Origin of the sequence: Pseudomonas sp. HS6-2 (assembly GCF_049325675.2) — a bacterium.
Classification (GTDB): Bacteria; Pseudomonadota; Gammaproteobacteria; order Pseudomonadales; family Pseudomonadaceae; genus Aquipseudomonas; species Aquipseudomonas putida_N.
The window spans coordinates 3,620,224-3,731,785 of record NZ_CM143906.1 but is presented as its reverse complement, the minus strand read 5'-3'; the positions used below and the strand labels follow the sequence as shown (position 1 = coordinate 3,731,785).

The following is a 111,562-nucleotide window of genomic DNA, read 5'->3' as shown; positions in this document are numbered from 1 at the left end:
AGGTCCTCGACACTGCGCAGGCCAGGGGCAGGGGCTTTGTCGCCCTTGACCACGTAGGCGGGGACCCACCAGCCCTCTTCAGCATTCTTCACCGTGTCACCCAGGGCGAACACCTCGCCGGCCTTTTCGGCGTTGACCCAGGCGGGGCTGCGCCCGGCCCATTCTTCGGCGATCACTTGCAGGTCATTGCGCGCCAGCGCCACTTCCATGCTCACGGTGCTACCGGGCAGCGTGTCGGTAGGGTAGCCGTAACCGTGCTCGACGATGTGGCGCAGGATTTCCGTGGTCAGGGCGCCGCTTTCCCAGCCAAGCGCGCCGAAGTGAATGGGTTTGGTTTGTTCCGCCGATGCGGCGCTGTCGGTGCTGGCCAGGCCGATGGTAAGCAGCAGGCCGGCCAGCAGCGCAGGGATTTTCTTCATGGGGGCCTCGTAGGTTGCCACTCATTGGGTTGGGGGCAAGTGTAGACGACGGTTTTTCGCTTCCTGCCGGAAGGCCTTCGCGATGGGCGCAGCCGGGGCATGCGAGAACAATCCTCAGGCGCTGGTCGATCATGGTTGCCCGGCTACGCGGGTGGCGAGCCTGCTGCGGGTACGTACAGAATTCGACCGAGGGTGGTGCTGATCGATGCCCATGCCACTGCGTTGGGGAGGCCTGCAGGCACTGCCGGGGTCTTTGATCTCGAACCGCTGCGGGTAGAGGTGAGCGAGCAGGTCTACCTCAACGCCGACCAGATGCAACACTGCCCGGCACCGAGGTGTTGCCGATGGGTGCCGGGCCCAACGTGCATGGCGCGTTGGTCATGCTTGACCAGATCGTGGCAGGCGGGCGTTTTCACGCCACCTGAGCGCGTGCAGCGCAGGCACGCAGTCGGTCAGACGCGGAACTGGTCCATCAGCGCCTGCTGCTGGTTGGCCAGGCTGTTCAGCGACTGGCTGACCCGCGCCGATTCGTTGGCCTGGCCGGACAGCGATTCGGTGACATCGCGGATGGTCGCGACGTTGCTGTTGATCTCTTCGGCCACCGCACTCTGTTCTTCGGCGGCCGAGGCGATCTGCAAGTTCATGTCGGTGATCACGCTGACCGCCTGGCCGATGCGTTGCAGCGCAGTCACGGCCTGGCCGACCTGCTCGACACCGCCTTGAGCCTGGCGATGGCTGTGGTCCATGCTGCCGACCACATCGCGGGTGCCGGTCTGCAGGGCTTCGATCACCTGGCGGGTTTCTTCCACCGACTCCTGGGTGCGCTGGGCCAGGTTGCGCACTTCATCGGCGACCACGGCAAAACCACGGCCGGCTTCACCGGCACGAGCCGCTTCGATGGCAGCGTTGAGCGCCAGCAGGTTGGTCTGCTCGGCGATCGAACGGATCACCTCCAGCACCGAACCGATTTTTTCGCTGTTCTGCGCCAGGCCTTCGACCTCGGCCATGGCCTGGCTCATGTTGGCGGCCAGGGCATCGATGCTGGTGGTGGTGCGGTCGATTACCGCCAGGCCTTCACGGGTGGCCTGGTCGGCCTCGCGGGCGGCTTGCGCGGCCTGGGCGGCGCTGCGGGCGACGTCCTGGGCGGTGGCGCTCATTTCGTGGGAGGCGGTGGCCACCTGGTCGACCTGGCGGTACTGCTGCTCCATGCCGGCACTGGTTTCAGTGGCGATGGCCGAGGACTGGTCGGCGGTGCCGCGGGCGGCCTGCACCGAGCGCTTCACCTCGGCGATGGTCGGTTGCAGTTTGTCGAGGAAGCGGTTGAACCAGCCGGCCAGCTCACCGAGTTCGTCGCGCTTGTCGTAGGTCAGGCGGCGGGTCAGGTCGCCTTCTCCGCTGGCGATGTCCTTGAGCATCGCCGCCACGCCGAGGATTGGTTTGGTCACGCCTCGGGCCATCAGCCACACCAGCAGCAGGCCGGCGATCGCCGCGGCCAGGCCCAGGCCCAGCTCCAGCAGGGTGCCGCTGGTGTTCAGGGTGTCCAGCTCTTGCTTGAGCGCTTCGGCGGGGCCGGTCAGGGCATTTTCCGGCACATCCAGCAGCACGCCCCAGGGCTGGGCGCCGGGGATCGGCTCGAACGCAGCCAGCACTTTCAGGCGTGCCTGGTCGTGGAGGATGCTCAACTTGCCAGTGGCCAGCTTGCGCACCAGTTCGGCGCCCTGGCGCGGGTCGACTTGGTCGAAACGCTGGGCCAGCTTGCTGGCGTCGGCGCTGTAGCCGGCCAGCAGGCCGACCGGGCTGAGGATGCCGACCGTGGTGCGGCCTTCGTAGAGGCTGCGGCTGGCGTCCTGGCTCAGGGCCTGCAGGCTGTTGAGGTTGATGTCGATGGACAGGGTGGCAATGATCTTGCCGTTGACCGCCAGCGGGAAGACGATGCTGGTCATCAGCACGCGCTGGCCGTCGATGTCGTAGAAGTACGGCTCCACCACGCAGACCTTGCCGGTGCTGCGCGGGCAGCTCCACCAGGTGTTGGCCGGCTGGCCGCTGGGGCCGATCTCGGTGTTGGCCATGTCGTGCTCGGGCAGGGCCATGGCGGTCAGCTGGCCGGCGCGCGGTTGCGACCAGTACAGGGCGAAGCGCCCGGTTTCGTTGCTGCCCAGCTCGGCTTTGCCGACGAACAGGCTGTCCTTGTTGTCCAGCGCATTGGGCTCGAACACCAGCGACAGGCCGAGCAGATCGGGGTTGGCCTGCAGCGCGGCGCGCACCTGGCGGGTCAGGTCCTCACGCAGGTCGAAGGCATCGAGGAAGCGTTTTTCTGCCTGTTCACGCAGGAACAGCACCTGGCGCGAGAAGCCCGCGCCGTACTGGTACGCATCCATGAACTGGCGGCGGATGTTCAGGGCCTGGACTTCACCTTGCGACTCGATCCGCGACTGCGCAGCTTCGGTGAGCATCTGCATGCTGCTGGCCTTGACCAAGTCCGAGCTGTGGTCCATGCGGTACAGTGAAAGGCCGACGAGCAGGGTGACGATGCCGGCGAGGCAGAGACCGGCGAGCAGGGTGATCTTCCACTGGATGGAAAGTTGTCGCAAAGGCATGGGGGTGAATCCCTTTTTTTGGCAGTAAGGGTTTGGTGGTGGGGCTGAGAGGTGTTTGCCTTGGGGTTTTTGGCGCCTGGGAGATCGAGCGCCGCCCGCGCGGCGCATCGCGAGCTGCGCTCGCTCCTACGTTTGTTTCTGGCCAGTAACGCCTGTGACAGGCGCGCGCGACCGCCTTGTTGGTACAACGCAATACCGCGCCATGCGCCAAGGCGTACGCGCAAATCCCACAGGAAAAATTGGCCCGAAACAAACGTAGGAGCGAGCGCAGCTCGCGATGCGCCGCGCGGGCGGCGCTCGATCTCACAGGCACTGAAGACCTAAAGGCAAGCCCCTCTGAGCCTCCTCCTATATCGGCTCAGGCCCTTTTTTCTTTATTCAAACATTCAATTTAAATTATCAGCGAAACTCGCCGTAATATGGCGCTTTTGACATCTCCCTCCCACTCCGTCACAGTGCGCGCTTTTTTGTCTGCCACCATGAGGAACCCCAAACCATGAACGCAGTGATCGCCGCAGTCGGCATCATGCTCATACTCAGCCTGTCCCGCGTGCATGTGGTCATCGCCCTGATCATCGGCGCACTGGCCGGTGGCCTGGTCGGCGGGCTGGGAATCGAAGGCACGCTCAAGGCCTTCAACGGCGGCCTTGGTGGCGGTGCCACGGTGGCAATGTCCTACGCCTTGCTCGGCGCCTTCGCCGTGGCCATCGCCAAGTCGGGCCTGGCCCATGCCCTGGCCGACCGCGCATTGAGCATGATTGACCGCCAGGGCCATGCCAACGGTGGCAAGGTCAAATGGCTGCTGATCGGCCTGATGCTGGTGGTGGCGGTGTCGTCGCAGAACATCCTGCCCATCCACATCGCCTTCATCCCGTTGCTGGTGCCGCCGCTGCTGTACGTGCTGACGCGCCTGCGCATCGACCGCCGGCTGATCGCCTGCGTGATCACTTTCGGCCTGATCACGCCGTACATGTTCCTGCCGGTTGGCTTTGGCAACATCTTCCTCAACGAGATCCTGCTGGCCAACGTCGCCCGTGCCGGGGTCGATGTCAGCGGGGTCAACGTCACCCACGCCATGGCCATCCCGGCTGCCGGCATGTTCGCCGGCCTGCTGCTGGCGGTGTTCATCAGCTACCGCAAGAAGCGCGACTACGACCTGGCGCGCATCGAGCAGGTCGAGCAGGTCAACGTGCAGTACAACCCGCTGACCCTGCTGGTGGCGGGGCTGGCAATCGCTGCGGCATTCATCGTGCAGCTATGGCTGGACTCGATGATCATCGGCGCCATGGTCGGTTTCCTGATCTTCTCGCTGTCGGGCATCGTGCGCTGGAAGGATACCGACGACCTGTTCACCGAAGGCATGAAGATGATGGCCATGATCGGCTTCATCATGATTGCCGCGTCCGGCTTTGCGGATGTGATGAAAGCCACCGGCGAAGTGCAGAGCCTGGTCGAGACTTCGGCACAGTGGATCGACCACAGCAAAGGCATTGGCGCCTTGCTGATGCTGCTGGTGGGGTTGCTGGTGACCATGGGCATCGGTTCTTCGTTCTCGACGGTGCCGATCCTGGCGGCGATCTTCGTGCCGCTGTGCGTGCAGCTAGGCTTCGACCCGCTGGCCACGGTGTGCATCGTCGGTACCGCAGGTGCCTTGGGCGATGCTGGCTCGCCGGCGTCGGATTCGACCCTCGGCCCGACCTCGGGGCTGAACGTGGATGGCCAGCACCACCACATCTGGGACACCGTGGTTCCTACCTTCCTCCACTACAACCTGCCGTTGCTGGCATTCGGCTGGCTGGCGGCAATGACCCTGTAAGGCGTCAGCCCTTGTTTGGCGGTGGCGAGATGCTGTTGAGGACGGTACTGCCGTCCTTGCTGCGGGTCAGGTAGATCGGCAGCACCTTGGGCAGGTTGTCCACCAGCCGGGCGACCTCGCGGGTGTTGTAGATGCCGCTGATACGGATGCGCCCGGTGCCGGGGTCGGCCAGCAGCAGCGGAGCGTCGAGGTAGCGGTTGATTACTGGCAGGGCCTGTTCCAGGCTCAGGTTGTCGAGCACCAGCTTGCCGTTGCGCCAGGCCAGGCTGTTGTCGTAATCGTCGTTCTCGGCGAGTTGCGGTTCGAAATCACCCGTGTGGTAGCTGGCCTGCATGCCAGGGCCCAGGCGGTAGCCACCAGCACCGCCGTCGCTGCTGACCAGCACCGAACCCTGCACCAGTGTGACCTTGACCTGATCCTGATACTTCCAGACATTGAACTGGGTGCCGGTGACCCGGGTCTGGCCGCGGCCGGCGCGGACGATGAACGGGTGGCTGCTGTCGTGCTGCACCTTGAAGAAGGCTTCGCCACGCTTGAGCGTAACCTGACGCTGGTCCTTGTAGTTGAGGTAGGTCAGTTCGGTGTGCAGGTTGAGCTCGACCGTGCTGCCGTCACTCAACTGCACGGTCTGCATCTGGTTGCCCGCTTCGAAGTGCTCGTAGTGGTTGGGCAACCAGCCTTGCTCCCAGCCCACCCAGCCGGCCAGCGGCAAGACCAGCAGGGCCAGTGCGGCTGCCGATGCCAGTGGCCGCCAGTTGCGTGCCCGTCGCACATGCCGCGCAGGCGGGTCGAAGTCGATGACCGTGGCGGTGCGTGGCAGCATATCGGCGGTCTGCCAGATTTCCAGCATCGCCTGGTATTCCTCTGCGTGACGCGGGTCGGCTGCCAGCCAGCGGGCGAAGGCTTCACGTTCGACCAGCGTGCAATCGTCGGCGTGCAGGCGCATGCACCAATGCGCGGCGGCATCGGTGATGGCATCGTCTGGGCTGGGATTGAGGCGGTCTTGGTTCATCATGGCTCCGGGTTTTGCGCATTCTACCCCTGGAAGGGGCTCCCGAGAACCGAGGTAATGGCGAATGACTATCAGTTATGTGTGTTTTTCGTCGGTTGCGCAAGGGATTTCCAGCGTTTGAGAACGCTTCGCGGCAAGCACGAAGCGCTCCCTTGCTGCCTCAGAATTGCTCGGCCGCCATCGCATACAGGCTGGCGCTACCGGCGCGGATGCTGGCATCCAGGGCCAGGCTGCGCGGCAGCAGGCGCTGGAAGAAGAACGCCGCACAGGCCAGCTTGGCGCCATGGAAGGCCGGGTCTTCGGCGTGCCTGGCCTGGGCCACCGCCGCCATGCGCGCCCACATGTAAGCATAGGCGGTCAGGCCGAACAGGTGCAGGTATTCCACGGCCACGGCATTGACCAGGTTGGCGTCCTCGCGTGCCCGTGCCTGCAGCCATTCGCTGGTGGCTTCCAGGCGCGCCAGGCTGGCTTGCAAGGCTTCGCGGTGCAGCGGTGCCCCGGCGCTGAAGGCCCGTACTTCAGCCGCGAAACAGGCCAAGGCCTGACCGCCATCGGCTAGCACCTTGCGCCCGAGCAGGTCGAGGGCCTGGATGCCGTTGGTGCCTTCGTAGATCTGCGCGATGCGCACATCGCGCACGCGCTGCTCCTGGCCCCACTCGCGGATGTAGCCATGGCCACCGTACACCTGCTGGCCGAGCACGCAGCTTTCCAGACCGTTGTCGGTGAAGAACGCCTTGGCCACCGGGGTCAGCAGCGCGACCAGGCGCTGGGCATGCTCGCGCTCGCCACCGTCCTCGGCGTAGCGCGCCAGGTCGAGCTGCTGGCCGACATAGGCGGCGAAGGCACGGCCGCCTTCGGTGAGGGCGCGCATGGTCAGCAGCATGCGCCGTACATCGCCATGTTCGATGATCGGGTCGGCGGCTTTCTCTGACGCCTTTGGGCCGCTGGCGGCTCGGCTTTGCAGGCGCTCGTTGGCATAGCGTGCGGCGCTCTGGTACGACGCTTCGGCGCATCCGATGCCCTGGATGCCGATGGACAGGCGCTCGTAGTTCATCATGGTGAACATCGCCGCCAGGCCCTTGTTCGGCTCACCGACCAGGTAACCACTGGCGCCATCGAAGTTCATCACGCAGGTGGCCGAGGCCTTGATGCCCATCTTGTGTTCGATCGAACCACAGTACGCGGCGTTGCGCGGGCCGAGTCTGCCGTCGGCCTCGACCCGATACTTGGGCACCAGGAACAGCGAGATGCCCTTGGCTCCGGCCGGGGCGTCCGGCAGCTTGGCCAGCACCAAGTGAACGATGTTCTCGGTGAGGTCCTGTTCGCCACCGGTGATGAAAATCTTGCTGCCGCTGATGCGATAGCTGCCGTCAGCTTGGGGTTCGGCGCGGCTGCGGATCAGCCCCAGGTCGGTGCCGGCGTGGGGCTCGGTCAGGCACATGGTGCCGGCCCAGCGGCCTTCGTATAGCGGCGGCAGGTAGGTGGCCTTGAGTGCTTCACTGGCATGGGCGTCGATGGCCAGGCAGCTGCCGGCGCTCAGCGCCGAATACAGGCTGAAGCTGCAGTCGGCGGCGTAGAGCATTTCTTCAAACAGCACGCCGAGCATTTTCGGCATGCCCATGCCGCCGTACTCGGGGTTGCCGCCCAAGCCGACCCAGCCGCCTTCGCGATAGGTACGCCAGGCGTCGCGGAAACCGTCTGGGGTGGTGACGTTGCCGGCGTCGAAGTGCACACCTTGCTCGTCGCCGTTGCGGCTGAGCGGGGCGATCAGCTGGCTGGTGACCTTGGCGGCCTCTTCGAGAATGGCGTCGGCGGTTTCGCCGTCGACGCGCTCGGCCAGGGCGGGCATGCGCGCCCACAGGGCAGGGCCCTGGAGCACGTCATGGAGGATGAAGCGCATGTCGCGCAATGGAGCGGTGTAGTCGGTCATGTCAGGCTCGATAACGGTTCACAGGGCCTTGGCGCGGTCGCGCAGGACGTATTTCTGGATCTTGCCGGTGGAGGTCTTGGGCAGCTCGCCGAATACCACGGTCTTGGGCACCTTGAACCCGGCCAGGTGTTCGCGGCACCAGTTGATGATGTCGCTCTCGCGGGTCTGCTCGTGGCCGGGCTTGAGGGCGACGAAGGCGCAGGGCGTTTCGCCCCACTTGTCGTCGGCGCGGGCGACCACGGCGGCTTCCAGCACGGCGTGGTGCTTGTACAGGGTGTCTTCGACTTCGATGGTCGAGATGTTCTCGCCGCCGGAAATGATGATGTCCTTGAGCCGGTCCTTGATCTCGACATAGCCATCGGCGTGCCACACGGCCAGGTCGCCTGTGTGGAACCAGCCACCGCGGAAGGCCTCGGCGGTGGCTTCGGGGTTTTTCAGGTAGCCCTTCATCACCGTGTTGCCGCGCATGAAGATCTCGCCCAGGGTGTTGCCGTCTTGCGGTACCGGCTGCAGGGTCTGCGGGTCGGCGACCATCAGGCCGTCGAGGGTGGGGTAGCGCACGCCCTGGCGCGACTTGATCCGCGCCCGCTCTTCAAGCGGCAGTTCGTCCCATTCATCATGCCAGGCGCAGACGGTGACCGGCCCGTAGACTTCGGTCAGGCCATAGGTGTGGGTGACCCGGATGCCCATCTGCTCGACTGCACCGATGACCTTGGCTGGCGGTGCGGCGCCGGCGACCATGGCCTGTACCGGGTGTTCGATGGCGGCTTTGGCAGCTTCCGGCATGTTGACCAGGGCGTTGAGCACGATGGGCGCACCGCACAGGTGGCTGACCCGGTGCTCGCGGATCAGGGTGAGGATCTTCTGCGGGTCGACCCGGCGCAGGAACACATGGGTGCCGGCCAGTGCGGTGATGGTCCAGGGGTAGCACCAGCCGTTGCAGTGGAACATCGGCAAGGTCCACAGGTACACCGGGCGGTGGCCCATGGCCCAGGTCATCTGGTTGCCGATGGCATTCAGGTAGGCGCCACGGTGGTGATAGACCACGCCTTTGGGGTTGCCGGTGGTGCCCGAGGTGTAGTTCAGCGAGATTGCCTGCCATTCGTCCTCGGGCCACTCCCAGGCGAAGTCCGGGTCGCCTTCGGCCAGCAGGGCTTCATAGTCGAGGTCGCTGACCGCACGGCCTTCGCCGTATTCGGGGTCATCCACGTCGATCACCAGCGGCGGGTGTTCGAGCAAGGCCAGTGCAGCAGCAATCACGCCGTGGAACTCGCGGTCGGTGATCAGCACCTTGGCCTCGCCGTGCTGCAGCATGAAGGCGATGGCTTCGGCGTCCAGGCGCACGTTGAGGGTGTTGAGCACGGCGCCGATCATCGGTACGCCGAAGTGTGCTTCGAGCATGGCCGGAATGTTCGGCAGCATCACCGCCACCGTGTCGCCGCGGCCGATACCACGCCCGGCCAGGGCGCTGGCCAGGCGCCGGCAGCGCTGGTAGGTCTCGCGCCAGTCGCGGCGAATGGCGCCGTGGATCACGGCCGGGTAATCGCCGTACACGGCGGCGGTGCGTTCGATGAAACTCAGCGGGGTGAGGGCGACGTGGTTGACGGCAGCGGGCATCAAGCCCTGGGCGAAGATCGACATACGGTAATCCTGTAGGGGAGGCAGACGCAGCCTGTGCGTGTGGCCCCCCGGTGGCTGATTGTTAGCTCTGATCAGGGTGCGGGCAGCGCGCCGATGGCCGCTTGCCCCTGTCGCAGTTTTACGCGAACCGCTATCCTAGATGGAATATCAACTATAGCAATATAGTAAAACTACTATAAGAACGAGCGGCGACAGTGGATCAGACCTTTTCACCCTTGCTCGCCAAGGACCCACAACCCAGCGTGCTGCTGGCCGCCGATGCCTGCGCCCTGGCAAGCAACCCGGCCCTGCAGGGGTTGATCGGCGCGGGTACCGCGTTGGCCGACTGGCTGCCGAGCAATGCTGCGGCGCTGGTGCGTGCCTGCCTGCGCCAGCACAGGGCAATCGCCGATGTGGAAAAACAGGTCGGCGAACGCATCCTGCTGTGGACCTTCATCCCCGATGACCAGGGCCAGTGGGTGCTGGCACGCTGCCGCGATGCCAGCGAAGAGCGCCAGGGCGCACGTGAGGCCAGCCGCGCCCGGCGCCTGTATCGGCTGATTATCGAGAACACCACCGACCTCATTTCCCGGCACAGCCCGGACGGCCGTTTTCTCGATGCCTCGCCGGCTGCCTATCGCCTGCTCGGCCTGTGGCCGGAGCAACTGCGTGGCATGCCGGTGCGCGCCCTGCTGCACCCGCGCGAGCGGCGCCAGGTGCTACGCCAGGCCGCCGCCGCCCTGGACCAGGACGGTTACCACACCACGACTTGCCGCGTTCGCCATGCCAGCGGCGCCTATCGCTGGTTCGAGATCGCCAGCCGCGCGATCCGCGAGACCTACACGGGCGCCGTGGTGGAAGTGGTCAGCGTGTCGCGGGACATCACCTTGCGCATCGAGGCCCAGGAAAACCTGGCCCACAGCGCCCGGCTCGCCACCCTGGGCGAACTGGCGTCGGGGATTGCCCACGAGATGAATCAGCCGCTGGCGGCGGTGGTCAACTATGCCAATGCCAGCCAACGCTACCTGCAAGGCCTGGAGCGCGACCCGCAGGCGCGTGAGCGGGTCGGCCAGGGCCTGCAACGTATAACCGAGCAGGCGACCCACGCAGCCGAGGTGATTCGCCGCCTGCGTGCGTTCCTGCGCAAGGGGCCGCGGCGCCTGCAGGCGGTGGAAGTGGCCGAGGTGGCGGCCGAAGCCATGCGCCTGTGCGCCTGGGAAGCCGCACGTGATCAGGTCGTGGTCGAGCTGCGCCTCAACGGGCAATTGCCGGCGGTGTTCGCCGACCAGGTATTGCTCGAACAAGTGTTGCTCAACCTGCTGCGCAATGCCATCGAGGCCAACCGCGAGCAGCATGGCGTGCAGCCGTCACGTATCCTGCTCGGCGCCGTGCGCGAGGGGGATGGGGTGCTGATCGAGGTCGCCGACCAGGGGCCTGGCGTGGCTGCCGAGCGCCTGGATGAGATCTTTACGCCGTTCAGTACCAGCAAGGCCGATGGGCTGGGCTTGGGCCTGAGCATGAGCCGCAGCCTGATCGAAGGGTTTGGCGGCAGCCTCTGGGCGCGTGCGGGCGAGGCGGGCGGGTTGGTGTTGTGCTGCCGCCTGGCAGTGAACCGGGGATAAGGAGAGAGCAGGGTGCAAGCGAAGGTATATGTAGTCGATGACGACCAGGGCATGCGTGATTCGACGGTGTGGTTGCTGGAATCGGTCGGCCTGCAGGGCGTGCCGTTCGCCAGCGGCCAGGCGTTCCTGGATGCTTGTGTGGAGGATGGGCCGGCCTGCGTGCTGCTTGATGTGCGCATGCCTGGGCTGGGCGGCATGGCGGTGCAGCAGGCACTGCGCGAGCGCGGCGTGCAGATGCCGGTGATCTTCGTCAGCGGCCATGCCGACGTGCCGATCGTGGTGCGGGCGTTCAAGGCCGGGGCGAGCGACTTCATCGAAAAACCCTACAGCGACCAGCTGCTGCTCGACAGTGTGCAGGCCGCGCTGGAACGGGCAGGGCAGGCGCGCCAGGACGACCTGGTGCTGGCCGCAGTGCAGGCACGCGTGGATGCCCTGACGCCCCGTGAGCGCGACGTGTTCGTGCCGCTGGCCCAGGGCTTGAACAACCGCGAGATTGCCGAGCGCCTGGGTATCAGCGTGAAGACCGTGGACCTCTATCGAGGGCGGGTGATGAAGCGCCTGGAGGCGGGTAGCCTGGCCGAGCTGGTGGGCATGGCGATTGCCTGCGGGGCCGTGCAGGCGCTGGGTTTGCGCGCCCTGTGAAACGTCTCCGGCAACGGCCGTTTCATGAATATTTGCATAGCACCCTAATCAAGGCTTTGACATTCACTGCCTAGGCAGTAATATTTTTATACAATTGCCTGAGCAGACCCGATGTCTCATTTCACCCCGGAAAACTTCCAGACCTGCGCCATCGGCATGCTGCTGGGCCGTGCGGCGATCCTCAAGGACCGCATTCTCGACTGGCACCTCGAATCAGAGGGCGTCACCGCCGCACAGTTCAAGGTGCTGATCATCGTCACCCAGTACCAGGTGGATACCCCGGCCGAACTGTGCCGCTACCTGGGCCTGGACAGCGGTTCGATGACCCGCATGCTCGACCGCCTCGAGCAGAAGGGCCTGATCTTGCGCAACCGCTGCGCCGATGACCGCCGCCAGGTGCGCCTGGGGCTGACCGCCGATGGCCAGCGCCTGGCCGACCGCCTGCCGGAGATCGGCGCGGCGGCGATGAACGAATTGGTCGGCGTATTGCAGCCAGACGAATTGAAGACCCTCGAAGGGTTGCTGGCCAAAGTCCTGCTGGGTGCCGGTGACCCTCTGACGATCCGCCGCTTCGGCGATCGTTGATCCCTGTTACGCATATTCCAAGGTATTGTCATGGCCACTCCCACAGACACCGCAACTCCCTCCGCCGACGCGCCAGCGTCGGGCAAGCGCAAGGCCTGGCTGCTCGGCCTGCTGTTGCTGGTGCTGCTAGCCGGCGCCGGCACCTGGGCCTGGTACAGCCTGGTCGGGCGCTGGCACGAAAGCACCGACGACGCCTACGTCAATGGCAACGTGGTGGAGATCACCCCGCTGGTGACCGGCACCGTCACCAGCATTGGCGCCGATGATGGCGACCTGGTGCATGCCGGCCAGGTGCTGTTGCAGTTCGACCCGTCCGACAGCGAGGTGGCCCTGCAGTCCGCCGAAGCCAAACTGGCCCGCACGGTGCGCCAGGTGCGCGGGCTGTACAGCAACGTCGACTCGCTCAAGGCCCAGCTGGAAACCCGCCAGGCCGAACTGCAGAAGGCCCAGCAGAACTACAACCGGCGCAAGGTGCTGGCCGACAGCGGCGCGATCGCCGCAGAAGAAATCTCCCACGCCCGTGACGACCTGACCGTGGCTCAGGCTGCCGTCAACGCCGCCCGCCAGCAACTCAACACCAGCACCGCGCTGGTCGACGATACCGTGGTGTCCTCGCACCCCGAGGTCATGGCGGCCGCTGCCGACCTGCGCCAGGCCTACCTCGACAACGCCCGCACCACCCTGGTGGCGCCAGTGACCGGCTATGTCGCCAAGCGTACCGTGCAGCTAGGCCAGCGCCTGCAGCCGGGCACCGCGACCATGGCGGTGATCCCGCTGAACGAAGTGTGGATCGACGCCAACTTCAAGGAAACCCAGCTGCGCGACATGCGCATCGGCCAGCCGGTGGAAGTCAGCGCCGACCTGTACGGCAGCGAGGTCAAGTACAGCGGTACGGTCGACAGCCTTGGCGCCGGCACCGGCAGCGCCTTCGCCCTGCTGCCGGCGCAGAACGCCACCGGCAACTGGATCAAGATCGTCCAGCGCGTACCCGTACGCATTCACCTCAGCCCCGACCAGCTCAAGGACCACCCGCTGCGCATCGGCCTGTCCACCGTGGTCGAGGTCGACCTGCACGACCAGAGTGGCCCGACCCTGGCCCAGCAGCCACCGCAGCAGGCCAGCTACACCACCCAGGTGTACGACCGCCAGCTGGTCGAGGCCGATAACCTGATCGCCCGGCTGATCCACGAGAACAGCGCCACCGGCAAGACGGCGCAGCGATGAGCAACAACGCCCCGGCCCAGTTCACGCCGCCGAGTCTGCTGCTGACCACCATCGGCCTGTCGCTGGCGACTTTCATGCAGGTGCTCGACACCACCATCGCCAACGTGGCGCTGCCGACCATTTCCGGCAACCTGGGGGTGAGCTACGAGCAGGGCACCTGGGTGATCACCTCGTTCGCGGTGAGCAATGCCATTGCCTTGCCGCTGACTGGTTGGCTGAGCCGGCGCTTTGGCGAGGTAAAGCTGTTCATCTGGGCCACGCTGCTGTTCGTGCTGGCATCGTTCCTCTGCGGTGTCGCCCAGTCGATGCCGGAACTGGTGGGCTTCCGCGTTTTGCAGGGTGTGGTGGCCGGGCCGTTGTACCCGATGACCCAGACCTTGCTGATTGCCGTGTACCCACCCGCGAAGAGGGGCATGGCCCTGGCCTTGCTGGCGATGGTCACGGTGGTGGCGCCGATTGCCGGGCCGATATTGGGTGGCTGGATCACCGACAGCTACAGCTGGCCGTGGATCTTCTTCATCAACGTGCCGATCGGCCTGTTCGCCGCTGCCGTGGTGCGCCAGCAGATGCGCACGCGGCCAGTGGTCACCAGCCGCCAGCCGATGGACTACATCGGCCTGTTGACTTTGATTGTCGGCGTCGGTGCGCTGCAGGTGGTGCTGGACAAGGGCAATGACCTGGACTGGTTCGAGTCGTCGTTCATCATCATCGGCACGCTGATTTCGGTGGTGTTCCTGGCGATCTTCATCATCTGGGAGCTCACCGACCGCCACCCGGTGGTCAACCTGCGGCTGTTCGTGCACCGCAACTTCCGGGTCGGCACCATCGTGCTGGTCGGCGGTTATGCGGGGTTCTTTGGCATCAACCTGATCCTGCCGCAGTGGCTGCAGACGCAGATGGGCTACACCGCCACCTGGGCGGGGCTGGCGGTGGCGCCGATCGGCTTGCTGCCGGTGATCATGTCGCCGTTCGTGGGCAAGTACGCGCACCGCTTCGACTTGCGGGTGCTGGCGGGGCTGGCGTTCCTGGCGATTGGCACCAGCTGCTTCATGCGTGCCGGGTTCACCAGCGAGGTGGACTTCCAGCACATCGCCCTGGTGCAGTTGTTCATGGGGATTGGCGTGGCGCTGTTCTTCATGCCGACCTTGAGCATACTGCTGTCGGACCTGCCGCCGCATCAGATTGCCGATGGTTCGGGGCTGGCGACTTTCCTGCGTACGTTGGGGGGGAGCTTTGCGGCTTCGTTGACGACCTGGATCTGGATTCGTCGGGCGGATCAGCATCATGCGTATCTGAGCGAGCACATCAGCCAGTTCGACCCGGCGACGAGGCATACACTGGAGCAACTGGGTGGGGCGAGTTCGCAGAACTATGCGCAGCTTGAGCAGATCGTGAATGCGCAGGCATACATGATGTCGACGGTGGATTACTTCACTTTGATGACCTGGGTGTTTGCAGGGTTGATTCTGCTGGTGTGGCTGGCCAAGCCGCCGTTTACCGCCAAGGCAGGGCCGGCTTCGGCGGGGCATTGAGGCAGTAACGCTGCTCTTGCTCTTGCTCTTGCTCTTGCTTTTGCTTTTGCTTTTGCTTTTGCTTTTGCTTTTGCTTTTGCTTTTGCTTTTGCTTTTGCTCTTAAGCGCGCGATAGTTCAGGCGACGCAAATTGCGACTTCAGGAGGGCGCCGGAGTGAGGGGACCCCGGAGCGCAGCGTAGGGGCCGGATGATGGGAGCGGGGGTTTTTGCCTACTTTTTGCCCAGTCAAAAAGTAGGTCGCCGTAAAGGCGAAAAGCTGATTCAGCGCCACCATGGCGAATGAATGTTGAGCTGATTTGAAAGCCCACTTCCAAAAGCCAAAAGCCAAAAGCCAAAAGCCAAAAGCCAAAAGCACGAGCGCGATGGTTTTGATTTAGTCGAATGCATTCATTTGTGATGGCGACGCATAGTCACCTTTCCGCCCTTACGGCGGGTCACTTTTTGACGGGGCAAAAAGTAACCATGAGTGGATTGAGGCGGGTCATTCCAATGACATGCCTTTTCCCCTATTGTCGAGCCTCCCATCCCAAACGATCGGCAGTCCCATGGAGAAAGTCATCGTCATCACCGGTGCCAGCCGTGGCATCGGTGCCGCCACCGCCTTGCAGGCCGCCCGCGAGGGCTACCGCATCTGCATCAACTACCACGCCGACGACCAGGCCGCTGAGCGCATCCTCGCCCAGGTCCGTGCGCTGGGCGCCGAAGCCATTACCGTGCGTGCCGACGCCAGTGTCGAAGACGAGGTGATCCAACTGTTCCACCGCGTCGACCAGGAACTCGGCCCGGTGACCGCACTGGTCAACAACGCTGGCACCATCGGCCAGCAAAGCCGCGTCGAGGCCATGTCCGAGTTTCGCCTGCTCAAGGTGATGAAGACCAACGTCGTCGGCCCCATGCTCTGCGCCAAGCACGCCCTGCTGCGCATGGCCCGCTGCCATGGCGGGCAGGGCGGGGCGATCGTCAATGTGTCCTCGGTCGCGGCGCGCCTGGGGTCACCCAACGAGTACGTCGACTACGCCGCCTCCAAAGGCGCGCTGGATACCTTCACCATTGGCCTGGCCAAGGAAGTGGCAGGCGAGGGCGTGCGGGTCAACGGCGTGCGACCGGGTTACATCCATACCGGTTTTCATGCCCTGTCCGGCGACCCCGACCGCGTAAGCAAGCTCGAACCCGGCCTGCCCATGGGGCGCGGCGGCCGCGCCGAGGAAGTGGCCGAGGCGATCCTCTGGCTGCTGTCGGACAAGGCTTCATACTCCACTGGCAGCTTCCTCGATCTGGGCGGCGGACGCTGAAGGCTGCCCGTCAGGGCAGCTCATCTGCCAGCAGCTGACGCACCCGTTCGGCCAGTGCCTCTAGCTCGAAAGGCTTGGTCAGCACGCTGGTACCCTGCAGCAACTGGCCGTCGCTGAGCGCCGCACTTTCGTCGTAGCCGGTAATGAACAGCACTTTCAGGTCCGGGTACAGTTGCCGGCAACGTTCAGCCACCTGGCGACCATTGGGGCCGTCGGGCAGGCCGATATCGCTCAGCAGCAGGTCCGGTTGCTCGCACTGCTGCAGGTGCGCCAGCGCGGCAGTGCCATTCTCGAAGACCTCGACCTGATAGCCCAGTTCTTCCAGCACCTCACCAACCACCAGGCGCAGCGCTGCCTGGTCCTCCACCAGCACGATGCGTTGCCCGCCCGAGCTGCCGGCCAGCGCCTTGCGCGCAGACGGCCGGGGGGCTGCAACAGGCTGTTGGTGGTGGCGCGGCAGATACAGCTCGACCCGCGTGCCCTCGCCTGGCGCGGAGTGCAAGCGCAACTGGCCGCCAGACTGGCGCACGAAACCGTAGGTCATCGATAACCCCAGGCCGGTGCCCTGGCCCATGGGCTTGGTGGAGAAGAACGGGTCGATGGCCCGGGCCGCCACTGCGGCGCTCATGCCACAACCGATGTCGGCCACGCTCAGGCGCACATAGTCCCCGGCGGCCAGTTCGAGCGGGCGCGCCTGCTCGTTGTCGAGCGTGATGTTGTCGCCCTGGATATCGATGCTGCCGCCGCCCGGCATGGCGTCGCGCGCGTTGATGCACAGGTTGAGCAGGGCGCTTTCCAGTTGCGGTGGGTCAATGAAGCTTGGCCACAGCCGGGCGGCGAAGCGGCTGCGCAAGGTAATTGACGGGCCGATACTGCGGCGTATCAGCTCTTCCATGTCGTTGACCAGCGCCGAGATCTCGGTTGAGCACGGTTGCAGGGTCTGCTGTCGGGAGAAGGCCAGCAGCCGGTGCACCAGCGATGAAGCCCGTTGCGCGGAGCCGCTGGACAGTTCGAGCAGCGGCTCCAGCTCTGCATAACGCTGCTGGCCGAGGCGCTGTTGCATCAGCTCTTGGGCATTGATGATGCCACCCAGCAGGTTGTTGAAGTCGTGGGCGATGCCGCCGCTGAGCTGGCCCACTGCCTCCATCTTCTGCGCCTGGCGCAACGCATGCTCGGCCTTGGCCAGGCGTTGCTGTTCCTGGACCCGCTCGGTGATGTCATAGGCGAACAGGTAGGCGCCTTGCACGTTTTCGTGCTGGTCGCGCAAGGCGTTGAAACGCAGTTCGTAGTGGCGAAGTCCGAAAGCGCCGATCTCGATAAACTGTTCGCCTGCCAGCGCCCGTTGCCACATCGGCATTATCAGCTCACGGTCCGCTGGGTGGCCGTCAACAAATGCTGGCAGGTACTCGCCGACTTCGGGCGTGCGGCCGTACAAAGCATGGAAGTCATGCTTGGCCTGGCGGTTGACTGCGAGCCAGCGCAGGTTCGTGTCGACTACATGCACGTTGACTACGCTATCGTCGACCAGCTCGGCAAACAGGCGGCGCTCGGCCAAGGCTGCGCTGACCCGCTGCTCAAGCTCTTCGTTGAGCTGCTGCAGAGCCAGCTCGGCCTTGCGCCGCTCGGTAACGTCTTTGAACAGCACTGCGACCTGGCGGCGCTCCGCCGGCTCCACGCGGAAGGTGGTCACCGACAGCACATGGCCCGTGGCGACCAGCTCCTGTTCGAACTGCAGCGGCTCACCAGTGCGCAGTACCGCACCGTAGCGGGCGACCCAGTCGTCCGCCTCGTCGGGTACCATCTCGCGCAGCTTCTGCCCGACCACGTTGGGGATGCCGGCATGCTTGGCGTAGGCGGCGTTGGCCAGGATATGCACGTAATCGCTGAGCGGGCCATGGGGGCCGTCGAAGAATTCGATGATGCAGAAGCCTTCGTCCATGGTGTCGAACAGAAATCGATAGATGTTCTGGTCCTGATCGGCGTGTTGCAGCAGCTGGTCTTCCAGCTGCGCATTACGCTGGCGCAGGGTTTCGATTTCCTGACGCAGGGCAAGCAGGTCGCGGTGGGGCATGGCGACGTCCGACAGAAATGAAGGGGCAGACTTTACCTGTCCACGCGGCGAGCGCATAGCGGGCTACAGTGGCAAGCGGCGGTTTTCCAGCAACTGGGCGACGTGCTGGTTAAGGGCTGCCAGTTCGAACGGTTTGTACAACACGGCGCAGTGCTTGCCAGGGTTGACGTCGACCCGGTTGCTGGCATAGCCGGTGATGTACAGCACCGCGACGCTGCCGGGGCGCTTCTGGCAGGCGGCTGCTACCTGGTAGCCATCGATGCCACCCGGCAGGCCGATATCGGTGATCAGCAGGTCCGGGTGCAAGCCTGCCTGCAGGGCTTCCAGTGCGCCTCGGCCATCGCTGAAGGCATGCACAAGGTGCCCTTGGTCCTCGAGTACCTCGCGGATCAGCAGCCGGAGGATGTCCTGGTCTTCCACCAGCATGACCACCTGAGGCGCTGCCTGGGACTGTTGGCTTGGCGTCTGCGGTTGCGCGCACGCGTGCCCGGCAGTGTCGCAGGAGGCCCGTGGCAAGTAGAGGTGGATGCAGGCCCCTTGCCCCGGTTCGCTGGCGATGCGCAACTGCCCACCGGACTGGCGCACAAAGCCATACACGATCGATAGCCCAAGGCCTGAGCCCTGCCCCAGTGGCTTGGTGGTGAAGAAGGGCTCACATGCCCTTTGCAACACATCGGCCGGCATGCCGATGCCGTTGTCGCAGACACTGAGATGCAGATAGGCGCCACCGGTCATGTCCAGCGCGCGTGCCTGCAGCTCATCGAGTTGGGCATTCTCGCTGGCGATACGCAATGTCCCCCCCAGCGGCATGGCGTCGCGGGCATTGATGCACAGGTTGAGCAGTGCGCTTTCCAGTTGGTGCGGATCGATCTGCACCAGCCACTGGTCGCTCTGGGTCTGGTCGATGAAGGTGATGCGCGCATCGAGCGAACTGGCGATCAGTTCGCCCATGCCGGCCACCAGCTGCTGCACGTCCACCGCCTGGGGCACCAGCGTCTGTTGACGCGAGAAGGCCAGCAGGCGCTGCACCAGTGCGGCAGCCCGTTGGGCGTTGTGCCGGGCGACACCAAGCAACCGGCTGGTGTCGTGGTAGCGCTGTTCGGCCTGGCGTTGTTCGGCCATTTCCAGGGCACCGAAAATACCGCCGAGCAGGTTGTTGAAGTCGTGGGCGATACCGCCGGTCAACTGGCCGACCGCTTCCATCTTCTGCGATTGGCGCAGGGCCTCTTCGATCTTGCGCACACGCTCCTGCTCGGCGACCCGTTCGCTGATGTCGTAGGCGAACAGGTAACCGCCCTGGATCCGCTGTTGGGCGTCGCGCAATGTGTTGTAGCTGATTTCGTAATGGCGCAGGGCGTCGGGCGGGCCAAGGGCGATGGTGTCGGTGAACGCTTCGCCGGCCAGCACGCGTGGCCATACCGGCTCCAGCCATTTGACGATGTCGGGCTGGTTGGCGATGAACTGGGGAATGTAGTCGCCCACCTGCGGCACGAAGCCGCGCAGGCGTTTGAAGGTTTCCTGTGCGGTGCGGTTGATCGCCAGCAGGCGGAAGTTGCAATCGGCCGCGAACACGTTGGCCTGGCTGTGGTCGACCAGTTCGCCCAGCAGCTTGCTGTTGGCCTGAGCTTGGTCGATGCGATCCTGCAGTTGTTGTTTGGAAGGCGTCGAGTCATCAGGCTGCATGGGGACGATCCAGCGTGTGGGTCGCCCAACTATAGCCGCACTTTTTCAGGCATTCCTTCAGAACGAGCGGATGATGCGCCCCAAGGTTTCCATGGCGCGTTCGGCGGCCTCGTTCCACGGTGTGCCGTAGTTCAGCCGAATGCAGTTGCCAAAGCGCCGGGTCGGCGAAAAGATCGGCCCCGGTGCGATGCTGATGCCTTGGGCCAGGGCCATGTGGAACAGTTTCAGGGCGTCCATCTGTTCGGGCAGTTCCAGCCACAGGAAGTAGCCGCCGGAAGGCTGGCTGACGCGGGTCTGTGCCGGGAAATGGCGGGCGATGGCGGCCAGCATGTTGGCCTGCTGACCCTCCAGGGCGTAGCGCAGCTTGCGCAGGTGGCGGTCGTAGCCGCCGTGCTGCAGGTAGTCGGCGATGGCCGCCTGGGCTGGCATCGAGGCACACAGCGAGGTCATCAGTTTCAGCCGCTCGATCTTCTGCGCAAAGCGCCCGGCGGCCACCCAGCCGATGCGGTAACCCGGTGCCAGGCTCTTGGCGAACGAGCCACAGTGCATCACCAGGCCTTGGGTATCGAATGCCTTGGCCGGTTTCGGGGCCTGTTGCGAGTAGTACAGCTCGGCGTAGACATCGTCCTCGATCAACGGCACCTGGTGGCGGCGCAGCAGCTCGACCAGGGCCTGTTTCTTCGCCTCGGGCATACTCGCGCCCACAGGGTTCTGGAAGTTGGTCATGCACCACACGGCCTTGACCGGGTGCTTGTCCAGGGTCTGCGCCAGCACTGCCAGGTCCATGCCTTCGCGCGGGTGCACCGGGATCTCCACGGCCTTGAGCTTGAGCCGCTCCAGCACCTGCAGGCAGGCATAGAAGGCCGGCGCTTCGATGGCCACCAGGTCGCCTGGTTCGGTAACCGCCTGCAGGCAAAGGTTCAGGGCTTCCAGCGCGCCATTGGTTATCAGCAGCTCTTCCATCGGCAGCATCAGCCCACCGACCATGTAGCGCAGGGCGATCTGCCGGCGCAGTTGCGGGTTGCCCGGCGACAGGTCGGTGACCACCATGCGTGGGTCCATGGCCCGGCTGGCACTGGCCAGCGAGCGCGACAGGCGTTGCAGCGGGAACAGTTCAGGGCTGGGGAAGGCCGAGCCGAACGGTACGGTGCTCGGGTCCTTGATCGAATCGAGGATGGAGAACACCAGGCCGCTGACGTCCACCTCGGTCGATTCGCTCAGTGGCTCCAGCGCCTGGGGTTCGCTGAACTGGCGCGGCGCGTGGGCGTTGACGAAGTAGCCCGAGCGCGGCCGTGCGCGGATCAGCCCACGGCGCTCAAGCAGGTAGTAGGCCTGGAACACCGTGGATGGGCTGACACCGTGGGTCTGGCTGGCATAGCGTACCGAAGGCACGCGCTGGCCTGGGCCGAGCACCCCGGAGCGGATCAGTTCGGCAATGTCGTCGGCGAAGCGTTCGTAGCGTTTCATGGAGGCTCGGCAGGCAAGGTGAACAAGCAGTGTAAGGGATCAGCGGTTCAGTGGCGCCACGAAGCGGCTGCGGGCCACGCTGCGCACGGCAGGCTGGTCGCTGTCGCGGATTTCGAAGGCCAGCTCCTGTGAGCTGCTGGCCGCGCGCTCGGCCAGCAGCGCCACCGACACCGGCAGCTGGCTCATTTCGCCGGCCGGGATGCTGAGCTCGGTGGTGCCGTGCAGTTCGAAGCCCTCGGCATCGAGCAGGCGCAGGTGGTAACGCTGGGGCTGCGCGGTCTTGTTGATGACCTTGAGCAGGTAGATGTTCTCGATCTGGCCCTGGGCGTTCTCGCGGAACAGGCTGCGGTCCTTGATCACGTCCAGCGACACCATCGGGCGCAACTGCAGGGCCATCACCAGGGCGCCGATCATCAGCATCAGGGCAACGACGTAGCCCAGCAGGCGCGGGCGCAGCCAGTGGGTGGTGCCGCCTTGCAGGCTGTGTTCGGACTTGTAGCCAATCAGGCCGCGGGGGTAACCCATCTTGTCCATGACGTTGTCGCAGGCATCAATACAGGCGGCGCAGCCGATGCAGGCCATCTGCAGGCCGTCACGGATATCGATGCCGGTGGGGCAGACCTGCACGCACAGGGTGCAGTCGATGCAATCGCCCAGGCCATGGGCGCGGGCGTCGCTGCCTTTCTTGCGCGGGCCACGGGATTCGCCACGGCGCGGGTCGTAGGCCACGGCCAGGGTGTCCTTGTCGAACATCACGCTCTGGAAGCGCGCATAAGGGCACATGTGCAGGCACACCGCCTCGCGCAGCAATCCGGCGTTGATATAGGTGGCCGCGGTGAAGAACAGCACCCAGAACAGTGCCACGCCGCCCAGCTGCAGGGTGAACAGTTCATGGGTCAGCGGGCGGATCGGTGTGAAGTAGCCGACAAAGGTCAGCCCGGTAAGCACGCCGATGGCCAGCCACAGGCTGTGCTTGAGCGTGCGCCGGGCCAGCTTGTTCAGGCTCCAGGGCGCGGCGGCAAGCTTGATGCGCTGGTTGCGGTCGCCTTCGGTGACCTTCTCGCACCACATGAACAGCCAGGTCCAGGTGCTCTGCGGGCAGCTGTAGCCGCACCACACCCGGCCGGCGTAGACGGTGATGGCGAACAGGCCGAAGGCACAGATGATCAGCAGTGCCGAGAGCAGGATGAAGTCCTGCGGCCAGAAGGTGGCGCCGAAGATGTGGAACTTACTTTCGGCCAGGTCCCACAGCACGGCCTGGCGCCCGTTCCAGTCGAGCCAGGCGGTGCCGAAGAACAGCGCGAACAGTGCGCCGGCGAAGGCAATCCGCAGCGTGCGGTACAGGCCGCTGAAGCTACGGGTGTGGATGCCTTGGGGGACAATCTGGATGGCATGGATTCTATCGGTCATGGCTTCGGTGCTCTCACGGCCTCTATCAGGCACGAGCACTATGGCCCCCGAACTGTTTTCAGCACAGGCTCAGGTCAGGCGATAAAAACCATATCAGATTGCCGCGAAATGTGTCCGCAACCCTAGATCACTGAGCCTGGCGTGCTGGCCTTGAGGTGCCTGCGGCTATCCACCGCACCTGCCACCGTCAGCGCGTCGGCTTCGGCTTCGGTGATCGGGAAGCGCTCGCCGGCGAGGATGGCCACGGACATGCGTAGCTGTTCGTCGGTGATGATTTCGATCTCCGGGCCTGTGCCTTCGATGCGCAGCTTGTCGCCAATCAGGGTGCAGCGTTGGTTGCTTTCTTCGATCTCGATGGGCATGGTCGGGTCCTCCGGGGGCGGTTACAGGTTGTGACCGCAGGCGCAGGGCGGTTGCTGCATCGGGGTGCCGGGTGGGCACTTTGCGGGCTGTGCAAGGGTCAACTTTCTTAGGCACAGGCAATAACCAACCAACCCGGTATCTGACCATGGACTTCTTCTGGCAAACCATCCAGGCCGAATTCGCCGATGTCACCGATGAGCGCGAGGTCGTGCGGATTCTCGTGCGCCTATTGATGGCGGCCGTGCTCGGCGCGGTACTGGGCTTCGAGCGCGAACACCGGGGCAAGTCCGCCGGAGTGCGTACGCACATGCTGGTATCGCTGGGCGCGGCGTTGTTCGTGCTGGCACCGAGCATGGCCGGTGCCGATGAGCAGGCCTTGAGCCGGGTGATCCAGGGGATCGTGGCCGGCATCGGCTTTCTCGGTGCGGGCACCATTCTAAAGGGTAACGGCCAGGACACCAGCCACGTCAAAGGCCTGACTACCGCTGCGGGGCTGTGGATGACGGCGGCAATCGGTACGGCTGCGGGCATGGGGCGAGAAGCCACGGCGCTGATCAGCACGGTGCTGGCGCTGTTGGTGTTGGGCACGATGCCGCTGGTGGTGGGGAAGATCGAGGGGCAGGACGAGGAGAAGCAGAAAGAGGAGGAGGGCAGGAAGCACTGAGGGGAGCCGAAGCTCCCCTCATAAGCGTTGTTGCCTGCTCTTTTTTTATTATTGAGGCCGGCCTTTTGTTGTTTTTGTAGGCTAGCCTGGGTGTCGCGTGCGACCCCCATCCGGGGTCAAGAGCAAACGTATTTTTTTGAGCGCTGACCTGCTTTCATCCTGTGGATCCGAGCCTGACTGCCGCTACCTTCAGGTAGTTTTATTGTTCTGTGTCAGTCCGCGGGGCGAACCCCTGAAAAGCCTGTCGACTCCAAAAAAATCTGCTTGCTGCGCCTCTGCCGTGTTGTTCTTGTTATGTCAGAGCCGTTACATGTTGTTTTTATTGGTTATCGCGTTTTTCTTGTTGTTGTACCAAAGATATAGCAGGTGCCGTGCCAACTTTTGAAGACCCTTTAAAATCAATGTCTTGGGCGGAATTGGCAGAGTCGGGCGACCTGAAAATCTGTCGATTTGTTTCCCTGTTACCCGATTTTTTGCTGAAAACTGTGGGGGCGGTAACACTCACCCACACTCATGTGACACCTGCATGAAACTCATTGTGCGCTGCGTGCACGTGCCACCCGCGAACCGTTGGCCCGGCCCAGCACGGCGCTGATGCGCTGCCCGGCGGCAATCAGCCGGTCTAGGTCGATACCGGTCTTGATACCCAGCCCCTGCAGCAGGTACAGCACATCTTCGGTGGCGATGTTGCCGGTAGCGCCCTTGGCATAGGGGCAGCCACCCAGCCCGGCGACCGAGCTGTCGAACACACTGATGCCTTCGAGCAGGCTGGCATACACGTTGGCCAGGGCTTGGCCATAGGTGTCGTGGAAGTGACCGGCCAGTTGCGCGCGGGGCACCACGGCCGACACCACCTCGAACAGTCGACGGGTGTCACCGGCCGTGCCGGTGCCGATGGTGTCACCCAGCGATACTTCATAGCAGCCCATCTCGTGCAGCGCTTTGGCCACCGGTGCTACCTGCTCGGCACTGACCTTGCCTTCATACGGGCAACCCAGCACACAAGACACGTAACCGCGCACCCGCACGCCATGGCTGTGCGCGGCCTCCATGATCGGCTCGAAGCGCTGCAGGCTTTCGCTGATCGAGCAGTTGATGTTGCGCTGGGAGAAGGCCTCGGAGGCGGCGGCAAACACTGCCACTTCCTTCACCCCGGCTGCCAGGGCGTCCTCGAAACCGCGCAGGTTGGGGGCCAGCGCGGCATAGGTAACACCGTCGCGCTGCTGGATGCCGGCGAATACCTCGGCGGAGCCGGCCATCTGTGGCACCCACTTGGGCGAAACGAAGCTGCCGACCTCGATGTAGCTCAGCCCGGCGTCGGTCAGGTCGTCGACCAGGCGCACCTTGTCGGCGACGCTGATGGGCTGGGCTTCATTCTGCAGGCCGTCGCGGGGGCCTACTTCGACCAGGCGGACTGTTGCGGGCATGGGCATGGTGGGGTTCCTGTCAGCGTTTGTCATTGTTGTTCAGGGTGGCCGCCAGGGCCTGTTCGCAGCGCTCCTGGGCAGTGTCCAGTTCCAGTTGCATCTGGTGGATGTCGAGCATCTGCTGTTCCAGCTGGGCGCGCCGCTCGGCGATCTTCGCCAGCATGCTGTGCAGCTGCTTGAGGTTGCCGCTGCTGGGGTCGTACAGCTCGATCAGCTCACGGCATTCGGCCAGCGAGAAGCCGATGCGCTTGCCGCGCAGGATGAGCTTCAAGCTGACTTTGTCACGGGCCGAATAGATGCGTTCCAGCCCACGCCGCTCGGGGCTCAGCAGGCCCTGTTCCTCATAGAAGCGGATGGCGCGGGTGGTGATGTCCAGTTCGCGGGAGAGGTCGGAGATGCTGTAGGTCTGGCTGCTCATGCTCGGGCTCGGCGTGGGGTATGCCAGTATCCTGAAGGCAGGTTGACGTATACGTCAAGCAGATCAGTCGGGCTGCACCGCACGCCGGTAACCATTGGGCGTCTGCCCGCTCAGGCGCTTGAAGAAGCGGGAGAAGTAGGTCGGGTCGCTGAAGCCCAGGTTGTCCGACAGCTGGCCGATGCTCATGCGCGTATAGATGAGGTTGCGCTGTGCCTCCAGCAGCAGGCGCTGGTGGATCACCTGCAACGCGGTCTGCCCGCTCAGCGCCCGGCACAGCTGGTTGAGTTGCAGGCTGGGAATGTTCAGGCGCGCGGCGAAGTCCTCCACCGACAGGTGTTCGCGGTAATGCGCTTCGACCAGCCGCAGGTACTGCCCGAGCAACTGCCGGTCACGCTCGTCACGGTTGCGTGGGGCCTGCCCCAGTTGCTGGCGGCGGCTGATCCACACCATCAGCGCGGTCACCAGCGCTTCGAGCATGGTCGCCCGCGCGGGGGCGTTGCCCTGGTATTCCTGTTGCAGCGTTTCGATCAGGCCGCGCAGCTGGACGCGGTCCTTGCCCAATGGGTAACACGCCGCTTTCGCCAGCACCCCTAGCGGTGCGCCCAGGCGCTGTTCGAGGTCGGCCACCAGCGCGGTGCCGAAGGTCAGCACATGGCCCTGGATATCGGCGCTGAAGCGAAAGCCATGCACGGTCAGGGGCGGCACCACCTGTATTGCAGCCTCGAGGATGGTGCTGCGCACACCTTCGATTTCCACCTGGGCTCTGCCGCGTTGGACATACAGCAGCTGAAACAGCTCGGCGTGCTGATGCGGCTTGATCTCCCAGTGGTGCAGGCGGCTGCGTGCCGGGATCGACTCGCAATGCAGCAGGTCGGTGCCGGGCCAGTGCTGGTTTTCGCCGTACAGCTGGAACAGCGGAACGCCGAGGAGGGTGGATCTCATGTCGTGATCGTCTGTCCGCTAATCGAACGTTTTTTGTAAAAGTGCATTTTTTGCATGCGATAACACACTTATTTGCCGGTTAGTACTAGTAAAAATGCAAGAGTACACCCTCTTGATGAGATAAAAACAATGAAAACTCAGGTTGCAATCATTGGCGCCGGTCCGTCCGGCCTGCTGCTCGGCCAGTTGCTGCACAAGGCCGGTATCGACACCGTCATACTCGAACGCCAGACCCCCGAATACGTACTTGGCCGCATCCGCGCCGGGGTGCTGGAACAAGGCACCGTCGACCTGCTGCGCGAAGCCGGCGTCGCCGAGCGCATGGACCGTGAAGGGCTGGTCCATGAAGGCGTCGAACTGCTGGTTGCAGGCCGTCGCCAGCGCCTGGACCTGAAGGGCCTGACCGGCGGCAAGACGGTGATGGTCTACGGCCAGACCGAAGTCACCCGCGACCTGATGCAGGCCCGCGAAGCCAGCGGCGCGCCGATCATCTACGCCGCCAGCAACGTGCAGCCGCACGAACTCAAGGGCGAACGGCCGTACGTGACCTTTGAAAAGGACGGCCAGACCCACCACCTGGACTGCGACTACGTCGCCGGCTGCGATGGCTTCCACGGCGTATCGCGCAAGAGCATCCCCGAAGGTGTGCTCAAGGAGTACGAGCGGGTCTACCCATTCGGTTGGCTGGGCATGCTGTCCGATACCCCGCCGGTGAACCACGAACTGATCTACGCCCACCACGAACGGGGTTTCTCCCTGTGCAGCCAGCGCTCGCAGACGCGCAGCCGCTATTACCTGCAGGTGCCGCTGGAAGAGCGGGTGGAAGACTGGTCCGACGAGCGCTTCTGGAACGAACTCAAGGCGCGCCTGCCCGCAGACGTGGCACAGCAGCTGGTCACCGGGCCCGCACTGGAAAAGAGCATCGCGCCACTGCGCAGCCTGGTGGTCGAGCCGATGCAGTACGGCCACCTGTTCCTGGTCGGCGATGCCGCGCACATCGTCCCGCCGACGGGCGCGAAGGGCCTGAACCTGGCGGCGTCCGACGTCAACTACCTGTACCGGATCCTGGTCAAGGTGTACCGCGAGGGGCGTACCGACCTGTTGGAACAGTATTCGCCGCTGGCCCTGCGGCGGGTCTGGAAGGGCGAGCGTTTCAGCTGGTTCATGACCCAGCTGCTGCATGACTTCGGCGAGCACAAGGATGCCTGGGACCAGAAGATGCAGGAGGCCGACCGCGAGTACTTCCTCACATCGCCAGCGGGGCTGGTGAACATCGCCGAGAACTATGTGGGGTTGCCGTACGAAGAGGTGGTTTAGGGGTTTTGAGGGGAGGGCGAAAGAGGTTTGTCGCCTGTGAAATCGAGCGCCGCCCGCGCGGCGCATCGCGAGCTGCGCTCGCTCCTACGTTTGTTTCGGGCCAATGATGCCTGCGGGACTCGATATCGAGCCGTACTTCAAAGCGGCCGCGCGCGTTTGTTGCAGGTAAACTGGCCCGAAAGGACGCCGAATACCTTTCGGCGCCCCCCCCGAAAGGACGCAACCCAATGCCCCGCCACCTCCCATTCCTCAAACTGCTGATCACCGTGCTGTGCCTGTCTGCCACCAGTGCCGTCACCTGGGCCGACCAGCCGCTGCCCACGCCCCCAGAGCTGCAGTCCGGCTACCGCAGTGGCCTGCATCCGGTGCAGGCCAGCCGGCACATGGTGGCGGCTGCCAACCCGCTTGCAAGCGAGGCCGGACGGGCGATGCTGCGTGCCGGTGGCAGCGCCATTGATGCGGCGATCGCCATGCAGATGGTGCTGACCTTGGTCGAGCCGCAATCCAGTGGTATCGGTGGTGGGGCATTCATCCTGTATTGGGATGGCCAGCGCGTGCAGGCCTTCGACGGCCGCGAAGCTGCACCGGCAGGGGTGACGGAAACGTTGTTCCTGCAAGCGGACGGGGCGCCCATGCCGTTTCGTGCAGCGCAGATCGGCGGCCGTTCCGTGGGTGTTCCGGGCGTGCTGCGGGCATTGAAACTGGCCCATGATCAGCACGGCAAACTGCCATGGAAGGACCTGTTCGGCCCTGCCATCGCCCTTGCACGCAATGGTTTTGCGGTTTCCGAGCGGCTGCACACGTTGGTCGCCGGCGATCCCTTCATTGCCCGCTCGCCGGCCATGGCGCGCTACTTCCTGGATGACCGGGGCAAGCCGCTGGCAGTCGGCACGATCCTGCGCAACTTGGCGCTCGCGCAGACCTTCGAGCGTATTGCAGAGCAGGGCGTCGATGCTTTCTACAGCGGTGAGATTGCCCAAGCCATGGTCGCTGAAGTGCGTCACCACGCCAATGCCGGGCAGTTGTCGCTCGAAGACTTGCAGCGTTACCAGGCCAAGGAGCGCGAACCGGTCTGTGGCCCCTACAAGGCCTGGAACATCTGCGGCATGCCACCGCCGTCGTCCGGTGGGGTGACCGTGTTGCAGACCCTGGGCATTCTCGACGCCTTGCAGCGCAGCTCGGCGCAGCGTGACCTGGCCGACCTGCCGCCGCGCCAGGTGGCCTCCGTGGCGGGGCTCGAACCCGCGCCGCAGGCCGTGCACCTGGTGGCCGAAGCCGAGCGCCTGGCCTACGCCGACCGCGCTCAGTACCTGGCCGACAGCGACTACGTGCCGGTGCCGGTCAAGTCGTTGCTCGACCCGGCCTACCTTGCCGAGCGCGCCAAGCAGGTGGGTGAGTACAGCCTGAAGCACGCCCGCCCGGGCACCCCGCAGGATGCCAACCTGGCCCTGGCGCCCGACCGCTCGCCGCTGCGGATTTCCACCTCGCACCTGTCTGCCGTCGATGACAATGGCCAGGCCCTGGCCATGACCACGTCGGTAGAATCGGCATTCGGTTCGCACCTGATGGTCGGCGGCTTTTTGCTGAATAACCACCTGACCGACTTTTCCTTCCTGCCCGCGGAAAACGGCAAGCCGGTGGCCAACCGGGTGCAGCCCGGCAAGCGGCCGTTGTCGGCGATGGCGCCAACCCTGGTGTTTTCGCGTGCCTCGGGCGAGCTGGTGGCGAGCCTCGGCTCCCCCGGCGGCTCGCAGATCATCGGCTACGTGAACAAGGCGTTGATTGGCCTGCTGGACTGGCATCTTGATCCGCAACAGGCAGCCAACCTGCCCAATTTCGGCAGCCGCAATGCCGGGACCGAAGTAGAAGCCGGGCTGGTCAGCCCGGCGCTGATCCGCCAGTTGGCCGCCTGGGGCCACGAGGTAACGCCGATGACCATGACCAGTGGCATGCAGATCATCCAGCGCACCGCCGAGGGTTGGGCCGGTGGCGCCGACCCGCGGCGCGAGGGTGTGGCGCTCGGCGACTAACGCGTTGCCGGGCCTGGAGTGGCGTGGTAGAAGTCAGTCTTGCCATTCAGTAGTTGAATACCAAGATGTCCATCAGCGTTAAATCGAATAGAGCCCTGTTCGACCTCGACCTGTTGCGCGCCATCGTCGTGGTGGCCGATTGCGGCAGCTTCACCACGGCCGCCGCGCGCCTGCACTCGACCCAGTCGACCATCAGCCAGAAGGTGCGCCGCCTCGAAGACATGGTCGGCCATCGCCTGCTGGTGCGCGGCAACCGCGACGTGTTGCCGACCGACGCCGGCCAGACCTTGCTCGGTTATGCCCGGCACATGCTGGCGCTGAACGACCAGATGCTCGAAGCCCTGGCCGGGGCCATGGTCGGGGTCACAGTGCGCCTGGGCGTGCCCGAGGATTTCGTCGGCGGGCGCACCACCAATGCGCTGTCGGCGTTCAGCCGCCTGCACCCGCAGGTCAAGCTGGAAGTCACCAGTGGCCTGTGCCGCGACCTCAGCCAGGCCTACGACAATGGCGAGCTCGACCTGGTGCTGCTCAAGCAGCGGCGCAACAGCCGCGAAGGCGTGGCCTGCTGGCCCGAGCGCCTGCAGTGGATCGACAGTGCACGCATGCCGGCGTTCGAGCTCGACCCGATTCCGCTGGTGACCTTCCCGCCACGGGGGCTGTACCGCGAAGACATGATCAGTGTCATCGAAGGCATGGGCCGGCGCTGGCGCATCAGCTTCACCAGTTCCAGCCTCAGCGGCATCCAGGCGGCAGTGGCCGACGGCATGGGCATCAGCCTGCTGCCACCGCGGGCGGCGACCGCTGAGCACCGGGTGCTGGGGCAGACGCAGGGGTTGCCGGAGGTGGACAGCTACGAGATCGTCATCGTGCACAAGCCGACGGCGGATGTGATGGTCAAGGATCTGGCCGGGGTGATGAGTCAGCTGTTGGCTGGCGGAGGGATCTGACTCTACTTTCAAGGCTTGCACAATTCCTTGCAGGAGCGGCCTTGCCCCGCGAACACCGGCGAGGCCGGTGCCAGACTATGCGGTTCATGGCAACGGCTTCGCCGGTGTTCGCGGGACAAGCCCGCTCCTACACGTATCTCATCAGCCCTGGCGTCAAGGCATACCCAACCACTCCGGCAGCGCCAGCGAGATGAATGGCACATAGGTCACCAGCACCAGGAACAGCAGCAGGATCGACAGCCACGGCAGCGCGGCGCGAATCGTCTGCCCCAGCGTCAGCCCGGTCACCGCCGAGGTGACGAACAGGTTCAGCCCCACTGGCGGGTGCACCAGGCCGATCTCCATGTTCACCACCATCACGATGCCCAGGTGAATCGGGTCGATGCCCAGCTTCATGGCAATCGGGAAGAAGATCGGCGCCAGGATCAGGATGATCGCCGACGGCTCCATGAAGCTGCCGGCCACCAGCAGCACGATGTTGACCATGATCAGGAAACCGATCGGGGTCAGGCCCTCGGACATCACCCACTGGGTGATCTGCTGGGGGATCTGCTCGGTGGTCAGCACATGGGCGAAGAGCATGGCGTTGGCGATGATGAACAGCAGCATGATGGTCAGCCGGCCCGACTCCAGCAGCACTTTCGGGCAGTCACGCAGGCGCATGTCCTTGTACACGAACAGCGCGATGAACGCCGAGTAAACCGCCGCCACTGCCGCCGCTTCGGTGGGGGTGAACATGCCGCTGTAGATGCCGCCGAGGATGATCACCAGCAGCAACAGACCCCAGAACGCGCGCCGGGCGGTGCTCAGCCATTCAGTGAAGCTGGCCCGTGGCTGTGCCGGCAGTTTCTTGATGCGGGCGACGATGTAGATCGTCACCATCAGCGCTACACCGAGCAGGATGCCCGGCACCACGCCGGCCATGAACAGCTTGCCGACCGAGGTCTCGGTGGCCGCCGAGTACACCACCATGACGATCGACGGCGGGATCAGGATGCCCAGGGTGCCGGCGTTGCAGATGATCCCTGCGCCGAATTCGCGTGGGTAGCCAGAGCGCACCATGCCGGCCACGGCAATCGAACCGACGGCGGCCACGGTGGCCGGCGACGAACCCGACAGTGCGGCGAACAGCATGCACGCCAGCACCGCGGCTATCGCCAGGCCACCACGGATATGGCCGACACAGGCGTTGGCGAAGTCGATCAGGCGCTGGGCCACGCCACCGGTGGTCATGAACGCGCCCGACAGCAGGAAGAAGGGGATGGCCAGGAAGGTGTAGCTGTCGGAGGTCTCGAACAACTTGATCGCCAGCGAGCTGAGCGAGTCCTGGCTGAACAGCAGGATCGACAGCGCCCCCGACAGGCCCAGGGAGATGGCGATGGGCACGCCGAGGAACATGAACACGAACAGCAGCAGGAACAGGCAGATAACCGTCATCAGTGGTGCTCCTCACCGGGGTTGGCCAGCTTGCTGGCTTCGGCGGCCTCGTCGGCCAGGCCCAGGCCGTACTGGCGGTGGGTGAACAGGCGGTAGAGGATTTCCAGGTAGCGGATGATCACCAGGGCGAAACCGAACGGTACGATCAGCGCGATATGGCCGACCTTGATGCCGTAGCGGTCGAGGTCCTCTGCACCGATGCCGGCCACCAGCACCGCGCTGACCCACTTGATGCTGGCTACCAGGAACAGCCCGGCATAGGCCAGGCAGCAGGCGCAGGCAATCATCGCCAGCACCCGTTGCACCGGCTTGGGCGTGCGTCGCACCAGCACATCGACGCCGAGGTGGCCGGCGGTGCGCACGCCATAAGAGATACCGAAAAAGATCAGCCAGCCGAACAGCGCCTTGGTCAGGGCGATGCTCCAGGTCATTTCCTGGGCGTAGGCCATCAAGTGATCGCCGATGCTCAGCAGGGCGTCACTGGCGAAAGCCCAGTGATCACTGAGCGTGTAGAACATCGTGTAGAGGTTGTTCAGCGCCACGTAGAGAAAGGTCACCAAGGTCATGGCCGCCAGGAGAAAGGCGATCATGCCTTCCTCGAAGTGCTCCCAGACACGCCTGAGCGATTGCATAGGAATTCTCCAGACAGAGAGAGGGCAGGCCACCCGTGGAGCGGGTGGCCGGGGCAGGGCGCAAGAAGGGTCAGGAGGCCTTGTTGGCGTCGTCGGCGGCCTTGATCAGGTCGGCGCCGATCTGGTCGGAGAACTTCTCCCACACCGGACGCATGGCTTCACGCCATTGCTCGCGCTGCTCGGCGGTCAGCGAGTCGATCTCGCTGGTCTTGGCGTCGATGATCTTCTGCCTGGAGGTCTGGTTGAGGGCTTCGGCCTGCTTGTTCACCTCGACGGTGACCTCGTCCATGATCTTCTGCAATTCGCCGCGCACGTCTTCGGGGAGGCCGTTCCAGAACTTGGCGTTGGTGATCACCATGTAGTCGATCAGGCCGTGGTTGGTCTCGGTGAAGAAGGGTTGCACCTCGTTGACCTTCTGGCTCTCATAGTTCGACCAGGTGTTCTCGGTGCCGTTGACGGTGCCGGTCTGCAGGCCCTGGTAGACCTCGGCGAAGCTCATCTTGCGTGGGTTGGCGCGGATCGCTTTGAACTGCTCTTCAAGCACGCTGGAGGCCTGCACGCGGTACTTCAGGCCGCGGGCGTCCTTGGGCAGGATCACCTTCTTGTTCGCTGACAGTTGCTTGAGGCCGTTGTGCCAGTAGGCCAGGCCACGGATGCCCTTGTCTTCCATCGAGGTCAGCAGCGCCTTGCCTTGCGGGCCTTGCTGGAAGCGGTCGACGGCGGCCAGGTCGTTGAACAGGAACGGCAGGTCGAAGATTTGCACCTGTTTGTTGTAGTGCTCGAACTTGGCCAGCGAGGGTGCCAGCATCTGCACGTCGCCGAGCAGCAGGGCTTCCATTTCCTTACCGTCGCCGAACAGCGAGGAGTTGGGGTAGACCTCGACCTTGACCTTGTCCTTGAGTTGCGGGTCGGCGGCGACCAGCTTCTGGAACATCAGCGCGCCCTGGCCCTTGGGCGTGCTGTCGGCCACCACGTGGGCGAACTTGATGACGATTGGATCGGCGGCCTGGGTCAGGCCGGCCATGGACACTGCGGCGGCGCATAGCAGCGCCTGGGTCAGCTTCAACATCGGTGTCACCTCTGATTTATTGTTGTAGGAGGAGTGGAGTAAAGATGGACCAACGGGCTGCGTGTGGAGAATTAGCATTTGTATAAGGCGGCGTTCGGCTGAGGTGAACGCGGTCCTCCTGTACGGCCTCTTCACGGGACAAGCCGGCTCCTACAAGGGGTCACCTCATTCCTGTAGGAGCGGGCTTGTCCCGCGAAGAGGCCGGTATGTTCAGCCGAGACTCCCAGCCACCAACCGCTGCGCCCGCAACAGCACCGGGGCATCGACCATCTGCCCCTCCAGCTGGAAGGCCCCGGCACCGTTGGCTGCTTCACTCGCCGCCAGCACTCGCCGCGCCCATGCCAGCGCTTCGGCACTCGGCGCCAGCGCTGCATGGATCACCGCCACCTGCTGCGGATGAATGCACAACGCCCCGCCATACCCCATGTCATAGGCATGCCGCACGGCCCGCTGCAGCCCCTCGGCATCGGCGATGGCCGGGAACACCCCATCCAGCGGCGGCAGCAGGTCGGCCCCCCGTGAATGTAGCTGCACCGCCATGCGCGCCTGGTCGAGAAACTGCCGGGCCGCCTCGCTCTCGGTGTTCAAGCCCAGGTCCAGCGCCAGGTCGAGGCTGCCGAACGACAAGCGCTCGACACCTTCTGCCGCAGCAATCTGTGCCAGTGCCAGCAAGCCCTTGGCACTCTCGATGATTGGCCACACGGGCTTGCCGCCGTGGAAGGCCACCGCGACCTGAGTGGCGTTCTCCACCTTGGGTAACAGCAGCCCGGCGACCCCCGGCTGCTGTGCGCAGAAGGCCAGGTCGGTGGCGTGTTGCGGATGCTGTGGCGCGTTGACCCGCACCCATACCGAGGCCTGCGGCGTGGCCTGCAGAAACGCGGCCAGGTTGTCGCGGGCCTGCTGCTTCAGCGCCTCCTCGACGGCATCCTCGAAGTCGACGATCACCACATCGGCACCTGCCGCCAGAGCCTTGGCGAAACGTTCAGGCCGGCTGCCAGGCACGAACAGGGCGGAGCGCACCACGCTCATACAACGCCTCCTGCGGCCAGGCTGGCGCGCTGTTCGGCGCTCAAGCCCAGTTCAGCGAGGATGCCCGCAGTGTGCTGCCCCAGCGCCGGTACGGCGTCCATGCGTGGGGTGAAGGCGGCATTGCGCCCCGGAGGCAGCAGCGACGGCAACTTGCCGGCCGGGCTATCGACTTCACGCCAGCTGTCGCGGGCCTGCAGCTGCGGGTGCTGCCACACGCCGTGCATGTCGTTGACCCGGGCGTTGGCGATCTGGGCGTCATCCAGGCGCGCCACCACCTCGTCGAGCGACAGGGCGGCGAAACGCTCGACGATGATCTGGCGCAGCACCTCGCGGTTTTCCGAGCGCTTGAAGTTGGCGCTGAAGCGGTCGTCGCTGGCCAACGCCGGGTCGAGCAGTACCTTTTCGCAGAACAGTGCCCATTCCCGTTCGTTCTGCAGGCCGAGCATGATCGTGCCGCCACCGCCGGTGGGGAACGGCCCGTACGGGTAGATGGTCGAGTGCGAGGCGCCCGCGCGCGGTGGGGGCGGCGCGCCGTCGTAGGCGTAGTACATCGGGTAGCCCATCCACTCCACCAGGCTTTCCAGCATCGACACGTCGATGCGGCTGCCCAGGCCGGTCTTGTCGCGCAGCAGCAGCGCCGACAGCACGCCGGTATAGGCATACATGCCAGCGGCGATGTCGGCGATCGAACAGCCGGCCTTGGCCATTTCCTCGTCGCCAGGGCCGCCGGTCACCGAGAGGAAGCCGCCCTCGCTCTGGATCAGCAGGTCGTAGGCCTTCTTCTTTTCATACGGGCCGCCTGCGCCGTAGCCGGAAATGTCGCAGACGATCAGGCGCGGAAAGCGCTGGTGCAAGGCGTCGAACGACAGGCCCATGCGTGCGGCGGCGCCGGGTGCAAGGTTTTGCACGAGCACGTCGGCCTTGGCCAGCAGGGCGTCGAGGATGCCGTCGGCGGCCTGCTGCTTGAGGTCGAGGGTGAGGCTTTCCTTGGAGCGGTTGGTCCACACGAAGTGCGAGGCCAGGCCGTCGACGCGCTGGTCGTAGCCACGGGCGAAGTCGCCGCTGCCGGGCCGTTCGACCTTGATCACGCGGGCGCCCAGGTCGGCCAGCTGGCGGGTGCAGAAGGGCGCGGCGATGGCATGTTCCAGGCTGACGACGGTGATGCCGTCCAGCGGGCGGGGTGCAGTTTGGGTCATGGGGTCACCTGTTCGTCATCAGTGCAGTGCGGCCAGCGATTGCGTATCGCGCAGTTGCCAGACCTGCTCGATCAGGGCCTGGCCCTGGGCCGGGCTGCGGGCACCGGAATAGGCCAGCAGGCGCTGGAACTTGGCTTCCAGCTCCGGGCGCGAAAGGGTGTTGCCGGGGTCGCCCTTGGGTTCGTCGATGGCGGCGCTGAAGTGACGGCCATCGTGGCAGGAGACTTCGACCCGGCCCAGCCAGCGGGCGGGGTAAGCGGCATCCACTTCGGGGTCCAGCTGCATTTCCACCTTTTCACGGAAGCTGGCAACCCGTGGGTCGGTCAGCGCCAGGTCGCGGAATTCAATGAGCTGCGCACTGCCATGCACGGCGATCAGGCCGAGCACGGTGCCCATGGAGAACTTGGCCTGGTGCACGGTGGTTGGCGTGGTGACCCGCCCGAGCACATCGATGGCGCCCTGGTGCACGCGGGTAACCACCTTGGCGATCTGCTCATGCTTCAGGCCTTCGCGTTGCATCAGCTGCAACAGCGCATCGGCGGCGGGATGGGTATGGCGGCACGAGGCGTGGAACTTGAACGAGGTTTCCGCCAGCGCCCAGCGGCTGCCCAGGCGGTCGCTCAGGCGTGCTGGGTCGGCGTCGCTGGACATGCCGGCGGCCAGGCCCTGGTCCCCTTCGAGGATGTTGCGCGCGCCGCTCAGGCCATCGGCGGTCAGGTAGGCGGCGAGCAGGCCATCGGCGGCGGCCTTGGCGGTGTGCAGCTGCTTGGAGTCGGCAGCATCGCGCAGGAACTCCCAAAGCCCGGCGGCCTGGGTGCCGGCGCTGCCGAGCAGGTTGATGAACTGGTCCTTGTCGAAGGCCAGCAGCTTGCCCACTCCCACGGCAGCGGCCAGGGTGCCGACGGTAGCGGTGGTGTGGAAGATGCGGTAATGCGAACGGCCGAGGAACTCACCGATACGGATGCCTGCCTCATAGCCGGCGACGCTGGCCAGCAGCAGGTCCTGGCCGGACTTGCCGAGGTCCTGGGCCGCTGCCAGCACGGCGGAGAACACCACCGTGGCCGGGTGCAGCACCGAGCTGTTGTGCAGGTCGTCCTGCTCGACCAGGTGCGAAGCGGCGCCGTTGACCAGCGCGGCGAAGTAGGGCGATGAGCTGCGCCCGCTGGTCAGCACGCGGGCGTTGCCTTGGGCGGGGCCCATGCGTTCGGCATAGCGTTCGAACAGCGGGATCGGGTGCGCGCCCTGGCTGGCCAGGGTCGAGCCGAGCCAGTCGAGGAACAGGTCTTCGGTGCGGTCGAGCACATGGCCAGGAATCTGTGCGTATTGCAGGTCGGCGAGGAAGCCTGCCAGGGCTTGGGTAGCTTGCATGCTCAGGCCCTCAGAAGCTGCGTGGCAGTTCGAGCAGGTGCTCGGCCACGTAGGACAGGATCAGGTTGGTGGAGATCGGCGCCACCTGGTACAGGCGGGTTTCGCGGAACTTGCGCTCGACGTCGTATTCGCAGGCGAAGCCGAAGCCGCCGTGGGTCTGCAGGCAGGCATTGGCCGCCTCCCACGAGGCCTTGGCCGCCAGGTACTTGGCCATGTTGGCGCTGGCCCCGGCGTTCTGCCCGCTGTCGTACTCGGCGCAGGCGCGCCAGCGCATCAGGTCGGCGGCCTCGATCTCGATATGGGCTTCGGCGATGGGGAACTGCACGCCCTGGTTCTGCCCGATCGGGCGGCCGAACACCACGCGGTCACGGGCGTAGGCGCTGGCCTTTTCGACGAACCAGCGGCCATCACCGATGCACTCGGCGGCGATCAGCGTGCGCTCGGCATTGAGGCCGTCGAGGATGTAGCGAAAGCCCTTGCCTTCCTCGCCGATCAGGCTGCTGGCCGGCAACTCGAGGTTGTCGAAGAACAGCTCGTTGGTCTCGTGGTTGACCATGTTGGCGATGGGCTGCACGCTCAGGCCGCTGCCGATGGCTTCACGCAGGTCGACCAGGAAGATCGACATGCCTTCGGATTTCTTCTTCACCTCCGGCAAGGGGGTAGTGCGTGCCAGCAGGATCATCAGGTCCGAGTGCTGGATGCGCGAGATCCACACCTTCTGGCCATTGATCACATACTTGTCGCCCTGGCGCACGGCGGTGGTCTTGATCTTGGTGGTGTCGGTGCCGGTGGTGGGCTCAGTCACGCCCATCGACTGCAGGCGCAGTTCGCCGCTGGCCAGCTTGGGCAGGTAATGGCGCTTCTGTTCCTCGCTGCCGTGGCGCAGCAGGGTGAACATGTTGTACATCTGCCCGTGCACGGTGCCGGAGTTGCCACCGCAGGCGTTCACCTCTTCGAGGATAACCGAGGCCTCGGCCAGGCCCAGGCCCGAGCCGCCGTATTCTTCGGGGATCATCGCCGACAGCCAGCCAGCATCGGTCATGGCCTTGACGAAGGCTTCCGGGAAGCCCTTTTCTTCATCGATCTTGCGCCAGTAGCTGGCGTCGAACTCGGCGCACAAGGCGCGCACGCCTTCGCGGATGGCGTTGAGGTCATCGCTGTCGTAAGAATGCATTGGGGTATTCCCTGTCTGGTATCAGTCGAAAAGCACGTCGGCGCTCTGCGCCACGCCAGCGGCATTGCCGGCCCACAGCTGGGCCTGGCCTGGTGCGCTGATGCGCCCGGCCACTTCGAACGGAGTCGGCACGGTCAGCGGGCGTACGCCGCGGTAGGCGAAATGGCGCACGTGCTTGTCGGGGTTGGCGCGGATGAATGCGCGCAGGTTCAAGGTGGCAATCATCGGTCCGTGCACGACCAGGCCGGCGTAGCCCTCGGTTTCGCTGACGTAGGGGAAGTCGTAGTGGATGCGATGGCCGTTGAAGGTCACGGCGGAGTAGCGGAACAGCAGCGTCGACGTCGGCGTGACCGCCTCGCTCCAGTCGGCCGGCGCGTCGGCCGGGGCGCTGTCGAGCTTGGGCGGGTTGGGCTCGCGGTAGACGATGTCCTGCTCTTCGCGCACGCACAGCTGGCCGTGTTGCGAGTAGTCGTGACGCACGGTGACGAACAGCAGGGCGCCGGTGCGGCCGTGCTTTTCCTCGATGTGCTGGATGGTCGACAGGCGATGGGCTTCGGCGCCGACCTTGAGCGGGGCGATGAACTCGACCCGGCCCCCGGCCCACATGCGGTTACGGTTGTCGGCCGGGGGCAGGAAGCCGCCACGTGCCGGGTGGCCGTCCGTGCCCAGTTGCGACTCGGCCACCGGCTCCTGGAAGAAGCACCACATCCACAGCGGTGGCAGGGGTTGGTCGGCGGCAGGAGCGGTTTCGCCGAAGGTGGCGGCGATGCGCTTGATCAGGTTGCGGCTGAGCTCATCGACGGCCTCTTCCGTGCGGCCGATCCAGGCGCTGTAGTCGATGGGCGGGTGGGAAGCAGTCATAACCATGGGCCTCTGCATTTGTTGTTATGGGCCGATCATGCGAGGTGCCCGGCATTCTGTGAATTTGCATTTGTGTAAGGCAGCGTTCATGTATGCTGAACGCCATCGCCACGACCGGACCTCCCCATGCATTTCGACCTGGCAGACCTGCGGCTTTTCATCCATATCGGCGAATCGCCGAGCCTGACCCAGGGTGCGCGCCGGGCGTTCCTTTCGCCGGCCGCCGCCAGTGCGCGGATCAAGGCGCTGGAAGCCCAGCTCGACACGCGCCTGCTGTACCGCGATAGCCGTGGCGTCGAGTTGACCCCAGCGGGGCATAAACTGCTCATGCATGCCCGGCTGATCATGCGCCAGGTCGACTACCTGAAAGCCGAGTTCACCCAGTTCGGCACCGACCTGGCCGGGCATATTCGCATCTTCGCCAACACCACTGCCGTCACCGAGTTCCTGCCTGAAGTGCTGGCCGGCTTCATGGCCAAGCGCCCCGGGGTGACCGTCGACCTGCAGGAGCGCCTGTCGCGGGACATCGTGCGCGGCGTGCTCGATGGCAGCAGCGACATGGGCATCATCGCAGGGCCGGTGGAGGCCAGCGGCTTGCAGGTGATGCACTTCAGCACCGACCGCCTGGTGCTGATCGTGCCGGCCGGCCATGAGCTGGCAGGGCGCAAGACGGTGACCTTGAAACAGACCTTGGACTTCCAGCATATCGGCCTGCACGACGGCAGCACCTTGCTGAGCTTCCTGCGGGACCATGTCGAGCGCATGGGCCTGAACCTGTCGCTGCGTATCCAGCTGTCGAGTTTCGAAGCCATCTGCCGGCTGGTGGAGGCGGGGGTGGGCATCGGCATCATCCCCGAGTCGGCAGCGCTGCGGCACAGCCAGACCATGGAACTGGTGACCATCAGCCTGGATGAGCCGTGGGCGGTGCGTGAGCGGAGCATCCTGGTGCGGGAACTGGATGCGTTACCGGGGACGGTGCGGGCGTTGATTGCGACGTTGATGCCAGAAGCTTGATGTCAGCGGTGCTAGCCGCTTCTTGCTCTTGCTCTTGCTCTGCTTTTGCTTTGGCTTATAAGCGCGCGATAGTTCAAGGCGACGCAGAGTGCGACTTCAGGAGGCCGAACGCAGGTCTTGCGGAGGGAGGTGACGGGCATGGATGCCCGTCAAGCGCTGGGCCCCAGGATGGGGCCTGCAGCGCGGTCCTCCCCGGAGCAAGGCCGGATGATGGGAGCGGGCGGCGTTTGCTGAAAAGCAGAGCAAAAGCAGAGTACTTACTGGTGGAATCAGTCGCCGCTGACGAGCTGATAGGCCAGCTGGTTATGGCGTTCCAGTACGCGGGGCAGGTCGATGGTGATGATGCGGCCATCCTGCACCACCACGCGGCCATTGATCACGCTGGTATCGACGTGGGTCGGGGTGCAGAACACCAGGGCCGCCAGTGGGTCATGCAAGGCTCCGGCATAGGCCACGTGGCCCAGGTCAAAGGCGACGAAGTCGGCGATCATGCCTGGCGCCAGGGCACCAATGTCGCTGCGGTTGAGCACCTTGGCGCCGCCCAGGGTGGCGATTTCCAGAGCTTCGCGGGCGGTCATCGCGTCCGGGCCAAAGCCCACGCGCTGCAGCAGCAAGGCTTGGCGCACCTCGCCGATCATGCTGGCGCCGTCGTTGGAGGCCGAGCCGTCGACACCCAGGCCCACCGGTACGCCGTGGTCGCGCATCTTGCGGATCGGCGCGATACCCGAGGCCAGGCGCATGTTCGAGCAGGGGCAGTGGGCGACGCCGGTGCCGGTGCGGGCGAACAGCTCGATGCCGTGCTGGTCGAGCTGCACGCAGTGGGCGTGCCACACGTCGTGGCCGACCCAGCCGAGGTCTTCGGCGTACTCGGCCGGGGTCATGCCGAACTTCTCGCGGCTGTAGGCGATGTCGTTGACGTTCTCGGCCAAGTGGGTATGCAGCGACACCCCGTAGTTGCGCGCCAGCACAGCGGCTTCGCGCATCAGGTCGCGGCTGACCGAGAACGGCGAGCAGGGCGCCACCACCACGCGCAGCATCGAACCATGGCTGGCGTCGTGGTAGTCCTCGATCAGGCGCTGCGACTCCTTGAGGATGTCGCTTTCCTTCTCCACGACCGAATCGGGCGGCAGGCCACCCTGGCTGCGGCCCACGCTCATGCTGCCGCGAGCGGCATGGAAGCGCATGCCAATCTCGCCGGCAGCATGGATGCTGTCGTCGAGCTTGCAGCCGTTGGGGTAGATGTACAGGTGGTCGCTGGAAGTGGTGCAGCCCGACAGGATCAGCTCGGCCATGGCCGTCTGGGTCGAGACCGAGATCATTTCCGGGGTCAGCCGTGCCCAGATCGGGTACAGGTTGGTCAGCCAGTTGAACAGCTCACCGTCCTGGGCCGCCGGGACTACGCGGGTGAGGCTCTGGTACATGTGGTGATGGGTGTTGACCAGGCCCGGGATGACCACCTTTCCGGCCATGTCCAGGACCACGTCGGCGTGCTGCGGCAGCGTATCGCTGGGGCCGACCTGCTTGATCACATTGTCTTCGATGTACAGGCCGCCGCCTCTGATCTCGCGGCGTTCGCCGTCCATGGTGACCAACAGTGCGGCGTTCTTGACCAGGAGGGTCTTGGGGGAGTGTTGCAGGGAAGCTTGCATGGCTCATGCCTGGCGCAATACGCAGCGACGTTGGTCGGTGTCGTAGGCGCACAGGCATGCATGTAAGCAAAGTTTGAAATTTTTGTATACAGAAAAATGCCGGGGCCCGCAGGCCCCGGTTGGCTTCAACCCGCCTGCACGGGCGCCTTGCTGGTGCCTTTGCGCAGGCCCATGACACCCCAGGCGAGGCCCAGCACGGCCGCGATCACCGAGCCGGACAGCACGCCGAGCTTGGCTGCGCCCAGCGAGGCCGGGTCGCTGTAGGCCAGGTTGGCAATGAAGATCGACATGGTGAAGCCGATGCCGGCCAGCAGGCCGATCAGGGTGATGCCGCGCCAGTTGACCTGGGCCGGCAGGCTGCACCAGCCCAGGCGCACCATCAGCCAGCTGACGCCGATGATGCCCAGCGGCTTGCCGGCCACCAGCGCCACGGCCACCGCCATCATCACCCAGTGCGGCGCCTCGGCGGACAGGTCGATGCCGGACAGGCCCACACCGGCGTTGGCCAGGGCGAACAGCGGCATGATCGCGTACGCCACCCAAGGGTGCAGGGCGCCGCCCACACGGGTCACCGGTGGTACCAGTTCACGCTGGGCCAGACGCAGGCGCTTGAGCGGGGTGCTCAGGTCGCCGGAGTCCTGCTCGGGGGCCTTGGCGCGGCCGAGCAGGTCGTTGGTGAAGCGCGAGACCGCATCCAGCGGGCGCTCGCCCATCGGCATGGCGGCAACCGGGGTCATCAGGCCGAGGATCACGCCGGCCAGGGTTGGGTGGGCACCGGTCATCAGCATGCCGAGCCAGGTGATGGCGCCGGGGATGACATAGGCCCAGGCCGAACCGACGCCTATCTTCTGCAGCCCGACCACCAGCAGCAGGCCGATGGCAGCCACGCCGAAGCCGCTGTAGTCGAGGCCACCGGAATAGAAGATGGCGATGATCAGCACGGCGATGATGTCATCGATGATCGCCAGTGCCAGCAGGAACACGCGGATGTTGGACGGGATCGACTTGCCCAGCAGAGCCAGCACGCCGACCGCGAAGGCAATGTCTGTAGCGGTCGGCACGGCCCAGCCTTGCTGCTCGGCCGGCGCATGGCCGAAGGCCAGGTAGATCAATGCGGGGACGGCGACGCCGCCCACCGCAGCGGCCATGGGCAGCGTGGCCTGGCGCAGGCTGGATAGGGCACCTTCGTGGATTTCGCGACGAATCTCCATGCCCACCACCAGGAAGAAGATGGTCATCAGGCCATCGTTGATCCAGAAGTGCAGGGACTGGGAGAAGCTCAGCGAACCGATGCCGAAGCTGATCGGCGTGTGCCAAAGGGCGTCGTAGCTGGCAGCGGCCGGGGAGTTGGCCCAGATCAGGGCAGCGACGGCGGTGATCAGCAGGACGATGCCGCTGACCGCTTCGATGTGCAGGAATCGCTCGAAATTGGCGAAGGCGCGTTGGGCCAGCAGCTGGGCACGCGTCAATTTGGTTTTTTGCATAGGCGCAAGAACTCCCGCTGGCGGCCCGACCGGCGTTGTTCGATTAACCTGCTTCACTGCACTTTGCAGCTAGCACCCGGGGGGAAGTCTACCGGGTGGTGGCGCTTAGGCCAAGTCGGCGGCGTTGAAATCGGCAATATCGCTGTGCCACTATCGGCCCACCTTGCTGGTCGTGCATGGCACTCGCCCGGCATCATCGTTCTGGCTGTTTACACTGTTGAAATCCCCACTCAGAGGGTGCATGGAATGGAGCAGCCAGCCGTGAGCAATGGCGGACGCGGGGCCCCTCTGCAACTGCTGGTGGCGATGGCCATCATGCTCGGCATGCTGCTGCTCGGCGCCGGCCTGGCCTGGCAGGGCTACCGCGGTATCAGCCAGGCGCTGGTGGCCGCCGCAGGCGATGCCGCGCAACAAGTCGGCAAGACCATCGACGAACGGGCGCGTCGCCTGGTCGATCCTGCACAGAGCAGCATCCGCCTGCTGGCCTTCAACCCGGCCGCAAGCAACCTCTCGCAGCGCCTGGAGCGCTTGGCACAGCTGGTCGAAAGCCTGAATGCCAACAAGATGCTCAGCGCCGCCTACATTGGTTACCCCAACGGCGAGTTCCTGCTAGTGCGCCGCTTGCGCGACCCGCAGTTGCTGGAGCGCTTTGCTGCGCCAGCGGGCACGCGCTTTCTGGTGCAGAGCGTCAGCCTGGGCGAGGGTGGGGCGATGTCGGGGGAATGGCGTTTCTATGACCAGGCCCTGAGCCTGCTCAAGACCCAGGCCATGGCGGACTATCACTACGATCCACGCACGCGGCCCTGGTTCGCTGATGCCTCCGTGCAAGCTGGTACCGTACTGACTCACCCCTACGTGTTTTTCACCACCCGCGAGATCGGCATGACCATGGCCCAGCGCAGCGTCGACGGCGCGGCGGTGCTCGGCATGGATGTCTCGGTCAACGACCTGGCCAGTGAAACCCGCGACCTGCGCATGACCCCGGGCACCGAAATCGCCGTGGTCGACGACCAGGGTAATGTGGTGGCGTACCCGGACCTGCAGCGGGCCATCGTGCACGAAGGTGAGTCGGTGCGTTTGTCACGTGTTGCTGAACTGGGTATCCCCAGCTTGCAGCAGCTCTACAGCCATCTGCCCCAAGGCACCCGACCAGAGGCCTATGAGGTGGATGGCGCAACCTGGTACGGCATGCGCGTGCAGCTGACCAATCTCGCCGGGCAGGACCTGCAAGTGCTGATCGCGGTGCCTGCGCAGGAGCTGCTGGCAAGCGCAGGCCAGGTGTTGTTCAGGCAGATGCTGTGGACGGCCATGCTGATGGCCGTGCTGCTTCTGCTTGGCGGGTTGCTCGGCCAGCGCATCGGCCGCCCGCTGCATCAATTGGCCGAGCAGGTACGTGGACTGGCCGACTTCGATTTCAGTCGCGAAGTTGGGGTGGCATCGCGGGTGTCCGAGGTGAAAGAGCTGAGCCGGGTGTTGAGCCGCATGTCCGGCACCATCCGCAGTTTCCAGGCGATGACCCTGATACTCAGCCGCGAGACTCAACTGGAGCGCATGCTCGATGGCGTGCTGACGCATCTGGTGGAGGCTGCCGGGGTCAGCGCAGGCGTGGTATACCTGTTCGAGGAAGACCGTGCCCGCCTGCGCCTGGCTGCTGCGTGCCGAGGCGATGGCTACCCCGAGGCGCTGGCGGTCGGCGAGGGCGATCATCGCGACCTGGCTGAGGCAGTTACCCAGGGCCTGGCACTGGGCGGGCGCAGTCTTGCGGTGGAGCTCAAAGACCGTGGTCACGACCTGCTCGGCATTCTCGTCCTGGCATTGAAGGGCGAGAATGCTGAAGTAGGCGAGCCGTTCCGCCGCTTCGTCGAAGAATTGTCCGGTGCCGCCGCCGTGGCCATCGAGACGCGCCAGCTGGTCGAAGCCCAGAAGCGCCTGCTGGAGTCGATGATCAAGCTGCTGGCTGATGCCATCGATGCCAAGAGCCCTTATACCGGGGGCCACTGCGAGCGCGTGCCGCAGTTGGCGCAGATGCTGCTGGACAAGGCCGTGCAGGCCGACAGTGGCCCGTATGCCGATTTCAGCATGACCGAGGCCGAGCGCTACGAATTCCACATTGCCGCCTGGCTGCACGATTGTGGCAAGGTCACCAGCCCTGAATACGTGGTGGACAAGGCGACCAAGCTGGAGACCCTGTACAACCGCATTCATGAAGTCCGCATGCGTTTCGAAGTGCTCTGGCGCGATGGCGAGCTGGCCTATTGGCAGGGCCTGGCAGCGGGGCAGGACAAATCGGTGCTGCAACGCTGGCTGGAGCAGTACCGTGGCGAGCTGCAGGATGAGTTCGCCTTCGTCGCCAAGGCCAATATCGGCGGCGAGTTCATGCAGGATGAGGACGTACAGCGCTTGCAGCGCATCGGTCAGCGCCGCTGGCTGCGCTATTTCGACAACCGCCTGGGCATTTCCCGCGATGAGGAGCAGCGCCATGCCGGTGCGGCACCAGCGCCCTTGCCGGTGGCTGAGCCGCTGCTGGCCGACCGCCCGGACCACCAGCTACCCTGGGGCCCGCGCAAGCCGCCGGTGGCCAAGGACGACCCGCGTAACATCTGGGGCTTCGACATGCGCCTGCCGGCCAATGCCAGCAACCACGGCGAGCTGTACAACCTGGCAATCCGCCGTGGCACGTTGAACGACGAAGAGCGCTTCAAGATCAACGAACACATCGTGCAGACCCTCATCATGCTCAGGTCGCTGCCATTCCCGCGTCAGATGCGGCGGGTGCCGGACATTGCCGGCAACCACCACGAGCGGATGGACGGCGGCGGCTATCCGCGGCGATTGGGCAGGGACGACCTGAGCATCGCCGAGCGGGTGATGGCCATTGCCGATATCTTCGAGGCGCTGACCGCCGCCGACCGTCCGTACAAGGCGGCGAAGAGCTTGTCCGAGTCGGTGAAGATCCTGGTGTTCATGGCCCGCGACCAGCACATCGACGGGCATCTGCTGCGGTTGTTCCTCAGCAGCGGGGTGTACCTGGAGTACGCCCGGCGCTTCCTGCGCAGCGAGCAGATCGATGAGGTGGATGTGGCGTATTGGCTGGCCCAGCTGGAGGAGCAGCCCGAGCGGACCTAGCGCACTTTCCGGACCTTGCCCGTACACACGATGCCTTGTACGAACGCCACCATCTGCTCCCGCCCCCAGTGCGCTTGCCCGCGTGAGCCGCCCCTGGCTGGGTTCAGGCCGCATACAGCACGATGGCCGCCAGTTCGATTGCACATAACATGGTGACGCCAAGGGCAAGCAGCAGGTGTTCGGTGACACCGGACACCACGCCCTCGTCGTGCAGGCCGCGCACCAGGTGGTGATAACGCCGCCTCAGGCGCAGCCAGGTGGCGCCGGCCAGCAGCAGGCAAAGTGCCGCGGGTAGCGCCGCAAACCAATGGTGATGGGGCACCCAGCGCAAGTACATGCAACAGCAGACGACCAGCGCCAGGATGGTCCGCCGCCATGCCAGCAAGGTGCGCTCCGGCTGCAAGCCGTCATCGGCGTGGGCCAGTTGCGGGTCAGGCATGGAAGAACACTGCATAGGCAAAGAACACCATCACCAGCGACACGCCAATCGACAGCGCCGGGGCTATCAGCGGGAACGGCAGCGGGCGCTTCTGGCGCATGGCCCGTTCCACATTGAGCCAGCGCACGAAGGCCGGCAGGCTCAGCAGCAGGGCCAGGCTGATCAACGCCACCGCCAGCAGGCGGCGGGTGCCGGGGCTGAAGATCTCGGCGGTAAACATGTCCACGGCGATGCCGCTGGCCAGCAGCGCCAGCGCGGTCCTGATCCAGGCCAGGAAGGTGCGTTCGTTGGCCAGGGTGAAGCGCGGGTCCGGTTCCTGGCCGTCGGCGAGGAGTTTGCTGGCCAGCCAGCCGCGTGAGGGCTCGGTGTTCTTGTTCAAGGGCAGTCGTCCTCCTCGGATAAGGTCGGTGGGCACGTGTCAGCCTCAGTTTGAGTGGCAAACCCTGGCAATGTCCATGGTTCGCCAGCCGCTGGCGCTATTCGTACTCGGTTACGCCGCTGATATGCCGCCCGGCGACATAGCCAAAGGTCAGCGCTGGCCCAAGGTTGATGCCGCCGGACGGGTACCAGCCGCCGAACACGCTGGCCATGTCGGTGCCGGCCGCGTACAGGCCGCTGATCGGCTGGCCTTCGTCGTTCAGCACGCGGGCGTGGCCGTCGGTGCGCAGGCCGGCGAAGGTGCCGAAGCAGCCGGGCTGTACCTTCACCGCATAGAACGGCCCTTGCTCGATGGGCGCCACGCAGGGGTTCGGCCCCTTGTGCAGCGGGTCGCCCTGCTTGCGGTTGAATGGTGTCGAGCCACGGCCGAAGGCCGGGTCCTGGCCTTGGCGTGCATGCTGGTTGAATTCAGCGACCGTGGCGCTCAGGCCGGCGGGGTCGATGCCGCAAGCCTGGGCCAGTTGTTCCAAGGTGGCGCCGCGTTTCAGGTAGCCGCTGCGCAGGTGTGGTCCTACCGGCAGGGGCGCCGGACGCGCATGGCCAAGGCCGAAGCGGCGCAGGAAGCGGTGGTCGCAGATCAGCCAGGAACAGACTTCCTCGCCCTGCGGCACGGCGGCGACCATGGCGGACACATAGTCGTAATAGCCGTGCGCCTCATTGACGAAGCGCTTGCCGTTGGCAAGCACGCCGATGATGCCCGGCTTGCCGCGCTCGATGATGTGCGGGAAGTGGCCGACGCTGCCGTCGCGGTGCGGCACCTTGGACACTGGCGCCCAGGCCACCGGCGACTGCAGGTCAGCGGCCACCACGCCTCCGGCTGATTCGCCCAGGCGCAGGCCGTCCCCGGAGCAGGATGGCGGGGGCAGGGCGAGGTTGTCGTGGCCGCTGGCATCGCGCGGGAACAGTTGCTGGCGCCGTGCTGGGTCATTGGGGAAGCCGCCTGCGGCCAGCACCACGGCCTTGGCGCGAATCGCCCGTTCGCCTTGCGCGGTTGCCACCATAGCCCCCAGCACCTTGCCGTCTTCCACCAGCAGGCCCTTGGCCGCGGTCGACTCGATCATCTGCACGCCCAGGTCATCCGCCGACTTCGCCAGCCGTGCCACCAGCGCCACCCCATTGACCAGGTGCATCGCCCGGCCATGGCGGGCCAGGTGGTAGAGGTGGCGTGTGAAGCGTTTGCACACGTGCAGCAAGGCGCGCGGCGAGCGGGTCATGTTGAGGAAGGCGGCCAGGTCGGCACCGGCCATGATCGGCATGCCGATGAACGAGGTCTCGCGCATCGTCTTGCGCAGGCGCGGCAGCAGTGCGCCGAGCTGGCGGGCATCGTAGGGCGCGGCAATCACCTGGTGGCCACCGAGGGCGGCGCCGGGCGTGTCGCCGTGCATGTCGGGGATGGCGTTGCCGTCGGCGAATTGCAGGGCCGTGTGCTGCTCGAAAAAGGCGACCATGTGCGGGCAGGCTTCAAGGAAGGCATCGACACGCTCGGCGTTGTAATGGCTGCCCAGTTCGTTGCGCAGGTAGGTGCGCGGCTGGTCGATGTCCTCGACGATACCGGCGCGCCGTGCCAGCGGATTGCGTGGCACCCAGGCCCAGCCGCCGGACCAGGCGGTGGCGCCGCCAAGTACCGGGTCTTTCTCGACCAGGATGACCTTCTGCCCGTGCCAGGCAGCCGTGACCGCCGCTGCCAGGCCGGCTGCGCCGGAGCCGATGACCAGTACGTCGCAGTCGCTTGGGAAGGGTTCGGCGGGCATTGCGGTTTCTCCTGCATTATTATTGGAACATGATTCCATAATATTCATTTCTAGCGGATGGCACTGCAAGGCCGACGGCTAATTTCCGGGCGATAACCGGACACTTCAATGCCAGCAGGCTGCGGTTGCTATCGACGGCATGGAATCATCTTCTAGAATTCGGCAAATTTTCAGGGATACGTGTCATGGCTGGTAGTCAGATCGAACGCGCCTTCAGTCTTGTAGAAAGCCTCACCGGCGAGCCGCACGGCTTGCCGCTGCAAACCCTGGCCGAGCGCCTGGACATTCCCAAGAGCGCCGCCCATCGCATGCTCACCGAACTGGTGCGTCTGGGTTACGTGCGACAGAACCGCGACAACAGCCGTTATCAGCTGTCGGCCAAGCTGGTGGCGATGGGCTTTCGTTACCTGTCCAGCAGCGGTGCCGACATCATCCAGCCGATCCTCGACCGCCTGGCTCAGGACAGCGGGGAGCTGGTGCGGCTCGGCGTGATCGAAGGCCACCGCCAGACCTGGATCGCCAAGTCCCAGGGCGCCCGTTCCGGGTTGCGCTATGACCCGGACATGGGGCGTGACGCACCGTTGTTCTACACCGCCTCTGGGCATGCCTGGCTGGCCAGCCTGAGCGACGACGAAGCACTGCAGATGGTGTTGCGCCAGGGCATTGCCGACCCGGCCCAGTTCGGCCCCAATGCGCCCCGTTCGACCGATGAGCTGCTGGCCTACCTGCACCGCGCCCGTGAGCGCGGCTATGCCTGGGTCGAGCAGACGTCGGCCATCGGCACGTCAGCCCTGGCCGCCGTGGTGCGGCGCCCGCAGAGCGACGAGGTGATCGGCGTGCTCAGCGTTGCCGGGCCCAGCGCCCGCCTGGCGCACTCCCGCCTGGCCGAGCTGGCGCCGCTGCTGCTGGCGGCGGCAGAAGAGCTGTCGGCCGCCAGCCGGGCCAGCGAATTGTTCGCATGATGGGCATTTCTGGTCGGTAATCGCACAGTCTGTGGGGTAGGGCGTTCTGAAAAGCTGAACTTGGTTCTACATTGTGCAGTGTCGATTGTGGGACACGGTTTCATAATCGGTACCACGATAACGACAAGAGGACAGTGCGTTGAACTCACCCCTACGAATCGCCCTGATCGGTGCCGGCATCATGGGCCGCCAGCATCACCAGCACCTGCGCCGGCTGCCCCAAGCCCAGCTGTGCGCTGTGGCAGACCCCGGCCCACAGGCCGAAGCGTTTGCCGCCGAATGCGGGGTTGCCTGCTACGCCGATCACCGGCAGATGCTCGAACAGACCCGGCCCGATGCAGTGATCGTCGCCAACCCCAACAACCTGCACGTGGCCACCGCCCTGGATTGCGTCGAGGCCGGTGTGCCGGTGCTGGTTGAAAAGCCGGTGGGCGTGCACCTGGATGAAGTGCGTGCACTGGTCGAGGCCTCACGCCGCCGTGGCGTACCGGTGCTGGTCGGCCATCATCGCCGGCACAACCCGCTGATCGCCAAGGCCCATCAGGTCATCAGCCAAGGCAAGCTGGGCCGGCTGATCAATGTCACTGCACTGTGGCAGCTGCAAAAGCCCGACAGCTACTTCGAGACGCCTTGGCGCCGCGAGCCGGGGGCGGGCTTTCTGCTCACCAACCTGATCCACGACCTCGACCTGCTGCGCCACCTGTGTGGCGAGGTGGTGCAGGTGCAGGCCTTCACCCGCAACGACGTGCGCGGCTTCGCCAACGAAGACAGTGCGGCGGTGCTGCTGCAGTTCGCCAACGGTGCGCTGGGCAGCCTGACCGGTTCCGACGCGGTCGCCGCACCGTGGAGCTGGGAGCTGGATTCCGGCGAAAGCCCAATCTACCCGCGCCAGGATGGGCAGCCCTGCTACCTGCTGGCCGGCACCGAGGGGGCGCTGAGCATTCCGCAGCTCAAGCGCTGGCATTACGCCGAGGCAGGCTCCGGCTGGCACACGCCGTTACTGCAGAGTGAGGAGGCCATCCCTGCAGGCGAGGCGCTGACCTTGCAGTTGCAGCACTTCATCCGCGTGGTCCAGGGCACGGAGGCGCCGTTGATCGATGCCGCCGACGGTGGCCGCACCCTGGCCCTGATCGAAGCGATCCGCCAGGCCGCCGAAACGGGCCGGGCCTGTGCGCCAGAACTGATCGCCTGACTTCTCGTCCTTAGGTAAATGACATGCCCGACCGCATTTTTTCACTCGCCGCTCTGACGGTGCTCGAACTGTCTCCGCCAGACATGGTGGAAGCCGCCGCCCGTGCTGGCTACAGCCATGTGGGCCTGCGCCTGGTGCCGGCCACCGAGCAGGAGCAGCACTATCCGCTGGTGGCGGACGCCGACCTGCGTCGGCAGACCCAGGCGCGCTTGCGCGACACCGGCATCCAGGTGCTCGACCTGGAGATCCTGCGCCTCAAGGCCGACACCTGCGTGGCCGATTTCGAACCGATCCTGGCGGTCGGTGCCGAACTGGGCGGCACCGAGCTGCTGGTGGCTGGCAACGACCCGGATGAAGCGCGCCTCACCGCGCACTTTGCCGAGCTGTGCGACCTGGCAGCCGGCTATGGCATCTACCCGCACCTGGAGTTCATGCCCTGGACCGACGTGCGTGACCTGCGCCAGGCCATGCGCGTGGTGGCCAACGCCGACCGGGGCAATGGCTGCGTGCTGGTCGATGCCTTCCACTTCAACCGCTCGCGCTCCTCGCTGGATGACCTGGCGCAGTTGCCGGCGCAGTGCATGCGCTACGCCCAGCTGTGCGACGTCGCAGGCCCGGTGCCCGCCGACATGGACGAAATCCTGCGCCAGGCGCGCAATGAACGGCGATTCCCGGGGGAGGGCGATGCTGATCTGGTGGGCCTGCTGCGTGGCTTGCCGGCGACCGTGCCATTGAGCCTGGAGATCCCCACTCGGCAGCTGATGGAACAGGGCATCAGCGCAGAACTGCGGGCTCGCATGGCGCTGGAGAAGGCCAAGGCCGTACTCGCCAGAGTCTGAGCCCATGGCACGGGTTACGCCTGTGAGAGCCGGCAAGCCGGCCTCTCACAGGGCTGTCTCGAGCACAAGGCAACGTCGCACCCCGTGCTGATGGTGTCGCCCAGAGCATGATGGCAACCATTCAACCCGGCTACCCTGCCACCCTGTCAAAGGCCTAATCCTCGAACACCCACCACCCGATCCCATGGAAGCACTGTACATGCCTATCGACTTCAGACCCGCTCAAGCGTCGGACGCGCATGATATTGCGCGATTCTTTCAACTGACATCGGAGGGCATGGCCGATTACATCTGGAGCAAGCTTGCCGCACCTGGCGAAACATTGCTGAGTGTCGGTGCGTCTCGCTATGCCAGGGAGCAGGGCGACTTTTCCTACAAGAACTGCCTGATGGCCACTTTCGAAGGGCGCGTCATCGGCATGATGCATAGCTATGCCTTGCGCGAGACCCTTGACAGGCCCATCGAGACAGACCCGGTCCTCGCGCCTTATTCCGACATGGAAATACCCGATACCTTATACATATCCAGCCTGGCTCTGGATGAGGCTTGGCGCAGCCAGGGGCTGGGGGGGCAGTTTCTTCGCCACGCCCAACAGCGCGCCGAGGACGCTGGCCTGGATGGGCTATGCCTGATCGATTATGCCGAAAACCACGGCGCACGCCGCTTCTACGAACGTCATGGTTTTCAGATTGTGAAAACCTGCCAGATCGTTGCGCACCCAATGCTGGGCGTAACCGGTGAAGCCTATTTGATGTATCGCCCTAGCCACAACGTACTCGAGAAAAAACCATGAACAAGAAGCTGACCGTGTTCCGCGAACTGGATATCCAACCGGTACGCGACCTGCCCTTTTTTGAAGAGGTCGTGGAAGGCACCCCTCATACGCTGACGTCCAAGTACTATCACGATGAACAGCAAGGTCGGATTTCCGGAGAATGGGAAGCCAGCATCGGAGCGTGGCGCATCGATTACAAAGTCTGGGAGTTCTGCCATGTTCTGAGTGGATGCTGCGTCATCGAGCTTGAGGGTTGTGCCCCCGTCACACTGGCCGCTGGCGACACGTTCATTATCGAACCGGGCGCCAAAGGCAAGTGGACCGTGCTGGAAGACATGAAAAAGAACTTCGTGATCCTCTTGCCCGCGAGCTAGAGACGAGGTCGCGTTTCGTCGAGCGCGACGCAAGGACAGTTCGCATGCTAACCCGCTGGCGGCGTTCGAATGTTTCGTGGCGCCTGCTTCGCAAAGAGTGGTGCTGACCAACTATCGATGCGCTGCCCTTAGTCCGAGCGGCAGCAGTGGATCTTTGAGAAGCGCAATATGGCGCAAGGCGGGAGAAGATTGGCAGATGGCATTCCACCAAGGAACGGCAAGGGCAAGAGAATAAAAAACAGCTGGCAGTACCACGCAGCAGTTGAATGGCCGCTATGGGTGCTTGAAATGATCCCTGATTAGGTCCGCAAGACCACAAATAGGACGACTGGCATGATCCACCGACTGGAGTCGCACCGCGAACTCGGGCAGTGTCGGTAGCCCACAATCTGCTAGTGACAGGATGATATCTTCAGGCGCGAGACTCCGCAGCCAAGGTGTTACTGCAAGCCCATTGCGAACCATGGTCAATGTAGTATCGGCTGATGTATTTTCGAACACCATCTTTCCGACGATACCTTCTTCGCCGAGACGCTGAAAAACGGTATCACGAAAGGCGCAATTCGCGGTCAGGAAGCACAGCGCCAACGGCCGCTGTGCTGCTGTCGCCTCGCTGCCCAACCATACCAATTGATCCACAGCCAGCCTTTCGCCCAATTCGACGTCGACCGGGCCCTGACTGAGTACCAGATCGAGTTTTCCATTGCTGAACGCCTGGTCGAGATCCGTCGAGGAAGCGCTGAAAATCTTTACCCCTACCCTCGGAAAGACAGTACTAAAAGCTTTAAGTAAGGGGGCAAGCGGGGCTCCGGCCATATCGAAAGGGAGCCCTAGGCGCACCGAGGCGGCTGTTTCCCTACCGCCAATAGATGTACAGAAAGCGTCATGTATCCGCAGAAGGCGACGGGCATCTGGCAGCAACGATATTCCTATTGAGGTCAAACGACTGCCCTGTGTGTCACGCAGTAATAACTGACAGCCGAGGAATGCCTCCAGGCGCTTGATTCGCTGGCTCACAGCTCCTTGAGTCAGATGTAGATTGACTGACGCAACGCTCATGCTTCCCGTATCTGCCACCTCGACAAAGGCTCTGAGCAGCGCCAGATCGAGGTTGTGAGCTTTATTCATATCATGCCATTAGCAACGTTAATGCCGGTATTGTATTTCGTCGCTACTCAGAATTCACGGTTTTCTTTAGATTGCAGGGCTCGGACTGACTAACAGGCAGAAGCAAGAGTATGATAAAAACTTTAGATAGCATTAACCTACGAAGTGAACTGGATGCGCTCAGAGAATACTGGAAGCCGCGAGTCCTTGGTCGCGTCAATAATCAATTCGTCAAAATTGCAAAACTGAAGGGAGAATTCGTCTGGCATGCTCACGAACATGAGGACGAGATGTTTTCAGTGATCTATGGCACGCTTCGTATTCAGCTCGAAGATCGCACCATTGTCTTGAATGCAGGAGAGTTTTGCGTAATTCCCAAGCAGATGCGACACAAGCCGATCGCCGAGGATGAATGTGCGGTGATGATTATTGAAACTGATACCACACTCCATACCGGCGGAGTAAATTCGCCACTTACAGTCTCGATAGATGATCAGTTGTATCCAACCTGATCCAATACAGCGGCCACGTTTTCGCGGTCGAGGTTAAGATGCATGGTCAGATCTTAGCTGGGCGCATTCAATCATGCTGGGGGTAACCATTTCGACTTCTGGCTGCCTACCCGCGTAAGAGATCTTCGGTGAACGCGCATGGCGACTATGACCGTTCCTAGGCCTCGGCAAATGGCCGCGTAAGAAGCCAGAGCACCCAAGCAGCGCTCTGTCGTCATGAATGTCGGGAGGGAGCCCGGCCTCGTCGGACGCCGGGCTTAGCTACATCAGAAGGGCTTGGTAGGCAGGTACTTGCCGTCCAGGGTGATCACAGCACGGTGGCCACCGTCCGGATCTTCGACCTTCTTGATGTCCAGCTTGAAGTTGATGGCACTGATGATGCCGTCGCCGAACTTCTCGTGAACCAGCGCTTTGAGCGTGGTGCCATACACCGACATCATTTCGTAGAAACGGTAGATTGTGGGGTCGGTCGGCACGCCGTCGAAGAAGCTGCCGCGAATTGGCATCGACTGCAGCAGCGCAACTTGGTCGGCATCGAGGTCGAGTTTCTCGCCTACCACCTTCGCGGCGCTTTCAGGCAGCGGATGCTGGCCGAGCAGGGCTGCCGTGACGAAGGCTTCGGACAAGCCGGTGCCGTCAACGATCTCGGCGAAGGACAGGTCCTTGCGGGCTTTGGCCTGGATGATGATTTCGGTCAGTTCCTGGCGAGCGCTGCGGGTAGCTTGAGTCTGGATCATGGTGAATCTCCTGGGTAAGAAAAAGGTGCAGGTACAGGTTTCAGGCAACGTGCCTGGCTTGTTGGGAAACGGCGTGGACTTCTGGGTTTTCAGCGAGGGACACGAAAACGCCGGTGCTGCCATCAAAGGCGTCGATACGGCCGGTCTCGATGTCGTAGATCCAGCCATGCAGGGTCACGCGGCCCTCTTCGAGCGCCAGGCGAACGGAGGGGTGGGTCTGGATGTTGGCCAGTTGCGCGATGACGTTTTCACGCACCATGGAGGTGACTTTGCTGGGTGTGTCCGCGTGCTGGCGGGCCTCGTTGACCACCTTGGCCGAGTCGGCGTAGCGCAACCAGCCGGCCACGGCAGGCATGTGATCCAGGCACTTGCAGGTGGCAATGGCGGTCATCGCGCCACAGTCGGAGTGGCCGCATATGACGATGTCTGCAACGTTGAGCCCGGCGACCGCGTATTCGACAGAGGCCGAAACACCACCCGGCTCTGGCCCATAAGACGGCACGATATTGCCGGCGTTGCGGATTACAAACAGATCGCCAGGCTCACGTTGGGTCACCAGTTCAGGCACCAGTCGGCTGTCGGAGCAGGAGATGAACAGCGCCTTTGGGGCCTGCTGGTTGGCCAAGTCCTTGAACAGTTTGACGCGTTCAGGAAGGGCGTTTTTTTGAAACTTCAGAAATCCGTCGATGATCGCTTTCATGGTGGCTGTCTCAATGTCGCTGGGTGTGAGACAAAGATTAAGCAGTGCATGACATAAGGTAAAAGTCTGATTTATTATGGTATGGATCAGATTATCTTATGGGTTTAGGCATGCTCGCTCGGCACATCCAATACTTCCTCGCAGTGGCTGAACATCTGAGTTTCACGAAGGCTGCAGCGGCGCTGCATGTATCCCAGCCGGCGCTTTCGCAGCAAGTAAGGCAGTTGGAAGAGAGCCTTGGAGCGCAGTTGTTCGACCGTTCTGGCCGCACAACGCGTTTAACTGACGCGGGGGAGGTGTATCTGCTTTATGCACGCCGGGCGCATCAGGAATTGCAGGAAGCCAAAAGCGCCATACATGACGTCAGCGACCTCAGCCGTGGCTCATTGCGTATTGCCGTGACGCCAACGTTCACTACCTATCTGGTAGGGCCACTGATCGAGGCGTTTCACTCAAGGCACCCTAAAATCACCGTCAACCTGAAAGAGCTCTCCCAGGAGCGCATCGAGGAACTGCTGTTGGCGGGGGAGTTGGACGTAGGGATTGCATTCGATGAAATAAATACACCGGATATCGAAGCCATCCCATTACTGAACGAAACGCTCGCTTTGGTTGTGAGCCGCAGGCACCCCCTGGCCGGGGAGCGCTCCATTACTTCACACGGCCTGAGTACTGAGTCTTTGGTTCTGCTCAGCACAGAGTTTGCCACGCGCGAACAAATCGACCGCTACTGCCGCAAATATGAGATTCGCCCTAAGGTTCAGATGGAGGCCAATGCCCTAGGCGCAGTGATTGAGATCGTTCGCCGGACGAAGCTCTCCACTTTATTGCCTGCGAAGATTGCGCTGGCCCATGACGACCTGGTGGCCATCACCCTTGAGCCGGAACGCCTGCAGCGAAAAGCCGTGCTTATGCGCCGAAAAGAAGCATTTCTGAGCGCGGCGGTGCGAGCTTTCATTGAGCTGGCTAAAGAAGTAGCCAGCGAGCTGAATGTCTCCTAAAACAAAAAACCTGATCCTTCAACGGAGAAGGATCAGGTCAGGGATGACTTACAGGCCCAGCTCACTCAGGCCTGGGTGATCATCCGGGCGGCGACCCAGTGGCCAGTGGAACTTACGCTCGCTTTCCTGGATGGGCATATCGTTGATGCAGGCGAAGCGGCGGTGCATCAAGCCGTCGGCTTCAAACTCCCAGTTTTCATTGCCGTAGGAGCGGAACCAGTTGCCCGAATCGTCGTGCCACTCGTAGGCGTAACGGACGGCGATGCGGTTGTCGGTGTAGGCCCAGAGCTCTTTGATCAGGCGGTAGTCCAGCTCTTTTTTCCACTTGCGAGTGAGGAAGCCCTGCGCTTCTTCGCGATTGTTGGCAAATTCGGCTCGGTTGCGCCACTTGGTGTCCAACGTATAGGCAAGTGCAATTTTCTCAGGGTTGCGAGTATTCCAACCGTCTTCTGCGAGCCGAACCTTTTCAATTGCCGATTCGCGAGTAAATGGAGGAAGTGGCGGACGAGCTTGTTCGTTGGACATGGGGGTGCCTCCAATGTTTTGGATATTTCAGTTGAGTGGGTATTACCTGGAGTTCAGGTGCTTACGCGCTGTACTTCTTTGAGAAGTAGCTTGGCGACTTGCCTTGCACTTTCCAGTGCTGTGAAGTCTCCCATCACGCGGGCGACAGTTATTGTGCCTTCTATCAGCACGAAGAGTTGCTTGGCCAACACGACCGGATCTTCGACATCTAGCGTGTTGGTCAGCTCTAGCGTGTAGTCCAGAAGCTTTTGTTTATGCAGCTTTGCGATCAGTCGAACCGGGTCGTCTGCGTCGCCAACCTCGCCGGCTGTGTTGATGAACGCACAGCCGCGAAAACCGTCAGATTCGAACCAACTTTTGAGCACATCAAAAATGCCAAGAATGCGTTCTTGCGGCGTTCGTGCTTTTTCGCATTCATCCCTGAACCACTGCATCCAACGTATATCGCGTGCATTTAATGCCGCTGCCGCGACATCGTCTTTGGTCGCAAAATAGCGATAAATACTTTTCCGTGCTACGCCCGAAGTCTTTACCAATAGGTCCATGCCGGTGGCGTGAATCCCGTTTTCGTAAATCAGCTTCTCGGCAGTGGCCAGAATTTTTTCGCGTGTATCGGTCATTGGCTTGTTCATGTAGCTAGGGTAGAACGATCGTTCTCCCTGGTCAAGCAGCCTTTGAACTTTTGTTGCTCCGTTGGAATTCATCGCGATTTTTGTAGGAGCGCCGCACCGCCGCTCCCACAGGAGTCGTGGTTAGCTTGCAGGCCGCTTTTGGTCGGTGGCAGAGAACGGTCGATAACTGCCGGTCGCGAATGACCGCTTTCGACCCAAAGCTGCCCTTCGCGACAGGTAGCTATCGGCCTGAAGCGGTAGCTCAAGTTCAACAGGGCTTGCGTATCACATACGGAAATCCATATATTTGGTTTTCCATATGTAAGGTGAAGCCATGTTCACTCCACCCGAAGTCTTCAAGAACCTGGCCGACGAGACCCGCGCTCGCGCCACTCTGCTAATCGCCAGCCTTGGCGAACTCTGCGTCTGCGAGCTGATGTGCGCGCTGAACGACAGTCAGCCGAAGATCAGCCGTCACCTGGCACAGCTGCGCAGCAGTGGCCTGTTGCTGGATCGCCGCCAGGGTCAGTGGGTGTATTACCGCCTCAACCCCGAACTGCCCGCCTGGGTGCACGAGATGCTGCAGACCACCCTGCAGGCCAACGCGCAATGGCTGGCCGACAACACCCTTCGCCTGCAGAACATGGACGGCCGCCCCGTTCGTGACGCTGCCTGCTGCTGATCATCACCGAGCGAGATATTCATGCTGGTCGCCATTGCCGTCTTTGTTTTCACCCTCATCCTGGTCATCTGGCAGCCCAAAGGGCTTGGAGTCGGCTGGAGCGCCGCTCTCGGAGCCCTCATCGCCCTGGCGGCGGGTGCCGTTTCCCTGCACGACATCCCGACTGTGTGGGCCATAGTCTGGAATGCCACCGCTACCTTCATCGCCGTCATCATCATCAGCCTGCTGCTGGACGAGGCCGGTTTCTTCGAGTGGGCGGCCTTGCACGTGGCGCGCTGGGCGAACGGCAGCGGCTATCGCCTGTTCGCCTTCTGCGTACTGCTCGGTGCCGCAGTCTCGGCACTGTTCGCCAACGATGGTGCGGCGCTGATCCTCACGCCTATCGTCATGTCGATGCTGCTCGCGCTGCGTTTCTCACCTGCTGCGACGCTGGCCTTCGTCATGGCCGCAGGCTTCATCGCCGATACGGCGAGCCTGCCGCTGGTGGTCTCGAACCTGGTGAACATCGTCTCGGCTGACTACTTCAAGCTGGGTTTCAGCGAATACGCCTCGGTGATGGTGCCGGTGAACCTCGTCAGCGTGGCCGCAACCTTGCTGGTGCTGTTCGTGTATTTTCGCAGTGACATACCGAAGCAGTACACGGTCGCGGCCTTGAAGACGCCGAGCGAGGCGATTCATGACCGCGCGACTTTCAACGTCGGAGGCTGGGTGTTGCTGGTGTTGCTGATCGGCCTGTTCGCCCTGGAACCCCTGGGTATCCCGATCAGCGCGGTAGCCGCGGCTTGTGCGGCGGTCCTCTTTGCCGTCGCCGCTCGTGGGCATCGCATTTCGACCCGCCGGATACTGCGCGAAGCGCCCTGGCAGGTGGTGATCTTCTCCCTTGGCATGTACCTGGTGGTCTACGGCCTGAAGAATGCCGGCCTCACCGATATGCTCACCCACCTGCTGGATCGGCTTGCGCAGCAAGGGCTGTGGAGTGCCGCCATCGGCACCGGGTTGATTGCTGCATTGCTGTCCTCGGTCATGAACAACATGCCCAGCGTGCTGGTCGGCGCCTTGTCGATCCAGGCCAGCGAGGCGCAAGGGCTGGTGCGTGAGGCGATGATCTACGCCAACGTCATCGGCTGCGACCTCGGCCCGAAAATCACCCCCATCGGCAGCCTCGCCACGCTGCTCTGGCTGCACGTGCTGGAGCGCAAAGGCATGCGCATCACCTGGGGTTACTACTTCAAGGTCGGCATCCTGCTGACGCTGCCGGTTCTGTTGATCACCCTTTCGGCCCTGGCATTGCGCCTGAGCCTCTGACATCCGCCACGAAGCGGAGGAGCCCCCATGCGAGTCCTGTTCATGTGCACGGCCAACAGCTGCCGCAGCATCCTTTCCGAGGCCATGTTCAATCACCTGGCACCTCACGGATTTGAAGCCGTCAGTTCCGGCAGTTTTCCGAAGGGCCAAGTGTTGCCTCGCAGCCTGACCACCTTGCAGCATGCCGGCATCTCGACCGATGGGCTGAGCAGCAAGGGCAATGACGCGTTCGAGGCTTGCCCTCCTGACATCGTCATTACCGTGTGCGACAAGGCTGCCGGCGAAGCTTGCCCGGTGTATTTCGGCCCTGCACTGAAGTCGCACTGGGGGCTTGAGGATCCGTCCGATGTCGTGGGTGACGAGGCGTCGGTCGACGCTGCGTTCGGCGCCACGCTGGCCCGCATCGAGTCACGCTGCCAGGCCTTCTTCGCACTGCCTTTCGATCACCTCGACCGTGAACAGCTCAAGCATGAGCTGGATCGCATCGGTACGCTTTGAGCAGGAGGAAACATGTCCGAGCAACTGCCTAATCTCGACCTCGCGCTGTTCGATGTGCCGCCAGCGGCAACCCGTTCCAGCGAGCACAAACCGCGCATCCTGCTGCTGTATGGATCGACCCGCGAACGCTCCTTCAGTCGCTTGCTGGTGGAAGAAGCCGCACGCCTGCTTGAGCACTTCGGGGCCGAGACGCGGGTGTTCAATCCGTCGGGCCTGCCGCTGCCTGACGATGTACCTGTCGAGCACCCCAAGGTGCAGGAACTGCGTGATCTGGTGCAGTGGTCGGAAGGCCAGGTGTGGTGTTCACCAGAGCGCCATGGTGCGATGTCCGCAGTGTTCAAGGCGCAAATCGACTGGGTCCCCCTGGCGCTGGGTGCGGTTCGCCCTACCCAAGGCAAGACCCTGGCGGTCATGCAGGTGTGTGGCGGCTCGCAGTCGTTCAACGTGGTCAACCAACTGCGGGTGCTTGGCCGTTGGATGCGGATGTTCACCATCCCGAACCAGTCCTCGGTACCCAAGGCCTACCTGGAGTTCGACGACGCTGGGCGGATGAAGCCATCGCCATACTACGACCGCCTGGTGGATGTGATGGAGGAACTGGTGAAATTCACCGTCCTGCTGCGCGACCGCCAGGAGTTCCTGGTGGATCGCTATTCGGAGCGCAAGGAAAGCGCCGAGCAGCTTTCCGCCCGCGTGAACCAACGCTCGATCTGAGGTCGCCATGACAATTGAAATCAGAGAAGCACAGCCCGAGGACGCTGCAGCGATCCAGACCATCTACGCACCGGTAGTGACCGGCACGGCGATCTCTTTCGAGGAAGTACCGCCGACTGTCGAGGAGGTGCGCCAGCGCATTGTCACGACCCTGCAGACCTACCCGTACCTTGTTGCAGAGCGCGATGGGCGTCTGGTTGGCTACGCTTACGCCAGCCAGCACCGGGCACGTGCAGCATACCGCTGGGCAGTGGATGTCACTGTCTATATCGCGAGCGCAGAGCGCCGCTCCGGTGTTGGCCGCAGCCTCTATTCCAAACTGCTCCCTATCCTCGCCCGGCAGGGATTCAATGCGGCCTACGCCGGCATCGCGCTACCCAACGCTGGAAGCGTCGGTTTGCACGAGCGGCTGGGCTTCCGGCACATCGGCACGTTCCCCCAGGTCGGTTTCAAGCTGGGCCAGTGGCACGACGTAGGTTACTGGCGCCTGGAGCTGGGTGCGTCGATTAGCTCGCCTGCAGCACCTCTGCGCTACCCGGAAATTGCCGGCTGAGCGTCCGCTAAGGGTCGAAATCTGCCGTTCGCGACAGACCGCTCAACCCCAAAGTGGACAATGTCGGGATAGTGCCTGCGGTCTGCTTGCCGGGAGATTGGGTGAAGGCTGCCAAGTGTTTGTCTCGTGTTCTGAGTTGATGCACAGATCGAGCGCCGCCCGCGCGGCGCTCGATCTAACAGGCGCCAAACAACGCAAGGCGTACAGCCAAAAAAAGGGCCCTTCAGGGCCCCACCGAGGTAACTGGGGTTCGCGCTTACTGGGTTTCGATCTTGCGCGGCGCCATGAAGTACATCCAGATCAGCGCCAGGAAGTACATGGCTGGGATCATGGTGAACAGCACGGCATAGTTGTTGTTGGTCGCCATCAGCACGCTGCCGACGATCTGTGTCATGAACATCCCGCCAATCGCCGCGCACATGCTGGCGAAGCCGAACACCGTGCTGATCAGGTGCTTGGGCGTGTAGTCCATCACCAGGCTCCAGATGTTCGCGGTCCAGGCCTGGTGTGCGCCGACTGCCAGGGCGATGGCCAGCACCGCGATCCACAGGCCGCTGGCATGGGCGGCGAAGGTCACGCTGACCATGGTGCAGGCAAAGATCAGCATCGAAACCAGGCGTGCGGTGGTGGCGCGCACGCCGCGGCCGATCAGCCACGAGGACAGGATGCCGCCGCCGATGCTGCCGAAGTCGGCGGTCAGCCAGATCAGCATCAGCGGGATGCCCATCTGGGTCACGCTGATCCCTAAGTTGTACTGCTGGTTGAGGAACGGCGGCAGCCAGTACAGGTAGAACCAGAACACCGGCGCAGTGATCGCGTAGGCCACGGCAAAGGCCCAGGTGCCACGCATGCCGAGGATGCGGCTGAAAGGCAGGCGCGCCACCTCCGGCTCGACCTCCTGCTGGATGTAGTCGAGTTCGCTCTGGCGCACGCTTGGGTGCTCTTCCGGGTTGAAGTACTTCAGGCCCCAGAACACCAACCAGACCAGGCCCAGGCAGCCCATGGCGATGAACGCGGCCTGCCAGCCCCAGACGGTCAGAATCAGGGGCAGCAGGGCCGGGGTGACCATGGCGCCGACGTTGGTGCCGGCGTTGAACAGGCCGGTGGCGATGGCGCGCTCGCCGGCAGGGAACCACAGGCGCACGGTCTTCACGCAGGCCGGGTAGTTGGCCGCTTCGGTCAGGCCGAGGATGAAGCGGCAGACCATGAAGCCGGCAGCCGAGGTGGCCAGCCCGTGGGCGCCGGTGGCCAGGCTCCACAGCAGCACGGCGGCGAAGAAGGCGCGCTTGACGCCGACCTTGTCGATCAGCCGGCCTTGCAGCACGAAGCCGACGGCATAGCCGACCTGGAACCAGAAGTTGATGTTGGCGTAGTCCATCGCCGTCCAGCTCATGGCCTTGGCCAGTTCCGGTTGCATGATGCCGAGCGCGGCGCGGTCGATGTAGTTCAGGGTGGTGGCGAAGAACACCAGGGCGAGCATGCCCCAACGGGTCTTGCCGACGGCGAAGGCGCCACGGATCTTGTCGCCGATGCCGGCGGATGGCATGCGTGCGCTGGCGGTGGTGAGCTTGGAGTGGTTCATATCCTGGTCGTTTCTTGAAATTGTAATGAACGGCTTTTTCTCGAACGTGACCTGGCCCCAGGCAGGGGGTACACGCAAGGCCGGTGCATGGTGAGCAGTGAATCGGCGACCGTCAATTCGCTGGAGGGGGCTATTGTTCGATAACCGAACAATTGCGAACCCCGCTCACGCGCTGGCCAGCGCCTTGCCGGCCAGATAGCCGAAGGTCATGCCCGGCCCCAGGGTGATACCACCGCTAGGATAATGTCCGGCCATCACGCTGTGCATGTCGTTGCCGACCGCGAACAGGCCGGGTATCGGTTGCTGCGCGTGATCGAGCACGCGAGCCGAGGCATCCGTGTACAGGCCGGCGAAGGTGCCGAGGCTACCAGGCAGCAGCTTCACCGCATGAAAAGGACCGTGCAGCAAGGGGCGCAACGAGGGGTTCGGCCTCTGCAGCGGTTCTCCCTGGGCCCTGTTGTAAGCCGAGGCGCCGCGCTGGAAGGCCGGGTCTGCGCCCAGTGCGGCATGGCGATTGAAGTCGGCCACGGTGTGTTGCAGTTGCGTGGCATCGATCCCGCAGCGCTGCGCCAGTTCTGCCAGGGATTGGCCGCTGAACAGGTAGCCGCGGCGCTGATAGAAGCCGGTCGGGAACGGGAACGGCTTGGCCCAGCCGATGCCGTAGCGCCGTTGCGCGGCATGGTCGCAGATCAGCCACGCCTCGTGCGGTTCGCCCTGCGGCGTGGCGGCGAACAGCGCATTCATGAAGTCGTGGTAGCAGTCGGATTCGTTGACGAAGCGGCGGCCATCACGGCGCACGGCGATGAAGCCGGGCTTGGCGCGGTCGATCAGGTGCGGAAAGTGGCCAACGCTGCCGTCACGGCGCGGCACCCGCGAGACCGGCGCCCAGGCGCCGGCATGGGCAAGCGCGGGGCCAAGCCGGGCGCCGACCTGTTCACCCAGGCGCAGGCCGTCACCGGTGTTCTGCGGTGGCGCGGCCGAGTGATGCTGAGTACCATCGGGCGCATGGCGCATCAGCCGGGCAATGCGCTGGGGATCGTGGGCAAAGCCACCACACGCCAGCACCACGCCACGGCGTGCACGGACCACCTGGCCATCGGCGAACTGGGCGCCGTCGATGCGCCCATTACCGAGCAAGCGAGTGGCCGGCTTGTCGGTGAGCACGGTCACGCCAAGGTCCAGGGCGCTGCGCAACAGGCGGGCGACCAGGGCGTTGCCGTTGACCAGATGCAGACCGCGCCGATGCAGCAGCAGGTCACGGCCATGGCGCAGCAGGCGCTTGCCAACGTGCAGGGCAGCGTTCGGCGAGTGGCGGGCGTTGAAGAAGGCGGCCATGTCCGCGCCACCGGCGATGCCCATGCCCGCCAGGCTGACGATGTCCAGTGGGGGGCGGAGCGTGTGCAGCCATGGGCCAAGCAACCGACCGTCGAACGGCAGCGCGCACAGCGAGCGCCCGCCACGTGCGCTGCCGTCGCCTTCACGCATGTCGGGCATCTTGCTGCCGGACTGGAACTGCACGGCGGTGTGCTGCTGGAAGAACGCCACCATCTCCGGGCCATGGCGCAGGAAGGCTTGCTGGCGAGGGTCCAGTTCGGCGACCTGGGTCTGGGCGCGCAGGTAGCGTTCCGCTGCGTCGTCGGTTTCGACATTGCCTTCGGCGACGGCCAGCGGGTTGCGCGGAATCCACAGCCAGCCCCCCGACCAGGCACTGGTGCCGCCAAGCTGGGCGGCCTTTTCCGCGACGATCACCTGCAGGCCGTGATGCGCGGCGGTAACGGCGGCCGCCAGGCCAGAGGCACCGGAGCCGATGACAAGTACGTCACACGCGAGGGGTTGCATGAATAGATCCTTATGCAGTCAGGCACGGTCATTGTGGGAGCGGCGCTAGTCAGAGGTGAGGGTTATCGCAGCGGCGAAAAAACCGTGGGCCGCAGCAGCCGCGAGTGCAGCTGCAGCACCGCGCCCAGCTCCCGATTGCGCCGCGAGAACTCTGCCCAGCGTGGGTCGGCGGCCATCGCGGCACGGCGTGCCATGCGTTCGTCGAGGCTGGCGTAGGCCCACATATGCACCACCTGGTTGACCTCGCCGAATTCGGTGGTGAAGAAGCCCACCAGGTTGCCCAGGTGCTCGCTCTGCACTTCCAGCGCATGGCTCTGGTACAGGGCCAGCCAGTCGGCCATCTTCAGCGGGTCGACTGTGTAGGTTCTCAGTTCGTAGTACATGCAGGTTTCTCCTGGTGGGTTGCGGGCGCCTGCAGGCGCTCGGCGATATGGCCGGCTGCGATCCAGCCGAAGGTGAGGGCGGGGCCGAGGGTGATCCCGGGGCCGGGGTAGGTGCCGTTCATCATTGAGTTCATGTCGTTGCCCACGGCATACAGCCCGGCAATCGGCGCGCCGCTATGGTTCAGCACATTGGCATTGGTGTCGGTTACCAGGCCGCGCGCCGAGCCGAGATCACCGGTATGGATTCGGATGGCGTAGTACGGCGCCTTGGTCAGTGGCGCCAGACAAGGGTTGGGCTGGTGCTGAGGGTCGCCCATGTAGCGGTTGTAGCTGTTGCCGCCTTTGCCGAATTCACGGTCGATGCCGTTGCGGGCATCGGCATTGAAGTGCTCCAGCGTCTGCTGCAGGGCTTGCGAATCGACATCGATGGCCGCAGCCAGGGTTGGCACACTGTCGGCTCGCATCAGGTAACCGGCTGCAATCAGTGCCGAATTGTCCACCGGCTTAGGCCGCGCCAGGCCCAGGCCATAACGGTTCATCGCCTCGGCGTCGCAGATCAGCCAGCAATGGCCGAGGCCGTTGGCGAACATGGTCTGTACGAAGTGGTGGTAGGAATTGGATTCGTTGACGAAGCGCCGCCCGGCCGGGTCGACCGCGATCACGCCAGGCTTGGCGCGGTCGGTGACCAGGTGCGCAAAGCGCTCGCGCTCGCCATTGGCATGGCGCAGCTCGGACACCGGCGCCCAGAAGAAATTGGCCGCCAGGCCCTCGCCCTGGGCAGCCGCCACCGCCTCGCCAAGGCGCAGGGCGGCGCCGTCGTTGGTGGGCGGCGACATGCTCAGGTGTGGCGCCTCGGCATCCGGGCGATAGCGGGCGGCCAGCTGCCCGGCAGCAAAACCGCCCATGGCGCAGACCACACCACCGCGAGCGTGCACCCGAAGCCGTCGGCCTTCGCGCATCACCACCACGCCGGTCACCCTGCCGCGTTCGACGATCAGTTCCTCGGCCTCGCTGCACAGCCACAGTTCTGTGCCGTGGGCGAAGGCACTGCTGGCGAGGCGCGCGATCAAGGCGTTGCCGGTGGTCAGCCGAGTCCCTCGTGGGTGGCGCAGGCGGTCCCGCGCATACCGCGCCATCAGCTTCAGGCAGTGCCACAGTGAGGCGGGTGAGCGGCGCAGGTTGAGGAAGTGCTGGATGTCCACGCGGTTGACCATCATGCCGCCGAACAGCAGCATGCCCGGCGGCGGCATCTTCAGGTCGCTGAAGCGCGAACCGAGGTGGCGACCGTCGTACTCGACCATCTCCAGGGCGCGGCCGAATTCGGTGGCACCCGGTTCGTCGGGGTAATAGTCCGGCGAGTGCGGGCGCAGGCCGTAGCGCAGTTCGGTGTTGTGCTCCAGCCAGCGCAGGGCCTGGTGACCCCGTTCGATGAAGGTATCCACCAGTGCCGGGTTGTAACCTGCGCCGATGATCGTCTTCAGGTAGGTGCGCATGGCCTCGGGGGAGTCCTTGGCACCGGCAGCCTGGGCCTGATCACTGCCGTAGATCCACGCCGCGCCGCCAGAAATCGCCGAAGTACCGCCAAAGCGCTCGGCCTTTTCCACCACCAGCACCTTCAGCCCGCGGCGGGCTGCTGTGGCGGCGGTGGCGAAGCCCCCAGCACCGCTGCCGAGGACCACCAGGTCGAACACCGCTTGTTCGCTAGTGCTCATGGCTTCAGATCTCCAGCGGGGTGACGCCCATGAAGGCACCGAGGAGGCCCAGCTGGGCGAAGGCCATCTGCGCGCCGGTCTGGACCGGACAGCCGCGTTCCCGCGCCTTGTGCAGCAGCGGGGTGATTTCCGGTGAGGTGACCACGTCAGCTACCAGCGTGGCCGCCTTCAGGGTTTCCAGCAGTGCCTCCGGCAGCGGCAGTTCGCCGCTGTTGCCCATGCCGACAGGGGAGGCATTGACGACCAGGTCGAAGCCCTCCAGCGAGCCGTAGCGCGTGGCGATTTCCAGTTCCGGGAAGGCAGTGCCGAGCACTTCACCCAGCGCCCCGACGCGTTCGGCGCTGGGGTCGCCGAGGGTAATGCTGGCAATGCCCGCTTCGCCCAGTGCATAGGCAATCGCACTGCCGACCCCGCCGCAGCCCACCACCAGCGCACGCTTGCCGCAAGCCTCGAAGCCATGTTGGCGAGCGGCGCCGAGGAAGCCCGCGCCATCGACGTTGTCGCCCAGCAGGCGGCCGTCGCGCTCGCGGCGGATCACGTTGACCGAGCCCAGTGCCTTGGCGCGTTCGCTGAGTCCGTCCAGTTGTGTGGCCAGGACCTGCTTGTAGGGCACCGTAACCACGCAGCCGCGCAGGTTGCGCCAACCACGCAAGTGGTCGACGAAGGCGCCCAGCGCCGTTTCCTGCAGGTCGATGGGAACCATCGCCAGGTCGCGGGCGTTGTTGGCGAACCAGGTGTTGAAGTTTTCCGGCGACTTCACCTGGGCGATAGGCGAACCGACGATGGCGACCAGTTCTGTCGAACCTCGGATCATGCTGACCTCCGTTATGGCTGTTGTTGTGGAAGCCAGCTTGGTGCGGCGCAGTGTCATCGACAATGCGCTTATTGGGCATTCAATGCGATAATCGCAGCTATCAAGCGGTAATCGCATTAGATGCCACTTTCCAAGAGTCGATTTCATGCCCCAGCCCGAGATCCACCCCCGCGACCTGATCGCCGGCCTGCAAAAAGGCCTGGCGCTGATGCAACTGTTCAGTGCCGAGCAACCACGCCTGAGCGTGCCCCAGGCGGCCAGGCTGTCCGGTCTGACCCCCAGTGCCGCACGGCGCTTTCTGCTGACGCTGGTGCACGAAGGCTTTGCCGAGACCGACAACCGCCATTACTGGCTGACGCCCAAGGCCCTGCGCATCGGCCAGGCCTATGTCGATTCGGCGCAGTTGCCGCGCATGCTGCGGCCGATCGTCGAGCAGGTGGCACGGCAGACCCAGGAGCATGTGTCGGTGGGCAGCCGTGATGGCGACGAGATCATTCACCTGGTGCGCAGCCGCTACAGCCACATTGCGTCGTTGTCGATCCGCCCTGGGTCGCGGATGCCGATGTATTGCACGGCAAGCGGCCGGGTCTGGCTGGCGTGGCTGGAGGAGGGGCAGCGGGAGGAGTACTTCGCGCACAACGCGCTGAGTGCGCTGACGCCCTATACCCAGACCGACAGGGCGCAGTTAATGGCAGAGTTGCAGCGGGTGAGGGCGCAGGGCTACAGCATCGTCGATCAGGAATACGAAATCGGCATGCGCGTGTTGGGTGTGCCGCTGCTAAACCGCAGCGGCCAGTTGAAGGCGACCTTGACCATCACCACCCATGCTTCGCGGTTGAGCATCGATGAGATGCGCCTGCGCTATCTGGCGACACTGTATGAGGCGCAGGCGCTACTCAAGCCAGTGCTGGATTGACGCTGAGCTGCGGCCGTTCCGGTCAGGCCGAGCGCTCGAAACGATAAGGGCTGCGGTCGATCAGCCAGGGCCAGGTCCTTGAAGAAATACTTGCCCAGGCTGATCTGCAGGAAGTCGCGCTGGGCGCGCTGCTGCGACAAGTAGCGGCTGCCTATTCTTTGCGGGTAGTTGCACCCGGCATCGTTCGCTGGGCATCATCAACGTCTCTCAACCATGCAAGGAATGCCGACATGCCTGCCTATGTTGTTGCGCAGAACGAATTGCTTGTAGGGGACGGCCTTGTTGTTGAAGCGCCGGCCGGGGAAGGGCCGTACGCCGTGGTGTTCGAGGACGACGAGGAAACCGGCTATTTCTACGCCCTGGATTCCTCCGGCGGCGGCAACCCGATCCAGAATGCGCTGCACATCTACGACGTGGAGAGCATCGCCGACCGCGACAAGCCCTCGACGGTCAAGATTGCCTGGTCCGAGGACCACCGCAAGGCGCTGCTGCTGATCAACGACTACCCCCATGCGGTCTTCGACTTTGAAGCCAAACAGGGGCATTGCCGTACCGGGTTCCCGTTGCCGATGGACAATGGCTGGTCGCACGCGGGCCATGAGTGGGATGACAGCACACTGCGGCATTTTGCCTGAGATGTTCGATCTTGGCGGAATATCAGGGCATATCGCGAGCGCTGGGAGACGATGTCCAGCAGCTGCGCCAGGCGCTGGCTGAGCTTGATCTCGCGCGGTAGTGGGTGGGCCGCCGATACGGGGTCACGAGCAGAGTGACACATGTGAAGCCAGGGGCCGTTGTGCGGCCCCTTTTTTGCCCATCACTTGGTGATGGGAGCAGTCACGCTTTGCCTGTTGCCGACTCCACGGTGATTGCTGCCGGCGTGATCGGACCACTGCCGGTGGTGGAGCCTGGCGAGGGTCAGATCAAGCCTTCGGCCTGCAGGGTTTTCTGCACGGCCGGGCGGCTGGCGACGCGTTTCTGGAACGCCACCACCGTTGGCCAGGGTGAAAGGTCAATGCCCAGCATTGGCGCCCAGTTCACGATGGTAAACAGGTAGGCATCGGCCACGCTGAAGTGCTTGCCGGTCAGGAAGTCGTTGCCTTGCAACGCCTTGTCCACGAAGCCCAGGCGTTTGCCCAAGGTCTCGATGGTCTTGCTCTTGGCTTCTGCGCTGATGCTTGGGTTGAACAAGGCGGCGAGGGTCTTGTGCACCTCGGTGCCAATGAAATTCAGCCATTCCTGTACCCGCGCGCGTTCCAGCGAGCCTGCAGGGGGCAGCAAATTGGCCTGGGGTTTCTGGTCGGCAAGGTATTGGATGATGGCCGGGCCCTCGGTGAGGACTTCGCCGTTATCCAGTTGCAGGGCGGGAACATAGCCCTTGCCATTGATCGTGTAGAAATCCGTACCGCTGGCCGTCTTGTGCTGTTTGAGGTCGACTTTTTCGACGGTGTAGGGCAGGTCCAGTTCGTTGAGGACGATGTGCGGCGAGAGCGAACAGGCACCTGGCGAGTAAAAGAGCTTCATTTTCTTCTCCCATTCGAGTGGGTCAGTCGTGCGAAGGCTGGCGAGGTGAGGCACTGTGCAGCGCACTGGTTATGACACCAAAGCAGGATTTCACGCAAGTCTCTGGCTGTGGGTCAAAGCCTGAATTTACCCACCAGCACTTGCAGGTCCGCGCCCGTGGCAAGTGATGCAGCGGGGTCGCAGCACAGGCTGCGACCCATCGCCAACGATCACCTCCCGTCAGCCAGTCTGTGCTGCCAGGCTGTTGCTGACATTACGCCCCAGCACCAGCACCGTGACAAAGCCGCAGCCCACCAGCGCCGTGGCCAGGCTCAACAGCACCGAGCTGCCCAGCTGGTCGACGATACGCCCACCGAAGAACGAACCCAGGGCGATGATCACCTGGAACATGGCCACGAACAGCGGCATGCCGCGCTCGACATCCTTGGGTGCCACGACGAACATCCAGATGCTGGAGCAGGCCGGGAACGCGCCGAAGGCGAAGCCCCACAGTGCGATCAGCATCGCCGCGCCGGTCAGGCCGGTGGCGAAGTAGGGGAACAGCGCAGTGCTGACGCCGATCATCACCGCTACCAGCATCAGCGTGTGGCGTACGCTCTGGTTGGCGGCGTAGCCGGCGAACAGGTTGCCGATCACCCCGGCCACGCCATAGAGCAGCAACAGCGAGCCGATGGTGGGCCCGTCGAAGCCGGAACTTTGCTTGAAGAACGGCGCGACGTAGGTATACGCGGCAAAGTGCGCCAGGCCAATCAGCAGCACGGCGATCAAGCCAACCCGAGCTTGCGGGTTGATGAACAGCGCCGGCAGGTCACTGACGCGAATGGCCTTGTCCGGGTTGAGTCGCGGCAACAAGAGCAGCTGCGCCAGCAGTACCGGCACGCCGACCAGCGCGGTGGCCAGGAAGGTCATGCGCCAGCCCATCAGGCCGCTCAGCCAGGTACCCACGGGCACGCCCAGCACGGTGGCCAGGGTGACGCCGGCCATGATGATCGAGGTGGCCCGGGCCACGCTCACGCCCTTGGGCGCCAAACGGCCGCTGAGCGCAATGGCAGTGGCCCAGAAGCCGCCGATGCTGATGCCCAGCAGGACACGACCGAACAGCAGCAGGCTGAAGTCGCTGGCATAGGCCACCACCGCGTTGGCGATGATCATGATCAGTGTCAGGCCGATCAGCAGGTAGCGCCGGTCCATGGCGCCAATGCCCACCGACAGCAGCGGCGCGGCGAGGGCCGCCATGATACCGGGCAGGGTCACCATCAGTCCGGCATGGCCGGCGCTGATGCCCAGGTCGCTGGCCACATCGTTGAGCACGCCCACCGGGAGAAACTCGCTGGTGACCAGGGCGAAGGCACCCACGGCGACCGAGAGAATCGCCAGCCACTGCTGCCTGACGCTCTGTTGATCATGTTCGGGACGGCCGTGAGAGGCCTGACTGACGCTTGGCATGTTCCTGATTCCAAGGTGAGGTCGCCTGTTGCAGGCGAAGGGGGAGGGAAAATTGAAGGCGATTATAAAGGCCGGTTTCGCCAACCTGGCAGGCGAGCCGCTCGATAGTCATCATCAGCGCTATCGATAGGAAGCGCCGGCCAGAGGGCTGCGCCGGCTTGTATCACAGCGTATCCAGGGGTGATACAGATACGCTTTGAGTTGATTGGCCAGGGATCGTGACACAAGCCAGGTACTTTCCAGTCTTTTAATGGGCTCCATCGAAGCGAGGCAGTAACGCCTCGGTTCAAACACCCCATTGAAGCCCGGAGAGCCCCACCATGAACCGCAAAGCCGTCTACGCCGCCTGCCTGTTCGCCGCACTCAACGTCTGCACCCTGGCCGCCCGCGCCGAAGCTGCCGACAATGTCCGCACCTACACCTATGGCACCCAGCTGGACATCAACAAAGTGTTGTCAACCAGCCAGGACGCTGCGCCGACTTGCGGGGTGGTCAATGCCAAGCTTACCTACCTCGACTCCCACGACCAGACCCAGGTGCTGAACTACCGCACCTTCGGCGACCACTGCATCGGTGAGAACTGAAGCGGGCACTGCCCTGGCCCCGACAGAGGAGTCCTGCCATGAACTGGTAAGCACGACAGCCCGATTGCATGCCCGGCAGGCGCGAAACGGTCTTTACTGTTGAAGCGGAAACCACCGCGCCTGGCGCTCCCAGCCACATTTTCCATGAGAGAAGCAAGATGCTCCTACATCGATCGACCTGGGTTGAAACGGAACGATTCCTCCAGCGCAGCCGGACCATCGTCATTCCCATCGGCTCCAACGAGCAGCACGGGCCGACAGGGCTGCTCGGCACCGACTGGATGTGCCCGGAAATCATCGCCTTCGAAGCGCAGAAGAAGGCGGATATCCTGGTCGCGCCAACCTTCAACATCGGCATGGCCCAGCACCATCTTGGCTTCCCTGGCACCCTCTCGCTCAGGCCATCGACTTTCATCGCCGCGATCACTGACTGGGTTCGCTCACTGGCGGTGCATGGCTTCGAGAAAATCCTCTTCCTGAATGGCCACGGCGGTAACGTGGCCTCGATCGAGGCAGCCTTTTCCGAGATCTATGCCGAAGCCAGCTTTGCCCGCCGCCCGGCAGGGTTTGCCTTGAAACTGATTAACTGGTGGGACCTGGAAGGGGTCGAGGCTCTGGCCAAGGAGCAGTTCCCGACCGGCCACGGCATCCATGCCACACCTTCGGAGATAGCCGTGACCCAGTGGGCCTATCCGGACTGCATCAAAACCGCCGACTATGCGCCGCAGATCGCCAACTGGGGCCCCATCCGCGAGGCCGTGGATTTCCGTGCGCGCCATCCGGGCGGGCGGATGGGCTCGGACCCGGCCCAGGCTTCGCCGGAGAAGGGCGGGCAGCTGGTCATGCTGGCGGCGCAGGGGTTGGTGAAAGCCGTGGAAGGGTTCGGCAGCGAAAGCAGGCCGGGATGATGCACCTCAACTCAAAGGCTTGCGTGGCGGTGGCTGCTCCACCGCTAGCAGGCCGATGGGAATCTACGTGTAACCTGTGGCAGCATTTGCCACGTGATGCTTGAGTATGGATGCGAAGAAAACCAACAAATCCGGCTACACCTACCAGGCGGTCTACCGCTATCTGCTCGACTTGATCGAAGCGGCACCCTCGGATATCGAGCAGCGCTTGCCATCTTTGCGCCAACTGGCCCAGCGATTGAACGTTTCAGTCTCCAGCACCCAGTATGCCTATTCACTGCTTGAGGACGAGGGGCGGGTGCATGCACGCCCCAAACTCGGCTATTTCACCCGGGCCAGCAGCACGCCCTTGCGCGCCGAGCGCTCGCCGAGCCTGCTGGACACTGTGTTCGCCAGTGCTCGTCAGCCCGGCATGCTGGCCCTTGCCAGCGATGCCCCGGCCATATTGCTGTCGCTGGAAAAACCGCTGTTGATGATCGAGCGCGAACTCACGCGTCAGTACCCGCGTTCCCATGCGCCGCTCTACCAACCCTTCGGCGAGATGGCTTTACGCAGCGCGCTGGCGGAACTCTATACCCGCTCGGCACACCGTTGCTGGCAGGCCGAGCATGTGTTCGTCGGCTCTGATCTGCGCAGTATCCTCGAACTGTCACTGCGTGCCCTGGATCTCGAAGGCAAGGTGGCATTGGTCGAATCGCCATGCAACTGGGCGGTGCTCAGGCAACTGCTCGCCGCACGCATGACCATCATCGAAGTGCCGTTGGCTGAGGATGGGCGCTTCGACCTGCAGCAGCTGCGCCAGGTACTGAACAGCGAACCGGTGCGCCTGGCGGTGTTGTCGTCGGCGACCAGCGTGCCGCAAGGCGGCCTGATGCCGGCCGCAGACAAGCAGCAGATCTGCCGCTGGCTGGCCGAGCATGATGTGTGGCTGTTCGAAAACGATGGCTACGGCGAGTTCTGCTTCCAGGCCGAGGCGCCACGCTACCGCGATTTCGCCGACCCGGACCGGTTGCTGGTGTTCTCCACCTTCGACAAGGTGATCGGTTCGGAGGCACCCTACGGCTACTTGCTCTGCCGACGTCATACCGAACAGTTGCAGCAGCTGTTTCTGGAGCGTGCTTTCCGCTTGTCGCCGATCCGCCAGAAGTCCATCGCCAAACTGTTCACTTCGCGTCGGTTCGAGCAGCATGTGCAGCGGCTGCGTGCCCTGTTGCGTGAGCGCATGATGCACATGAAGGCCTTGCTGGAAACCTATGGCCAAGGTTGCCTGCATATCCATGAGCCGCAGGGCGGGGCGAGTTTCTGGCTGGAAGCGACCCGCTCGGTGGACATGCGCCGGGTCTTCGAGCGGCTGTTGGCGCAGCGTATCGTAATCGCGCCTGGGGAGGTCTTCAGCCAACGTGGCCTTTGGCGCAGTCACTTGCGCCTGTGCTACACGCTGGACTGGAGCAAAGACATTCCCCAGGCGCTGCAATGCCTGGTCAGGGCGATCCAGGACGAGGCCATTCAGGACAAGGCTCAGACGCCATAGCAGTGGCGCATTTCAGGGAAGGTCCCGTCGCGCACTTCGTCACCGAAGCGGGTACACGCCTCGCGGATCACCTGGGCCACGTCGGCATAAGGCTTTACGAAGCGGGGTACATGATCGCCACCCAACCCTAGCAGGTCCTCGGTGACCAGTACCTGGCCATCGCAAGCCGGTGATGCACCGATGCCGATGGTAGGCTTGTCGGTGGCGTCGGTAATCGCCCTGGCAACCGGTTCCGCGACCCCCTCCAGCAGCAGGCTGAAGGCTCCGGCCTGCAGGTTGGCCTGGGCATCGGCGCGCAATGCCGCGCCGCTGTCAGGGCATAGCCCCTGGGCCTTGTAGCCACCCATGACATTGACGAACTGGGGCATCAGGCCGATGTGTGCCATGACCGGTATGCCGCGCGCGACGAGAAATTCCACGGTACTGGCCAAGGCCTGATTGGCCTCCAGCTTGACGGCGTCACAGCCGGTGCTGGCGAGTACCTGGGCGCAATTGCGAAAAGCCTGTTCATGGGATTCCTGGTAGCTGCCGAACGGCATGTCGGCAATTACGCAGGCCAGCCGCGTGCTGTCGACCACCGCCCGGGTGTGGGCGATGGTTTCGTCCAGGCGCATGCCAAGGGTGGAGGGGCGGCCGTAGCCGACCATTGCGGTGGAGTCACCGACCAGGATGAAATCGACCAAGGGGTCGATCACCTTGGCGATCGCGCTGGAGTATGCCGTCAGCGAAACGATCTTTTGCCGGCCTTTCATGGCGACCAGCTGTGGGACCGTCAGTCGTCTCTTGCGGATAGGCGTGCTCATCAGTGTCTCGTCTCGACAGGTGGCCAAAGGTGTCCTGATTATCGAGCCGTGTAATGCAAACTCAATGTACAGATTTCACCTGAAAACCGGCACAGACGTTTTTCCACGATGCGTGCTGCCGGCTTACTCCAGTGCCTCGGCCACCCCCTGATCCTCACCCAGGAACCCACCGCTCTGGTGCTGCCACAGCCGCGCATAGGTACCGTTCTTCGCCAGTAACTCACTGTGAGTACCTTGCTCGATGATGCGCCCTTCATCCATGACGATCAGCCGGTCCATGGCAGCGATGGTGGACAGCCGGTGGGCGATGGCGATCACGGTCTTGCCCTGCATCATCTCGTCGAGGCTTTCCTGGATGGCGACCTCGACTTCCGAGTCCAGGGCACTGGTGGCCTCGTCCAGCAGCAGGATCGGGGCGTTCTTGAGCATTACCCGGGCGATGGCGATGCGTTGCCGCTGGCCGCCGGAGAGCTTGATGCCGCGCTCGCCGACCAGGGTGTCGTAACCGCTGTGGCCGTCACGGTCGCTGAGCTGGCGAATGAAACCATCGGCCTGGGCGTTGGCAGCGGCGCGCTGGATTTGTGCATCGCTCGCTTCAGGGCGGCCGTAGGCGATGTTGTCGCGGATCGAGCGGTGCAGCAGCGAGGTGTCCTGGGTGACCATGCCGATGGCGCTGCGCAGGCTGTCCTGGGTGACACGGGCAATGTTCTGCCCGTCGATGCGGATCTCGCCGCTGTCCACGTCGTAGAAGCGCAGCAGCAGGTTGATCAAGGTCGACTTGCCTGCGCCGGAACGGCCCACCAGGCCGACCTTTTCGCCTGCACGGATGTTCAGGCTCAGGCCGTCGAGCACCTGGCGCTCGCCGTTGTAGTTGAAGCGCACGTTGTCGAAGGTCACCGCGCCGCCGCGGGTTTCCAGCACGCCGGCATTCGGCACGTCCTGCACCTTGGGCCCGCGGGTGAGGGTGGCCATGCCGTCCTGTACGGTGCCGATGTTCTCGAACAGCGAGGTCATCTGCCACATGATCCAGTGCGACATGCCGTTGATGCGCAGGGCCATGGCCGTGATCGCCGCCACCGCACCGGTACCGACCTGGCCCTGGTGCCACAGCCACAAGGCGTAGCCGCCAGCGCCGAAAATCAGCCCGACCACCAGCGCCTGGTTGACGACCTCGAACTGGCTGACCAGGCGCATCTGGCGGAACCCGGTCTGCTTGAAGTCCTCCATGGCCGCCCGGGCGAAGTGCGCCTCGCGCTTGGAGTGGGAAAACAGCTTCACGGTGGTGATGTTGGTGTAGGCATCGGACACCCGGCCGGTCATCGACGAGCGCGCATGGGCCTGTTCCTGGCCGACCTTGCCCAGGCGCGGCACGAAATACAGCATGGCCAGGCCGAACAGCAGCAGCCAGGCAATGAACGGCAGCATCAGCTTGGTGGCAAAGCCACCGGCCAGGGCGATGATAGCGATGAAGTACACACCGATGCCCGGGACGATCTCGATCACCGTGAATAGCACCTCGCGCACAGCCAGCGCGGTCTGCATCACCTTGGTGGTGACCCGGCCGGAGAACTCGTCGGAGAAGAACGACAGGCTCTGGCGTAACATCAGCCGGTGAAAGTCCCAGCGCAGGCGCAGCGGCAGGTTGATCGCCAGCACCTGGTGCTGCATCAGCGTGCGCAGAGCCACCAGCACGATGCTGGCGATCAGCAGCAGGCCGACGCCCCACAGCACACGGCTTTCTTCCGGGCTCACGCCACCGCCGGCCTGCCAGTTGGAGAGCAGGTCCACTACTTGGCCGAGGAAGGAGAACAACCAGGCCTCGTAGATCGATACGCCGGCACTGAACAGCGCCAGCGCCAGGATATACCCGCGTGCGCCGCGGGTGCAGGCCCACAGGAAACGCAGCAGGCCGACCGGGGGCGGCGGTACCTCGTCGGGCGGGAAGGGGTCGAGCCAGCGTTCAAAGGTACGGAACATGAGGGTCTCCGGGGGTTACTCGGTAGCAATAACCATACAGCACTGGGGCCACCAAGTGCCTGTCGAGCGTTTTGCAGCGCCTATGAGATCGAGCGCCGCGCGGGCGGCGCTCGATCTCATAGGCGCTGAACCTCCCGAGGCGAACACCCCCAAAAACCCCATGCCCCTGATTTTTTACGCTCTTTTTACGACTGAACCGTCGCCCTGCAAGGATACTCACCGCGCGATGCTCAGGGATGGCATGCATATCCAACCGCCAGTCCAGAGAAGCCCTTTCGTGAGCCAGTCCGCCGTCGCAGCAAACTCATCTCAACCCAGCAAGTCCAGCGCCATCGGCATGCTCGTCGCCGCAGTCGGCGTGGTCTATGGCGACATCGGCACCAGCCCGCTGTACACCCTCAAGGAAGTCTTCGCCGGGCACTACGGCGTGCAGGCCAACAGCGCCGGTGTGCTCGGTGTGCTGTCGCTGGTGTTCTGGTCGTTACTGTGGGTGGTGTCGCTCAAGTACGTGCTGTTCATCCTGCGCGCCGACAACCAGGGCGAGGGCGGCATCATGGCCCTGACGGCATTGGCACACCGAGCCGCAGCGCCCTACAAGCGCTTGAGCAAGGTGCTGGTGCTGCTGGGGCTGTTCGGCGCCGCGCTGTTCTACGGCGACAGCATGATCACCCCGGCGGTGTCGGTGCTGTCGGCCGTGGAGGGACTGCAACTGGCCTTCGACGGCATCGAGCACTGGGTCGTGCCGCTGGCGGTACTGCTGCTGGTGGCGCTGTTCCTGATCCAGAAGCACGGCACCGCACGCATCGGCATTCTGTTCGGGCCGATCATGGTGCTGTGGTTCGTCGTGCTCGGCGCGTTGGGCATCCACGGCATCGTGCAGCGCCCGGAGGTGCTGCAGGCGCTCAACCCGGCCTGGGCGGTGAAGTTCTTCGTGCTGCACCCGGGCATGGGCGTGGCCATTCTCGGCGCGGTGGTGCTGGCGCTGACCGGCGCCGAGGCGCTGTATGCCGACATGGGGCACTTCGGCCGCAAGCCCATCGCTCGGGCCTGGTTCCTGCTGGTGCTGCCGGGGTTGGTGCTGAACTACTTCGGCCAAGGCGCGCTGATCCTCGGCAACCCGCAGGCGGTGCGCAACCCGTTCTACCTGCTGGCGCCCGATTGGGCCCTGCTTCCGATGGTCGGGCTGGCCACCCTGGCCACGATCATTGCCTCCCAGGCGGTGATTTCCGGTGCCTTCTCCCTGACCCGCCAGGCTATCCAGCTGGGCTATGTGCCGCGTATGTTCATCCAGCACACCTCCAGCGAGGAGCAGGGGCAGGTCTATATCGGCATGGTGAACTGGGCGCTGATGGTCGGGGTGGTGCTGCTGGTGGTCGGCTTCGAGTCGTCCGGGGCATTGGCGGCGGCCTATGGCGTGGCTGTGACCGGCACCATGCTGATCACCACGCTGCTGGCGTCGGCGGTGGTGTTGTTGCTGTGGAAGGCACCACGCTGGCTGGCGGTGCCGATGTTGCTGGCCTTCCTGCTGGTGGACAGCCTGTATTTCGCCGCCAATGCGCCGAAGATCTTCCAGGGCGGTGCATTCCCGGTGATCGCCGGGGTGGCGCTGTTCGTGCTGATGACCACCTGGAAGCGCGGTCGCACGATCATCGTCGAGCGGCTGGACGAGAGTTCGTTGCCGCTGGAACTGTTCATCGCCAGCCTGCAGGCCCAGCCGCCGCACCGGGTGAGTGGCACCGCTGTGTTCCTCTCCGCGCGGCCAGAGGCGGTGCCCCATGCGCTGCTGCACAACCTGTTGCACAATCAGGTGCTGCATGAGCAAGTTGTGTTGCTGACCGTGGTGTTCGAAGACGAGCCGCGAGTCAGCGTCGCCAGGCGCTGCGAGGTCGAGGCCTTTGGTGATGGTTTCTTCCGTGTCTGCCTGCACTTTGGCTTCATTGAGGAACCCGACGTGCCCTTGGCGCTGAGCCGCTGCCAGCGGGCAGGCCTGGACTTCGGCCCCATGCGCACCACCTATTTCCTCAGCCGTGAAACGGTCATTGCCGGCAAGCAGCAGGGCATGGCGCGCTGGCGTGAGCACCTGTTCGCGTTCCTGCTGAAGAATGCCAACAGCACCCTCAGGTACTTCAAGCTGCCGTTGAACAGAGTGATCGAGCTCGGGACCCAAGTGGAGATGTGAGGCCCCTGCTGTGCCACCGGGAGCGAAAATTCAGTATGAGTTGCCTTGATGCTTTCACATAATGCAACTAATACTAAAGAGCTGCCAAGAAGAGGGATGGTCATGCAGACGCGCTTCGTTGTGGTTCCCGCTCTACCTCAGGAAAAGGAGTGCCTGCCCAGGCTCGCAGGCTTCCCCAAAGCACTGGGCAACGGCTATGACCTCTATGACACGATCGACAAGCTCAGGCTGGTGCTGAACTTTTCAACACGGGCTGAAGCGGATTACGCCTGTGCCTGCCGTAATGGCCTTTTAGGGGAGCGGGAGGACAGCGCTTCAGGGGGGCGTTCTGGATGGTGCGCCGCAGAAACCTGATGCACCGGGGCAACTGACGACGCCCCGGTGCCAACCGTTGACTCAACGATCCTTGTCTTTGTGCTGGGTGCCGCCCATGCGGCCGGTGTCAGTTTGGGTCTGCTTGCCGCCGGCCTGGCCACCTTGGTGCCCGGTATCCCTGGACTTTTCCCAATCCTTGTCCATCTTGTCGTCAGGTTTCTGCCCGGACTGCTGGCCCCCTTTCTGCGTACCTGCCATGCCACCCTGGCCGCCTTTCTGGCCAGCATCGCCGGAATGGGACTGGTGGCTGCCACCTTGGTTTCTATCTTTGTCTTGATTGTTAGCCATGATCGGTTACCTCAAGTCAGACACAGAACGTTCTGTGTTCACGTGTGACTGGCGAAGGTTGCACCGCTCTGCAAAAACTTTCGGTTATTCGGACGAGGCGCTTTAACCAACCCCGGCCCAACCATTAGCGGGCGAAAGCCTGTCGATCAGTGCTTCATGAGAGGCAGGCGTAAACCACAAGCTCCACCAGCATCTCCTCGCGGGCCAGGCCCGCGACCACCACCGCCGCGCGGTTGGGGTAGGGGGGCTGGAAGTAGTCGCCGTACAGCTGGTTGACCGTGGCCAGGTAGCTGCGGTCGGTGACGTAGATCAGCACCTGGGTCACGGCATCCAGCGAACTGCCGGCGGCCTCCAGGGTGTGGCGCAGGTTGTCCAGGGTCTGGCGGGTTTGCGCCTCGATGCCGCCCGCGACCACCTGGCCCTGGGCATCGATAGGGATCTGCGCGGTATAGAGCGTGCCGTTGCCGACGACGGCCCACTCCAGCGGTGCCTTGGAGGCGTATAGGTCGGTCTTGATTGCCTGTTTCATTGAATTCGGTCCTGAGTGTGCAGCGTCAGTCGGCATCGCTGCCGCCGCCTGCGCCATGGCGGCGCGAGGCTTCGGTGCTTTCGACGAGGATGTGATCGGCCAGTTGCTTGAGCCGCTGCCAGGTGCCTTCATTGACGATGAAGCCCTGGTTCGCGGTGCGCGGTGTGGCGCCCGCGATCGGGAGGGGGCCGGCAGGCCGGGTGAACAGCACGGTGACGCCTTGCTCGAACGCCTCGACGGCAGCGGGCTGGGCATCACTGCGCAGCACAGGGCGTAGCTCGCCTGCGGTAAAGTCGGCCAGGTGGCGCTGGCGTGCGTCTTCCCAGCGGGCCTGCACGTGCAGCCCGCGCCCGGCCACCTTGCTCAGGTAGCCCAGCAGTAGCAGGCGGTTATGGCAATGATGGATCTGCAGCAGCGCCTGGCCACGGCGCATCGCCTTGTCCTGCATCAGCGCCACTGCCGTCGCCGCGCAGCGCAGCACGCTCTGGCCGTGGGCGTCGATTACCAGCAAGGTGCTGTCCTCGAAGCTCAGGGTGAAAGGCTGGCTGGCTTCGCCTTGCAGAGGGTCCAGCGCCTGTGCCAGTGCGCCAATGCCGTCCAGCCCTTGCAAGTGCAGCCAGCCCACCAGCTCGGCCGCGTCCTCGCAGTCGCCAGGGGCAAAGCCCATGCCTTCGAAGGCTTTGCGGCACATCACCTGGATTTCGTTGAGCGATACACGCATGGTCACAATGCTCCCTGCGGCATGACCGCGAAGTTCCAGTCGTCGTCAAACGGCTGGGCTATGTCGTTGAGCCCGATATCGCTTACCAGCGGCGCGCCCTGGAACAGGGTGATGCGTACCCAGCGGCTCGACTTGGGGTCGAACTTGCCCGCACCGAAGAACGCCAGCTTGCAGCGCAGCAGGTGGATCGGCAGCATGTCGCGGTCCAGCAGGTTGGCGCGGATTTCCCCGTAGGTACTCTGCGCCATGCCTTGCAGGCGGCGCACCGTGCCCTTGAGCGTAGGCGCAGCGATGAGCAAATGCGCGGTCAGGGCCTGCGGATGAGCCTGCAGGTGCTCAAGCACGGCGGCGTGGCAGCGCTGGATGTTGCGGGCGATGCCCAGTTGCATTTCCTTTTCCGCGCCCGGTTCCTCGGCGCGCATGCCCAGGCGGGGTTCCTCTTTCTCGGCCGAGCGGTACCAGAAGAAATGCTCGGCTTCCACGCTAGTGAAGTCGTAGGCCAGGGCCCACGCAAACTGCTGCTCGATTAGCCCGCGCAACTGCCGCAGGGGCATCTGCGCGTCCAGTTGCCAGCCTTCGTCGGCACCCATCTGCTCGGCCAGCGGCGTGACCTGCTCGGGGTACAACTCCAGCAGCAGGCTCACCAGCAGCTCCTGGCAGCCCAGCCCGGCGTGCGCTTCGCTCCAGGCCAGCAGCCGAGGCCAGAGATCATCGCCGGCAGGCTGGTCAGCGAGCCAGTCGGCCAGCGCCGCAAGCTCGGCCAGAGTTTGTCGGTTCTGTTGGCCCTGGAGCAGGTCTTCGGTCTGGGTCTGGCTGAGGTGCAGGCGGGCCCGCGTCAGCAAGCCTTGCAGGCGCGCCAGTCGGGCGGGCTCGGCCGGTTGCGCCAAGGCCAGGGCCAGCGCGGTTTCGCGGGTGCTGAGCCAGCGTTCCAGCAATTGCGGGTGGTTGATCAGGAAGGGCGCCATGCCCAGCCCGGTGGCGTTGCCGACCCCCAGGTAGCGTTGCAGGGCCGGGGCCAGTGGCACGGCCCGCTGCGGATCGAGGGCACGGGCCATGTGTTCGATCTGCTCGATGCTGAAATGGCGCAGTAGGTAGACCGTGAACATCTGCGCGCTGAACGGCTGGTTGAAGTCCGGGTTGTCCTGCAGGCAGCCGAAGTCGGCGATGCCGAACTTGCCGTTGCCGTACACCGCAGTGGTGCGGTAGAGGTAGCCGACCTCGGCCAGTTGGTGCGGGTCGGGTTGCTGCCCTTCGGCCAGCGCCGCCAGGAAGCGGTCGAAGTTGCGCAGGCTGCGGTTGGCCCGGGACAGCACCAGCACCCGGGCATCGAAGCGGCCGGCCTCCTGCAGCGGCACGTTGCGCTGCAGGTCGGCCAGTTGCGCCGCGTCGACGTCGCCGGCGACCAGCACGAAGGCAACGTCCCACTGGTCGGCAATCACCCGGTCGCTGCGTTTTTCCGGCGGCAGGTAGGCTGAGAAGATCACGCAGTGGTAATGCCCATTCGGTGTGTCGATGCGGTAGATGGCGGTGCCGAAGCCTTGCGCATCGAGGTCGAAGCGGCTGCGCTGGATCTGCCAGCGCTGGTTCATCATCCGCCGCATGCTGCTGCGCACGAAGCTCAACGGGCTCTGGAAGTGACTGCCCAGCCGGGCCAGGTCCATGACCTGGGCGGCAGGGCGCAAGGCCAGTGATGCAGGTAGGCTGTTGGACATTGTTGTCATACCTGGATGGATCATGTTCAGACGCCTTGTTCGCGGGCCATGTGCCGGGCGATGCGTACGGCATCCCACAGCGCTGGCAGGATCACCAGCGACACCGGCACCGCGGTGATGACAATGAAGGACTGCAGGGCCGTCACGCCGCCCGCGCCAATGGTGATCAGCACCACCGCCGCCAGGCCCATGCCGATGGCCCAGAAACCACACAGCCATTTCTTCGGTTTATCGTTGCTGGACATCGCCAGCGCTACGGTGAAGGCCATGGCATCGCCATTGGTCGCCACCGAGATGAAGCTCAGGAACAGGAACAGTGCACTGATCAGGCCGCCCAGCGGCAGGTTCTGCGTCACCCCCAGCAGCAGGTCTTCGGGCTGCGCGCCATGGGCGGTGACGATGCCCGGTGTCTGCAGCTCCAGGCCGATGCCGGTACCACCGACCACGGTGAACCAGAACATGGTCACCAGCGGCGCGATGATCGACAGCGTCATGATGATCTCGCGGATGGTGCGGCCCCGCGAGATCCGCGCGACGTACAGTGCCACCATCGGTGCATAGCCGATGAACCAGCCCCAGTAGAACACCGTCCACCAGTCCAGCCACTTGGGGTCGGCGCGGAACAGCGTCATCGGGATGAAATGCTCCACATGCAGGGCGAACGCCGCCGGGAAGCCGCCGAGGATGAACAGCGTTGGGCCGAACACCACCATGAACAGCGCCAGGCCGATCATCAGCCAGACATTGATCTCGCTGACGAAGCGGATGCCCTTGAGCCCTACCAGGCAGGACACGGTGTACATCGCCGTGACCAACACGATGGTCAGCGACTGGGTGACGATATCGTTGGGCAGGCCCCACACTGCGTGCATGGCACTGCTGATCTGCAGGCCGAGGAAACCGATCGGGCCGATGGTGCCGGCAACCACGGCGATGATCGAGCTGGCATCGGCCAGTGTGCCGATCGGGCCCTTCAACGCTCGCTCGCCAAACAGCGGGTAGAGCAGGGTGCGCGGTGCCAGCGGCAGGCCCTTGTCGTAATGCAGGTGCATCAGCACGATGGCCAGCAGGCTGCCGAGCACCGCCCAGGCGAGGAAGCCCCAGTGCACGAAGGATTGCGCCAGTGCCGCGGTGGCTGCGGCCTCGCTGTGCGGTTGCAGCCCGGCGAACAAGGGCGGCGGGCTGGCAAAGTGCATCAGCGGTTCGGCCGCGGCCCAGAAGGCGCCGCCGCCTGCCAGCAGGGCGCACATGATCACCGCGATCCAGTTGAAGGTGCTGATGTCCGGGCGCTGGGCCACGCCGCCCAGGCGCACGCGCCCGCAGCGCGAGAAGCCGATGCCCAGGCTGACCGCGAAGGTCGCCAGCATCAGCACCTGCCAGTACAGGCCAAAGGCCTTGGTCGACCAGGCGAACAGGGTGTTGACCAGCGCCGACACCGTGTCGATGTCGATCAGCGCCGCCAGCAGGAAGGCGCCGAGGAAGCCGCCGCTGATCAGGAACAGCGGCCAGTCAATGTCCCGCGTCAGCGGCAGGCCCATGGCCTGGCCTTCAGCCTGCAGGGTGGTTGGGTTTTTCATGAAGCCTCCGGAACCTGCGATTGTTGTTATTGTTGATGCTGTCCGTGCAAGGGGCTCAGGCCTGCGCCGTGGTGGCGGTCTCCAGCAGGCGCAACCAGTTCAGCCCCATGATGTTGGCCACGTCGGCCTCGGCAAAGCCACGGGCACGCAGGCCCTGGGCGATGTTGCCGAAGTCGCGGCTGTCGCGGAACCACTGCAGCGGTGCCGGCCAGTTGGCGTTGTCCTTGGAGCCTTCGCCGTAGTCCTTGTCCTTGCTCCAGCGGCCATTGCGCATCCATTCGAGCACCGCCAGCGGTTGTGCCTGGCACAGGTCGGTGCCGATGCCGATATGCTCCACGCCCATCAGGTCGGCGGTGCGCGCGACCATGTCGCAGAAGCTTTCCAGGCTGCAGTCCGACGCGCCCTTGAGGTGGAACGGGTAGGTGCTGAAGCCCAGCAGCCCGCCGGTTTCGGCGATGCCGCGCAGCACCGCATCGGACTTGTTGCGCTTGGCGGCGTGGAAGCTCGACGGGTTGGCGTGGGAAATGATCACTGGCCGGCTCGACAGCTCGATGGCTTCCAGGGTGCTGCGTTCGGCGCTGTGGGACATGTCGATGAGCATGCCGACCCGGTTCATTTCGGCGATCACCTGGCGGCCGAAGCGGCTGATGCCGTTGTCTTCGCGCTCGTAGCAACCGCTGGCCAGCAGGCTCTGGTTGTTGTAGGTGAGCTGCATGATGAATACCCCGAGCTGGCGGAAAACCTCCACCAGGGCAATGTCGTCCTCGATCGGCGAGCAGTTCTGGAAGCCGAAGAAGATCCCCACCCGGCCTTCCTCGTGGGCCAGGCGAATGTCGCTGGCCGTGCGCACCGGGCGGATCAGCTCGGGCCAGGTTTCGAAGCGGCGGTTCCACTCACCCAGGCGCGACAAGGTCTCGCGGGCGTTCTCGTGGTAGGCGATGGTGGCGTGCACCGCGCTCAGGCCACCGGCCTGCATTTGCTGGAATATTTCCGGGCTCCAGTTGGAGTACTGCAGGCCGTCGATCATCAAGAGGTCGTGCATGGCGCGTATTCCTTCAGGGCCGCAGGTAGGTGGTCTTGACCACGGTGTAGAAGTCGCGGGCGTACTGACCCTGTTCGCGGGGGCCGAAACTCGAGGCTTTGCGCCCGCCGAACGGTACGTGATAGTCGGTGCCGGCGGTGGGCAGGTTGACCATCACGCAGCCGGTCTGGGCACCGCGCTTGAAGGCGCTGGCGTGGCGCAGCGACTGGGTGATGATGCCGGCGGTCAGGCCGTATTCGGTGTCGTTGAGCGTGGCCAGTGCCTCGTCGAAGTCACTTACGCGGATCACGCAGGCGATCGGGCCGAATACTTCCTCGCGGTTGATGCGCATGTCGTTGCGGCTGTCGATGAACAGCGCCGGGCGCATGTAGTAGCCGTCGCTTTCCAGCTGCAAGCGTTCGCCGCCTTCGACCAGGGTGGCGCCTTCGTCCTGAGCCAGCTGCAGGTACGCCAGGTTCTGTTCAAGCTGGCGCGCATCGGCCACCGGGCCGATCTGCACGCCGGCCTCCAGAGCATGGCCGACCTTGAGCTGGCGCATGCGCAGGCGCAGGGCTTCGACGAAACGGTCGTGGATGCCTTCGCAGACGATCAGCCGTGACGAGGCCGTGCACTTCTGCCCGGTACCGAAGAAGGCGCCGTTGAGGGCGCATTCCACCGCCAGGTCGAGGTCGGCGTCGTCCATCACCACCAGGGCGTTCTTGCTGCCCATTTCCAGCTGGCAGCGCACCAGATTGCCCGCCGTGGCGACCGCGACGCGACGGCCGGTCTGCAACGAACCGGTAAAGGTCAGGGCGTCGATCTCGGCCGACTGCACCAGGGTTTCGCCGACGCTGGCGCCGCTGCCCATGACCAGGTTGAAGGTGCCGTTTGGCAGGCCCTGGCGGCTGATGATCTCGGTCAGTGCCCAGGCGCTGGCCGGCACCAGGTTGGCCGGCTTGAACACCACGGCGTTGCCGAACGCCAGCGCAGGGGCGATCTTCCAGGCGGCGGTGGCCATGGGGAAGTTCCACGGGGTGATGATGCCGACCACGCCCACCGGTTCGTGATGCACTTCGATGTCGATGCCGGGGCGCACCGACGCGGCGGTCTCGCCCATCTGGCGCAGCACTTCGGCGGCGTAGTAATGGAAGAACTGGCCACTGCGGGCGACCTCGCCGATGCCTTCGGCCAGCGGTTTGCCTTCTTCCCGGGAGAGCAGCTCACCGAGCTCCTGCTTGCGGGCGATCAGCTCGTCACCGATGGCCATCAGCACCTGCTGACGGGCTTCCAGACCGCTGGCGGCCCACTTCGGCTGGGCGGCGCGGGCTGCCTGGATGGCCTGGCGGGCTTGTTCGGCGCTGGCCTGGTGGTATTCGCCGATCAGGTCGCGGGTGTCCGAGGGGCTGTGGTTGCTCAGGGTGGCGTGGCCTACGCACCACTGGCCATCGATGTAGTTCTTGTAAGTGTTGAGTGACATGGATGAAAGCCTCTGTTTGCCTGGCGTTCATCTTGCGAGCAATATGCAGCAAATAAAAATTAATAAAAAAAATGCTTTGATAAGGAAAGCTAACCATGTTGCCCGAGCTGAAAATCGCCCAGCTGCGCTACTTCCTGCTGGTCGCTGAACTCAAGAGCTTCCACGCCGCCGCGCGCCGGGCGTTTCGCACCCAGCCGGCGATCTCGCTGGCGGTGCGCGAACTGGAGCAGAAGCTGGACCAGGCGCTGGTCGAGAAGGGCGGCGGCCGTTTCGAGCTGACCCCGTTCGGCGAGCATTGCCTGCCGTTGTTCCGTGGCCTGATCGAGCACCACGACCGCATTGTCCGCGAGGCCACCTTGCTGGCCCGCCACGAGATCGGCCAGGTCAGCATCGCCACCGTGCCGTCGGTGGCCAGCCGCATGTTGCCCGGGCCATTGGCGCGCTTTGTCGCCGAGCACCCGAACGTGCAGGTCAGCATCCAGGACGGCACGGCCGAGCGTGTCCAGCAGTTGCTGGCCCAGGGGCAGGTGGACTTTGGCATCAGCAGCCTGTGGCAGGAGGACGATCAGCTGGATTTTTCCCCGATCGTCAATGATCAGGTGGGCGTGGTGTGCCGCGCCGACCATCCACTGGCGCAGGCCGGCGGTGCCCTGCACTGGTCGCAATTGCAGGGCGTGCCGATGGTGCGCAACGGTACCTCGCAGCTGCTGGCAGGCACCGATGCCGAGTGCTTGCTGGGGCATAGCCGGTTGTTCGTCTCCAACATGATCTCGTTGATCGCGATGCTGGAGGAGGGGGTAGGCATCAGCACCTTGCCGTACCTGGCGTTCCCACTGGAAAACGAAAAGCTGGCGTTCGTGCCGCTGGTCGAACCTAAGGTCGAGCGGCACATCGGCATGCTGACGCGCAAGGGGCGCAGCTTGTCACCCGCAGCCGGGGCGCTGATGGCTTTTCTGCAGGTGCAGCTGGCTGCGCAGGATCAGCGGGCGTAGATCTGCTGGCCGGCAAGCAGGTCTGCAGCACTTGCGTATCGCGCAGCGATTCTGGATCGACACTGAGCACGTCGCGGTCGAGGACGATCATGTCGGCCTGCTTGCCGACCTTGAGCGAGCCGACTTGCTGCTCCAGGCGCATGGCCCAGGCGGCGTTGAGGGTATAGGCCTGGAACATCACTTGGCGGTCGATTGCTTCATCGGCATTGAGCACGCCTTTGGGGCCTTTGCGGCTGATGGCCTGGTAGATCGCCTTCCACGGTTCCGGGGTGGTGATCGGCCAGTCGCTGGCACCGGAAATGGTCGCGCCATTTTTCACAAGCGAGCGAGCCGGGAAGGTATGCAGGAAGGCCATTGCGTTCACGTATGGCTTGACCAGGTCCATGTTCGAGGCGTCGGCGCTGGCCCAGTACAGCTGCATGGCGGCAATCACGTCGAGCTGCTTGAAGCGGGCGTATTCCTTGGGGTTGACCATCTGCAGGTGGGTGATGGAGTGGGCGATGCCGCTGTTGCGCTGCCGCCGGGCCTGTTCGATGCCGTTGAGCGCTTCGCGCACGGCGCGGTCGCCGATGGCATGCACATGCACCAACCAGCCACGGGCATCGGCGGCGCTGACCAGCTCGCCAAAGTGCTGTGGGTCCAGCAGCAGCTCGCCGTGCTGGCCGGAGTTGCGATAGGGTTCGAGCATCGCCGCCGTCTGCGCTGGCGCCTCGGCGACACCGTCGGCGAACACCTTGATGCCCGGCAAGGTGAGGTTGTGCACGCCGAAAAATTGCTGGCGCACCTTGTCCAGCTGGTCCAGGTCCGCAGGACGGGCCTTGGAGTCGGCCATCAGCAGGGCGGCGATATGGGCAGTCAGCTCGCCGTGCTCGGAAAGCCGCTTATAGATGGGCAGCACGCCCAGCGAGTCGTTCTTCACATCGGCGCCCGGCCGCTCATTGGCCAGCGGGTCCATCCAGCCGGTGATGCCCAGCTGCTTGTAGTAGTCCAGGGCTCTGCGCCCGGCGCTCATCAGGGTCTCGTCGCTCAGTGGCGGCAGCAAGTCGGTGACCGGGTAGTAGCTGGCGTCGGCGAGAAAGCCGTTCGGCGTGCCGTCCGCGTGCTGGCCCAGGGTGTTGCGCGTTTCGGCGGGGAGGGCAGCGATGGTTTTTGCATCGATCCCGGCGCGCTTGAGCATGGCCTGATTGGCCCAGCCAGTGTGCATGTCGTTGGCGGCGAGGAGGATCGGCTGCTCGGCCCACTCACTGTGGTTGAAGCGCTGCTCCAGTGCGGCAATGTCATCCCAATAGGTGCCAGGCACGCCACCGACGCTCAGGAACTCGCCACGCACGGCCTTGCCGTCGCTGCGCCACTGACGCAGGCGCTGTTCCAGCTCATCCAGTGATACCTGCTCGCCAGCGAGGTTGGCCAGCTCCAGTTGCAGGCCGCCTTTGATGGCGTGGGAGTGGGAATCGAGCATGCCCGGCATCAGCACCTTGCCGCCCAGGTCGATGACCAGGGTGCCTTCGCGCTTGAGGGATAACACGGCCTGGTCGGAGCCCACCGCGACGATTTTCTCGCCTTCGACCGCAACGGCCTGTTGCAGCGGTTGGCCAGGCTCGGCGGTGTAGACCTTGGCGTTATGCAGGATCACGTCCACCGCCGCGAAACCCGGCAGGGCGGTGCAGGCCAGGCCAGCGCTGATCGCCATCTTCAGCAGGTGCTTCATTTGGTGCCTCGTTGTTGTTGTGGTGGCAGCGCAGGCTAGCCAAGGTGCCAACGCGGTTAAAGGCACGGGCAGGCACAACTTTTTTCGCTCTGGGGAAATAATCCATAGCCTATGATTGCGCGCAGATGCTTACACCCGAACGTCGCCCTTTTCGTTTGTGCCTGACAGGAAGAAACCATGGACAAGATGATGGCCCTGACCATCTTCGTTGCGGCCGCCGAGCACGGCAGCTTCAGCCGTGCCGCCGAGCAACTGGGAAAGACGCCTTCGGCGATCACCAAAGCTGTCGCGCACCTGGAAAGCGAACTGGGCGTGCGCCTGTTCGAGCGCACCACCCGGCGCATGGCGCTGACCGAGGCCGGTAACCTGTACCTGGATGGCGCCCGGCAGGCGCTGATGCACCTGCAACGGGTGACTGAAGAGGTGGAGCAGCTGCAGCACGCGCTACGCGGCACTCTGCGCATCACCGCGCCGCCGTCGTTCGGCCCGGCGTTCCTCAACCAGGTGTGCTGCCGCTTCATGCGCGAGCACCCGCAGGTGCGCCTGGAGGTCAACCTCAACGATGCCAACGAAGACCTGATCGATGGCGGTTATGACCTGTCGCTGCGTGACGGCCCCACCGACCAGCCGGAACTGATTGCCCAGCCATTGATCGAGAACCGTGTGATGCTCTGCGCCAGCCCCACCTACCTGGACCACCACGGCGACGCGATCACCCTGGACAATTACGCCCAGCACGATTGGCTGCTGCTGCGCCACCCGCTGCTCAACCGCAGCTACTGGTGGATCGACCATGAGGGCCAGACCCTGCGCGTGCGCCAGCCGATGCCCAAGCTGGTGAGTGACAGTTTCGATTTCCTCCTGGCTTGCCTGCTTGATGGGCAGGGGCTGCAGTTCGTGCCGACCTGGAGTGTCGCGCCCTACCTGGCCAGCGGGCAGTTGGTGGAGGTGATGCCCGACTACTGGCGGGCCTTGAGCGCGTTCGGGCCGTGGGTCCATGTGCTGTACCTGCCGCACCGGCGCAATACCCGCAAGGTCCAGGCGTTCATCGCCATGCTGCATGAACACCTGCGCGGGCAGGGGGCACAGGTGGCGGGGCGCGGCTGAGTTTTTCCGCGCTGGCACAAAAGTTGTGCGGGTTGTGGCAATGATCGGTGCGAGAACGCTGGTTAGGCTTGCAGCAGTCACCTGACCACCGCGTATCAGGAGTTTCCCGCAGTGAAGATCCACACCCTCGTCACCGACATCCGCATACCTCTCGAGCGGGGCCGCCAGATCGGCGAACGCTTTGCCGAACAGATCCGTACCACCACCGCCCTGTACCTGGACTTCTTCCCACGGGTGGGGGTGTCGCTGGCCGAGGCACAGCGCATCGGCGAAAACAGCCTGGCCGCCCTGGAGGCCTGGAGCCCGAACCTGGCTGCCGAAGTGGTCGGTATGGCCGACGGCGCCGGGTTGCCACTGTGGCAGCTGGCGAGCCTCAACGCGCGTACCGAAGTGCTGGCCGCCCGTACCCGCCACAGTGAATGCTCCACCACCGTGCACGCCCCCCATGGGCCGCGAGCGCCGCAGACCCTGCAGACCTGGGACTGGCACGACAGCCTGTGCCCCCATGGCCTGATGTTGGCGCTGCAGAGCGAGCGTGGCATGCAGGTCAAGCTGTTCTGCGAGTTCGGCATGCTGGCCAAGCTGGGTGTCAACAGCGCAGGTGTGGGCCTGCATTTCAACATCCTTCACCACCGCAGCGACAACGACAGCGGCGGCGTGCCGGTGCACGCGATCGCCCGTCGCCTGTTGGAGGACGCCAGCAGTGTCGAAGAGGCCATCGAGCTGGCACGTTCGGCGCGGGTCAGTGCCTCGACGGTACTGACGGTGTTCTCCCGCCAGGACTGCAGCCCTCGTGCGGTCAGCATCGAGCTGAGCCCCGAGCGCACGGCGCTGGTGTTACCGCGTGAAGATGGCTGGCTGCTGCACACCAACCACTTCCTCGACCCTCAGCTGAGCCTGGGTGAGCAGGTCGCCGACCATGCCGACACCCTGTGCCGCCTGGGCCACCTGGAACAGGTGATCGGCCAGATGGGCAGCGCTGACCTGCGCGTCCGTGCCGAAGCCATGTGCGGTGCCGCAGGCGACCGCGCGCCGATCTGCTTCCACCCGGACATGGCCATGCCCGACACCGAACGTTGGGAAACCCTGCTCAGCGTCGGCATCGACACCGAACGTTGCCTACTGGAGTACGTGGCTGGCACGCCTGTGCACCTGGCCAGGACTGGCTTCCAAACCTTCTGAGCCACACCGGCTGCAGCTTGCCCAGGCCGGCTGCGCCCGCTGAACGAGAACAACAACAATGCATGCGCAACAGACTCAGCCTGCGTCATCCCGCTCCGCCTTCCGCACCTTTTGCGTCTCCGGCATGGGCACGGCGCTGGAATTCTACGACTTCATCATCTACGGGACCGCCGCCGCGCTGGTGTTTCCCCAGGTGTTCTTCCCGCAGATGGATCACCTGACCGCCACCCTGGTGGCGTGCAGCGCTTTTGGTGCGGGCTTTTTTGCCCGCCCGCTAGGGGGCCTGGTGTTCGGCCACTTCGGTGACCGCATCGGCCGCCAGAAGGTGCTGGTCACCACCTTGCTGCTCATGGGCCTGAGTACTTTTCTCATCGGCTGCCTGCCTGGCCATGCCAGCATCGGCGTGGCGGCACCGATCCTGCTGGTGCTGCTGCGCCTGATCCAGGGCTTTGCCGCCGGCGGCGAGTGGGGCGGTGCCGCGTTGTTCGGCATCGAGTCGGCGCCGCCTGGGCGGCGTGGCCTGTGGGGTAGCTTCACCAGCATGGGTATCGGTGTCGGCGGCATTCTCGGGGCTGCAGTGTTCGCCATTGTCAGTGCGGCCTTCAACGACAACCTGGTCGATTTTGCCTGGCGCATTCCGTTCTGGCTGGGAGGCACCTTGGTGCTGATCGGCCTGTACGCACGATTGAAGGCGCCCGCTCCCGCCATCATGCCTGAGGCCAGACCTGCGCGTGCACCGCTGGCCGAGGCCCTGCGCCGGCGCCCAAGGCAGCTGTTGCTGTGCACCGGGGTCGCCTTCGGCTACTGCACCATCGCCTATATCGGCAGCACCTTCTTCCTCACCTACGCCACGCAGGTCGGTTTCGGCAGTACCCAGGCGCTGATGTTCGACCTGGCGCTGTCAGTGGCCATCGTGTTTTCTGCGCCGCTATTCGGCCACCTGTCGGACCGCCTGGGCCGGCGTGTGGTGATGGGTTTCGGTGCAGTGATCATGGCCATGGGGTTGTTCGCGTTCTTCTCGCTGGTGGGCATGAAGAGCTTCGCCATCGCCTTGGTCGCTTATTGCCTGACCGGCCTGCTGATGGGCGCGACCCAGGGCCCGATCCCGGCCTTGCTCGGCGAGCAGTTCCCACGCAGCATGCGCTACTCGGGGATTTCGGCCTGTTATCAGATCGGCGCGGCGTTGGGCGGCGGTACGGCTTCGAGCATCGCCACGGCGATCCTGATCCTGACCGACCACAACCCGCTGGGCGTGGCGTTGTATGGGGCAGCGGCGCTGGCGCTGGTTGCGGTGTGCTCGCTGATGCTACGGGAGACTTCGCGCTTGAGCATGGCGCAGATCGATGAAGAGGATGCCAGCGAGGCTGCGGTTGAACGTTGCCAAGGGCCAGCGCTCATACATGCAAAGGGCAAAGCGAGGAGTGTCACCCATGAGCATCGAACGCAGCATCCCCGAGCTTGAGGCCTGGTACGCCCAGTACGATGACATCAGCTACCGCCGCGAGTCGCCGGACGCCTACCACCATGAACTGGTGCGCACCGCCGAGGCCCTGCGCGACGATGGCGCGATCGACTGGGACGACTGGCTGGCGCTGAAGGCGCTGGCTGACGAGGCCCATGTCGGAGCCTTGGAAGACGCCGTGCAGGCCCACGTCAGCGACCCCGACGCATGAAAGCGCTGAAGATCGCCACCTTCAACATCAACGGCATTCGCAGCCGCCTGCCGGCGCTGCTGGCCTGGCTGGAACGGGAGCAGCCGGACATCGCCTGCCTGCAGGAACTCAAGGCGCCCGACGCGCAGTTCCCGCGCCAGGAACTGGAGGCGGCCGGTTATGGCTGCCTGTACCAGGGGCAGCCATCGTGGAACGGCGTGGCGATCCTGGCGCGTGGCAGCGAACCGCTGGAGGTACGTCGCGGCTTGCCTGGCATGGAGGACGACAGCCAGAGCCGCTATCTGGAAGCCGCTGCGCATGGCGTGCTGGTGGCGTGCCTGTACCTGCCGAACGGCAACCCGCAGCCCGGGCCGAAGTTCGATTACAAGCTGCGCTGGTTCCAGTGCCTCATCGAGCATGCCAAGGCACTGTATGGCAGCGGCCACCCGACGCTGTTGGCAGGCGATTTCAACGTGGTGCCTACCGACATGGACATTTACAACCCTCGCTCATGGCTGAAGGACGCGCTGCTGCAACCCGAGTCGCGGGCATGTTTCCAGCAGCTGCTGGAGCAGGGCTGGGTCGATGCCATTCGCCACCTGCACCCCGACGAGCGCGTGTACACCTTCTGGGATTACTTCCGTAATCACTGGGCGCGCAATGCCGGGTTGCGTATCGACCACCTGCTGCTCAACCCGGACCTTGCCCCTTACCTGAAGCGGGCGGGTGTCGACGCCTGGGTGCGCAATGAAGCCAAGGCCAGTGACCACGCGCCGGTGTGGGTCGAACTGGCGGCGCGCAGGAAGGCATGAGCCCTTTCAAGTTGCACTGGCATAACCGAATATCAGGCAATTGACTGCCAGCGGTGCATAACTCAGAACCCTGGGGTGATCTGGCCCTTGTAGCGGGTCAGGATGAAGTTGCGCACTTCGGGCGAGTTGAGCGCCTTGGCCAGTTTCTGGATGCCCGGGTCCTGCAGGTTGTCGGGGCGGGCGACCAGGTATTCCACGTACAGGTCCTTGCCTTTCTCGACGATCAGCGCGCTGTTGGTATCGATGCCGGCCTCCAGTGCGTAGTTGGCGAAGACGAAGGCCAGGTCCACCTGCTTGACCGAGCGGGCCAGCATGGCGCCTTCCAGCTCGCGGATCTTCAGGTGGCGCGGGTTGTCGGTGATGTCGCGCTGGGTGGACTGCGGGTTGCCCGGGTCCTTGAGTTTGAGCAACCCGGCCTCGGCCAGCAGCACCAGGGCGCGGCCGGTATTCACCGGGTCGTTGGGGATGGCCACGCTGGCGCCCTCGGGCAGCTCGGCCAGGGTCTTGTACCGGGATGAATAGGCACCGAACGGCTCGATGTGCACGCCCACCACCGGTACCAGGTTGGTGTGCCGGGTCTGGTTGAAGTCGTTGAGGAACGGCCGGTACTGGTAGTAGTTGGCATCCAGGTGTTTCTGCGCCAGTTGCAGGTTGGGCTGGATGAAGTCGTTGAACACCTTGATGTCCAGGTCCACGCCTTCCTTGGCCAGGGCCGGTTTGACGAATTCGAGGATCTCGGCGTGGGGTACCGGGGTGGCACCGACCACCAGGTGTTCGGCGGCCTGGGCGCTGAAAGCGATGAAGGCGGCGAGGGCAGTGAGGGTCTTTTTCATGAGGGGATACCTTGCAGGAGTCAGCGTCGGGTGAAATGTCTTACCAGGCGGTCGCCGCTCATCTGCAGCACCTGCACCAGCAGGATCAGCAGCAGCACGGTGACCACCATCACATCGGTCTGGAAGCGCTGGTAGCCGAAGCGGATCGCCAGGTCGCCGAGGCCGCCACCACCGATCACGCCCGCCATGGCGGTGTAGTCGACCAGCACGATGGCGGTGACCGTGACGGCCGCGAGCAGCCCGGTGAGGGCTTCGGGCAGCAGGGTGTAGCGGATGATCTGGGTAAGGCTGGCGCCCATGGCCTGGGTGGCTTCCACCACGCCGTGGTCGACCTCGCGCAGGGCGGTTTCCACAAGACGCGCGAAGAACGGCGTGCAACCCACCACCAGTGGCGGGATGGTGCCCTTGACCCCGAGGGAGGTGCCGGTCAGCAGCGTGGTCAGCGGGATCAGCACGATCAGCAGGATGATGAACGGCAGCGAACGCAGCACGTTGACCACCACGGAAAGGGCTCGGTAAAGCGGCCCGTTGGCCAGCAACTGGCGTTGCCCGGTGAGATACAGCAACACCCCCAGTGGCAGGCCGAACAGCACGGTGAAGCCCAGTGCCGCGCCCAACATGCTCAGGGTATCGAGGCACGCCTGGGCGATTTCGGCCCAGTCGAGGTGGCTCAGCAGTTCGTTCATGGGCGTGCCTCGCGGCGCAGTACGGCCGCCGGGTGCGTGCCTGCCAGGCGGTCGCCGCGACCGAACAGCTTGTTACGCAAGGTGCCGGGTTCATAGGCACGCTTGAACAGCCCCCGCGCCTGCAGCTCCGGTACCAACAGGTCGACCACCGCCTCGAAGGTTTCCGGGGCGACCACGCTGGCCAGGTTGAAGCCGTCTACACCGGTTTCATCTACCCATTCCTGCAATTGATCGGCGACGGTGCGGGCCGAGCCCACCAGCACTGGGCCGTCACCGCCGATGGCGCAGTAGTCGGCAATTTCGGCAGTGGTCCAGGTGCGTGTCGGGTCAGCGCGGGTGAAGGCTTCCACGGCCGACTGAATGGCTTCGCTGGGCACTTCGCGCAGCACCTGGCCGGGTGCGTACTCGGCGAAATCAATGCCGGTCCAGCCGGACATCAAGGTCAAGGCGCCACTGGTGCTGGCGTACTGGCGGTATTCGTCGAGCAGGGCCAACGCCTGCTGATCGGTGGGTGCGACGATGACCGTCAGTTGCTCGAGAATCTGCACATCGTCCGGCGCACGGCCGGCAGCAGCCACGGCCGCGCGCAGCTCCGCCACCTGCTTTTTCAGCACCACCTTGCTTGGCGCGGCGACGAACACGCACTCGGCGTTGGCGGCGGCGAACGCGCGCCCGCGGCTGGAGGCGCCGGCCTGATAGATCACCGGGGAACGCTGCGGCGAAGGTTCGCTCAGGTGAAAACCCGGCACCTTGAACCAGCTGCCCTGGTGGTCGATAGCATGGACCTTGCGCGGGTCGGCATACACACCGGTTGCCCGGTCGGCCTGCACCGCATCGTCTTCCCAGCTGGTTTCCCAGAGCTTGTAGCAGACCTGCAGGTACTCCTCGGCCAGGGCATAGCGCTGGTCGTGGCTGAGCGGGGGCTGGCCGAGGTTGCGCACGCCGCTGGCAAGGTACGAAGTGACGATGTTCCAGCCAGCGCGACCCTGGGTCAGGTGATCGAGGGTACTCATGCGCCGGGCAAACGGGTAGGGGTGTTCGAACGATACCGACGCGGTCACGCCGAACCCCAGGTGGCGGGTGGCAGCCGCCATGGCGGGTACCAGCTGCAACGGGTCGTTGACCGGCACCTGGGCGGCGTTGCGCAGGGCCGCGTCGGCATTGCCGCCATATACGTCATAGACGCCCAGCACATCGGCGATGAACAGGCCGTCGATGCAGCCACGCTCCAGGGTCCTGGCCAGCTCTACCCAGTAGTGGATATCGGTGTAGCGGGTGGCCTGGTCCCGCGGGTGGCGCCACAGCCCGGGCGAAAGGTGGCCGACGGTGTTCATGGCAAAGGCATTGAGGCGGATCTGCTTGGTCATGGTCGGGCAGCCTCAGTTCCAGTCATGGCGGGCAGGCTTGATGCCGTTCAACGCCCAGTTGCCGACCAGGTGATATTTCCAGCGCACCGGGTCGTGCAGGGTGTGCACCCGGGCGTTGCGCCAATGCCGGTCGAAGTTGTGCCGGGTCAGCGACGAGCGCGTGCCGCCCAGTTCGAACAGGCGGTTGCTGGCCTCGATGGCCACCTCGGTGGTGAGCACCTTGGCCTTGGCCACGGCCACCGAGGCCAGGGCCACGTTGTCTTCATCCGGTGCCGGTCTGGCGGCATCCAGCGCCAGGCCTGCACGTTCGAGCAGCGCCTCGGCCGCTTCCTGGCGGATCTCCAGTGAACCGACCTGGATGATGGTCAGCGGGTCTTCACTGGCCTTTTCAACCTTGGCATCGATCCATGGGCGAGCGTGCTCGCGCACGAAAGCGATGGTGTCATCCAGCGCGGCGCGGCCGATGCCGGCATCGATGGCGGCGGTGGTCAGCTGGGCGAAGGGGCCGGCCAGGGTCGGGCTTTCGTAGGAGCGGTAGCTGGGAAACAGATTGAACGGCGGAACCCGCAGGCCATCGAGCAGCACCGTACCGCTGGAGGTGGTGCGCTGGCCCATGCTGCTCCAGTCGTCGACGATCACCAGGCCAGGCGTGCCGCGTTCGACGAATGCCAGTTGCGCACGGTCCTGCTCATCCAGCGCCAGCACCCCGATCCAGTGGGCATACAAGGAGCCGGTGCAATAGCCTTTGCGCCCATCGATGCGATAGCCGTCGCCTTCGGTAACCAGGCGTGTGCGGATGTCCTGCACGGTCTTGCCACCGGTTTCCGACAGGGCATTGGCAAAGCGATGGCCCTGCAGCACCAGGCTGAAGAAGTGGCTCTGCTGCTCGGGCGTACCTTGCAGGCGGATATCTTCGAGCAGGCAATAGTGGTTCTGCGGGATCTGCCCCAGCGAAGGGTCGGCGGCGGAGATGATGGCGATCACCCGGGCGAGGGTGGCATACGAGACCCGCGCTCCGCCATGTGCCCGGGGCACGGTGATGCCCCAGAGCCCGCTGTTGGAGAAGGCGTCGACAATGTCTGCCGGCACTTCCCGCTGTCGATCGCGTTCGGCTGCGCCTTCGCGCAACAGGGCGGCGACCTGGTAGGCGACGGTGATCGCTTCGGCGTCGTCGCGGATGATGTGTGCCGCGGGAGGGCGGATTTCGTAGGCAGCAGAGAGTATTTCGCTAGGCATGGACAACTCGGTGTGTAGTCGGACGACTTCACATTGCAGCTGTTGTGCCAGCCCGCAGGGGCCCAGAAAATCCGGGCGTTTGAGCCGAGTGGCGCTGAGTCGGCCTGTGTAATTGCATGGACAGTTGTTGCCGAGGTGTTTGCCTGGCAACAGCGTCATGCTTCTAGTGCGTCAGGCTCACGTGCGCAGCGCTTGCACCAACTCTGCCTTGGTCATGCTCGAACGGCCCTTGATGCCCTTGCTGCGCGCCTCCTTGAGCAGGCTTTCCTTGGTCTGGCTTTCCAGCGACCTGCTCGATGTCCTGCCATGGCCTTCGCGCGTCTTGGCTGCGCGCTTGGCCGAATCCGAACGGGCGGTCTTCTTCTCGCCAGCAGACGTCTTGCTACCCGAACCGCCTGACTTCTCGCCACCACCGGACTGCTTGTTGACGGTGGCCCAGGCGCGCGCCTCGGCCTCGTCTTTCGAAACGCCCTTGTGCTCGTAGCTCTCTTCTATGTGCTCGGCCTTGCGTTTCTGCTTGTCGGTGTATTTGTCCTTGTCGCCGCGTGGCATGGCAATCCCTCCTGCGTGGTGTGCCTGAACAGTTGAAGGGCTGGGGCAACCCGAAGTGCCATTGAATGGACAGGCGGTGCGCTCAGGGCTCGCTGATCTGCGACAGCGGCCTGGCCACCTGTTCCAGCGAACGCCGCTCGGCGGCCACGCCCCACAGCGCCTGGGCCAGGGCAGCGATGACCATCAACGCTGCGCCGAGCAGGTAACCGTACAGTACGTTGAGACGCTCGCCGGTTTCGATCAGCGCGCCGAACAGGGTCGGCCCGATCAGGCCGCCCAGGCCGGTGCCAAAGGCATAGAACACGGCAATCGCCAGCGCCCGGATCTCCAGCGGGAAGGTTTCCGCCACGGTGAGGTAGGCCGAACTGGCCGCCGCCGAGGCGAAAAAGAAGATCACCATCCAGGCCAGGGTCTGCTGGGTCACGTCGATCAGCTGCTGCTGGAACAGGTAGCCGCTGAGGGCCAGCAGCACGCCCGAGACCAGGTAGGTCGAGCTGATCATGATGCGCCGGCCGACCACGTCGAACAGCCTGCCCAGCAGCAGCGGGCCGCAGAAGTTGCCCAGCGCGAAGGGCAGGATGTACCAGCCCACCTTGGCCGCTGGCACCTCGTAGAAGTCGGTCAGCACCAGCGCATAGGTGAAGAAGATCGCGTTGTAGAAGAATGCCTGCGCGGTGAGCAAGGTGAGGCCCACCAGTGCACGGCGCCGATGCTCGACGAACAGGCTGTGGAATACCTCGCGCAACGGCGTGTGGTGGCGTGCGCGCAGGCGCAGGGGAGGGACCTGCAGCGGTGGGATCGCGATCCCGCGCTCATGGTAATGGCGTTCGATGTCGGCGACGATGCGCTCGGCATGCTCCGGCTGGTTGTGGATCATCAGCCAGCGCGGGCTTTCCGGGATCCACAGGCGCATGAACAGGATCAACAGGCCCAGCAGCGCGCCGATGCCGAAGCACAGGCGCCAGCCCAGATCGCCACCGGCCACTGCCGGGTCGAGCAGAATCACCGCACCGGTCGCGCCGAGCGCTGCGCCAATCCAGAAGGTGCCATTGATGGTCAGGTCGACCCAGCCGCGATAGCGCGCCGGGGTGAACTCCTGGATGGTCGAGTTGATCGCCGTGTACTCGCCGCCGATGCCGGCGCCGGTCAGAAAGCGGAACAGCAGGAAGCTCCACAGGCTCCAGGAGAACGCGGTCGCGGCCGTGGCGCCGATGTACAGGAACAAGGTGATGAAGAACAGCCTGCGCCGCCCCAGGCGGTCGGTCAGCCAGCCAAAGCACAAAGCACCGAGGACCGCGCCGGCGATGTAGGTGGCGCCTGCCAGGCCGATCTCGGTGTTGCTCAGGTGCAGTGCGGGGCTGTCCTTGAGCGCACCCGCCACCGAGCCCGCCAGGGTGACCTCAAGGCCGTCGAACAGCCAGGTGATGCCCAGGGCCAGTACCAGCAAGGTGTGAAAACGCGTCCACGGCAGGCGGTCGAGGCGGGCGGGGATGTCGGTGCTGTATAGCCGCTCGTGTTCCGATGCGCTATCGGGCGGTTGCAGGGCTTGGGTTGCCACGGCGATTCCCCTGCTTTCAGGCACTCAGCCGTCCGATTGCTCTTCTGGCGGAACCTGCCCCTCGGGCCAGTCCGGAGCCTCCTGTTGCGGTTGGTCTTCAGGTTTGGGTATGGGCTCGCCCGGATTGTGCGGCACTTCGTCGACATACGGATCAGGGTGGTTGGGGTCGCTCATGGCTTGGCTCCTGAAAAGACGGTTACCTCCTGTTAGGGCGTGCAGGTGCGCTGGCTGTTCAATCCTATTCGCCAGTGGCTGTTGCGGCGCGTGCTATCAGCGAGCCAGTCGCTCAAGCAATGCCTTGGCCACCCCCTCGGATGAGGCCGGGTTCTGGCCGGTGATGAGATGGCCGTCTTCAACCACGTAGCTTGCCCAGTCCGCTGCCTTGGAATACTCGCCACCCTTGGCCTTGAGCATGTCTTCCACCAGGAAGGGCACCACCTCGGTCAGCCCGACGGCCTGTTCTTCGCTGTTGGCAAAGCCGGTGACCTTCTTGCCCTTGACCACCGGATGGCCGTCTGGCGCCTTTACATGCTTGAGCACCCCAGGCGCGTGGCACACCGCGGCGATTGGCTTGTTGGCGGCATAGAAGGCTTCGAGCAAGGCCCTGGAGTCGCTGTCCTCGGCCAGGTCCCACAGCGGCCCGTGGCCACCGGGGTAGAACACCGCGTCGAAGCCGTACGGGTCGATTTCGCCGAGCGGCACGGTGTCGGCCAGGGCCATTTGCCCGTCAGTGTCGCTGGCGAAGCGCCGGGTGGCGTCAGTCTGGGCGTCCGGCTCGTCGCTTTTCGGGTCCAGCGGTGGCTGGCCGCCTTTGGGTGAGGCGAGGGTGACGTCGGCATTGGCGTCGACGAATACGTAGTAGGGCGCGGCGAATTCTTCCAGCCAGAAGCCGGTCTTCTTGCCGGTGTCACCCAGCTGGTCGTGCGAGGTGAGCACCATCAGGATCTTTTTCATCAAAGCCACTCCTCCAGAGGTGAATGGGCAGTGCGCTGTTCGCCCTGCCTGTAGGTGGGAGGGCAAGGCGCCGCAGGCGTTCCATGATAGCTCTCGAAAAGGATGCGGGGTTTGCCGCTCAGTCAATTACCCTAGCGGCACGATCATTTCATTTATGGATGCCTGCCCATGAGCAACACATCATTCCGCCAACCCGTCATCGCGGACGCCGAGCGCTGCTTCGCGATCGAAATCGGTGCCTACGAAGGTGACGAAGCGGCCACGCTGGAAAAGATTCGCACGCGCATCAGCCAATACCCTGAAGGCTTCCTGCTGCTCGAAGACCCCCATGGCATCGTCGGTTTCATCAACAGCGGCTGCGCCCACGACGTGGTGATGTCTGATGAGGCATTCAAGGAGCTGGTGGGTCATGACCCGCAGGCGCCCAACGTGGTGATCATGTCGGTGGTGGTGGACACGGCACACCAGGGCAAGGGCTACGCCAAGCGGCTGATGAGCGAGTTCATCAGCCGCATGAGGGGGCAAGGCAAACAGACCATCCACCTGATGTGCAAGGAACAGCACGTCGAGCTGTACCGCAAGATGGGCTACCAGTATGTGCGGCCTTCGCCCTCGGACCACGGGGGCATGGCTTGGCATGAGATGGTCATGGCGCTCTGAGCCAGGCGGACGATGACGATGTAACTAGTCACATTTAGTTACTACGAAATGAGGGGGCACTGCGTGTATGCCCCAGTTTAGAGGGGGTGAATGGATCGACTGCCATTCAACAGTCACAAAGCTGTAACACAGCTGATGCAAAGTGTGCTGGCCATCACACGGAGCGCTTTTCCATGATACGCCTCATGAAGTCTGCTGCACTTGCCGTTGCGGTTTCCCTCTCTGCCACTTCGGCCTTTGCCGCGGACAACGTTCGCCTGACCGGTTCCGGCGCGAGCTTCCCAGCACCGATCTACCTGACCTGGTTCAAGGACTTCAGCAAGAACACTGCTGGCGTCACCGTTGACTACCAGTCCAAGGGGAGCGGGGCAGGCGTTCAGGACTTCCTGAACAAGACCGTCGATTTCGCCGCCAGCGACTCGGCCATGAGCGAAGCAGACATTGCCAAGGTCGGCGAAGGCGTGCAGTTGCTGCCGATGACCGCCGGTGAAATCGTCCTGGCCTACAACCTGCCGGGCAACCCGAAAGGCCTGAAGCTGCCACGCGATGTGTACTCCAACATCTTCCTCGGCAAGATCACCAAGTGGAACGACCCGCAGATCGTCAAGGCCAACCCAGGCATGAAGCTGCCTGACCTGCCGATCACCGTGGTCGTACGTGCCGACTCCAGCGGTACCAACGCCGTCTTCACCAAGCACCTGTCGGCCATCAACGCCGACTTCAAGAAAGACCTGGGTGAAGGCAACACCGTCAACTGGCCGGCCACCGACAAGTTCATCAAGTCGCCGAAGAACGACGGCGTGACCGCCACCGTTCGCCAGACCCCGGGCGCCATCGGCTACATCGAATACGGCTTCGCCAAGCTGGCCAAGGTCGACTTCGCTGAGCTGGAGAACAAGGCAGGCCAATACGTCGTGCCTAACGCCGAGAGCGGTGCCGAAGCACTGGCTGCGGTGAAAATGCCGGAAAACCTGATCGCTCACCTGCCAGACCCGGAAGGTGCCAAGTCCTACCCGATCACTTCCTACACCTGGATGATCTTCCGCAAGGACAACGGCAGCCCGGAAAAGGCCAAGGCCATGCGTGACATGGTCGAGTACGGCCTGACCCACGGCCAGAAGATTGCCGACTCGATGGGCTACATTCCGCTGCCACCGTCGGTTGTCGACGAAGTGCGCAAAGCGTCGCAGAGCATCCAGTAATACCTTCAGGCGCTCCCGGCGCGGTGTGAAAACCGTGCCGGGGGTGTTTGCCCTTAGTCCCGGAATCAGCCAGATGAACACACCTTTTGCCATACCGGATAACCCAGACTCCGCGTGCCAGCCGCCGTCCACCAAGGACTTCCTGGTTGATCGCACCTTCCGTGCCCTTGCACGTATCGGTGTGGTGCTGATTCTCGCGCTGGTATTCGCGTTGGTATACGAAGTAGGACGCAAAGCACTTCCAGGAATGGAAAAGCACGGGTTTGACGTGCTGTTCGGCAGTGTGTGGGACGTCAACCAGGGCAAATACGGCATTCTGCCGGCAATCTGGGGCACGCTTTACAGCGCCCTTATCGCCTTGTTGATCGCGGGTTTCTTCGGCGTCAGCATGGCCATTTTCCTTACCCAGGATTTCTTGCCGGCGAGGCTCGCCGCGGTATTTCGTACCATCGTCGAGCTGCTCGCCGCCATCCCCAGCGTCGTTTACGGCCTGTGGGGCATCTATGTCGTGATTCCGGCCATCCGGCCGTTGACCGCCTGGCTGAACAGCGAGCTAGGCTGGATCCCTTTCTTCGGCACCTCCCTGAGTGGCCCCGGCCTGCTGCCGGCGGCGTTGGTGCTGGCGATCATGATCCTGCCGACCATTGCCGCGGTTTCCCAGGATGCGCTTACCAGCGTACCGATGAAGACCAAGCAAGCTGCCTACGGCATGGGCACCACCCATTGGGAAGCCATCCTCAAGGTGATGGTGCCGTCGGCCGCCACCGGCATCTTCGGCTCCCTGGTGCTGGGCCTTGGCCGCGCACTGGGCGAAACCATGGCGCTGGCGATGCTGGTCGGTAACGCCAACACCATCACCCTTTCGCTGTTTGCCCCGGCCAACACGCTGGCAGCCTTGCTGGCGCTGAACTTCCCCGAAGCCGGGCCGAACGAGATCGAGGTGCTGATGTACGCCGCCCTGGTCCTGATGTTCATCACCTTACTGGTGAATGTGTTCGGTTCGATGATCATGCTCTACGCCCAGCGGGGTAACAAATAATGACTGACCTCTCTGCAGCTACTACTGCATTGCCCAGCCTGCAGCGCCGCTTCGAAGGCCGCGCCCTGCGCAGCCTGGTGCTGACCTCCACGGTCTGGTGCGTGGCCCTGCTGGCCAGCGTGCCGCTGATTTCCGTGCTGTACATGCTGATCACCCGGGGTGGTGCGCGCCTGAGCCTGGAAGTGTTCACCGAATTGCCACCCACCGGTTTCGAGATGGGCGGCGGTTTCGGTAACGCCCTGGCCGGTACCTTCGTCATGGTCGGCATCGCTGCTGCCATCGCAGTGCCGGTCGGCATCCTGGCGGCGGTGTTCCTCGCCGAACTCGGCCCTGAGAGCAAGCTGGCCAACGCCTCGCGCTTCGCCGCCAAAATGCTCACCGGCCTGCCGTCGATTCTCGCCGGTGTGTTCGCCTACGCCCTGGTGGTGATGACCACCGGTACCTACTCGGCCCCGGCCGGTGGCGTGGCACTGGCCGTGCTGATGCTGCCGATCGTCGTGCTGACCGCTGAAGAAGCGATGAAGATGGTACCCAAGATCATGAAGGACGCCGCCTACGGCATGGGCTGCACCCGCGCCCAGGTGATCTGGAAGATCGTCTTGCCGACTGGCATGCCGGCCATCCTCACCGGCGTCATGCTGGCCGTGGCCCGCGCTGCGGGTGAAACGGCACCGCTGCTGTTCACCGCGCTGTTCAGCAACTACTGGATCTACCACGACGGCAGCCTGGCCGTCATGAACCCCACGGCATCGCTTGCCGTACTGATCTACAACTTCTCCGGCATGCCGTTCGACAACCAGCTGGAGCTCGCCTGGGCGGCCTCGCTGGTGTTGGTGATGATCGTGCTGGTGGTCAACATTCTTAGCCGAATCTTCGGCAAGCCAAAGTATTGAAAGGGAGCATTCGACCGTGAACGTATCAACTGCACAGAGAGCCGCTCCCATGGCCAGCGAAGCGCCAATCGTCATGGACTGCAAGCTGGACAAGATCTTCTACGGCAACTTCATGGCCGTGCGTGACAGCCATGTACCGATCCGCAAGAACGAGATCACCGGTTTTATCGGCCCGTCCGGCTGCGGCAAGAGTACCGTGCTGCGCAGCCTCAACCGCATGAACGACCTGGTCAAGGGCTTCCGCTTTGAAGGCCATGTGCACTTCCTCGGCCAGGATGTCTACGGCAAGGGCGTGGACCCTGTGGTGGTGCGCCGCTATATCGGCATGGTGTTCCAGCAGCCGAACCCGTTCTCGATGAGCATCTTCGACAACGTCGCCTTCGGCCTGCGCTTGAACCGCTACAAGGGCGACATCGGTGACCGCGTCAAGCACGCCCTGCAAGGCGCCGCGCTGTGGGATGAAGTCAAGGACAAGCTCAAGGTCAGCGGCCTGTCGCTGTCCGGCGGCCAGCAGCAGCGCCTCTGCATCGCCCGTGCCATCGCCACCGAGCCGGAAGTGCTGCTGCTCGACGAACCCTGCTCGGCACTCGACCCGATTGCCACCCGCCGCGTGGAAGAGCTGATGGTCGAGCTGAAGAAGGACTACACCATCGCCCTGGTGACCCACAACATGCAGCAGGCGATTCGTGTGGCCGACACCACCGCGTTCTTCTCGGTCGACATCTCCCAGGGCACCCGCACCGGTTACCTGGTAGAGATGGGCCCGACCACGCAGATTTTCCAGAATCCGCGTGAACAGCTGACCAGTGACTACATCAGCGGCAAGTTCAGCTGAACCTGCCGGCACCCGCCAAGCGACCCACCCCGCAGGCCAGGACGGCCGAGTGGGGTAGGTCGCTTTCACGTCTGTTCTGTTTCAAGAGATTACCAATGGATGCGACATGTCGTCTTGACCTGCCAGCGGTAGAGCGCGCTCTGCGCGAGGTGCAGGGCCGCTTTGCGGAACTCAGCCAGCATTTCACCGAGCCGCGTGACCCGTTCACCGACGAGGTGCTGCTCAATGTGCTTGAAGGCTATGCCTTGATTGACGACTATGTGGCACGGGGTGTGGACCTGTTCGACCTGCAGCAGCTGAACCTGATGCTGGAGATCAACGCCACCGTGCTGTGCGGCAGCGACCCGGCACGCCGCCGCGAGTTCGCGCCACACCTCGAGGCCACCGAGGCGCGCTTTTTCAACAACGTGGAAGGCGGCATCAAGGATCTATACAACTGGTATTGCTCGTACCGCAGCGAGTCGATCTGGAAGCGGGCAGCCGGCGTTTATGTACGTATCCTCAGCAAGCCGCAGTTGTTCATCGAAGGGAACAATCGCACGGGGTCGCTCATCGTCAGCTATCTGCTGATGCGTGCAGGGCTGCCGCCATTCGTGCTGACGCTGGACAACGCCGAGGGCTACTTCAACCCGTCCTCGGTCATTCGCAACTCCGCCAAGCATGGTGTGAAAGCTTTGTACGAATTGCCCAAGATCAAGAAAAAGTACGCAGCCTTCCTCGAAGCGAAGGCGCCTGAACCCGAAAAGTTCTTCCTGCGTGGCACCTGCGTGCCAGCCCGTCAGGGGAGCCGATGATGGAAAGGTATTCGATGCTGGAACAAGGCAAGGCCGGTGGACGACGCGCGTGGAAAGCCATCGGGCGCAAATTCAACCGCCCACAGATGCGCATTTCCTTCGATATCGATGACACGCTTGCCTGTCTGCCGCACCACGCCGACGAAGAAGACAGCAAGCTGCCGGCGTTCGTACACCGCTGGCTGGGCGAACCGCTGCGCAGCGGCACGCGTTCGCTGATCCGCGACCTGCGCCGTCAGGGCTGCAGCATCTGGATCTACACCTCGTCTGGCCGCACACCGGCCTATATCCGGCGCTGGCTGATGCTCTATGGCATTCACGTCGATGGCGTGGTCAACAGTGATCGCCACCAGCATGTGCTGTCGCAGCACGGGCTTGAGAACGCCCCGTCGAAATACCCGCCGGCATTCGACATCGACTTGCACGTCGATGATTCCGAAGGGGTCGGGATCGAGGGCTTTGACCACGGTTTCCGCGTGGTCGTGGTCAACCCGCAAGATGACAGCTGGGCGCAGAAGGTGATGGATGCGGCGCAGCAGGTGCAGGCTCAGCTGGCCTGGCAGCAACCGCACCGCTACGAGGCACCGCTGGTGCAGCGTTCGCAGGTGCTGGCATCCTGAGCGTCGTTTTCATGTACGGCGTGGGTTTTGTTGCGCCGGTCAGATCGAGCGCCGCCCGCGCGGCGCTCGATCTACGCACTCCCTGAAAACTCAAGCCAAGCACCAATCAGTGGTGCGCGGCGTCCACGGCGATGCTTTCGCCAGACACGTCCTGATACCGCGCACTGCGCTTGGCCATGGCGTAATGGATCAGCCCGCCCAGCCCGGCGCCGAAGAACCAGGAGAATTGCGACAGCGTCTCGAACGCCGGCACCAGCGCCAGCAGGATGGCAATCAGCGAGGCCGGGATGAACGCCGCCACAGCGCACAGGTTGACCCCGCCACGGTAGTGATAGGCGCCTTCAGGGCTTTCGCTGTACAGCTCCGGCAGGTTCACCCGGCCACGTCGCACCAGGTAGTAGTCGGTGACCATGATGCCGTACAGCGGGCCGAGCAGGGCGCCCAGGCCGCCGAGGAAGTACACGATCACCGACGGGCTGTTGTACAGGTGCCACGGCAGGATTACCACCGCGATGGTGGCGCTGAGCAAGCCCGCGCGGCGGAAGTTCAGCACCTTCGGTGCCAGGTTGGTGAGCACAAAGGCCGGGGCGACGAAGTTGGCCATGATGTTCACCGCCACGGTGACCAGCAGGAAGGCCAGGCAGGCCAGCACCAGGCCGGCGGTGTTGGGGATGGCGGCGACGATTTCGCTCGGGCTTTGCACCAGCTTGCCGTCGATGCTGAATTGCGCACCGGCGAGCACCACGGCGATCAGCGCGAAGCCGAGCATGTTCACCGGCAGGCCCCAGAAGTTGCCCACGCTGATGGTCCGTCGATCCGGGCAGTTACGCGTGAAATCGCAAAAGTTGAGGATCATGGTGCCGTACAGCGACACCCACAGCGCGGCGGCACCGAACACTTTCAGCCACATGCCGGTGCCGGTCGGCGCGTTGCCGCTGGACCAGGCAATCGAAAGCCCGCTGCGCCAGTACATCCAGCCCGCCAGGCCGCTGAAGGCGACCAGGATGATCGGCCCGGCGAGGGATTCGAAGCGGCGCACCATCTCCATCCCATAGGCGAAGATCGCCACCTGCACGCACCAGATGCCGAGGAAGGTGACCCAGCCCAGGGTCGACAGGCCGAGGATCGCGTTCTGGTCGTAGGCCTTGAGGTCCGGCGCGATGGCGGTGAGCAGCACGCGCAGGACCACCGAGGCGAGGTAGGTCTGGATGCCGAACCAGGCGATGGCGATCACCGCGCGGATCAGGGCCGGAATCTGCGCGCCATGGATGCCGAAGCTGATCCTGCACATGACCGGGTAGGGCAGGCCGGTCTTCTGCCCCATGTAGCCGGACAGGTTCATCAGGCCGTAGATCACCAGCGCACCGAGGGCAAAGGCAGTGAGGATCTGCGCGCCGCTCATGCCCAGGGCGAACAGGCCGATGGCGAAGGAGTAGTTGGCGATGTTGTGCACGTCGTTGGTCCACAGCGCAAACAGGCTGTAGCGCCCCCAGGTGCGATTGGCCGCACGGGTCGGCGCAAGATCGCTACTGTAAAGGCGTGGGCTCAACGGCGCCTCACTGGGGCCGGCCGTTTCGGCGGGGCAATCGGCAAGCTGGCCAACATCGGAACGGGAAATCGACGCCATCGGGACTCCATGATGGTTGTGTGTACTTTTATTGTTTGTATTTGTATACAAACAAGATTCGTACCAACCCATGGGCGTGCTGAAATTCACGGCCCCTGTGCTTTTTCGCGGTTTTTTGCGCTGTGGATTACGCTTTGAAGTGGGAAGTTTGTGCACATTTTGTGTGCGGTTGTTACCCCCGCGCACCGCGATGATGCTCTGGCTGGCTTGCGGGGCACGTTGCGCATAAGCTGAGGCCAGGATGCCATGAGGAACAGTTCGATGTTGCATGCATTGCTCGCGCTGGGTCTGTTGCTTGCCGCCACCGTGGTCGAAGCGGCGCCGCTGCAGGTGCCCACCCCGGCCGCACTGAGGAGCCAGATCGATCACCTCAAGCCTGGCCAGTTTCTCTGGTACCCGCAGGTCTCGCCGGCGGGGCCGGTGACTGTGGTGGTCAGCCTCACCGAGCAACGTGCCTACGTCTATCGCAATGGCATCGCCATCGGCGTCAGCACCGTGAGCAGCGGCAAGGCAGGGCGGGAAACCCCCACCGGGGTGTTCAGCATTCTGCAGAAGAAAGTCGAGTACAAA

General features: G+C 64.0%; 102 protein-coding genes and 2 pseudogenes (2 of these 104 running past the window's edge). 46 read left to right on the top strand and 58 right to left on the bottom strand.

From position 1 onward, the window contains the following. The 3 genes and pseudogenes from ACOKS3_RS17280 to ACOKS3_RS17270 all read right to left on the bottom strand — a co-directional run. Positions 1-419 carry the beginning of an ABC transporter substrate-binding protein gene (locus ACOKS3_RS17280; protein WP_103447883.1) on the bottom strand. It extends 583 nt beyond the left edge of the window, so the window shows 419 of its 1,002 coding nt (coding positions 1-419); the start codon lies at positions 417-419; its stop codon lies beyond the left edge, outside the window. Positions 420-871: 452 nt separating this feature from the next. Then, on the bottom strand, positions 872-1,627 hold the full coding sequence (locus ACOKS3_RS17275; RefSeq protein ID WP_422764118.1) for a methyl-accepting chemotaxis protein: 756 nt from the start codon (positions 1,625-1,627) through the stop codon (positions 872-874). Positions 1,628-1,729: 102 nt separating this feature from the next. Beyond that, a pseudogene (locus ACOKS3_RS17270) lies at positions 1,730-2,797 on the bottom strand (methyl-accepting chemotaxis protein); the annotation flags it as partial. 715 nt (positions 2,798-3,512) lie between these two features. On the opposite strand from ACOKS3_RS17270, the gene ACOKS3_RS17265 reads away from it, so the two are divergent. Further along, positions 3,513-4,832 carry a Na+/H+ antiporter family protein gene (locus tag ACOKS3_RS17265; RefSeq protein ID WP_422764110.1) on the top strand — a complete coding sequence of 440 codons (1,320 nt, stop codon included), beginning with the start codon at positions 3,513-3,515 and terminating at the stop codon, positions 4,830-4,832. A 4-nt stretch (positions 4,833-4,836) separates the two neighbouring features. Here the strand turns inward: ACOKS3_RS17265 and ACOKS3_RS17260 are convergent, their stop codons facing one another. From ACOKS3_RS17260 to ACOKS3_RS17250, 3 genes are all read right to left on the bottom strand, one after another. Continuing rightward, a complete protein-coding gene (locus ACOKS3_RS17260; RefSeq protein WP_103447880.1) occupies positions 4,837-5,844 on the bottom strand; it encodes a FecR family protein in 1,008 nt (335 codons plus the stop codon). Positions 5,845-6,004: 160 nt separating this feature from the next. Beyond that, entirely contained in the window at positions 6,005-7,774 is a 1,770-nt protein-coding gene (locus tag ACOKS3_RS17255; protein WP_422764109.1) for an acyl-CoA dehydrogenase C-terminal domain-containing protein, read from the bottom strand. An 18-nt stretch (positions 7,775-7,792) separates the two neighbouring features. After that, positions 7,793-9,415 (bottom strand): acyl-CoA synthetase, encoded by a 1,623-nt coding sequence (locus ACOKS3_RS17250; RefSeq protein WP_422764108.1) that lies wholly within the window; start codon positions 9,413-9,415, stop codon positions 7,793-7,795. A gap of 194 nt (positions 9,416-9,609) precedes the next feature. On the opposite strand from ACOKS3_RS17250, the gene ACOKS3_RS17245 reads away from it, so the two are divergent. From ACOKS3_RS17245 to ACOKS3_RS17220, 6 genes are all read left to right on the top strand, one after another. Further along, the gene (locus ACOKS3_RS17245; RefSeq protein WP_103447877.1) at positions 9,610-11,016 is read left to right on the top strand and encodes a sensor histidine kinase; all 1,407 of its coding nucleotides are present in this window, start codon (positions 9,610-9,612) and stop codon (positions 11,014-11,016) included. Between the two features lie 12 nt (positions 11,017-11,028). Next, entirely contained in the window at positions 11,029-11,658 is a 630-nt protein-coding gene (locus ACOKS3_RS17240) for a response regulator transcription factor (RefSeq protein ID WP_103447876.1), read from the top strand. Positions 11,659-11,769: 111 nt separating this feature from the next. After that, positions 11,770-12,243: a MarR family winged helix-turn-helix transcriptional regulator gene (locus tag ACOKS3_RS17235; protein ID WP_103447875.1), complete on the top strand. Its 474-nt coding sequence runs from the start codon at positions 11,770-11,772 to the stop codon at positions 12,241-12,243. A gap of 30 nt (positions 12,244-12,273) precedes the next feature. Then, complete coding sequence (locus ACOKS3_RS17230) at positions 12,274-13,467, top strand: HlyD family secretion protein (protein WP_103447874.1); 1,194 nt, start codon at positions 12,274-12,276, stop codon at positions 13,465-13,467. Beyond that, entirely contained in the window at positions 13,464-14,999 is a 1,536-nt protein-coding gene (locus ACOKS3_RS17225; RefSeq protein WP_103447873.1) for a DHA2 family efflux MFS transporter permease subunit, read from the top strand. Before ACOKS3_RS17230 ends, ACOKS3_RS17225 begins: the two co-directional genes overlap by 4 nt. Before the next feature lie 546 nt (positions 15,000-15,545). Continuing rightward, complete coding sequence (locus ACOKS3_RS17220) at positions 15,546-16,292, top strand: SDR family oxidoreductase (protein ID WP_422764107.1); 747 nt, start codon at positions 15,546-15,548, stop codon at positions 16,290-16,292. A 10-nt stretch (positions 16,293-16,302) separates the two neighbouring features. Here the strand turns inward: ACOKS3_RS17220 and ACOKS3_RS17215 are convergent, their stop codons facing one another. The 5 genes from ACOKS3_RS17215 to ACOKS3_RS17195 form a co-directional block, all read right to left on the bottom strand. Next, positions 16,303-18,363 carry a hybrid sensor histidine kinase/response regulator gene (locus tag ACOKS3_RS17215; protein ID WP_422764106.1) on the bottom strand — a complete coding sequence of 687 codons (2,061 nt, stop codon included), beginning with the start codon at positions 18,361-18,363 and terminating at the stop codon, positions 16,303-16,305. A 63-nt stretch (positions 18,364-18,426) separates the two neighbouring features. Then, positions 18,427-20,046, bottom strand: a complete 1,620-nt coding sequence (locus tag ACOKS3_RS17210; RefSeq protein WP_422764105.1) for a PAS domain-containing sensor histidine kinase — start codon at positions 20,044-20,046, stop codon at positions 18,427-18,429. 57 nt (positions 20,047-20,103) lie between these two features. Then, on the bottom strand, positions 20,104-21,513 hold the full coding sequence (gene mapR, locus ACOKS3_RS17205) for a GntR family transcriptional regulator MpaR (protein WP_103447869.1): 1,410 nt from the start codon (positions 21,511-21,513) through the stop codon (positions 20,104-20,106). A 39-nt stretch (positions 21,514-21,552) separates the two neighbouring features. After that, entirely contained in the window at positions 21,553-22,923 is a 1,371-nt protein-coding gene (ccoG, locus tag ACOKS3_RS17200; RefSeq protein WP_422764104.1) for a cytochrome c oxidase accessory protein CcoG, read from the bottom strand. Between the two features lie 122 nt (positions 22,924-23,045). Then, complete coding sequence (locus ACOKS3_RS17195) at positions 23,046-23,285, bottom strand: DUF3203 family protein (RefSeq protein ID WP_103447867.1); 240 nt, start codon at positions 23,283-23,285, stop codon at positions 23,046-23,048. A 146-nt stretch (positions 23,286-23,431) separates the two neighbouring features. Here ACOKS3_RS17195 and ACOKS3_RS17190 point away from each other — a divergent pair, with 146 nt between their 5' ends. After that, entirely contained in the window at positions 23,432-23,950 is a 519-nt protein-coding gene (locus tag ACOKS3_RS17190) for an MgtC/SapB family protein (protein ID WP_422764103.1), read from the top strand. Positions 23,951-24,483: 533 nt separating this feature from the next. Here the strand turns inward: ACOKS3_RS17190 and ACOKS3_RS17185 are convergent. The 3 genes from ACOKS3_RS17185 to ACOKS3_RS17175 all read right to left on the bottom strand — a co-directional run bounded on the left by ACOKS3_RS17185 (position 24,484) and on the right by ACOKS3_RS17175 (position 26,737). Beyond that, positions 24,484-25,383 (bottom strand): hydroxymethylglutaryl-CoA lyase, encoded by a 900-nt coding sequence (locus tag ACOKS3_RS17185; protein WP_103447865.1) that lies wholly within the window; start codon positions 25,381-25,383, stop codon positions 24,484-24,486. 13 nt (positions 25,384-25,396) lie between these two features. Next, a complete protein-coding gene (locus ACOKS3_RS17180; protein WP_060513138.1) occupies positions 25,397-25,795 on the bottom strand; it encodes a MerR family transcriptional regulator in 399 nt (132 codons plus the stop codon). A gap of 63 nt (positions 25,796-25,858) precedes the next feature. Then, complete coding sequence (locus ACOKS3_RS17175) at positions 25,859-26,737, bottom strand: helix-turn-helix domain-containing protein (protein WP_422764102.1); 879 nt, start codon at positions 26,735-26,737, stop codon at positions 25,859-25,861. 129 nt (positions 26,738-26,866) lie between these two features. Here ACOKS3_RS17175 and pobA point away from each other — a divergent pair, with 129 nt between their 5' ends. The 3 genes from pobA to ACOKS3_RS17160 all read left to right on the top strand — a co-directional run bounded on the left by pobA (position 26,867) and on the right by ACOKS3_RS17160 (position 31,031). Continuing rightward, the gene (gene pobA, locus ACOKS3_RS17170; RefSeq protein WP_103447863.1) at positions 26,867-28,054 is read left to right on the top strand and encodes a 4-hydroxybenzoate 3-monooxygenase; all 1,188 of its coding nucleotides are present in this window, start codon (positions 26,867-26,869) and stop codon (positions 28,052-28,054) included. Between the two features lie 227 nt (positions 28,055-28,281). Beyond that, complete coding sequence (ggt, locus tag ACOKS3_RS17165; protein ID WP_422764101.1) at positions 28,282-30,084, top strand: gamma-glutamyltransferase; 1,803 nt, start codon at positions 28,282-28,284, stop codon at positions 30,082-30,084. 65 nt (positions 30,085-30,149) lie between these two features. Then, positions 30,150-31,031 (top strand): LysR substrate-binding domain-containing protein, encoded by an 882-nt coding sequence (locus tag ACOKS3_RS17160; protein WP_103447861.1) that lies wholly within the window; start codon positions 30,150-30,152, stop codon positions 31,029-31,031. Positions 31,032-31,184: 153 nt separating this feature from the next. Here ACOKS3_RS17160 and dctM read toward each other — a convergent pair whose 3' ends face one another. The 8 genes from dctM to ACOKS3_RS17120 all read right to left on the bottom strand — a co-directional run bounded on the left by dctM (position 31,185) and on the right by ACOKS3_RS17120 (position 39,797). Then, positions 31,185-32,468 (bottom strand): C4-dicarboxylate TRAP transporter large permease protein DctM, encoded by a 1,284-nt coding sequence (gene dctM, locus ACOKS3_RS17155; RefSeq protein ID WP_103447860.1) that lies wholly within the window; start codon positions 32,466-32,468, stop codon positions 31,185-31,187. Then, positions 32,468-33,100: a TRAP transporter small permease gene (locus ACOKS3_RS17150; RefSeq protein WP_103447859.1), complete on the bottom strand. Its 633-nt coding sequence runs from the start codon at positions 33,098-33,100 to the stop codon at positions 32,468-32,470. The genes dctM and ACOKS3_RS17150 overlap by 1 nt, the downstream gene beginning before the upstream one ends. Positions 33,101-33,170: 70 nt before the next feature. Beyond that, on the bottom strand, positions 33,171-34,169 hold the full coding sequence (locus ACOKS3_RS17145; RefSeq protein ID WP_103447858.1) for a TRAP transporter substrate-binding protein: 999 nt from the start codon (positions 34,167-34,169) through the stop codon (positions 33,171-33,173). A gap of 210 nt (positions 34,170-34,379) precedes the next feature. Next, the gene (locus ACOKS3_RS17140; protein WP_103447857.1) at positions 34,380-35,198 is read right to left on the bottom strand and encodes an HpcH/HpaI aldolase/citrate lyase family protein; all 819 of its coding nucleotides are present in this window, start codon (positions 35,196-35,198) and stop codon (positions 34,380-34,382) included. Continuing rightward, the gene (locus ACOKS3_RS17135) at positions 35,195-36,394 is read right to left on the bottom strand and encodes a CaiB/BaiF CoA transferase family protein (RefSeq protein ID WP_422764100.1); all 1,200 of its coding nucleotides are present in this window, start codon (positions 36,392-36,394) and stop codon (positions 35,195-35,197) included. Before ACOKS3_RS17135 ends, ACOKS3_RS17140 begins: the two co-directional genes overlap by 4 nt. Before the next feature lie 18 nt (positions 36,395-36,412). Then, positions 36,413-37,762 carry an MmgE/PrpD family protein gene (locus ACOKS3_RS17130; RefSeq protein ID WP_422764099.1) on the bottom strand — a complete coding sequence of 450 codons (1,350 nt, stop codon included), beginning with the start codon at positions 37,760-37,762 and terminating at the stop codon, positions 36,413-36,415. 10 nt (positions 37,763-37,772) lie between these two features. Further along, entirely contained in the window at positions 37,773-38,936 is a 1,164-nt protein-coding gene (locus ACOKS3_RS17125; RefSeq protein WP_422764098.1) for an acyl-CoA dehydrogenase family protein, read from the bottom strand. Positions 38,937-38,957: 21 nt separating this feature from the next. Next, positions 38,958-39,797 (bottom strand): HTD2 family dehydratase, encoded by an 840-nt coding sequence (locus tag ACOKS3_RS17120; RefSeq protein WP_422764097.1) that lies wholly within the window; start codon positions 39,795-39,797, stop codon positions 38,958-38,960. Between the two features lie 126 nt (positions 39,798-39,923). Here ACOKS3_RS17120 and ACOKS3_RS17115 point away from each other — a divergent pair, with 126 nt between their 5' ends. Continuing rightward, the gene (locus tag ACOKS3_RS17115; protein WP_103447852.1) at positions 39,924-40,811 is read left to right on the top strand and encodes a LysR family transcriptional regulator; all 888 of its coding nucleotides are present in this window, start codon (positions 39,924-39,926) and stop codon (positions 40,809-40,811) included. Between the two features lie 269 nt (positions 40,812-41,080). Here the strand turns inward: ACOKS3_RS17115 and ACOKS3_RS17110 are convergent, their stop codons facing one another. Further along, on the bottom strand, positions 41,081-42,460 hold the full coding sequence (locus tag ACOKS3_RS17110) for an 8-oxoguanine deaminase (protein WP_422764096.1): 1,380 nt from the start codon (positions 42,458-42,460) through the stop codon (positions 41,081-41,083). 125 nt (positions 42,461-42,585) lie between these two features. Next, positions 42,586-43,944, bottom strand: coding sequence for a Na+/H+ antiporter NhaA (gene nhaA / locus ACOKS3_RS17105; RefSeq protein ID WP_103447850.1), 1,359 nt, complete (start codon positions 43,942-43,944; stop codon positions 42,586-42,588). 246 nt (positions 43,945-44,190) lie between these two features. Between nhaA and ACOKS3_RS17100 the strand changes: the two genes are divergently transcribed. Continuing rightward, a complete protein-coding gene (locus tag ACOKS3_RS17100) occupies positions 44,191-47,070 on the top strand; it encodes an HD domain-containing phosphohydrolase (protein WP_422764095.1) in 2,880 nt (959 codons plus the stop codon). Between the two features lie 103 nt (positions 47,071-47,173). On the opposite strand, the gene ACOKS3_RS17095 is transcribed toward ACOKS3_RS17100, so the two are convergent. The 3 genes from ACOKS3_RS17095 to ACOKS3_RS17085 all read right to left on the bottom strand — a co-directional run bounded on the left by ACOKS3_RS17095 (position 47,174) and on the right by ACOKS3_RS17085 (position 49,698). Then, positions 47,174-47,509 (bottom strand): DUF202 domain-containing protein, encoded by a 336-nt coding sequence (locus tag ACOKS3_RS17095; protein WP_103447848.1) that lies wholly within the window; start codon positions 47,507-47,509, stop codon positions 47,174-47,176. Beyond that, positions 47,502-47,888: a YidH family protein gene (locus tag ACOKS3_RS17090; RefSeq protein WP_219811526.1), complete on the bottom strand. Its 387-nt coding sequence runs from the start codon at positions 47,886-47,888 to the stop codon at positions 47,502-47,504. The genes ACOKS3_RS17095 and ACOKS3_RS17090 overlap by 8 nt, the downstream gene beginning before the upstream one ends. A gap of 97 nt (positions 47,889-47,985) precedes the next feature. After that, complete coding sequence (locus ACOKS3_RS17085) at positions 47,986-49,698, bottom strand: FAD-dependent oxidoreductase (protein ID WP_103447847.1); 1,713 nt, start codon at positions 49,696-49,698, stop codon at positions 47,986-47,988. 185 nt (positions 49,699-49,883) lie between these two features. On the opposite strand from ACOKS3_RS17085, the gene ACOKS3_RS17080 reads away from it, so the two are divergent. From ACOKS3_RS17080 to ACOKS3_RS17060, 5 genes are all read left to right on the top strand, one after another. After that, positions 49,884-50,660: an IclR family transcriptional regulator gene (locus tag ACOKS3_RS17080; RefSeq protein ID WP_103447846.1), complete on the top strand. Its 777-nt coding sequence runs from the start codon at positions 49,884-49,886 to the stop codon at positions 50,658-50,660. 139 nt (positions 50,661-50,799) lie between these two features. Next, complete coding sequence (locus tag ACOKS3_RS17075; protein ID WP_422764094.1) at positions 50,800-51,852, top strand: Gfo/Idh/MocA family protein; 1,053 nt, start codon at positions 50,800-50,802, stop codon at positions 51,850-51,852. A 23-nt stretch (positions 51,853-51,875) separates the two neighbouring features. Further along, on the top strand, positions 51,876-52,691 hold the full coding sequence (locus ACOKS3_RS17070) for a sugar phosphate isomerase/epimerase family protein (RefSeq protein WP_422764093.1): 816 nt from the start codon (positions 51,876-51,878) through the stop codon (positions 52,689-52,691). 199 nt (positions 52,692-52,890) lie between these two features. After that, complete coding sequence (locus ACOKS3_RS17065) at positions 52,891-53,484, top strand: GNAT family N-acetyltransferase (protein WP_258035871.1); 594 nt, start codon at positions 52,891-52,893, stop codon at positions 53,482-53,484. Then, a complete protein-coding gene (locus ACOKS3_RS17060) occupies positions 53,481-53,840 on the top strand; it encodes a cupin domain-containing protein (RefSeq protein ID WP_103447842.1) in 360 nt (119 codons plus the stop codon). Before ACOKS3_RS17065 ends, ACOKS3_RS17060 begins: the two co-directional genes overlap by 4 nt. Positions 53,841-54,113: 273 nt before the next feature. Here the strand turns inward: ACOKS3_RS17060 and ACOKS3_RS17055 are convergent, their stop codons facing one another. After that, positions 54,114-54,968 carry a LysR family transcriptional regulator gene (locus ACOKS3_RS17055; RefSeq protein WP_422764092.1) on the bottom strand — a complete coding sequence of 285 codons (855 nt, stop codon included), beginning with the start codon at positions 54,966-54,968 and terminating at the stop codon, positions 54,114-54,116. Between the two features lie 110 nt (positions 54,969-55,078). Here ACOKS3_RS17055 and ACOKS3_RS17050 point away from each other — a divergent pair, with 110 nt between their 5' ends. Further along, positions 55,079-55,459, top strand: coding sequence for a cupin domain-containing protein (locus tag ACOKS3_RS17050; RefSeq protein WP_103447840.1), 381 nt, complete (start codon positions 55,079-55,081; stop codon positions 55,457-55,459). A 266-nt stretch (positions 55,460-55,725) separates the two neighbouring features. Here the strand turns inward: ACOKS3_RS17050 and cynS are convergent, their stop codons facing one another. Beyond that, positions 55,726-56,196 carry a cyanase gene (gene cynS / locus ACOKS3_RS17045; RefSeq protein ID WP_103447839.1) on the bottom strand — a complete coding sequence of 157 codons (471 nt, stop codon included), beginning with the start codon at positions 56,194-56,196 and terminating at the stop codon, positions 55,726-55,728. A gap of 40 nt (positions 56,197-56,236) precedes the next feature. Beyond that, the gene (locus ACOKS3_RS17040; protein WP_422764091.1) at positions 56,237-56,896 is read right to left on the bottom strand and encodes a carbonic anhydrase; all 660 of its coding nucleotides are present in this window, start codon (positions 56,894-56,896) and stop codon (positions 56,237-56,239) included. A 110-nt stretch (positions 56,897-57,006) separates the two neighbouring features. Here ACOKS3_RS17040 and cynR point away from each other — a divergent pair, with 110 nt between their 5' ends. After that, positions 57,007-57,897: a transcriptional regulator CynR gene (gene cynR / locus ACOKS3_RS17035; protein WP_422764090.1), complete on the top strand. Its 891-nt coding sequence runs from the start codon at positions 57,007-57,009 to the stop codon at positions 57,895-57,897. Between the two features lie 48 nt (positions 57,898-57,945). Here the strand turns inward: cynR and ACOKS3_RS17030 are convergent, their stop codons facing one another. Both ACOKS3_RS17030 and ACOKS3_RS17025 read right to left on the bottom strand, forming a co-directional pair. Continuing rightward, positions 57,946-58,422 carry a nuclear transport factor 2 family protein gene (locus ACOKS3_RS17030; RefSeq protein WP_103447837.1) on the bottom strand — a complete coding sequence of 159 codons (477 nt, stop codon included), beginning with the start codon at positions 58,420-58,422 and terminating at the stop codon, positions 57,946-57,948. Between the two features lie 53 nt (positions 58,423-58,475). Next, entirely contained in the window at positions 58,476-59,054 is a 579-nt protein-coding gene (locus tag ACOKS3_RS17025; protein WP_103447836.1) for a TetR/AcrR family transcriptional regulator, read from the bottom strand. 313 nt (positions 59,055-59,367) lie between these two features. Between ACOKS3_RS17025 and ACOKS3_RS17020 the strand changes: the two genes are divergently transcribed. Genes ACOKS3_RS17020 through ACOKS3_RS17000 form a run of 5 tightly spaced genes read left to right on the top strand, consistent with a single transcriptional unit; the run spans position 59,368 to position 62,785 of the window. Beyond that, positions 59,368-59,715: a metalloregulator ArsR/SmtB family transcription factor gene (locus tag ACOKS3_RS17020; RefSeq protein ID WP_103447835.1), complete on the top strand. Its 348-nt coding sequence runs from the start codon at positions 59,368-59,370 to the stop codon at positions 59,713-59,715. Positions 59,716-59,736: 21 nt separating this feature from the next. Next, on the top strand, positions 59,737-61,020 hold the full coding sequence (locus ACOKS3_RS17015) for an arsenic transporter (RefSeq protein WP_422764089.1): 1,284 nt from the start codon (positions 59,737-59,739) through the stop codon (positions 61,018-61,020). A 27-nt stretch (positions 61,021-61,047) separates the two neighbouring features. Further along, positions 61,048-61,518 carry an arsenate reductase ArsC gene (locus ACOKS3_RS17010; protein ID WP_103447833.1) on the top strand — a complete coding sequence of 157 codons (471 nt, stop codon included), beginning with the start codon at positions 61,048-61,050 and terminating at the stop codon, positions 61,516-61,518. 12 nt (positions 61,519-61,530) lie between these two features. Continuing rightward, positions 61,531-62,232 carry an arsenical resistance protein ArsH gene (gene arsH / locus ACOKS3_RS17005; protein WP_103447832.1) on the top strand — a complete coding sequence of 234 codons (702 nt, stop codon included), beginning with the start codon at positions 61,531-61,533 and terminating at the stop codon, positions 62,230-62,232. A gap of 7 nt (positions 62,233-62,239) precedes the next feature. Then, a complete protein-coding gene (locus ACOKS3_RS17000) occupies positions 62,240-62,785 on the top strand; it encodes an arsinothricin resistance N-acetyltransferase ArsN1 family B (protein ID WP_103447831.1) in 546 nt (181 codons plus the stop codon). Between the two features lie 256 nt (positions 62,786-63,041). Here the strand turns inward: ACOKS3_RS17000 and ACOKS3_RS16995 are convergent, their stop codons facing one another. The 5 genes from ACOKS3_RS16995 to ACOKS3_RS16975 form a co-directional block, all read right to left on the bottom strand. Next, a complete protein-coding gene (locus ACOKS3_RS16995; protein WP_103447830.1) occupies positions 63,042-64,367 on the bottom strand; it encodes an MFS transporter in 1,326 nt (441 codons plus the stop codon). 165 nt (positions 64,368-64,532) lie between these two features. Next, a complete protein-coding gene (locus ACOKS3_RS16990; protein WP_422764088.1) occupies positions 64,533-66,206 on the bottom strand; it encodes an FAD-dependent oxidoreductase in 1,674 nt (557 codons plus the stop codon). 62 nt (positions 66,207-66,268) lie between these two features. Further along, positions 66,269-66,589 carry an NIPSNAP family protein gene (locus tag ACOKS3_RS16985; protein ID WP_103447828.1) on the bottom strand — a complete coding sequence of 107 codons (321 nt, stop codon included), beginning with the start codon at positions 66,587-66,589 and terminating at the stop codon, positions 66,269-66,271. Continuing rightward, positions 66,574-68,301, bottom strand: coding sequence for an FAD-dependent oxidoreductase (locus ACOKS3_RS16980; protein WP_103447827.1), 1,728 nt, complete (start codon positions 68,299-68,301; stop codon positions 66,574-66,576). The genes ACOKS3_RS16985 and ACOKS3_RS16980 overlap by 16 nt, the downstream gene beginning before the upstream one ends. Before the next feature lie 4 nt (positions 68,302-68,305). Next, on the bottom strand, positions 68,306-69,115 hold the full coding sequence (locus tag ACOKS3_RS16975; protein ID WP_103447826.1) for a shikimate dehydrogenase family protein: 810 nt from the start codon (positions 69,113-69,115) through the stop codon (positions 68,306-68,308). A 145-nt stretch (positions 69,116-69,260) separates the two neighbouring features. Here ACOKS3_RS16975 and ACOKS3_RS16970 point away from each other — a divergent pair, with 145 nt between their 5' ends. Continuing rightward, entirely contained in the window at positions 69,261-70,031 is a 771-nt protein-coding gene (locus tag ACOKS3_RS16970) for an IclR family transcriptional regulator domain-containing protein (RefSeq protein ID WP_103447825.1), read from the top strand. A gap of 230 nt (positions 70,032-70,261) precedes the next feature. Continuing rightward, positions 70,262-70,666, top strand: coding sequence for a DUF2251 domain-containing protein (locus tag ACOKS3_RS16965; RefSeq protein WP_103447823.1), 405 nt, complete (start codon positions 70,262-70,264; stop codon positions 70,664-70,666). Between the two features lie 283 nt (positions 70,667-70,949). Here the strand turns inward: ACOKS3_RS16965 and gstA are convergent, their stop codons facing one another. Both gstA and ACOKS3_RS16955 read right to left on the bottom strand, forming a co-directional pair. Continuing rightward, a complete protein-coding gene (gene gstA, locus ACOKS3_RS16960) occupies positions 70,950-71,555 on the bottom strand; it encodes a glutathione transferase GstA (RefSeq protein WP_103447822.1) in 606 nt (201 codons plus the stop codon). 219 nt (positions 71,556-71,774) lie between these two features. After that, positions 71,775-73,001 carry an MFS transporter gene (locus ACOKS3_RS16955; RefSeq protein ID WP_422764087.1) on the bottom strand — a complete coding sequence of 409 codons (1,227 nt, stop codon included), beginning with the start codon at positions 72,999-73,001 and terminating at the stop codon, positions 71,775-71,777. A gap of 320 nt (positions 73,002-73,321) precedes the next feature. Here ACOKS3_RS16955 and ACOKS3_RS16950 point away from each other — a divergent pair, with 320 nt between their 5' ends. From ACOKS3_RS16950 to ACOKS3_RS16940, 3 genes are all read left to right on the top strand, one after another. Next, complete coding sequence (locus tag ACOKS3_RS16950; protein WP_103447821.1) at positions 73,322-73,585, top strand: DUF2790 domain-containing protein; 264 nt, start codon at positions 73,322-73,324, stop codon at positions 73,583-73,585. A gap of 158 nt (positions 73,586-73,743) precedes the next feature. Next, positions 73,744-74,493 carry a creatininase family protein gene (locus ACOKS3_RS16945; RefSeq protein WP_422764086.1) on the top strand — a complete coding sequence of 250 codons (750 nt, stop codon included), beginning with the start codon at positions 73,744-73,746 and terminating at the stop codon, positions 74,491-74,493. Between the two features lie 106 nt (positions 74,494-74,599). Beyond that, positions 74,600-76,024 (top strand): aminotransferase-like domain-containing protein, encoded by a 1,425-nt coding sequence (locus ACOKS3_RS16940; protein WP_422764085.1) that lies wholly within the window; start codon positions 74,600-74,602, stop codon positions 76,022-76,024. Here the strand turns inward: ACOKS3_RS16940 and panB are convergent. Then, positions 76,012-76,827, bottom strand: coding sequence for a 3-methyl-2-oxobutanoate hydroxymethyltransferase (gene panB / locus ACOKS3_RS16935; protein WP_103447818.1), 816 nt, complete (start codon positions 76,825-76,827; stop codon positions 76,012-76,014). The genes ACOKS3_RS16940 and panB overlap by 13 nt on opposite strands. Before the next feature lie 123 nt (positions 76,828-76,950). After that, positions 76,951-78,804 carry an ABC transporter ATP-binding protein gene (locus ACOKS3_RS16930; protein ID WP_422764084.1) on the bottom strand — a complete coding sequence of 618 codons (1,854 nt, stop codon included), beginning with the start codon at positions 78,802-78,804 and terminating at the stop codon, positions 76,951-76,953. A gap of 337 nt (positions 78,805-79,141) precedes the next feature. Here ACOKS3_RS16930 and ACOKS3_RS16925 point away from each other — a divergent pair, with 337 nt between their 5' ends. Both ACOKS3_RS16925 and ACOKS3_RS16920 read left to right on the top strand, forming a co-directional pair. Beyond that, positions 79,142-80,983: a potassium transporter Kup gene (locus tag ACOKS3_RS16925; protein ID WP_422764117.1), complete on the top strand. Its 1,842-nt coding sequence runs from the start codon at positions 79,142-79,144 to the stop codon at positions 80,981-80,983. Between the two features lie 96 nt (positions 80,984-81,079). Next, entirely contained in the window at positions 81,080-81,337 is a 258-nt protein-coding gene (locus tag ACOKS3_RS16920) for a hypothetical protein (RefSeq protein WP_258035870.1), read from the top strand. Positions 81,338-81,379: 42 nt separating this feature from the next. On the opposite strand, the gene ACOKS3_RS16915 is transcribed toward ACOKS3_RS16920, so the two are convergent. The 7 genes from ACOKS3_RS16915 to ACOKS3_RS16885 form a co-directional block, all read right to left on the bottom strand. Next, entirely contained in the window at positions 81,380-81,646 is a 267-nt protein-coding gene (locus ACOKS3_RS16915) for a hypothetical protein (protein ID WP_103447816.1), read from the bottom strand. A gap of 154 nt (positions 81,647-81,800) precedes the next feature. Continuing rightward, a complete protein-coding gene (locus ACOKS3_RS16910; protein WP_103447815.1) occupies positions 81,801-82,175 on the bottom strand; it encodes a RidA family protein in 375 nt (124 codons plus the stop codon). A gap of 25 nt (positions 82,176-82,200) precedes the next feature. Next, positions 82,201-82,896, bottom strand: coding sequence for a DUF3726 domain-containing protein (locus tag ACOKS3_RS16905; protein ID WP_422764083.1), 696 nt, complete (start codon positions 82,894-82,896; stop codon positions 82,201-82,203). Between the two features lie 2 nt (positions 82,897-82,898). Then, positions 82,899-84,608: a hypothetical protein gene (locus ACOKS3_RS16900; RefSeq protein WP_103447813.1), complete on the bottom strand. Its 1,710-nt coding sequence runs from the start codon at positions 84,606-84,608 to the stop codon at positions 82,899-82,901. Between the two features lie 26 nt (positions 84,609-84,634). Then, positions 84,635-86,185 carry a BCCT family transporter gene (locus ACOKS3_RS16895; protein WP_422764082.1) on the bottom strand — a complete coding sequence of 517 codons (1,551 nt, stop codon included), beginning with the start codon at positions 86,183-86,185 and terminating at the stop codon, positions 84,635-84,637. A 55-nt stretch (positions 86,186-86,240) separates the two neighbouring features. Next, positions 86,241-87,227, bottom strand: coding sequence for a dipeptidase (locus ACOKS3_RS16890; protein WP_103447811.1), 987 nt, complete (start codon positions 87,225-87,227; stop codon positions 86,241-86,243). A 13-nt stretch (positions 87,228-87,240) separates the two neighbouring features. Next, the gene (locus ACOKS3_RS16885) at positions 87,241-88,683 is read right to left on the bottom strand and encodes an aldehyde dehydrogenase family protein (protein WP_103447810.1); all 1,443 of its coding nucleotides are present in this window, start codon (positions 88,681-88,683) and stop codon (positions 87,241-87,243) included. 95 nt (positions 88,684-88,778) lie between these two features. On the opposite strand from ACOKS3_RS16885, the gene ACOKS3_RS16880 reads away from it, so the two are divergent. Continuing rightward, positions 88,779-89,675 carry a LysR substrate-binding domain-containing protein gene (locus tag ACOKS3_RS16880; protein WP_422764081.1) on the top strand — a complete coding sequence of 299 codons (897 nt, stop codon included), beginning with the start codon at positions 88,779-88,781 and terminating at the stop codon, positions 89,673-89,675. Here the strand turns inward: ACOKS3_RS16880 and ACOKS3_RS16875 are convergent. Then, positions 89,663-91,383 (bottom strand): annotated as a pseudogene (locus tag ACOKS3_RS16875) (amidohydrolase). The gene ACOKS3_RS16880 and the pseudogene ACOKS3_RS16875 overlap by 13 nt on opposite strands. A gap of 177 nt (positions 91,384-91,560) precedes the next feature. Between ACOKS3_RS16875 and ACOKS3_RS16870 the strand changes: the two are divergent. From ACOKS3_RS16870 to xth, 5 genes are all read left to right on the top strand, one after another. Beyond that, the gene (locus ACOKS3_RS16870) at positions 91,561-92,490 is read left to right on the top strand and encodes a LysR family transcriptional regulator (RefSeq protein ID WP_103447807.1); all 930 of its coding nucleotides are present in this window, start codon (positions 91,561-91,563) and stop codon (positions 92,488-92,490) included. A gap of 111 nt (positions 92,491-92,601) precedes the next feature. Next, positions 92,602-93,672 (top strand): C45 family autoproteolytic acyltransferase/hydolase, encoded by a 1,071-nt coding sequence (locus ACOKS3_RS16865; protein ID WP_422764080.1) that lies wholly within the window; start codon positions 92,602-92,604, stop codon positions 93,670-93,672. A gap of 58 nt (positions 93,673-93,730) precedes the next feature. Further along, positions 93,731-95,134, top strand: coding sequence for an MFS transporter (locus ACOKS3_RS16860; protein WP_422764079.1), 1,404 nt, complete (start codon positions 93,731-93,733; stop codon positions 95,132-95,134). Then, positions 95,103-95,345 (top strand): hypothetical protein, encoded by a 243-nt coding sequence (locus ACOKS3_RS16855; protein WP_103447804.1) that lies wholly within the window; start codon positions 95,103-95,105, stop codon positions 95,343-95,345. The genes ACOKS3_RS16860 and ACOKS3_RS16855 overlap by 32 nt, the downstream gene beginning before the upstream one ends. Continuing rightward, entirely contained in the window at positions 95,342-96,136 is a 795-nt protein-coding gene (gene xth, locus ACOKS3_RS16850) for an exodeoxyribonuclease III (RefSeq protein WP_103447803.1), read from the top strand. Before ACOKS3_RS16855 ends, xth begins: the two co-directional genes overlap by 4 nt. 62 nt (positions 96,137-96,198) lie before the next feature. On the opposite strand, the gene ACOKS3_RS16845 is transcribed toward xth, so the two are convergent. The 8 genes from ACOKS3_RS16845 to ACOKS3_RS16810 all read right to left on the bottom strand — a co-directional run bounded on the left by ACOKS3_RS16845 (position 96,199) and on the right by ACOKS3_RS16810 (position 103,322). Continuing rightward, on the bottom strand, positions 96,199-96,969 hold the full coding sequence (locus ACOKS3_RS16845) for a MetQ/NlpA family ABC transporter substrate-binding protein (RefSeq protein ID WP_422764078.1): 771 nt from the start codon (positions 96,967-96,969) through the stop codon (positions 96,199-96,201). Positions 96,970-96,989: 20 nt separating this feature from the next. After that, positions 96,990-97,655 carry a methionine ABC transporter permease gene (locus ACOKS3_RS16840; RefSeq protein WP_103447801.1) on the bottom strand — a complete coding sequence of 222 codons (666 nt, stop codon included), beginning with the start codon at positions 97,653-97,655 and terminating at the stop codon, positions 96,990-96,992. Then, on the bottom strand, positions 97,652-99,022 hold the full coding sequence (locus ACOKS3_RS16835) for an LLM class flavin-dependent oxidoreductase (protein ID WP_103447800.1): 1,371 nt from the start codon (positions 99,020-99,022) through the stop codon (positions 97,652-97,654). The genes ACOKS3_RS16840 and ACOKS3_RS16835 overlap by 4 nt, the downstream gene beginning before the upstream one ends. A gap of 12 nt (positions 99,023-99,034) precedes the next feature. Beyond that, positions 99,035-100,258: an SfnB family sulfur acquisition oxidoreductase gene (locus ACOKS3_RS16830; protein ID WP_422764077.1), complete on the bottom strand. Its 1,224-nt coding sequence runs from the start codon at positions 100,256-100,258 to the stop codon at positions 99,035-99,037. Positions 100,259-100,435: 177 nt separating this feature from the next. Then, the gene (locus ACOKS3_RS16825) at positions 100,436-100,810 is read right to left on the bottom strand and encodes a termination factor Rho (RefSeq protein ID WP_422764076.1); all 375 of its coding nucleotides are present in this window, start codon (positions 100,808-100,810) and stop codon (positions 100,436-100,438) included. A gap of 82 nt (positions 100,811-100,892) precedes the next feature. Continuing rightward, complete coding sequence (locus ACOKS3_RS16820) at positions 100,893-102,368, bottom strand: MFS transporter (RefSeq protein WP_422764075.1); 1,476 nt, start codon at positions 102,366-102,368, stop codon at positions 100,893-100,895. 24 nt (positions 102,369-102,392) lie between these two features. Next, positions 102,393-102,542: a hypothetical protein gene (locus ACOKS3_RS16815; RefSeq protein WP_422764074.1), complete on the bottom strand. Its 150-nt coding sequence runs from the start codon at positions 102,540-102,542 to the stop codon at positions 102,393-102,395. 96 nt (positions 102,543-102,638) lie between these two features. After that, a complete protein-coding gene (locus tag ACOKS3_RS16810) occupies positions 102,639-103,322 on the bottom strand; it encodes a type 1 glutamine amidotransferase domain-containing protein (RefSeq protein WP_103447797.1) in 684 nt (227 codons plus the stop codon). Positions 103,323-103,490: 168 nt separating this feature from the next. Between ACOKS3_RS16810 and ACOKS3_RS16805 the strand changes: the two genes are divergently transcribed. The 7 genes from ACOKS3_RS16805 to ACOKS3_RS16775 all read left to right on the top strand — a co-directional run bounded on the left by ACOKS3_RS16805 (position 103,491) and on the right by ACOKS3_RS16775 (position 109,365). After that, on the top strand, positions 103,491-103,982 hold the full coding sequence (locus ACOKS3_RS16805) for a GNAT family N-acetyltransferase (RefSeq protein ID WP_103447796.1): 492 nt from the start codon (positions 103,491-103,493) through the stop codon (positions 103,980-103,982). Positions 103,983-104,155: 173 nt separating this feature from the next. After that, a complete protein-coding gene (gene pstS / locus ACOKS3_RS16800) occupies positions 104,156-105,184 on the top strand; it encodes a phosphate ABC transporter substrate-binding protein PstS (protein WP_103447795.1) in 1,029 nt (342 codons plus the stop codon). A gap of 73 nt (positions 105,185-105,257) precedes the next feature. Then, on the top strand, positions 105,258-106,223 hold the full coding sequence (pstC, locus tag ACOKS3_RS16795; protein WP_079228597.1) for a phosphate ABC transporter permease subunit PstC: 966 nt from the start codon (positions 105,258-105,260) through the stop codon (positions 106,221-106,223). Then, a complete protein-coding gene (gene pstA / locus ACOKS3_RS16790; protein WP_103447793.1) occupies positions 106,223-107,116 on the top strand; it encodes a phosphate ABC transporter permease PstA in 894 nt (297 codons plus the stop codon). Before pstC ends, pstA begins: the two co-directional genes overlap by 1 nt. A 49-nt stretch (positions 107,117-107,165) precedes the next feature. Next, positions 107,166-107,951: a phosphate ABC transporter ATP-binding protein PstB gene (gene pstB / locus ACOKS3_RS16785; protein WP_422764073.1), complete on the top strand. Its 786-nt coding sequence runs from the start codon at positions 107,166-107,168 to the stop codon at positions 107,949-107,951. Positions 107,952-108,046: 95 nt separating this feature from the next. Continuing rightward, a complete protein-coding gene (locus ACOKS3_RS16780; protein ID WP_103447792.1) occupies positions 108,047-108,745 on the top strand; it encodes a hypothetical protein in 699 nt (232 codons plus the stop codon). After that, entirely contained in the window at positions 108,745-109,365 is a 621-nt protein-coding gene (locus tag ACOKS3_RS16775) for a hypothetical protein (RefSeq protein WP_422764072.1), read from the top strand. Before ACOKS3_RS16780 ends, ACOKS3_RS16775 begins: the two co-directional genes overlap by 1 nt. Positions 109,366-109,471: 106 nt before the next feature. Here ACOKS3_RS16775 and ACOKS3_RS16770 read toward each other — a convergent pair whose 3' ends face one another. After that, positions 109,472-110,992, bottom strand: a complete 1,521-nt coding sequence (locus ACOKS3_RS16770; protein ID WP_422764071.1) for an NCS1 family nucleobase:cation symporter-1 — start codon at positions 110,990-110,992, stop codon at positions 109,472-109,474. A 261-nt stretch (positions 110,993-111,253) separates the two neighbouring features. Between ACOKS3_RS16770 and ACOKS3_RS16765 the strand changes: the two genes are divergently transcribed. Further along, on the top strand, positions 111,254-111,562 hold the beginning of the coding sequence (locus ACOKS3_RS16765) for a L,D-transpeptidase (RefSeq protein WP_103447789.1). Its footprint extends 726 nt past the window's final position; only the first 309 of its 1,035 coding nucleotides appear in the window; it begins with the start codon at positions 111,254-111,256; the stop codon falls past the right edge of the window.

What these genes read in the sequence shown, in the direction of transcription:
- ACOKS3_RS16770 (WP_422764071.1), bottom strand. Translation starts at nt 110,992, where the DNA reads ATGGCGTCGATTTCCCGTTCCGATGTTGGCCAGCTTGCCGATTGCCCC.
- ACOKS3_RS16915 (WP_103447816.1), bottom strand. Translation starts at nt 81,646, where the DNA reads ATGGCTAACAATCAAGACAAAGATAGAAACCAAGGTGGCAGCCACCAG.
- ACOKS3_RS17095 (WP_103447848.1), bottom strand. Translation starts at nt 47,509, where the DNA reads ATGCCTGACCCGCAACTGGCCCACGCCGATGACGGCTTGCAGCCGGAG.
- ACOKS3_RS16835 (WP_103447800.1), bottom strand. Translation starts at nt 99,022, where the DNA reads ATGACCAAGCAGATCCGCCTCAATGCCTTTGCCATGAACACCGTCGGC.
- ACOKS3_RS16930 (WP_422764084.1), bottom strand. Translation starts at nt 78,804, where the DNA reads ATGTTCCGTACCTTTGAACGCTGGCTCGACCCCTTCCCGCCCGACGAG.
- ACOKS3_RS16870 (WP_103447807.1), top strand. Translation starts at nt 91,561, where the DNA reads ATGGACAAGATGATGGCCCTGACCATCTTCGTTGCGGCCGCCGAGCAC.
- cynS (WP_103447839.1), bottom strand. Translation starts at nt 56,196, where the DNA reads ATGATCCAGACTCAAGCTACCCGCAGCGCTCGCCAGGAACTGACCGAA.
- ACOKS3_RS16880 (WP_422764081.1), top strand. Translation starts at nt 88,779, where the DNA reads ATGTTGCCCGAGCTGAAAATCGCCCAGCTGCGCTACTTCCTGCTGGTC.
- mapR (WP_103447869.1), bottom strand. Translation starts at nt 21,513, where the DNA reads ATGAAACGCTACGAACGCTTCGCCGACGACATTGCCGAACTGATCCGC.
- ACOKS3_RS16990 (WP_422764088.1), bottom strand. Translation starts at nt 66,206, where the DNA reads ATGCAACCCCTCGCGTGTGACGTACTTGTCATCGGCTCCGGTGCCTCT.
- ACOKS3_RS16955 (WP_422764087.1), bottom strand. Translation starts at nt 73,001, where the DNA reads ATGCCAAGCGTCAGTCAGGCCTCTCACGGCCGTCCCGAACATGATCAA.
- xth (WP_103447803.1), top strand. Translation starts at nt 95,342, where the DNA reads ATGAAAGCGCTGAAGATCGCCACCTTCAACATCAACGGCATTCGCAGC.
- ACOKS3_RS17050 (WP_103447840.1), top strand. Translation starts at nt 55,079, where the DNA reads ATGATAAAAACTTTAGATAGCATTAACCTACGAAGTGAACTGGATGCG.
- ACOKS3_RS17065 (WP_258035871.1), top strand. Translation starts at nt 52,891, where the DNA reads ATGCCTATCGACTTCAGACCCGCTCAAGCGTCGGACGCGCATGATATT.
- ACOKS3_RS17025 (WP_103447836.1), bottom strand. Translation starts at nt 59,054, where the DNA reads ATGAACAAGCCAATGACCGATACACGCGAAAAAATTCTGGCCACTGCC.
- dctM (WP_103447860.1), bottom strand. Translation starts at nt 32,468, where the DNA reads ATGACGGTTATCTGCCTGTTCCTGCTGCTGTTCGTGTTCATGTTCCTC.
- ACOKS3_RS16845 (WP_422764078.1), bottom strand. Translation starts at nt 96,969, where the DNA reads ATGAAAAAGACCCTCACTGCCCTCGCCGCCTTCATCGCTTTCAGCGCC.
- ggt (WP_422764101.1), top strand. Translation starts at nt 28,282, where the DNA reads ATGCCCCGCCACCTCCCATTCCTCAAACTGCTGATCACCGTGCTGTGC.
- ACOKS3_RS16775 (WP_422764072.1), top strand. Translation starts at nt 108,745, where the DNA reads ATGGAAAGGTATTCGATGCTGGAACAAGGCAAGGCCGGTGGACGACGC.
- ACOKS3_RS17125 (WP_422764098.1), bottom strand. Translation starts at nt 38,936, where the DNA reads ATGCATTCTTACGACAGCGATGACCTCAACGCCATCCGCGAAGGCGTG.
- nhaA (WP_103447850.1), bottom strand. Translation starts at nt 43,944, where the DNA reads ATGCAAAAAACCAAATTGACGCGTGCCCAGCTGCTGGCCCAACGCGCC.
- ACOKS3_RS16940 (WP_422764085.1), top strand. Translation starts at nt 74,600, where the DNA reads ATGGATGCGAAGAAAACCAACAAATCCGGCTACACCTACCAGGCGGTC.
- ACOKS3_RS16840 (WP_103447801.1), bottom strand. Translation starts at nt 97,655, where the DNA reads ATGAACGAACTGCTGAGCCACCTCGACTGGGCCGAAATCGCCCAGGCG.
- pstB (WP_422764073.1), top strand. Translation starts at nt 107,166, where the DNA reads ATGGCCAGCGAAGCGCCAATCGTCATGGACTGCAAGCTGGACAAGATC.
- ACOKS3_RS16815 (WP_422764074.1), bottom strand. Translation starts at nt 102,542, where the DNA reads ATGAGCGACCCCAACCACCCTGATCCGTATGTCGACGAAGTGCCGCAC.
- ACOKS3_RS16945 (WP_422764086.1), top strand. Translation starts at nt 73,744, where the DNA reads ATGCTCCTACATCGATCGACCTGGGTTGAAACGGAACGATTCCTCCAG.
- ACOKS3_RS17015 (WP_422764089.1), top strand. Translation starts at nt 59,737, where the DNA reads ATGCTGGTCGCCATTGCCGTCTTTGTTTTCACCCTCATCCTGGTCATC.
- ACOKS3_RS16920 (WP_258035870.1), top strand. Translation starts at nt 81,080, where the DNA reads ATGGTCATGCAGACGCGCTTCGTTGTGGTTCCCGCTCTACCTCAGGAA.
- ACOKS3_RS16825 (WP_422764076.1), bottom strand. Translation starts at nt 100,810, where the DNA reads ATGCCACGCGGCGACAAGGACAAATACACCGACAAGCAGAAACGCAAG.
- ACOKS3_RS17080 (WP_103447846.1), top strand. Translation starts at nt 49,884, where the DNA reads ATGGCTGGTAGTCAGATCGAACGCGCCTTCAGTCTTGTAGAAAGCCTC.
- pstA (WP_103447793.1), top strand. Translation starts at nt 106,223, where the DNA reads ATGACTGACCTCTCTGCAGCTACTACTGCATTGCCCAGCCTGCAGCGC.
- ACOKS3_RS17160 (WP_103447861.1), top strand. Translation starts at nt 30,150, where the DNA reads ATGTCCATCAGCGTTAAATCGAATAGAGCCCTGTTCGACCTCGACCTG.
- pobA (WP_103447863.1), top strand. Translation starts at nt 26,867, where the DNA reads ATGAAAACTCAGGTTGCAATCATTGGCGCCGGTCCGTCCGGCCTGCTG.
- ACOKS3_RS17190 (WP_422764103.1), top strand. Translation starts at nt 23,432, where the DNA reads ATGGACTTCTTCTGGCAAACCATCCAGGCCGAATTCGCCGATGTCACC.
- ACOKS3_RS16780 (WP_103447792.1), top strand. Translation starts at nt 108,047, where the DNA reads ATGGATGCGACATGTCGTCTTGACCTGCCAGCGGTAGAGCGCGCTCTG.
- ACOKS3_RS17235 (WP_103447875.1), top strand. Translation starts at nt 11,770, where the DNA reads ATGTCTCATTTCACCCCGGAAAACTTCCAGACCTGCGCCATCGGCATG.
- ACOKS3_RS17020 (WP_103447835.1), top strand. Translation starts at nt 59,368, where the DNA reads ATGTTCACTCCACCCGAAGTCTTCAAGAACCTGGCCGACGAGACCCGC.
- arsH (WP_103447832.1), top strand. Translation starts at nt 61,531, where the DNA reads ATGTCCGAGCAACTGCCTAATCTCGACCTCGCGCTGTTCGATGTGCCG.
- ACOKS3_RS16975 (WP_103447826.1), bottom strand. Translation starts at nt 69,115, where the DNA reads ATGATCCGAGGTTCGACAGAACTGGTCGCCATCGTCGGTTCGCCTATC.
- ACOKS3_RS17220 (WP_422764107.1), top strand. Translation starts at nt 15,546, where the DNA reads ATGGAGAAAGTCATCGTCATCACCGGTGCCAGCCGTGGCATCGGTGCC.
- ACOKS3_RS16895 (WP_422764082.1), bottom strand. Translation starts at nt 86,185, where the DNA reads ATGAAAAACCCAACCACCCTGCAGGCTGAAGGCCAGGCCATGGGCCTG.
- ACOKS3_RS17145 (WP_103447858.1), bottom strand. Translation starts at nt 34,169, where the DNA reads ATGTTGAAGCTGACCCAGGCGCTGCTATGCGCCGCCGCAGTGTCCATG.
- ACOKS3_RS17040 (WP_422764091.1), bottom strand. Translation starts at nt 56,896, where the DNA reads ATGAAAGCGATCATCGACGGATTTCTGAAGTTTCAAAAAAACGCCCTT.
- ACOKS3_RS17185 (WP_103447865.1), bottom strand. Translation starts at nt 25,383, where the DNA reads ATGCCCATGCCCGCAACAGTCCGCCTGGTCGAAGTAGGCCCCCGCGAC.
- ACOKS3_RS16890 (WP_103447811.1), bottom strand. Translation starts at nt 87,227, where the DNA reads ATGCACGACCTCTTGATGATCGACGGCCTGCAGTACTCCAACTGGAGC.
- ACOKS3_RS16965 (WP_103447823.1), top strand. Translation starts at nt 70,262, where the DNA reads ATGCCTGCCTATGTTGTTGCGCAGAACGAATTGCTTGTAGGGGACGGC.
- ACOKS3_RS17175 (WP_422764102.1), bottom strand. Translation starts at nt 26,737, where the DNA reads ATGAGATCCACCCTCCTCGGCGTTCCGCTGTTCCAGCTGTACGGCGAA.
- ACOKS3_RS16860 (WP_422764079.1), top strand. Translation starts at nt 93,731, where the DNA reads ATGCATGCGCAACAGACTCAGCCTGCGTCATCCCGCTCCGCCTTCCGC.
- gstA (WP_103447822.1), bottom strand. Translation starts at nt 71,555, where the DNA reads ATGAAGCTCTTTTACTCGCCAGGTGCCTGTTCGCTCTCGCCGCACATC.
- ACOKS3_RS17215 (WP_422764106.1), bottom strand. Translation starts at nt 18,363, where the DNA reads ATGCCCCACCGCGACCTGCTTGCCCTGCGTCAGGAAATCGAAACCCTG.
- ACOKS3_RS17225 (WP_103447873.1), top strand. Translation starts at nt 13,464, where the DNA reads ATGAGCAACAACGCCCCGGCCCAGTTCACGCCGCCGAGTCTGCTGCTG.
- ACOKS3_RS17210 (WP_422764105.1), bottom strand. Translation starts at nt 20,046, where the DNA reads ATGCAGCCTGATGACTCGACGCCTTCCAAACAACAACTGCAGGATCGC.
- ACOKS3_RS17135 (WP_422764100.1), bottom strand. Translation starts at nt 36,394, where the DNA reads ATGACCCAAACTGCACCCCGCCCGCTGGACGGCATCACCGTCGTCAGC.
- ACOKS3_RS16970 (WP_103447825.1), top strand. Translation starts at nt 69,261, where the DNA reads ATGCCCCAGCCCGAGATCCACCCCCGCGACCTGATCGCCGGCCTGCAA.
- ACOKS3_RS16885 (WP_103447810.1), bottom strand. Translation starts at nt 88,683, where the DNA reads ATGTCACTCAACACTTACAAGAACTACATCGATGGCCAGTGGTGCGTA.
- ACOKS3_RS17180 (WP_060513138.1), bottom strand. Translation starts at nt 25,795, where the DNA reads ATGAGCAGCCAGACCTACAGCATCTCCGACCTCTCCCGCGAACTGGAC.
- ACOKS3_RS16830 (WP_422764077.1), bottom strand. Translation starts at nt 100,258, where the DNA reads ATGCCTAGCGAAATACTCTCTGCTGCCTACGAAATCCGCCCTCCCGCG.
- ACOKS3_RS16810 (WP_103447797.1), bottom strand. Translation starts at nt 103,322, where the DNA reads ATGAAAAAGATCCTGATGGTGCTCACCTCGCACGACCAGCTGGGTGAC.
- ACOKS3_RS17060 (WP_103447842.1), top strand. Translation starts at nt 53,481, where the DNA reads ATGAACAAGAAGCTGACCGTGTTCCGCGAACTGGATATCCAACCGGTA.
- ACOKS3_RS16950 (WP_103447821.1), top strand. Translation starts at nt 73,322, where the DNA reads ATGAACCGCAAAGCCGTCTACGCCGCCTGCCTGTTCGCCGCACTCAAC.
- ACOKS3_RS17120 (WP_422764097.1), bottom strand. Translation starts at nt 39,797, where the DNA reads ATGACTGCTTCCCACCCGCCCATCGACTACAGCGCCTGGATCGGCCGC.
- cynR (WP_422764090.1), top strand. Translation starts at nt 57,007, where the DNA reads ATGCTCGCTCGGCACATCCAATACTTCCTCGCAGTGGCTGAACATCTG.
- ACOKS3_RS17130 (WP_422764099.1), bottom strand. Translation starts at nt 37,762, where the DNA reads ATGCAAGCTACCCAAGCCCTGGCAGGCTTCCTCGCCGACCTGCAATAC.
- ACOKS3_RS17140 (WP_103447857.1), bottom strand. Translation starts at nt 35,198, where the DNA reads ATGAGCGTGGTGCGCTCCGCCCTGTTCGTGCCTGGCAGCCGGCCTGAA.
- ccoG (WP_422764104.1), bottom strand. Translation starts at nt 22,923, where the DNA reads ATGACCGATAGAATCCATGCCATCCAGATTGTCCCCCAAGGCATCCAC.
- ACOKS3_RS17250 (WP_422764108.1), bottom strand. Translation starts at nt 9,415, where the DNA reads ATGTCGATCTTCGCCCAGGGCTTGATGCCCGCTGCCGTCAACCACGTC.
- ACOKS3_RS16980 (WP_103447827.1), bottom strand. Translation starts at nt 68,301, where the DNA reads ATGAGCACTAGCGAACAAGCGGTGTTCGACCTGGTGGTCCTCGGCAGC.
- ACOKS3_RS17150 (WP_103447859.1), bottom strand. Translation starts at nt 33,100, where the DNA reads ATGCAATCGCTCAGGCGTGTCTGGGAGCACTTCGAGGAAGGCATGATC.
- ACOKS3_RS17055 (WP_422764092.1), bottom strand. Translation starts at nt 54,968, where the DNA reads ATGAATAAAGCTCACAACCTCGATCTGGCGCTGCTCAGAGCCTTTGTC.
- ACOKS3_RS17260 (WP_103447880.1), bottom strand. Translation starts at nt 5,844, where the DNA reads ATGAACCAAGACCGCCTCAATCCCAGCCCAGACGATGCCATCACCGAT.
- ACOKS3_RS17115 (WP_103447852.1), top strand. Translation starts at nt 39,924, where the DNA reads ATGCATTTCGACCTGGCAGACCTGCGGCTTTTCATCCATATCGGCGAA.
- ACOKS3_RS16925 (WP_422764117.1), top strand. Translation starts at nt 79,142, where the DNA reads ATGCTCGTCGCCGCAGTCGGCGTGGTCTATGGCGACATCGGCACCAGC.
- panB (WP_103447818.1), bottom strand. Translation starts at nt 76,827, where the DNA reads ATGAGCACGCCTATCCGCAAGAGACGACTGACGGTCCCACAGCTGGTC.
- ACOKS3_RS17230 (WP_103447874.1), top strand. Translation starts at nt 12,274, where the DNA reads ATGGCCACTCCCACAGACACCGCAACTCCCTCCGCCGACGCGCCAGCG.
- ACOKS3_RS17275 (WP_422764118.1), bottom strand. Translation starts at nt 1,627, where the DNA reads ATGGAGCAGCAGTACCGCCAGGTCGACCAGGTGGCCACCGCCTCCCAC.
- ACOKS3_RS17010 (WP_103447833.1), top strand. Translation starts at nt 61,048, where the DNA reads ATGCGAGTCCTGTTCATGTGCACGGCCAACAGCTGCCGCAGCATCCTT.
- ACOKS3_RS16995 (WP_103447830.1), bottom strand. Translation starts at nt 64,367, where the DNA reads ATGAACCACTCCAAGCTCACCACCGCCAGCGCACGCATGCCATCCGCC.
- ACOKS3_RS17265 (WP_422764110.1), top strand. Translation starts at nt 3,513, where the DNA reads ATGAACGCAGTGATCGCCGCAGTCGGCATCATGCTCATACTCAGCCTG.
- ACOKS3_RS17000 (WP_103447831.1), top strand. Translation starts at nt 62,240, where the DNA reads ATGACAATTGAAATCAGAGAAGCACAGCCCGAGGACGCTGCAGCGATC.
- ACOKS3_RS17030 (WP_103447837.1), bottom strand. Translation starts at nt 58,422, where the DNA reads ATGTCCAACGAACAAGCTCGTCCGCCACTTCCTCCATTTACTCGCGAA.
- ACOKS3_RS17085 (WP_103447847.1), bottom strand. Translation starts at nt 49,698, where the DNA reads ATGCCCGCCGAACCCTTCCCAAGCGACTGCGACGTACTGGTCATCGGC.
- ACOKS3_RS17255 (WP_422764109.1), bottom strand. Translation starts at nt 7,774, where the DNA reads ATGACCGACTACACCGCTCCATTGCGCGACATGCGCTTCATCCTCCAT.
- ACOKS3_RS17070 (WP_422764093.1), top strand. Translation starts at nt 51,876, where the DNA reads ATGCCCGACCGCATTTTTTCACTCGCCGCTCTGACGGTGCTCGAACTG.
- ACOKS3_RS17110 (WP_422764096.1), bottom strand. Translation starts at nt 42,460, where the DNA reads ATGCAAGCTTCCCTGCAACACTCCCCCAAGACCCTCCTGGTCAAGAAC.
- pstC (WP_079228597.1), top strand. Translation starts at nt 105,258, where the DNA reads ATGAACACACCTTTTGCCATACCGGATAACCCAGACTCCGCGTGCCAG.
- pstS (WP_103447795.1), top strand. Translation starts at nt 104,156, where the DNA reads ATGATACGCCTCATGAAGTCTGCTGCACTTGCCGTTGCGGTTTCCCTC.
- ACOKS3_RS16985 (WP_103447828.1), bottom strand. Translation starts at nt 66,589, where the DNA reads ATGTACTACGAACTGAGAACCTACACAGTCGACCCGCTGAAGATGGCC.
- ACOKS3_RS16855 (WP_103447804.1), top strand. Translation starts at nt 95,103, where the DNA reads ATGAGCATCGAACGCAGCATCCCCGAGCTTGAGGCCTGGTACGCCCAG.
- ACOKS3_RS16805 (WP_103447796.1), top strand. Translation starts at nt 103,491, where the DNA reads ATGAGCAACACATCATTCCGCCAACCCGTCATCGCGGACGCCGAGCGC.
- ACOKS3_RS17100 (WP_422764095.1), top strand. Translation starts at nt 44,191, where the DNA reads ATGGAGCAGCCAGCCGTGAGCAATGGCGGACGCGGGGCCCCTCTGCAA.
- ACOKS3_RS16910 (WP_103447815.1), bottom strand. Translation starts at nt 82,175, where the DNA reads ATGAAACAGGCAATCAAGACCGACCTATACGCCTCCAAGGCACCGCTG.
- ACOKS3_RS16900 (WP_103447813.1), bottom strand. Translation starts at nt 84,608, where the DNA reads ATGTCCAACAGCCTACCTGCATCACTGGCCTTGCGCCCTGCCGCCCAG.
- ACOKS3_RS17195 (WP_103447867.1), bottom strand. Translation starts at nt 23,285, where the DNA reads ATGCCCATCGAGATCGAAGAAAGCAACCAACGCTGCACCCTGATTGGC.
- ACOKS3_RS16905 (WP_422764083.1), bottom strand. Translation starts at nt 82,896, where the DNA reads ATGCGTGTATCGCTCAACGAAATCCAGGTGATGTGCCGCAAAGCCTTC.